The following is a 115,343-nucleotide window of genomic DNA, read 5'->3' on the forward strand; positions in this document are numbered from 1 at the left end:
GGGGGGGGAGTGAAAGACTCCCGTACTGGAGGTGTTGCGCTTAGTATCCGTGTGCTAAAGCGCAGACCAACCAACCCGAAATCTCGTTGAATACAGTGAATTGAAGTCCTTGGAGGAAGAATGTTTGTCAAGAAGTTTGGCGTAGCCCTTGCGGCTGGCCTGGTCGCTATGGCCTGTGCGACGCCTGCGGCGCTCGCTGCGGATGCGGTCAAGGATGCCGAGGCTGCGGTGAAGAGCGCGCAGCTTGATGTCGATTACTTCTGCACTACGGAGTCTGACTACTACGACATGGCGAAGTGCGCGGATGCCGAGGCGACTCTCGCCAAAGCGAACGCGGCACTTGAGGCCGCTAAGGCTGCTGCTGCCGCGCCTGCCGATGTCGCCTCTCCGGTCCCGGACCAGACGAAGGCTGATCTCGCAGATAAAAAGCTCGATGCCCAGTACTTCTGTGCTGAGGGTACTGAGTACTACGACATGGTGAAGTGCGCTAACCTCACTGCACAGATCAAGGATCTTGAGAAGAAGGACGCCGAACTCGATGTCACTTGGTTCTGCACTGAGGGTACTGAGTACTACGACATGGTGAAGTGCGCGGACGCGCAGGCGCGTCTTGGCGCTGGCTCTAACGCCACCCCCGATGCTCCGGCGGTCACCCCCGATGCTCCGGCGGTCACCCCCGATGCTCCGGCGGTCACCCCCGATGCTCCGGCGGTCACCCCCGATGCTCCGGCGGTCACCCCCGATGCTCCGGCGGTCACCCCCGATGCTCCGGCGGTCACCCCCGATGCTCCGGCGGTCACCCCCGATGCTCCGGCGGTCACCCCCGATGCTCCGGCGGTCACCCCCGATGCTCCGGCGGTCACCCCCGATGCTCCGGCGGTCACCCCCGATGCTCCGGCGGTCACCCCCGATGCTCCGGCGGTCACCCCCGATGCTCCGGCGGTCACCCCCGATGCTCCGGCGGTCACCCCCGATGCTCCGGCGGTCACCCCCGATGCTCCGGCGGTCACCCCCGATGCTCCGGCGGTCACCCCCGATGCTCCGGCGGTCACCCCCGATGCTCCGGCGGTCACCCCCGATGCTCCGGCGGTCACCCCCGATGCTCCGGCGGTCACCCCCGATGCTCCGGCGGTCACCCCCGATGCTCCGGCGGTCACCCCCGATGCTCCGGCGGTCACCCCCGATGCTCCGGCGGTCACCCCCGATGCTCCGGCGGTCACCCCCGATGCTCCGGCGGTCACCCCCGATACCACGAAGCCTGCTGCTGATGCGAAGGCTCCCAAGGGCAAGGAGGCTAAGGGTAAGCTTGCCAAGACCGGTGCGAGCTTCGCCCCGTTCGTGGGCGCGGCTGCTGCCATCGCTCTCGCGGGTGGCGTCATGGTCGCCCGTAAGCGCGCCTGAGTTACATCTGAGCGGATCTCTCCCGCTCTTTGAACGTGTGGCCCCGATTCTTCGGAATCGGGGCCACACGTCTTGCGGGAGACTTTCGAGGTGGGTGTTCCGTAGGGCGTGACGTGCGTGTTCGTCATTCTTGGAACGACTGCTCCTGAGATGAATGGACTAGATGTACTGTTCAGAGTGATTGGTTAATTGTGTGATGGGGGGGGTTTGTTGTCGCAGGCCTGAGTGGGGTTTGTGGTGATTGGGGAAGTGGAGTCAGCCGTCCAGGGCATCGCGTCGTTGTTGTTCGCAGGTGTAACACGTCGAGTGAATTGGTCTACGACACGTAGTCGTTCATCAATCGTCCTCACTGATAGAGAGCGTGAGGACATCTCTACAGTCCATAGTCGAGCGAGCTATTCAAAGGGAATAACAGTTTTGAGCATGACTGAAGTTTCAGCCATTACCGCTGACAAACATGCCCAATTATTGAAAAACAAGCATTGCTGGCACTGCCATCACTGCCGGCAGTGCCATAGCGGCCAGCATTGCCGTAGTTGCTGGCAATACGAGTAGAAAGAAAAGTGAAGGGTAGAGCCAGTGTGGTTGCGATGCCGAAAATGAGTGGAACCCTCTGCCCGACCCGTAATGAAATAGGTCAAGGGTTCGATTCCCACAGGTGGCTACACTAGGGTGTCGGATTTGATGAGTTGGCGTTCGCGTTAGCGGGTGTGCCTCAAGGGGGTATGGTGAGAACCTATAAGTCGGGCGACGAGCTGACTGCTCAGATCATGAAGTGTGGCAAGCTTTTTATTGCTGAGTTCACGGACGTGTCTGATGCCGGTTGGGATCGTCTGGTTGATGGGGTTGATCGTACGCCTCGGCAGATGGTTGCATATCAGCTTGGTTGGATGGAGCTGCTGCTTGGTTGGGAGCACGGGGAACAAGCAGGCAAGCAGGTGATGACGCCGGCTCCTGGTTTTAAGTGGAATCAATTGGGTGGCTTGTATGAGCAGTTTTATCGACGCTGGGAACAGGCCTCGCCTGAAGATTTGATTGACCAGTTCGGGATTCTGCTCGGTGAAGTAATTCAAATGACGGGCGGTATGACTGACTCGGAGTTGTTTGAGCCCGGTCAGCGAGCCTGGGCGTCGTCTACGCCCTCACAGTGGCCAGTATGGAAATGGGTTCATATCAACACGGTGGCTCCGTTTACCACTTTTCGCGCCAAAATTCGGAAGTGGAAGAAACTGGGAGACTGTTAGCCGAGTGGCATGGTGATTTCGGTGCCCGGTTCATGTATTCATGTAGATGAACCATCTTGTCTTTACCGATGACAATGTGGTCAATGAGGGTCCTCCATTGGGACGGCTGAAAAGTTGGATCGGCTGATCGACAGACCGAACGTCTTCCCCATCTGCCCGAGTGCTGATTTCGGCAGCCCACAGTGCTCAGCCATCTTCGCTCCGAACCAGTGTGTCGCGTTCGCAAGCGTTGACTTCAGCGTATCGACCGCGAGCTACTCAACATGCTCGACACTCATCAGCACAGGACGACCCGTCCGTGCTTATCAGCCAGCCCATCTAGACGCTTGTCCAGGAACCGGGTGGGCCATGTGCGCATCGTCGGCACCGACGCCCTCAAATGCCACAACATCTGCGCGTTGGAGACATCCAGCGAACAAGCCCCTACCGAAACGACTGGGACTAACCTTCGAGCAACACATTTTGTCCTATAACCCACCTTTTGGCTCTGTGGCGACAAGTCGGAGATTGCGTCGGAATTGGATCCGCAAATCCTCGTCTGCCCTGCGAATTCAGTGGGAAGTCCTCGTGTGATATCCGTGCCGGGTCGGACCGGGTGAGTGCGGGGCTATGTCCGTGCCGGGTCGGGCTGGTCGAGGAGGTCGCGCAGGGGGGCGTAGTGGAGTTCGACCGCGGCGTAGTAGTCGTCGAGGTCGCCCTTCTCGCAGGCGTCGAGGATCGCGTCGTGGGCTGTGGCCGTGAGTATGGAGGTTTCACGTTCGGCTTGGCGCAGGGTGGGGCCGACGGTCCGGTGGATGAGCCACATGGCCGAAGTGAGCTGACTGAGGATCCTGTTGTTGAGGTAGTTTAGCAGTCCGAGGTGGAAGCTGATGTCCTGTTCGTAGTAGCTCTCGCCCTTCTCAGCGCGCTCGCGCATGTTGGCGACGCAACGCCGGAGCTGAGGGTTGCGCGTTCCCCGTATGGCCCTGACGAGATCGACGCCAATGCCGAGGTCGAGCGCCTTGCGGATGTCGACGACTTCGGCAAGGGACTTGTAGCCGTCGCCGGCGTCGAGGGCGGAGCGGAGGATGAGGGTCTCGACGAGCGGGTCGAGGGACATCGCGCCGACGAAGCTTCCTGATCCCCGCCGGGAGTGGACGATGTCGAGCGCATCGAGTTTGCGTATGGCCTCGCGCACGGAGGAACGCGAAACACCGAGATCCGCACAGAGCTCCGCCTCGGTGGGCAGAGGGTCCCCGGTTTGAAGCTCGTGGGCAAGGATATAGCGCTTAATCGCATCCATCGTCATCGCGGAGCGGTTCGCTGAAGGGTCTTCGGGCGTCGAGTTCTTCACCTTTGAGAGCATATCAGTCGCATAATCCCGAGGGCAGGAGCTGCCGTTATCAAATTGATATATTGTGTGGCCCCCGTTCGGTAGAAAACTGCTTGCGCAAAGTTGTCAGACAACATATAGTCGTTTTCTATCGGAAGCGAGACATCCCCTCGTGACCGTTCGACACTCGATGATGAGGAGAGAACTTATGCGGATTGGAAAACGCTACGCCGGGGGCATCGCCCTCATGGCGACGGCCGCACTGACACTCGCCGCCTGTGGCGGCGGATCCACGACAGATACCATGGCCAGCGGTGACGCCCCTGCGACCGAACTCGGCGGCGAGATCAACGCCGGTGTCGCCTACGAGACCACCGACTACAGTTCGATCACCTCCTCGGCGCTCGCCGTCGGATCGAACCTCCAGGTCCTCGAAGGCCTCTACCAGCTCGACATGTCCACCTACAAGGCCTTCCCCGCCCTCGCGAGCGGCGACCCGGTTGCGGTCTCCGACACTGAGTACGAGATCACCCTCCGCGACGGTGCGAAGTTCTCCGACGGCATGGACGTCACTACCGAGGACGTCCTGAGCTCCTACGGCCGCACGACCGCCGAAGGCTCGATCTACGGCCAGTTCTTCGACTTCGTGAAGTCCGTGACCGCCAAGGACGACAAGACGATCACCGTCGAACTCAACTATCCCTTCCCCAACCTCGCCGCCCGCTTCGCGGACATGAAGGTCGTCCCGACCGCCATGACCGACGACGAACTCAAGGCGCACCCGATCGGCACAGGCCCCTACAAGTATGAGTCGATCACGCCGACCGAGATCACCGCGGTGCCCAATGAGTTCTACAACGGCGCACACCCGGCCACCGTCAAGACTCTTCACTGGCACGTCCTCAAGGATGATTCCGCGCGCCTCGCCGCCGCCCTCGACGGCACGACCGATGTCATGGAAGCGGTTCCCGCCTCTGCGGTCGACCAGCTCAAGGCCGCTGGCTGGACGGTCGACTCCGTGCCCGGCTATGGCAACCCCTTCCTCATGTTCAACATGACGAAGGCCCCCTTCAACGACGCGAAGGTCCGCCAAGCGATCCACAAGGCAATCGACAAGCAGAAGCTCATTGAGGTCGGTATGGAAGGCGAGGCCGTTGAGGCAACCTCCTTCCTCCCCGAGTCGAACCCGGCCTACAAGAAGACCACGACTCAGCTTTCCTACGATCTCGAGGGCGCCAAGGCTCTCCTCGCCGAGGCGGGCGTCTCCGGCCTTACTGTCAACCTCGTGACGACCGATCACCCGTGGATCACCAACCTCGTCCCGCAGATCAAGTCCGACCTCGAAGCCCTCGGCCTCACCGTTAACCACTCACCGATGGCCTCAGCGGACCTTTACGCGAACGTCACCGACGTTGACGAGCCGACCTATGACATCGTCTTAGCCCCCGGCGACCCCTCGGTCTTCGGCGCCGATCCGGGCATCATCCTCTCGTGGTGGAACGGCGACAACGTCTGGACCCAGAAGCGCACCTTCTGGCAGCAGGCAGATCCGGAGAGCTTCCAGGCATTCCAGACCCTCTTCAAAGACGCGCTCCAGCTCGACGGTGACGCCGCGAAGCAGAAGTGGGGCGAGGCCCAGGACCTCCTCGCCGAGCAGGCAGTTGTCTACCCCCTCTTCCACAAGAACATGCTCACCGCATACAACGGCGAGAAGCTCGACGGCTTCAAGTCGATCGCTGCGACGGGCATTCAGCTCATCGACGTCAAGGTCAAGTGAGCTGACCCCGGCCAGGGGGGCGCGCCCTCGGCTCCTGATCGCCAGACGATCTGAGCCACGATGAGGGACGTGCTCGGCCGGAACGACAACCGGAATGCATGAAGGAGGGGCGGTGTGCCCCGCGTCGCCGCCCCTCCTTCATGTTGCGGGACGAACGAATCAGGAGTGAAGCCGTGCCGTCTCCAGGAGTGAAGCAGTGAACAATCTATTGAGACTTATCGGGCGACGTCTGCTCGCCCTGCCGATCATGATTATCGGCGTCTCCGCCCTCGTCTTTTTCATCATGTCGCTTTCACCGATCGACCCGGCCTATTCGGCGCTCGGTGAAACGGCGAGCCCCGAGGCCCTCGAGGCCTACCGGATCGAGCATGGACTCAAGGACCCGTTGCTCGTCCAGTACGGCAACTACCTTCTCGGAATGCTCCACGGGGACCTCGGCACATACGGGGTCGGCACCGGAAACCGGGTTTCCGACCTCATCGGCACCGCGCTCCCGATCACCATGCAGCTCACCTTCCTCGGCCTGCTCTTCGCGATCCTCATCTCCTTCCCGCTCGGCGTGCTCGCTGCCCTCTACCGGGACTCCTGGCCTGACCAGCTGATCCGCGTCTTCTCCGTCATCGCGATCGGTACCCCCTCCTTCTGGCTCGCCGCCCTCCTCGTCATGACCTTTGTCCAGATGCTCCCCGTCTCCGGTGCTCTCCCGCACTTCAGCGACGATCCCATCGGCTGGTTCCTGCGCATGCTGTTACCCTCCATCGCCCTCGCCGTCCCCGTCGTCGGTCAGATGACCCGGGTCGTGCGCACCTCGATGGTCGAAGAGCTGGACCGCGACTACGTTCGCACCGCCCTCGGCGCTGGCATCCCGAAATGGATCGTCGTCGCCCGTAACGTCCTGCGCAATGCCCTCATCACCCCCGTGACCGTCCTCGGACTGAGAATCGGCTACCTCATGGGTGGCGCGGTCGTCATCGAGATCATCTTCTCGATTGACGGCATGGGCAAGGCGGTCCTCCTCAAAGGCATCCAGCAGAACTGGGTGACCCTCGTCCAAGGCGGGGCGCTCGTCGTCGCGATTGCGTTCATCGTCGTCAACATCATCGTCGACATGCTCTACCTGCTCATTAACCCGCGAATCCGATCGGTGTGATGATGAATCAGAAGCTTAAACTCGACAAGGTCACACGCCCAGGCTCACGCTTCACGCGGATCTCGGCGATGTCTCTCGGATCGAAGATCTCGATCCTCGTCCTCGCCCTCATCCTCCTCGTGTCCTTCCTCGCGCCTGTCATTTCCCCCTACTCTCCTGAGGAGATCTTCACGAAGTGGGAGGCTCCGAGCGCCGCCCACATCTTCGGCACCGATCACATCGGTCGCGACATCCTCGCGCGCGTCCTGTACGGCGGGCGTTACTCGATGATGATCGGCTTGTTCTCGATGCTCATCGCCCTCCTCTTCGGCGCGATCATCGGCTCGATCGCTGCAGTCGTGCGCAAGTCGCTCTCCGAACTCATCATGCGCATCCTTGACGTCATCATGGCTGTCCCCGGCATCGCGATGGCTGCCGTCACGGTTCTGGTCTTCGGTCGCACGCTACAGGCTTCGGGTAATGCTGTCGGCCTCGTTGTCGTCATCATCGCCTCCATCGCCTTCGTCTACATCCCCCAACTCGCGAGGATCGTAAGGGCGAACGTCATAGCGGCCTACGGCGAGGACTACGTTCGCGCGGTCATCGTCTCGGGCGCGAAAGCGCCCTGGATCCTTGTCAAGCACGTCATGCGCAACACCGCGGCCCCCGTCCTCGTCTTCGCGACGGTCCTCGTCGCCGATGCGATCATCCTCGAGGCGTCCCTGACCTTCATCGGCTCAGGACTGCCCGCGACGATGGTTCCGACCTGGGGCAACGTCCTGTCTGAAGCCTCCTCGAACCTGTCGGTCATGCTCGGCAAGTGGTGGACCGCCTTCTTCCCGGGCATGATTATCACTGCGACCGTCCTCTGCCTCAACATCCTCTCCGAGGGCATTACCGACGCCATGGTCGCCGCCCCGAAGGGGCCGGCCGTCGCCCAGGTCTCCTCTGATTCCGAGCGTGAGGCCGACCGCCTCCTTCTCGATCCGCGTCGCGCGCACGCCGAGCAGGCCGAGTCCCTCCAGGCCAGCCTCGACGCGCTCGAGAGCATCGAGGAGAAGCGTGACGACCGCTTCGCTCCGGCGTCCGAGGCAGCACCTCTCCTTGAGGTGAAGAACCTCAGCATCCGCTTCCCCAACCACGGGGAGGTCGACGTCGTCGACCGCGTCTCCTTCGCCGTCAAGCCCGGCGAGACGATGGGCCTCGTCGGCGAATCTGGATGTGGCAAGTCGATCACCGCCCTGTCGATCATGGGGCTCATCAACCCGAAGGCGAAGCTCGCGGGGGAGATCCTCTACCAGGGGAGGAACCTCCTAGAGATGAAGCCGGAGGAGCGCCAGGGTCTTCTCGGCAACGAGATGGCGATGATCTACCAGGACGCCCTCTCCTCTCTCAACCCGGCCATGCTCATCAAAGCCCAGATGAAACAGCTGACCAGCCGTGGCGGCACCCGGAGCGCCGAAGAACTCCTCGAACTCGTCGGCCTCGACCCGAAGCGGACCCTCGAGTCCTACCCGCACGAGCTCTCGGGTGGCCAGCGCCAGCGCGTCCTCATCGCTATGGCCCTCACCCGCGACCCGAAGCTCATCATCGCCGATGAGCCGACCACGGCTCTCGACGTCACCGTCCAGAAGCAGGTAATCGCTCTTCTCAACGACCTGCGCGAGAAGCTTGGCTTCGCGATGATCTTTGTCTCCCACGACATTGCCCTCGTCGCCGAGGTCGCCCACTCGATCACGGTAATGTACGCGGGCCAGGTCGTTGAGCAGGGGCCGACCTCCGAACTCCTCATGAACCCGACGCACGAGTACACGCGCGGCCTTCTCGGTGCGGTCCTCTCGATCGAAGCGGGTAAGGGCAGGCTCCACCAGGTGCCGGGCTCTGTCCCCTCGCCGAGAGACTTCCCCAAGGGCGATCGTTTCGCCCCGCGGAGCTCGCACCCGGACTACGGCCTCGACATCCGCCCGGTTCTCACCGAGGTTGGACCCGATCACGTCTATGCGGCCCTGCCGCCCGAACCGGGCGCCCTCGTTGGCGCGAAGGAGGCTGAATGATGAGCGAGAGCACCCCGATCATCGAACTCCAGGACGTCCACGTCACCTTCGCCTCGAGAACGGGCTCCCTGTTCCGCCCGAACCAGGTCAAGGCCGTGCGCGGCGTGACCATGCGCGTCGAGAAGGGACAGACGCTCGGGATCGTCGGCGAGTCCGGCTGCGGCAAGTCGACGACCGCAAACGTCATGTGCGGCCTCGTCGCCCCGACCTCCGGCAAGGTCTTCTTCAAGGGTGAGGAGGTGACGAAGCGGACCGCAGAGTCACGCAGGCGCATTGGTCGGGTCGTCTCGGTCGTCTTCCAGGACCCGGCGACCGCCCTCAACCCCCGTATGGTCGTCCGCGACCAGCTTGCTGACCCGATGCGTGTTCACAGGATCGGTACCGAGACCGAGCGGATGAAGCGAGTTCGCGAGCTCATCTCGATGGTGGGCTTGCCCGCTTCGGCGCTCGACACCTTGCCCGGTCAGCTCTCGGGCGGCCAGCGCCAGAGGGTCGCAATCGCCCGGGCGCTCGCGGTCGGCCCGGACGCGATCATCGCTGATGAGCCGACCTCCGCGCTCGACGTGTCGGTTCGCGCCCAAGTGCTCAACCTCCTCATGGATCTCAAGCGCGAGCTCGACCTTGCGATGGTCTTCATTTCCCATGACATTCAGACGGTTCGCTACATCTCGGATCGGATCGCAGTCATGAACGCCGGCGTTGTCGTCGAAGAGGGCCCCGCCGCCGAGCTCCTCGCGAATCCGCGTGACCCCTACACCCGCACCCTCCTCGGAGCCGCTCCCTCGCTCCTCCACCCCACAATTGAAGGAATCTCATGAACACCCCCATCACGGGAGTCGTCCCCCCGCTCGTCGTCCCCCTCAAGGACGGCACTCTCGACCTCCCCTCGCTCGAACGCCACATCGAGCGGATGCTCGCGGCGGGCATCCACGGCCTCTTCGTCAACGGTTCGAGTGGCGAGGTTGCCTTCTCGGGCGACGAGCGCCGTGACCGGGTTCTCGAGGAAGCCCTGCGCATTGTCGATGGCAGAATCCCGGTGCTGGCCGGCGTCATCGACACGGAGACCGAACGCGTTCTAGCGCACATGCGTCGCGCCGAGACCCTCGGCGCGAATGTGATCGTGGCGACCGCACCCTTCTACGCCCTGCAGGGCGAGACCGAGGTGGCCGAGCACTTCCGGATCCTGCGCCAGGAGACGAGCCTGCCCCTGTTCGCCTACGACATTCCGGTGTGCGTCCATTGGAAGCTCTCGAACCCCCTGCTTCTTGAGCTCGGTGCCGAGGGGGTTCTCCAGGGCGTCAAGGATTCCTCCGGCGATGACGTCGCCTTCCGCTGGCTTGCCCTGGCCAACGAGAAGATCGGCCATCCGCTCAGCCTGCTCACCGGTCATGAGGTCGTTGTCGATGGCGCCTACATGTCGGGCGCCGACGGCTGCGTCCCGGGTCTGGGCAACGTCGACCCGGCGGCTTACGTTCGCCAATGGAACGCCTACCGGGCGGGCGACTGGGCCACGGTGCGCGCCGAACAGGACCGTCTCGCGGAGCTCATGCGTATCGTCCAGGTCAAGGGCATCCAGGGCTTTGGCGCGGGCGCCGGAGCCTTCAAGACGGCTCTCAAGGCGCTCGGCGTCTTCGACTCCAACGAGATGCCGCGTCCGGTCAAGGCACTCGCGGGTGAGAACTACGCGTGGGTCGAGACAGTTCTGCGCGAGGTCGGTCTGGACTCGTGAGCACCCTCCTCGCCCTCGACATCGGCGGCACGAAGGTCGCATGGGCGGTCGTTAACGCGCAAGACCTGGCCGTCGAGGAGCGCGGGGAGATCGCGACCCTTGCGCACGAAGGCGGGGCCGCAGTGGCCCGACGGATCGGAGCTGAAACGGCCCGCGTCCTCGGCGCCCGCCCCGATATCGAGGGGATCGCCGTCGCCAGTGCGGGGGTCGTAGATTCCGAGACGGGGCGGATCGTGTCGGCGACAAACACGATGCCGGGCTGGGGCGGTACCGAGCTTGCGCGCATCCTGCGTGAGACGAGCGGTGTGAGCGCCGTCGAGATCCTCAACGATGTCCACGCCCACGGGCTTGGCGAAGCACGTCTCGGCGCGGGGCGCGGCAAGGAGACGGTGCTCGTGCTCGCGGTCGGCACGGGGATCGGCGGGGCGCTCATCGTCGGCGGCGAGCCCGCCCTCGGCGATCACTTCCTAGCCGGTCACTTTGGCCACATCCATCATCACCTCGGATCGGGGATGCCCTGCTCCTGCGGTCGCGAGGGTCATATCGAGGCATTCTGCTCCGGTTCGGGCATCACCGCCTGGTACGAGTCCCGACGTGGCCCGGGTGACCCCGCAGCGACGAATGGCCGGGAGCTTCAGGCGCTCGCCGATTCGGGGCACGGACTCGCGAACGCCTGCTTCACCGAATCTGGGTGGGCAATCGGCGAGTGCCTTGGCTCCCTCGCCAACTGCCTCGATCCTTCCCTCATCGTCTTGTCGGGATCGATGACGCGTTCGGGTCCGCTCTGGTGGGAGGCCGTCAAGAAGGGCTACGTCGAGCAGGCAATGAACGGGGTCGCCGATATCGGCATCGTGCCTGGGAGACTGGGCGGTGACGCCCCGCTCCTCGGGGCGGTCCTCCACTTCCTCAATCGTCACAGCTCCGCGCTCAAGGACTAGTGGCGCCCCATCCGTCGTCGTCGCGACTCATGTGCGCGACTCATGTGAAAGAAGGAACATCGATATGCATCCGATCATCGAAGGACTGCGCGGGAAGCTCATTGTCTCCGTCCAGGCCTACCCGGGCGAGCCGATGCGCAACCCCGAAACGATGGCACAGATCGCCCGGTCCGCCGAGATCGGTGGGGCTGCTGCGATCCGCTGCCAGGGACTCTCGGACATCGCAGCCATCAAAGGCCGCGTCGAGGTCCCGGTCATTGGCCTGTGGAAGGAGGGACACGAGGGCGTGTACATCACGCCTTCGCTCCGCCATGCGAAGGCCTGTCAGATGGCCGGAGCGGACATCGTCGCGATTGACGCGACTTCGCGTCCGCGCCTCGACGCCCTGAGCTTCGCCGAGACGACGGCTGCCATGCACGCCGAAGGAGCCCTCGTCATGGCGGACTGCGGCTCCTACGAGGACGCGAAGAACGCCTACGATGCCGGCGCTGACATCCTCTCGACGACACTCGCCGGGTACACGGGCGATCGCCCCCAGACGGAGGGTCCCGATATCGAACTGCTGACCGAGGTCGTGACGGCCTTCCCGGACCGGCCAGTCATCTGCGAGGGCCGAGTCCACACACCTTCCGATGCCGTAGCCGCCTTCGACGCGGGGGCCTTCGCCGTGATCGTCGGGACGGCGATCACCCACCCGACCCGCATCACTACCTGGTTCACGAAGGCGATCGAGAACCGCTGAATCCCGCATGCTCTGCGGTGAGCGTGGCATCCGTGCTCCCCGCAGACCCGACGCGCGTACCGGAAAGAGAAGGAGAGGCAATGAGGAGCCGAGCGATCATCTCGGGCCAGCCTGAGAAAGGGGCGATCATCGCCTTCGCGGACCCGGGGCGGGCCTTCGCCCTCGCCGATTCGCTCGAGGGGCTGGCTGATTCCTGGCGCCTCGTCGTCGCGGATATTCCCGCTCCGTCTGCGGGGGCCGCCCCCGATGTGGCCTCTGATGTGGCCCTCGCCTTCGCGATCGAACAGCTTCACCGTATCCCTATGGGCGTTGCGGTCCTCGTCGGAGCGGGGACAGTTGGATCCCGCCTCGCAGCAGCGGTCGCCCGTGCGTTGCCCTCATCCTGCCGGGCACTGTTCCTCACCGACGAGGAGGCTAGCGCCTCCCTCCGTCCAGTGCCTAGCTCCGCCCAGGGCGAGGAGGGGGAGGGTGCCCCCGGAGTGCGCGCGCCCGCGGTCTTCATTGCCGAGGACGCCCTGCCCGTAACCCTGCGCGAACTCCTCGATTCCGCGGCAGAAGCCGAGATCGCGCACCCCTGGATTCTCCCGGAGATCGAAGAGCTGATCGCGGCGAATCCCCAGGCCCCGCACATGGACCTCGCGACCGCCCGCGAACGCGGCGAGCGCATGAATCCCCCGATGGATCCTCCGGCCGATTGCGAGTTCGTCATCGAGGAACTCGCGGGTGTCGAGAACCGGATCATGACCCCGGCGGGGAAGCGAACCGGGCTGGTCCTCTTCGTCATCCACGGCGGAGGCTACGTCATGGGGAGCGCTCGTTTCGAGGACCAGCGGTGCGCCGATATCCTTCGCTCCTTCACGCCCCCGCTTTTCGGGGGCTCGGATCTCGCAGTGACAACCGTCGTCCCGGAGTACGCGCTCGCTCCCGAGCACCCCCATCCGGCGGGGCTTGAGGACACGCTCGCCTCGCTCCGCGCCGTATTCGAGCGCTACCCGGATACGCCGATCATCCTGTATGGGGATTCTGCGGGTTCGGGAATGGCGAACCAGGTGCTGCGCCGACTCGGCTCGGTCGAGCTTGAGCGGATCCGCGGGGCGATCCTGCTGGAGCCCTGTTTGGACCCGGCGTTCGACTCACTCTCGACCTGGGAAAACCGCGAGGGACCCGGGTGGACGCGTCAACTTGCCGTCGACTCCTGGCGGGCCTATCTCGGCGATGGCGCCAAGCCCTGGGAGATCCATCCTCCCGTGCGCGAACTGCCAGCCGAATTCCCGCCCATCCAGGTCTTCGTCAACGCGGCGGATCCTTTGAGGGATGAGGCGCTGGAGTGGGCTTTTGATCTCGCCCGTGCGGGTGTCAAGGTCGAACTCCATTCCTTCCCGGGCACGACGCACGGTTGGCTCTCCGTTCCGGGCACCCAGATCTGGGAGAGAGTGAAAGGCGAAATGCGCTCATTCTTCGAGTTCTGCCTCAAAGAGGAGGCCGGCTCCCTAGCCTGAGAGCCGGGCCACCGCATCGCATCAGACTTCCGCAAATGAACTAAGAAAGGACTCGCCATGCGAATCGCCATCGTCAGTACTCCCGAGGAAATTGCGCGCCTCGCGGCGGACCGGATCGAAGAGGTATACCGGTCCAAGCCCGATTTCGTCCTCGGCCTCGCGACAGGATCGTCGCCGATCTGCCTGTACGACGAGCTTGTCCGCCGCTATGAGGCGGGTGAGATCTCGTTCGCGAAGGTTCGCTCCTACAACCTCGACGAGTACGTCGGTCTTCCGAAGGATCATTTCGAAGGCTATATGAATTTCATCCGCCGGCATCTCGTCGGTCGCGTCGATATGCCTGAGGGTGCGGCGCACGGCCCGGACGGCTGGTGCGAGGATCTTGACGAGGGCGCCCGCCTGTACGACGAGGCGATTAAGGCCGAGGGCGGCATCGACATTCAGGTGCTCGGCATCGGTTCGGACGGTCACATCGGTTTCAATGAGCCCGGTGGCTCGCTGACGTCGCGCACGCACGTCGGCGTCCTCACGGAGCAGACGCGTCGCGACAACGCCCGCTTCTTCGATGGTGACATCGACGCGGTTCCGACGCACTGCGTGACGCAGGGCATTGGCACAATCATGGATTCGAAGGCGCACGTCTTCATGGCGACCGGCAAGGGCAAGGCCCGCGCGGTCAAGGAGATGATTGAGGGCGGTGTTTCGCAGCGCTGGCCCGCGACGGCTCTCCAGTACCACGACGACGTCCTTGTCCTCCTTGACGAGGATGCCGCCAGCGAGCTCGAACTCAAGGACTTCTACAAGGAGGTGTGGGAGAAGGAGCACGCCTGATCCCACTCTCGCGGGGTCCTGCGCGTCGGAAACGAGCGCGGGACCCCGTTTTGTGTTGTCGCGGGTGAGAGGATAGCTGTTCTTGTGGGCGTGTCACGTACGCCCAGGTTTGCGAGTGTCTGTCTTCGTGCCCTCTGTTGGATGCGATGCTGGAGGACGCGAGCCCACGGCCACTACGGGGACGGGCTTAATTTCACGCGCGACGGCTGAAATGCTTCGGGAGAAGCTCGACCGAAGGAGAGCCGGTGTTGCCTGCGGGACGCGGAGGCGGGTGGAGGCTGTGCCAGTGCCAGTGCCAGTGCCAGTGCCAGTGCCAGTGCCAGTGCCAAAATCAGACTCAAAGTCAAAGTCAGCGCCACCACAAAATCAACGCCAGCGCCAAGTTTGCTAGCGGCTCGTTCGGATGAAGAAGTAGGCTGAGGCGCAAACGAAGAAGTAGACGACGAAGCGGCGGCTCGAACCGGGAAGGTCCGAGCCGCCGCTCGCATTTCACTCAGTCACTGGCTGGCCAGGTGATCCGAGAGAGGCGTCAGTGAACTCTACTTGCCCACCGATGAACGCCTGCGCAGGAGAAGCGCCCAAGCGCCCGCTCCGACGAGTCCGCTGCCGCAGATCCCTACGAGAACCCACTGCCACCAGTCCGAACCACTCCCGTACGAGGCGGACCCGCGCTCGGGGTTGAGCAGGGCGCTCGTGGGGGTAGCGGGCTTGGTGAGCGCCCGCGTCGTGGACCCTCCCGACTGTGAGGAGTCCGCAAAGTCCAGACCCTCGACACCGCTCGACTGGGAGCCGTCGGCGCTGGAAGCGCCCGATGCGTCGGAGTCGGAGCTCGTCGACCCCGCGCCAGCCGCCGAGTTCGACGACAGCAGCGAGCCGGACACGGTCGACCCACCCGTCACCGGGGTTCCGGTCTGCCCGGCGCCCTCTCCGAGGCGCGCGCCGGCCACGTTCGGGTTCCCGATCGGCGAGTCCGGAGTGCTCGCACTTGCTGAGGAGGAGCCCGTGGACGGTGATCCGGGTGACGGGGAGGTGCCCGGCGCGGGCTGGCTGGGTCGGTGCGTACCGGTGTTCGGGTTCGTCCAGTTCCTGTGGGACTCGGCGTTAAGCTTCGCGACGAGTTCGTCGATGGGAAGGGTCGCGCCGGGCTCCGGGCTGGGCGAGGGCGAGGGATCTGGAGCGGGCGCGGGGTCTGGCTCAACCCCCCTCTTGATGGCCTCGTCGCCGACGAGGAAGATCGCATGGAGCGTCTTCTCAATGGTGGAGCCGTCAGCGAGGTGCGCGGTGTAGACAAAGTCGGTCGAGTAGCGCCCGGGCTTCGTGAAGTAGAAAGCCTGGTGATCGTGCGACCCGAAGAGGTAGTGGAGGACCATGTCGGGCTTCGTCGAGTCGAGTCGGGGCGTGAATCCGTCAAAGAGAGAGGAAATACCGGTGACGAGGCGACCGGGGCCGGTGAAGTTCCTCATCGCAACCTCGACGCCCTTGCTTGAGAGTTGCGAGTAGTCGACTCGCTGGGTTGAGAAGCCGACCCAGGGGATACCCTCGAGCTGGGTCTCGGGCAGGCTCCACACGCCCTCGGGCGCCGCGGCGGCGAGTTCGCTGTAGCCCTTCGCGCCGGCGGGGATCTTCGCATGCGTCGAGTCGGGGACGGCGTAGGCGAAGGTTCCGGAGGCACGGCGGACGGGGTGGCGCGGGTCGGCGGTGTCATCGACGAAGACTTCCGCCTTTCCGTCTTTCAGGGACATCGCCTGATCCATGTGGCCTTCGGTGATGATGTGGATCGCCGAGTCGCCGGGACGTGAAGGGGTGGACGGGTCGGCAGGATCGGGTGTCGAGGGATTGCCGGGCTGAGCGCCACCGCTCGGTGGCGCGTCGGCACCCGGGTCCGCAGGGTTCGGCGAGGGCGAGGGCGCCTCGCCGTTGTTCTCCGCGGTGATCGCGCGCAACGCCGAGATCGCGACGTCGCCAACGACGAAGTGAGCGGAGCGAGACTTGTAGGAGAAGTTCCCGTCCTTGTCGCGCGTCTCGATGTTGAAACCGACGGTGTAGACGCCCGGCTTCGTGAAGACGTGGGCGAGGGGAACTGCGACTGCATCGACGGTGAAGCCACGGTTGGGGTCGCGCGTCGTATCGAGGGTGACGTTCATCGCCCCGTCGGTGACGGTTCCCGCGATGTAGCGGCCACCCTTGGGGCCGTCGAAGGTGTCGACGGAGTAAACGGCTGGCTCGGAGCGCAAATCGGCGGGCATTCCGGTGAAGTCGAATCCGAGCGAACCGTGCTCGCTGGAAGTAGGCAGGACCCAGCGGTCGCCGTCGGCGGTCGTCTGCTTGAGTGAGTCAGGGATTTCGAGGATCGGTTCCCCGGGGATCGACGTGCCGTTCGCGCTCACGTCGAGGGTCACCCGCTTGATCGGCACGCCAGCTCGCACATCGTCTTTGAAGGTCCCCTTGTAGACATAGTGGGAGGGGGACGAGGGCGAGGCTGGCGCCTTCGCAGCAGAGCCGAAGAGTGCCTCGATCTGCTTGCGGGCCTCGGCCTGGGTGAAGGGGGGCTCGGGTTCGGCGGGTGTCTCCTCGGTGGAGAGCTCGCCGGAGGCGATCATCTTCTCCTTTACCTGCTCGGCAGTCGTTCTGATCGGAGTGAGGGAGGTCGTGGTGCCTGCGGGCAGGCCGACCTCGTCGTCAGAGCCGACGAGCCACGTGATGGTCGAGGGCAAGGAATTAACGGCTCTCTGGGACAAGGTGGACGTGTAGGAAGCAACCATGTCGAGCCGGTAGACGCCCGCTTTCGAGAAGGTCCAGTTCCAGTGGCCGTGGGAGCCAGCCTGGAGGGAGAGCGGCGCGAGCGAGGGGTCGGAAGAGAGCCCTCGGGTCAGAGAGTTCGTGCCGATGGTGCGCCACACCTCGACGGCTCCAGGCCCGGAGGAGTTCGCGATCGAGAGCTTCACCTCGTCAAGAAGGATCCCCTCAGGCTGGGCGACCTCGTGCGCCGTGTCGAAGGCACCGATGCCAGCCCAGACGGGACGCCAGTTATCGATCTGCTCCTGAGGGGCGCGCCAGACGATGTCGCCGGGCTTACCAATGAAGTCGAAGAGGCCACCCGAGGGGACGACCATGCGCGAGACCTCCTGGGAGTCGGAGGAGCGCGCGTCGGGGGCGAGTCGGACGCAGACGGAGTTCGGGTCCTTGATGACCTTGCGCCCGTCGACAACGGTAACGGTGAAAGTCTGGTCGACACGGGTGACGTAGGCGGCGTCAACGTGTGCGTGATGGAGGAGCTTGCGGCCAGCGCACACGTGGGGAACGCGACCGTCGGGCCCGGGGGTCGCCTCCGGGTCGGCGCCGGGCGAGCCCGCAGGAACCGTGAGGTCGGCGGGCACGAGGTCCCCGTAGCCGGCCTCTCCGGGCAGGTGCTCGGGATCGTCGGGCGCTCCGGGGGACGAGGGCGAGGCCTCGGCGTTGGTTGGGCCGGAGCCGTCGGAAGTGTAGCCCGTGGGAGAGAGCGTCTCTGACGGGGTTGCGTGCGTCGCGGGCGCGACGAGTATCGATGCGGCGAGCAGGGCGGCCGCGGTGAGGAGGCCGGTGAACGGAAGGGTCCTCATGCGAGTGTCCTTTCTGTGGTCTGCGCCGCCGGTCGGGCGCGAAGGAGGAGTCCGCGCCCGGGCGAGAGGAGCTGGGCGAGGACGAAGAGGAGGGTCGCGACGAGGACGATCGCCGCGCCCGAGGGGATGTCGAGCGACCAGGAGGCCCAGATGCCGAGGAAGGCAGAGACGGCGCCGATGGTCGGGCCGATGAGCATCATGGGGACGACACGGTCAGTGAGGAGTCGCGCGGTCGCCGCGGGAGCGACGAGGAGCGCGAGGACGAGGACGTTCCCAATCGTCTGGATGGAGACGACGACGGCAGTCGCGATGGCGAGGTGGAGAAGCACATCAATGTGCCCGACGCGCAGGCCCGTCGAAATCGCGAAATCACGGTCGACACTGACGAGGACGATCCGGTCGTGAAAGACCGCGAGGGCGATGCCGATCGCGACGCACGCCCCGAGAGAGATGAGGACATCGGTATTCGTCACGCCGGTGAGCGACCCGAAGAGGAGCGACTCAAGAGACCCCGTGTAGCCGGGTGTTCGAGCGACGACGACGAGGCCAAGGGCGAAAGCGGCGGCGAAGAAGACGCCGATAACGGAATCTTCGCCGACCCGGCGGTTCTGGGAGAAGACGGAAATGAGGATCGCAACGAGGATCCCGGCTGCGGCTCCTCCCAGGAGGATCGACCCCTGGAGCGCGAAGGCGATCGCGATTCCGGGGAATACGGCGTGTGAGAGTGCATCGCCGACGAAGGAGAGTCCGCGCAGGACGACGTGCGCGCCGACGAGACCGCAGACGAGTGAGGAGAGGACGGCGATGAGGAGCGCCCTTGGGAGGAAAGCGAGTGAGGGGTTTGCGAGGTCGGAGAGGAAGTCGAGGAGGCTCATCGGCGCACCATCCCGAGGGAGCGCAGGAGCGCGGAGTCCTGAGAGACGCGGAAGGTCTCCATCCACGGCTCCGGCGAGCTAAGTTCACAGGGCTCGCCCTCGGCCCTCACAGTCCCGTTGAGCATGACGAGTCGGTGGCAGATATCGACTGCCTGCCCAAGGTCGTGCGTCGACATGAGGATTCCGACTCCGCAGCGGGCGAGGTCAACGAAGAGGCGCGATAGTGCGTCTTGGTTCGGGTGGTCAAGCCCGGTGAAGGGCTCATCGAGGAGGAGCAGACGCGGGGCGGCAACGAGTGCCCGGGCGACGAGGATCCTCTGCTTCTGACCGCCCGAAGTCTCGTTGATTGTCCGGTTGCGGTACGCGTACATGCCGACCGCGTCGAGAGCCCGGTAGACGGCCTCAAGGCGCGCCGCGCCTCGAGGCGCGCGACGCTGACCGGTGAAGGCGGTCGCGACGAGCTGGGCGGCGCTCATCGGATAGTTCCAGTCGAGGTCCTGGCGCTGCGGGACGTAGCCGATGACCGAGCCACTCGCCTCGATGCTCCCGCGGTAGGGGATGAGTCCCATGATCGCGCGCATGAGCGTCGTCTTGCCAGCCCCGTTCGGTCCGATGAGGCCGACAAGCTCGCCCTCGTCGACTCGAAGGGACACATCCTCAAGGATTGTCCGCCCGCCAAGGTCGACGCGCAGGCCGGACACCTCCAGCGCGCGGCTCATCGCTGAGACCCCCGGTCGTCGCCGTCATCGGACGCTTCCGGCTTCGGCTCGACGGAGCCGGAAGCCCCGCCCTCGACGATCCTTTCAGCGGCCCGCTCGCGCTCGTGGCTACGGCGACGGGCGATGAGGACGAGCGCGACAAGGACGAGGGCTGCAACGCCGAGCCCCGCGGCGATCCACAGCGGGAGCATGGTCGAGCGGTCGAGGGGTGACGGCGAGTCGACGGGAGCGGGCGACTCAGGGGCGTTCGAGACGGTCCACTGAGCTTCGAGCGCCTTCTGCGCGTCGGTGGCGTCCCCGACGGCAAAGCGGAGGACGCGAGTGTCCTCGACAGTGGTGCCGTCGGTGAGCTGGGCCTGGAGGCTGAGGCGGATGAGGTGGATCCCCGGTTGTGTGAAGACCCAGTTCGCGTGGGTGTGCGTGTTTGCGTCAACGTGGATCGGCTGCGAGTTCGGCTTCGTCGAGTTCCACAGTTCTTGGGGGCCGGAGAAGTTTCCGGCCTGGACGAAGGCGTGGAAGTCCCCCTCGCCCTCGTGTCCCTCGAAGACGAGGGTCGCGCCCTGGGCGAGCCTGCCGACGACCTCGGGGTCCTGGGTGTTCCAGCCGAGCCACACGACGTTGGCGATCTCGGACTGGGGGATGGCCCAGACCGGGCCGTTCGCCGAGATGAAGGAGTACTGGTCGTCGTCGGCGGGCAGTTCGAGCTTCGCGGCGTCGGAGACGCGTAGGACGACGTCGTCAAGATGGCGCCAGGTCGGCGTCTGACCGGAGTCGTCGCGGGCGAGGAAGGTCCACGCGCCGTCGAGGAACTTCGGTCCGAGGTCGACGTGTCCGGCGGAGATCTCGACAGGTGTACCTTCGGGGGCGACGGTCTCGTTCGACTCGACGACCTGGGTGAGGGAAGGGTCCTGCGTCGTCGTGTCTGTGGCGAGTGAGGCGGGGGCGACGGCGATGAGAGTCGCGGCGGCAAGCGCGAGTGCGTGCGTGAGTTTCACTGGTCTCCTCGGGTGGGATTCGGGTTGGACGCCTCCGACTCGAAGGGCCAGGCGGGCAGCGAGGCGGGGTCGAGGCAGGACTTGATTGAGCGCGTGTTGAACACCATGAGGTCGAGGTAGGTGGGAACCTCGTCCGTGAGCGTGTCGGAGTGGAGCGAGCAGACGGACTTACCGGTCGTGTGCGCGAGTGCGACGAGCTCGCCGAGGTGGGAGCGGGAGGTCGGTTCGAGGAATACTCCGGCGGCCGGCGTCTGCTCGAGGACTCGCGTGAGATTGGCGAGTTGGAGAGCCGAGGGCTCAAGGGACGGGTTCGGTGCGACAAACCCGCCGATCCGCAGCCCGTAGGCCTTCGCGTAGTAGCCGAAGGAGTCGTGCGCGGTCACGAGGGCGCGGCTCTTTTCAGGGATGGTGGCGACGACTTCGTGGATCCACCGGTCGAGGGCCTCAAGTTCGGCGTCGCGGGCGGTGGCGTTCGCCCGATATTCGGCCGCGTGCGAGGGATCGAGGGCTGCGAGGCGCTCGGCGACGAGGTCAGTGTAGGCGATGGCGTTCTTCACGTCGTGCCACATGTGCGGGTCGATCTCACCGTGTACGTGGGTTCCGATCACGGCCTGGGCGAGGATTCGAGCGGAGGCGCCGGGTTCGGCGAGGAATCGCCACCGGTTGTCGGGGATCGTGGTCGTCGTCGTGTCCGGGACGGCGATGACAATCCGGTCGGGGTCGAGGTCGCCTGCGGGGGCGTCTGCGCGCAGGGTCATCGAACCCTCAAGTTTCGCGGTGAGATCGGCGTGCCCGGAGTCGAGGACGCTCCGCCCGGTGGAGTGCGGGTCGACGCCGACGGCGAAGACAAGAGTCTTTTCACCGAGTGGAGTATCGCCCGTCGGCGAGTGGAGCGTCGCCCGCAGGCAGAGGGAGTAGACACCGGGATCGGTGAAACCCCACGACATGTGGGTGTGAGCGTTAGTCGGGAGCTCGACGCGGTCGTTCGAGTCGATCCCATCCTTCGAGGCGATCCACGGGCGCGGTTCACCGAAGGTGCCGGTCGTGAAGGCGGCGAGGTCGCCGGGGCCCGTCGCCGAGGCTGCTTCGAAGGAGACGGTTGAGTCGGTCGAGGCGCGTCCGTCGACGCGCAGCCCGAGCCAGATCGTCGCGAGAGAGAGGTCCTCGACGAGGGGAATTGGACGCGCACCGAAGGGGACGGACTCTTCGCCGAGGGCGACGTGCTGGGCGCCCTTTGGGAGGTTCGCGTCGATGGAGGAGGTGAGTGCGCTCTGCTCAAGGAGCAGCCCGTTGGAGAAAGCGATGTCGGCGTGCGCGATGTCGCGGAGGGCCGCCATCGAAGGCTCGAAGGAGTGTGGATCAACGCCTGCGGGGACGAGCGTCGCGATGCGCGCTCGCGGGGCGACCGCGCGCACGAGATCGGCGATGATCGGCGTCGTCGCAACGATCCGAGGCTGCGACCCATCATCGGCCACATCGCCGCTGCTAGGTGCAACGGACTCTGATCGCGTGCCGGGAGTCTCCTCGGCAGAGGCTCCGCCGTTCGCGAGGGCGGGAGCACACACGCCGAGGAGCAGCGAAGGAGCACCGATGAGAAGGGAGAGCGCGAAGGCACTCCCGGGGCGACGCGCTCGGGTGCGCCTCACCTTCTTGCCCACCGTCGTGCGGCGAGCCCAGCGAGGGCAAGGAGCGAGGCGAGGGCGACCGGGGTGGCGGCGCGCGCGCCGGTCGTCGCGAGACCGCCGGGAAGGGCCGAGCCATCGACGATCTTACCCTCGGCGCGCAGACGATCGATCGTCGCCTGGTCGAGTTCGCAGGGGCGCCCATCGGCGGTGCGGCCGACGTAGACGGTCGTCGAGCCTGAGCCGATGCCGCCGAACCAGCGGGTGCCGACGAGCGAGCCGAAGTTGCCGGACTCGAAGACGGCGAGTGAACCGGGGCCGGAGACGCCGTTGAGCGTCCAGGTAACATCGCCGGTCGTGCGGGCGAGGAGGCTGGGGTGCATCGTGTTTGCACCGAGCCACGGGACGGAGGGGACCTGGCTTGAGGAGATCATCCAGATCCTCTGACCCTGCTTCGCGATGAACTCGATACCGGCGGGTGCAGTCGTCTCGGCTGCGGAGCCAAGTCCGAAGACGAGGGAGGAAGGGGCGACCCAGCGCGCGGGCTGCGAGCGGTCGTCTTTGACGAGCATGGAGATCGACGAGGGGCTGGCACTCGTCCCGATGTCGAAGTGGCCGGAGTCGGCGTTTCCGGCACCGCCGACGTTGAAGGAGAGGATGCCGGAGGTCGAGACGCGGGCACCGGACTTCAGGGTCGTGGTCTGGGTGATCGAGACCTTGTAGACGCCGGGGGCGGTGAAAACCCAGTTCGGGTGGACGTGGGTGTTCGCGCGGATCGTGTGGGATCCGCCGACTGCCGTGCCACTCCCGTTCGAGGTGACGGGGGTGGGGAGGCACTGCTCGGCGGCTGGCTGTACGGGCGCTTGGGGGGCGGTGGACTGAGGCGCTGGCGCGGGGGACGGGGTCGATCCGGTGCCGGGCGTCGACGGCTCGACGGGAGCCGACGCTCCGGGGGTGGCCTGCGCGATCGCGGTGGCGCCCACGGCGAAAGTGTAGGCGGCCGGGTCGGAGACGAGGCGCCCGTTGGGGGTATCGACCTCGCCGTGGAGAGTGAGAGAGTAGGTGCCTGCGGCTGTGAAGAGCCAGTTCGCGTGCTCGTGGGCGGGTGCGCTCTGGAGGATCGAGCGCCCGGGAGCGGCCTCAAGGGAGCCCTGCTCGAAGATCGGGGAGGTCGCGCCGAATGCGGACGAGCGCCAGAGGAGGATGCGGCCAGGCCCGGAGACCTCGTCGATGACGAGGCGGATCGCGGTTGGGCGCAGAGGTGCGAGGGCGTTCGAGTCCCAACCGGGCCATAGGAGCGCGGGATTCTCGGACTGGGGGAGTGCGTAGCCGGCGGTTCCGACGCCCTCGATCTTTTCGGTCGCGCTCGTCTTCGCGGCGTCGGTGACGCCGAGGATCAGCTTTGCGGGGTTGTGGTAGGTCGGCGCGCCCGGGGTAGTGACGTCCTCTTTGGCGACGAGAGAGATCGTCGGCCCGTTGGGGACGAGGGCGAAGACGTCGGCGTGCCCGCGAGTGAGGAGCACTTTCGTCGTTGATTCTCCGCTCTGCGTGCCGGGTGTGGCAATCGTCGGCGTAGTAAAGAGCGCGAGGGCGAGGAGCGCGGTGAACAGGGCGAGGAGGGGATGAATCCCGCGGTGGGTGGCGCGCATGACGAACCTTCTAGTGATAATGAGAATGGCTTGCATTACCATACAGGGTTGTCTGTGAACCGCGCAACCGCCAGCGTGAGGTCTGGATCACGCTCACCGCGTGTAAGGATGTGAGAAGAGTGAGCGATGCTGTCGAAGGGGAGGGATGCCGTGCTCTATATGTGGGATGCCTTGAGCTCCTGGATCCACTTCGACAATCACCACACACCCCACTCAGCCTGCGAAAACAAACCACCCATCACACAATTAACCAACCACCCCGATCAATACACCTAGGGGAAAGTCGTGAGTACCATGTGATCCTTCTTTCAAACACTGTAATAATGGATCGGCAACCGCTATCGTTGGAACGCTTCATTAAAGATTGGCCGACGACAGAGTTCATTGGCACGAAACTTTTCGAAAGGTAAGAAGGTGAACTTCACCAGAACTATTCTGGGAGGAGCGACGGCTGTGGCACTCGCGCTCGCGGGCATCGCATCCCCGACCCTCGCGGCTCCGGAGAACCTTGCGCTCGGCAATACGGCGCCGCACATTTCGCCGATTTCGATCGAGTCGGACGACATGGATAAGGTCGAGATCGCGGGAAACGATCAGTTCCGCACCGTCACCGCACCCGAGAATACGATCCTTGACCTTACTGCCGATGTGAAGGGCAATCCTGCCCCGGATCTTCAGTGGCAGATCAAGGAGAAGGGCTTGAACCAGTGGGTCGACCTTGACGGGGAGACCGGCTTGGCCACCTCGATCGCCATCACCCCCGGCACCGACGGTGCCGCGATCCGCCTGCTCGCGACGAACTCCGTCGGAACCGCAGAGTCCGGGATCGTCGAGCTCAAGGTGAAGGCCGCAGAGCCCGAGCCTAACCCGAACCCCGGGCCGGACCCGAACCCGAACCCTGGGCCGGACCCAAACCCGAACCCCGGGCCGGACCCGAACCCCAACCCCGGGCCTAGCCCAATCCCGAACCCTGGACCGAACCCCGCCCCGACCGTTACCCTCGAGAAGAGCACCGTGAAGATCGGCGAGAGCATCGAGATCGTCGGAACGGGCTTCACTGCCGGTCGCGAGATCAGCGCGGTTCTCCACTCCGATCCGATCACGATTGGTACCGCAGTCGCGGACGAGCGCGGAGTTGTGCGCTTCTCGTACACGATTCCCGCGACGACGCCGATCGGATCCCATGAGATCGTCCTCACCGATGTGGCGACCGGGGCCAGCGCCAAGGCGCCTCTCCTCGTCGAGGCCGCAACGACCAAGGGTCGCGGGCTTGCCAAGACCGGCGCCGATGTGGCGGGTCTTATGGCTCTCGCCGCGCTCTTCGCCACGACTGGAGCCGTTGTTTCGACGCGAGCCAAGCGCAGGAGCTGAGCAAGTAGTCGCAGAAAGCGGTGTGAGCGGGTCGCCCCTCGGGGCGACCCGCTTCGCCATGCGCGGAGCATTGCCAGATTTGTGAGTGTTTGGCGGTGCGCAGCAGAGCATTGTGACCCGCCAAACGTCGAGAAAGCCGCCACACGCGTGTTGGAGGCGGAGGCCGTCGCTAGGTGTACTGTTCGGGGGCGTTGATTAATTGTGTGATGGGTGGGAGGTTCGCGCAGGCTGAGTGGGGCGTGTGGTGATTGCGGAAGGGGATCCAGGCGCTCAAGGTATCGCGCCGTTGTTGTTCGCAGGTGTAGCGGTGGGCGTAGACCCAGCCCGCCAACCGAGCCCTCACCTGCCCCGATTCACTAGCGTGTCGCACGCGCCACCAGGTACCGTGTAAGTATCCGCATGTCATGGAGCAAACGGAGTCGTCAGTGCTGACCGCAAGTGCCAATTTCTTGGTGAGGTTCCGCCACCTGATCTTTGCCATCATGGTGGTGGCGACCGGTGTGTGCGCTGTCTTGACTCCCAGGGTTGGCGTCATCAATGACATGGTGGAGTTCCTACCCGCGACCTCCCAGATGCGTGCCGGCACCGACATTATGGAGGCGGAGTTCCCCGGCTCCATAGACACGTCGTCGACGCGCGTCATGTTCACCGGCCTGACAGCTTCCCAAGAAGAGTCGACTTTGGCGAAGCTTCAGGCGATCCCGAATGTTGATTCGGTGGCCTACGAGGCTCGGACTGAGGATTCAGACGGGATTTATCACCAGGGCGATCACACTCTGTTCATTGTTGAATCCAAGCATGCTTATGGGTCGGCAGAAGATGCGGCGATCCAGCAGGCACTCACCGATCAATTCGCGACCAAGGGCGCGTTGATTGAGTCGGATAACCCGTCACCGACCTCAGAGCTTCCATTGTGGATCGTGATGGTTGCTGTTGGTTTGCTTGCACTGATCCTGTTTGCGATGTGCGCGTCCTGGCTTGAGCCGATTCTGTTCTTGGTCACGATAGGTATGGCCGTTGTCCTGAATTTGGGGACGAACCTGATTCGGGGGTCGATTGCAGACGTGACTTTCACGATCGGAGCGATCCTTCAGCTGGTCTTGTCCATGGATTATTCGATCATCCTGATGAATCGCTACCGCCAGGAGAAGACGCCTGATGGCTCGCGCCCAGAGGCGATGGTGCGCGCAATTCGAGGGGCTTTTTCGTCGATCGTTTCTTCGTCGATGACCACGGTTGTTGGCCTGCTGATGCTCTGTTTCATGTCTTTGCTGATCGGCATGGATTTGGGTATTGCTTTGGCCAAGGGCGTGTTCTTGTCGATGGTGAGCGTGTTTACGATTTTGCCGACGCTGATCCTGTGGTGCGATAAGGCGATTGAGAAGACCGCGAAGCCTTATCTTCGGGCAAACTTTCATCCTCTTGCCCGGTTTGAATATAAAGCTCGTATTCCGATCCTCGTCGCCTTCATTGCTTTATTCGCTGGCGGTGGCGTGATGGCCGGAGGCACGCCGGTTGCGTACACGCTGGCGAAGGCGGATCCGATTGCGGATGTTTTCGAGAAGGAAAACTCGATTGTTCTTCTGTATCGCAATGGCGATGATGCGATTGCGGGCCAGATAGCTGAGCGTATTTCCGATGCTGATGGGGTTCGCTCTGTCATGTCTCAACCGACGACGATCGGACGCCAGCGTTCCGTCGACGATATGTCTGTTGCCCTGAGCGAAATGGGGAGTGAGGACCTGAGTTTCGACTCGGATATGCTGTCTCTGGTCTACTTCTTAGCGCATGACGGCCAGACAACTGAGCGCATGAGTCTGCCAGCGTTCATTTCTTTCATCCGCAATAATCGGCTGATCGTGTCACGCACGGATGAAGACACGTTGAATTCACTGGCGCAACTGGAGCCCTATCTTGACCGTGATGCTCTGTTGGGGGTGCGAGGCCCCGCAGATTTGGCGAACTTCCTGGGGATGAGCGAATCGGAGGCGCGCGGAATCTACCTGTATCACGCGATCTCGAACCCAAGTATTTCAGCCGATTCGATGACGCTTGGCCAGTTCGCTGACTTCATTGTCAACGATTTGCCGAACACTCAATACGCGCCCATGGTCAGTGGTGATGCGCGGGTTCAAGCGGAAAATCTGCAACGTTTCACCGATGCTCAGGCGATGACCACTCCGATTTCTTCGGAACAGATGGCGAATCTGCTGGGTGTTGATTCGTCGCAGGTGCGTCTGCTCTACGCGAAGAAGAAAGCTGAAGCGGGGGAGTACGCGAACGATTCGCGAACACTGAGGGCTTATGTTGAAGCGCTCAACGCGGTTGCAACAAACGAACCGCAGGTCAGTGCCCAAATGGGGGAGAGGTCAGCGCAGCTGGCTACCCTGATGGCATTGACTGATACCGCAACGCTCGCTACGCCGATGGATGCGCAGGGGCTGGCTCAGTTCCTGTCAATGGAGTCCGAACAGGTGGGGCAGATCCTTGCGATGCGCGCCATGCTTTCGGGTCAAGACCCTGCAACCGCGACTACGGCCAGCCCGTGGGAGATGATCGATTTCCTGAACACGCAGGTCCGGGCGGGAGACGCATCTGCGCTGGCGGGATCTCTGACCGATGAACAAAAAGCGGGCATCGAGCAGATGTATCAGATCGCTTCCCTTGCTCTGTCCGGTCAGCAGATCCCACTGTCGACGTTCGCGTCCATCGTGTCGATGAACTCGGCTCAGCTTCAGTTGGTCATGGCGATTGCGGACTCGCCCGCGCATGCGACCGACTGGCTCTACACTCCGCAGACGATTGCCTCTGACTTGGCGAATGACTCGTCCCTATCAGAACAACAGCGAGCCGAGGTCTCCACCTTGCGTTCGATCATCGATGCTTCGGTTGCGGGTACCTACTTTACGCCCAGGCAATTGGCGAATTTCCTCGGCATGGACGCCAGCCAAGTTCGTCAGCTTTCCTTGCTCCGCACCTCGATGCACGGCGATACGAGTTCGTGGAATATGAGCGCCTATGACGCCGTGAGCTTCATCCTCGACACGATGGCGTACGACCCTCAAACGTCCGGGAATTTCAGTGAAAGCCAGGTGAGCCAGCTGAGTGCCCTGCGTCAGGTCATGCGCGCTGTCGTTGATGACAGTCAGCTGAACCCAACTGAGATGACGAGCCTGCTGGGACAGCTTTCGGCGCTGACCGCTTCAAGTTACTCGCTCGATACGAACCATGTCGCGCTTGCCTACCTGGTTCATGGCGCACAAAGAGCAACTGATCGAGGTGAAACCGCTGGTCAGACTTTGTCGATCGCGCAATTGGTGGACACGCTGAATACGCAGATTTTGGATGATGCGCGCTTTGCTTCGTTCATTGATGACAAGACGCGCACGGCAATCACCGACGCGTCACACCAGATCCGACAGGCCAGAATTCAACTGGTCGGGGACACCTGGTCGCGGATGGTCATCACTACGACCCTGCCTGAAGAATCCGATGCGACCGAAGCGTTGATCGGCCAACTGGAATCGGCGTGCGCAGAGGAGCTGGGTGGGAACTGCTACCTGGTCGGCAACTCGGTGTTGGTGCACGAGCTCAAGTCGTCTTTCGATTCGGAAATGAGTCTGATCCAGTGGCTGACTTCCGGCTCGATCTTCCTTGTCGTCGCCCTGACCTTCCTGTCGCTGTCGGTTCCGCTGCTACTGGTTCTGCTGGTTCAGTGCGGCGTTTTCTTGACGATTGCCACGATTGGCCTGCAGGGATACGACAACTACTATTTGGCCCAGCTGATGGTGCAGTGCATTTTGATGGGTGCGACGATCGACTACGGCATCCTGCTGACAAGCCAGTATCGCGAGGCCCGGAAAGAACTTGATATCCGCCATGCGCTGGCTCGCGCATACGACAATTCGATGCACACGATCGCAACGTCCGGGTCGATCATGATTCTCGTGACTGGCATTCTTGGCTTCCTGTTTGAGAACCCGACGATCGCGCAGATCTGTCGCACCATTTCGATTGGCGCGTTGTGTGCGTCCGTGCTGATTATCTTTGTCCTGCCGGCATTACTTGCTTTGGGGGATAGGTTTTTCGCCGGCCGTGAGCGCCTGCGCTAAGACACAACGAGAAACCCTACGGCTCTCTCAATAAAATGAGGGTATGAACATCCTGCTGGTTGCCGTTGTCGCGTTGATTACTATCGCTTTTGCTGCGCAGGTGTCGCAGAAAGTGGGCGTGGCGTCACCGCTGATCTTGCTTGCACTGGGTATCGCAATCGGCTTTCTACCATGGGTTGATCCAATCGAGTTGGAACCCGATCTGATCCTCGAAGTCATCGTGCCCCCGCTCCTGTTCGCGGCCGCAGTGTCGATGCCAATCATGGATTTCCGGCGCGAACTCAGATTGGTCGCAGCCCTTGCAATCGGCTTGGTGATCATCAGCGCTTTGGTCATCGGTTTCGTCTTGAACTGGCTGGTCCCAGCTATTTCGCTCCCGTGGGCAATTGCGCTGGGCGCGGTGCTCTCGCCGACTGACGCGGTCGCCGTGTCGATTGCGAAGAAACAAGGTGTCGCTCCACGCATCATCACCATCTTGGAGGGCGAGGGCCTATTCAATGACGCGACGGCACTTGTCCTGCTGTCGTCGGCAACGTCGGCCGCACTGTTGGTTGACGCGGATGCCCTCAACCCCGCGAACCTGTTGAGCGATTTTGTTATCGCGCTACTGATCGCCGTTGCTGTTGGCTGGGTGGTAGGCGAAGTCGGTATTCGCGTGCGTTCGAAGATTAAACAGCCTGCAGCAGACACCGTCTTTTCGTTCGCGATGCCGTTCATTGCCTCGATCCCCGCTGAACACTTGGGTGGTTCAGGCTTGGTCGCGGCCGTCGTCGCGGGTTTGATCGTTTCCTACAACCGCAACGTGCGTATGCCTGCTCTGAACAGGCGATTCTCTGAGCAGAACTGGCACACAGTGGAGTTGGTTTTGGAAGGCTTCGTCTTCCTAATCATGGGCATCCAAGCCTTCGGCATCTTCGAAAAGGTTGAGGAAGGCCAGATCGGCGTCGGCTACGCCCTGCTCCTCGCCCTGCTTCTTGGCCTCATCACGGTTGTTGTTCGCACACTCTTCCTTGCGCCCCTCTTGGCTTTCTTGAACCACCGTCAAACGCATACTCGCGCGCGAATGGAACGTGACAAAGAACGCCTGCGTCTGCACGAAGAGCGCCTAGCGCACGCGTGCGACGTTGATCCGGAGCTCCTTGAAGCCCGAAACATGAGCCCCGACCAATGGAATGCGGCTGTTGAACGCTGGCACCGCAAGGTCGAACGCGGGTGGCGACAACATAGGCGTCGCGGAAACGACTTGGAATACTTCAACGCCCAACCCCTGGGCGTGCGCGAGGGGTCGATTCTGGTGTGGGCAGGCATGCGAGGCGCCGTCACGCTGGCGGCCGCTCAGACCCTGCCTTTCGCGACCCCGATGCGTAACGTCCTCCTGCTGATCGCACTGGTCGTGGCCGGCGGTTCGTTGGCGCTACAGGGTTTGACCCTGCCGTGGGTAATCCGCTTGGTGAAGCCTCAGATGGCAGCAGATGCAGTGAATGAACAAGAACGCGAGCACCTCCTCCACGTCATGCACTCCTCTCTCAAAGAGAGCGCTCTGGCAGAGGCCCTGCATTCTTCCGCTTTCAAGACACCCATGCCTTTCGGTGGGGTAATCGGAGCGACCAGCATCCAAGCGAGCGTCACAGATGGAGCGTCAGAAACTGCTCCCACTGGTGAAACCGACGGGCGTGACCTGGTGCCCGCCAGCTCCAATTCGGAGATGATGCTCGAGCAACGTGCCCTCACCATCGAACAGATACGAGTCCTTGCCCTCGAAGCGATCCGCGAACAGCGTCAAGCTCTGCTCGAAGCACGTAATGAAGGCGTATTCTCATCCGACGCCCTCGAAACGGCAATGAAGCGCCTGGACCAAGAAGAAATCATGCTCAACATCGGCTAAATCTACCGATCAGTTGTAGCCCAGGCCTCGTCGAAGCCCTGCAAAGCGAGTAATTCGGCGCGTAGACGCGGGGGAGTAGCGCGTAAACACGGGGGAGTAGGTTGTTTCACGCTTGCTGCAAGTGAATTCGTCCATGGTCAGCGCGATACTTGAAGGCAGAAAGCCATTAGGAGGTCCTCATGCCAACCCCGACCACTGTCACAACCGATGCGTCCGTCGGCGTCCTTATCGCGCCCGGACTAGAGGAAGTGGAAGCGCTCGCGGTCGTCGATTGTCTGTATCGGGCGGGAGTGCGCGCTGACCTGATTGCCGTTCCGGTAGCAGACAGTCAGGCTGTAGAAGAACCTCGTTCCAATCCTTTTGCTAGCGCGTCGTCGTTGCCGTCGACTACCCGTTCCCTGTCCGTCACGTCGTCGCACGGCATCACATTGGTGTGTGACCTGCATCTTGATGACGCAGACCTGTCTGAATACACGGTGTTGTTCCTGCCCGGAGGCATGCCGGGCACCGTGAACCTTGAAGAAAACACGAAGATTCGTGAAGAGATTGCTCGTCGCATCGCCTTCGGCGAGCCTGTCGCTGCAATCTGCGCGGCTCCTTCGATCTTGGCTCACGCTGGATTCCTCGACGGTCGAAACGCGACGGCGAACCCGGGCTTTATGAAGGACCTCGAAATGGGCGGGGCGCACGCTCTGACCGATTCGGTTGTCGTGGACGGCAACGTGTTCACGTCGCGCGGAATGGGGACGGCTATCCAGCTTGGTCTGAGCCTCGTGAACCATTTGCTGGGTGAAGATTCCGCTAAGGCGGTTGAAATCGCAATCGTGAAACAGGACGACTGACATGAACGGCACTTTGTTGCAGGGGTTTTCGTGGTACTTGCCCAATGACGGCTCGCATTGGCGTTCGATTGCTGATCGGGCGCAGAACCTGTCTGACCTGGGAGTCAGCGCCGTGTGGTTGCCTCCGGCATATAAGGGCCAGGCGGGCATCAATGACGTCGGATACGGCGTGTATGACCTGTGGGATTTGGGGGAGTTTGACCAGAAGGGTGCTGTTCGTACGAAGTATGGGACGCGCGAAGAGTATCTGGAGGCTATCCAGGCCTTGCACGCTCACGGGATCCAAGTGCTTGCAGACACGGTTCTCAACCACAAGATGGGCGCAGACGCGTCAGAAACGGTGACCGCAACCCCGATCGATCAGCAGAATCGCACCATTGAAGTTGGCAACCCTGAACAGATCCAGGTCTGGACGCGATTCACGTTCCCAGGTCGCGCTGGCACGTACTCGGATTTTGAATGGGACTGGACGTGTTTTCACGGGACCGACTGGGATGAAGCGACTGGGCGCAAGGGGCTCTGGCTGTTCGAAGGTAAAAAGTGGAACGAAAACGTCGATGACGAGTTCGGTAACTTTGACTACCTGATGGGCACTGACGTCCACCTGACCGATCCCAAAGTCATGGATCACCTGATCGAATGGGGATCCTGGTATCTCGAAACAACGGGTGTTGACGGCCTGCGTATGGATGCGTTGAAACACATGGGACGCGACTTCACGATGGCATGGCTCGACCGCATGCGTGATGTTTCCAGCAAGGAGCTCTTCACGGTCGGCGAATACTGGAGCGCTGACCTTGGTGAACTGCGGGCGTTCATCGGTGATGATCGCCGACTGAGCCTGTTTGATGTCCCGCTCCACTTCAACTTCCACCACGCGTCGCGCGCCAACGGCACCTTCGACATGGGCGGAATCTTCAATGGCACGCTGGTGGATGCAGACCCCACGATGGCAGTCACCTTCGTGGAGAATCATGACACTCAGGATGGGCAATCGTTGGCGTCGCCGGTCGATAGTTGGTTCAAGCCCGCAGCCTATGCGCTGATCCTTCTTCGCGAGGCCGGCTACCCCTGCGTATTCCACGCCGACCTATTCGGGGCCGAAGGTGAGCATCCTATTGCTCCGGTTGAAGGGCTAGAAACCCTGATGAAGCTACGTAAGACGCACGCGTACGGTGTCCAGTGGGATGCGTTCGACGATTCTCACGTGGTCGGTTGGGCGAGACAAGGGCAGGCGGATGACGCCAGTGACGGTGTTGGCGTTGTTGTTTCTGATTCTGGCAAAAGCGCAAAGACCCTGAATGTGGGAGCTCAACATACTGGTCAGGTCTGGGAGTGCGTGATCGGCGGATGTGAACCCGTCCAGATCGGTGACGATGGTTTTGCTTTGTTCCCGGTTCCAGATTCCGGATTGTCCGTCTATTCTCCGAAGGGAGTCTGACGTGGGTAAACGACGTCCTCGCACATGGCCAGAGATTCCAGCTCCGCTGGCGGGTCCGGTCATGGATAATCACACACACCTTCCCGTTCATGAGGGCGAAATTCCGAAAGCTGACGGTGTGAAGCTGTCTCTTGAAGAACAGATTGAGCGTGCTCGATCGGTGAATATCACCCGCCAGATCTCCTCTGCCTGCGAGCTCCCTGACTTCGATCCGATGATTCAGATCGCTCGATCCTTCCACGGCGTTCAGGTTTCGCTGGCGATCCACCCAAACGAAGCCGCTCTTCACGCTGGAGTCCAAGTCCCGTCCCCCGACGGATTAACCCCGATTCAACGCGATCATCACATTCCCCTTGATGAAGCGCTGTCAGAAGTTGAACGACGTTTAAGTGACCCGACGGTCGTCGCAGTCGGAGAGAGTGGGTTGGACTACTTCCGTACCGCAGACGAAGGTAAGCAAGCGCAAAAAGAATCGTTTGCCGCCCACATCCAGATGGCTGAGCGAGCCGGCCTACCCCTGCAGATCCACGATCGTGACGCTCACGATGACACGGTTTCCGTCCTTGATGACGTGGCGCACGCGGATCAGCGGATTGTCTTCCACTGCTTCTCTGGAGATGGGCAACTGGCAGACATCCTGGCAAAGAATGGCTGGTATGCATCGTTCGCGGGCCCCATTTCGTATCCCGCCAATGATCACCTTCGCCAGGGGCTTCTCCGGATGCCCCGCGAACTTGTTCTTGTCGAAACGGATGCTCCCTACCTGACACCCGTCCCACATCGTGGTTCGCCAAACTCTTCGTACGTGATGGCTCACACCGTCCGATTTATTGCGGGTCTTTGGGAAGTCAGTGAAGAAGAGGCCTGCCGTCGATTGATGGAAAACTCGCTCAGAGTCTACGGAAAGTAGGGGTGGGTGCGCCTTTTTAGCGGTTGAGGACGCGCTAGCTTCGTCCCATGAGGCATCAAGATCGGTGATGAACCTCGTCAATTTGTTTCGTGAAGATAGACACGAACTGGCGCACACAGATAACAAAACGGTTACGGTAAGTGTGTTAGTCCGTTATCGGCTCACACGATGCGCGCATCGAGTCACCCGAGCGGAACCTGCAAAGTCTGGAGCCACGTGATCATTTCACACCCGAGCAAACGAAGCGTCATCGCTGGCGCGTCGGCGCTTGCCCTTGCAATGGTGGGAATCACCGCGGGCGGAGTTGCCTCCGCTCATCATCAGGTCACCCTCGAACTCGACGGTGTCTCACTGCCGGTCGAAGGTTTCTACACCACTGTTAATGATGTTCTTGAATCCGCAGGTGTGAATATTGGCGAGCACGACCTTGTTGCTCCCGCGACCTCAACTCGCGTCCGCGACGGCGACATGATCGTAGTCCGCATGGCCTCCGCATACGCGGTGAACATTGACGGCGAAGACCTGACCGCATGGTCAACCGCCGACAGCATTGACGGCGTCTTGGACTCCATCAACAGCGCGTCTACGATTACGTTGGCTGCGGATCGTTCCAAGCTACGTTCTGAAATGCCCGTTGTTATCGACGGTACGCCGATCATTCTTGACGTTGATGGCACACAAACCGAAATCACCGCGTCCGGTAAGGGAGCTGACAAGGTCCTCGCAGACGCCGGTGTCACGCTCGGCGAATTCGATCGTTTCTCTTACATCTTCAGCGAAGGTAAGACCACGCTGAAGGTCACCCGAGTGAGCCGAGAAACCGTCACCGAAACCGAGGAGGTTGCCTACTCGACCGAAGAGCGTGAAGATGACACCCTCTACCAGGGCGAAACTTCGGTCGTTCAGGCCGGTGTGAACGGCTCTATCACCCGCAAGCTGTTCCGCGAAACAGTCGACGGGCAGGTCACCGTGAACCGCGTAATTTCTGAAACCAAGACCGAGGCAACTAACGAGATCGTTGCCAAGGGAACCAAGGAGCGCACCGCTTCAACTGCTACCGCTTCTACCGGCACTGGAAGCGCATACTCGCTATCTGCTGATTCTTCTGGTGTTTGGGCAGCCCTTGCGCAGTGTGAGTCGGGCGGTAACCCGACAACGAACACGGGAAACGGATACTATGGCCTCTACCAGTTCAAATTGTCGACCTGGCGGTCGGTGGGTGGTACGGGGCTTCCGTCCGACGCGTCCGCTGAAGAACAAACTGCCCGAGCTCAAGCATTGCAGGCGCGTGCAGGCTGGGGCCAGTGGCCGTCGTGCACCCGGGCAATGGGTCTGTACTGACGGGTAGCGGGCCTGTACTGACCGGTAATGTGGGCTGAACTGACAGAATCTGCCTGCTAGCTTCAGCAGAATCCGCGTTGCTGAACGGCATTGATTCTCAACACGCCACAGGCGAGCGTTGACTTTCTTAAAATAAGTGGGGTGTAAAGGATCACCTTGCACCTGTTCACCTATGCAGTGCCCCTGGAATCACGTACCGTGGATACCGGTGAACTACTCACATTCCACTCAAGGAGCCACCGACCCCGTGATTTCACGTTCGATGCTTTCTGAAACCGTCCTGCACCCCACTCGTGCTTTCCTGGGCGGATTACACCCAACGCGCAAGGCAGTCGTTGCCACCGCATGGGTGGCGTCTGCGACGATGGCGGTTGTTGCTGCCGGTGGAATAATGTCGTCTCGCGCCGAGCTGACGCTCGAAGTCGATGGGGTTTCTCAGCCGATCACGACGTGGGGTGGAAGCGTCTCGTCCGTTCTGGCGCGCGCGGGTGTCGCGGTTGGCGAACACGATCTGATTCAGCCGTCGTTGAACACGGTTGCTCCCGATGGGGGAACGATCATCGTGCGCACCGCGAAGAAATACAAGCTAACCGTTGATGGGGCGCCGACGACGATTTGGTCGACCGCTTCCTCCGTGCAGGCTCTTCTTGCCGGTTCAACGTCCCTCGGTAGCGATGTTGCCGTTGCGGCGGATCGTAGGTCTGTCAGGAAAGACATGACGAAGATTGTCGAGCGTTCACAGAACATCACGATCCAGGCTGACGGCCAGCATACTACGGTCCAGGCCTCTCCTGAACAGCATCCCGATGACATCGTCGCGCAGGCTGGAGTCCAGTTGGCTCCCAATGACCGCCTGAACGTGAGTGCCCAGCCTGATGGATCGATGAAAATTAACGTGGACCGCGTGACTCGCGGATACGTTGATGTGGATGTCCCCGTTGAATTCAGCGAAACCACCCAAGAGTCTGCGGACCTGTTCAAGGGAGAATCGAAGATTACCCAAGCGGGTGTTCAAGGTGTTGCTACTCAGAAGCAATGGCAGGAAAGTGTGAACGGCACGCCCGTTGTTTCCGCCGTGATCAGTGAATCGGTGACAACCGCTCCCACCGCGCAGGTCAGGTCGAATGGTACAAAGGAAGCGACCCCTCAGGCGCTTGCTATCGCCGGGATCGACCCGAAGGCCACGCTGGAGACAACCACGGACAGCGCGGGCAACTCGATCACCGCATACACGGCAAAGCTTGGAACGATCTCTACCGAAGACGAAGTGAACGCCGTTATTGCATCGATTGAAAGCGCGACGGATCGTGCGAAGGCTCGCGCTGCGTCCGCGTACGATGTCAGCGTCGCTTCCTATGCCGCTGGCGATCCGCGTGGCATTGCCCAGGAACTAGTGGTCAGTTTTGGCTGGGACATCAGTGAATTCCAGTGCCTTGATAAGTTGTGGACTCGCGAATCTCATTGGAACCCCAGAGCAGAGAACGTGAGCTCGGGCGCCTACGGTATCCCGCAGTCGCTTCCCGGCTCGAAGATGGCGTCCGAGGGTGACGACTGGCGAACCAACCCAGAAACCCAGATCAAGTGGGGTCTGAAGTACATTAAGGGTCGCTACCAGAGCCCGTGTGGTGCATGGGCTCATTCTGAGTCTGTCGGCTGGTACTAATCCTCCGCGTGAATTGTGCGGGCAACGTTCACTGTCATGGCGAGCGCAACCTAGCGCACACTTTCCGCGCCACGGTCCAGCCTGCCTGACCAGTAGAATGACAGGGTGACTCGATCTCGTACCCGCACCCCGAATACTCGCCTGGATCCGACCCTTCCAGAGGGCGCCCAGCCGTCTGAAACCGGCTTGCTTGGCCCGCTTGAAGTGAAAGCGATTGCCGATGCGCTCGGTATTCGCCCGACGAAAGTTTTGGGGCAGAACTTTGTACACGATGCGGGGACGGTTCGTCGCATCGTTCGCGCCGGTGGCGTGGAAGCGGGGGACGAGGTCATTGAAGTCGGCCCCGGCCTTGGTTCGCTGACGCTGGCGATTCTTCAGACCGGTGCGCGCGTGCGGGCGGTCGAGATTGATCCGCCACTGTCTCAAGCTCTTCCGCAGACTGTTGCTGCTCGTATGCCTGAAGCCGCTGATCGTTTGCACGTGGTGAACGCGGATGCGACGAAGATCAACGGTGTTGATGACTTCGGTGTGGATTGGCCGCCTCCGACGAAGCTGGTTGCAAACCTGCCGTATAACGTTGCTGTTCCGGTGCTTCTGGCGATGCTAGAGAGGTTCCCGACGCTGACGGATGTTCTTGTCATGGTCCAGTCTGAGGTCGCTGATCGCTTGGCCGCAGGCCCCGGGTCGCGCACCTATGGCGTGCCGTCGGTGAAGGCCGCGTGGTACGGTCAGGCTGAGCGTGCGGGCACGATTGGTCGTAGTGTTTTCTGGCCGGTTCCGAACGTGGCCTCTGCGTTGGTTCGTTTGCGCCGTGATGGTGAGCCTCGTGGCGATGAAGACCTACGTCACGCAACCTTCGAGGTCTGTGATGTGGCGTTCGGTCAGCGCCGTAAGACTCTACGCGCCGCGTTGAAGACGTGGGCGGGTTCGCCGGCTGCTGCCGAAGCACTGTTGGACGCTGCCGGAGTGGAATCGACCGCCCGCGGTGAAGCACTCGGCATTGAAGAATTCGTGCGCCTTGGTCGCGCGGTTCTCGACCTGCGTGCGTGTGGGGTGCTGGCTACTCGCGTCGATCCGCGTACAGGACAGTCCGTGGGTTCTTCCCCAATAGATCAGACCGCCTCCACTGCAGCCCTTGGCGTTGACCATGGGGCGGAGCCGGTGGGCGCTCAACAGCGGGATTCTGCTGATGCGTGAAGTGAGGGCGAGCGCTCCGGGCAAAGTGAATCTGACTCTTCGCGTGGGACAACCCACCGCGGACGGATATCACCCGCTGGTCACGGTCTTTGAAGCGCTCAATATGCGCGAGACAGTCACTGTTCGCACGTCCCGCCGTCTTGGTATTCACGTGACAACAACGGCGTACCTGCCTAACGGCCGGGTTGATGAAGCGACGACTGCTGCAATGGCGGACTTGGATCCCGAAAACCACTTGTGCGTCAAAGCTGCGCGTAGCCTGCAGAAACTTGCTGCGATGGGACCGTGGGGACACACGGCTGCCGGCATTGAGATCCACGTGGAAAAGCATGTGCCGATGGCTGGCGGTATGGCCGGTGGGTCCGCGGATGCTGCCGCGACGCTTGTCGCCTGCAATGCACTCTGGGAGCTGGGCCTCAATAGCGATCAGCTTGAAATGATGGGGCGAGCGCTGGGTGCTGACGTTCCCGCATGCCTGACCGGTGGTATCGCGCTGGGAACCGGTCGAGGCGACCGCATGAGTCTGCTTGCCGACGGTTCAGACGAACCGCGTCACCACTGGGCGATCGCCTTGGCACACGAGGGTTTATCAACGCCAGCTGTTTTCCGTCAGCTTGACCAGATGGGCGGGCCTGCAGGCAAGTGGGAGCTTCTTGAAGATCTCAGTGATGAAGCGGGCGCTCTACTGACAGATTCTGCTGAGCAAGCCGCGCCCTGCCTCGTCAATGATCTGACCGAAGCGGCACTTGAATTGCGCCCCGAACTGGTTAAGACGATTGCTGACGCGCGTCACGCTGGCGCCCTGGCCGTGATTCTTTCCGGATCAGGTCCGACAATCGCTGCTCTTGCCACCAGCGCGGAAGACGCCCAGCGCATCGCCGACGAACTTGCCCAGCTCCCGAACGTCTCCGCAGCGCCCACGACGTGGGGGGCTGCGCGTGGCGCAATGATTGAGCACGAGGACAACGCATAAATGGCTCACCTTCTAGGAACGCAATCCCTGGCCGCAATGGCGGGATCGCGCAAACTGCTCAATGACGTCACCGTCAGCCTGTTCGATGGGTCGCGCGTCGGTATTCTTGGCCCGAACGGCGCTGGAAAGTCGACCTTGCTACGCCTGGTGGCCGGGATTCAGGAACCGGACTCTGGGCTTATCACCAAGCGCGACGGTGTCCGCATCGTCGTGTTGGATCAGGTGGATTCGCTCGACCCGCAGATGAGTGTTGTCGACGCTGTCCACCCCGGGCTTGAAGAATACGAGTGGGCCTCGAACCCAGCGATCCGCGACATCCACGCTGGTCTGCTGTCCGACATCGACACGCGCGCACTGATCGGAACACTGTCGGGTGGGCAGAGGCGCCGCGTTGCACTTGCCCGAGTACTCGCCACCGAATCTGACATCGTCTGCTTGGACGAGCCGACGAACCACCTCGATGTTGAAGGCGTCGCATGGCTGGCCCGTCACCTGAACGCGCGCTTCGCAAAGCCCGGCACGAATGGCGCTCTGCTGGTTGTCACGCACGACCGATGGTTCCTCGACACCGTGTGCGAACACATCTGGGAAGTCGTCGCCGGAGTCGACCCGGGTGGCGACCGTCCGCAGATCGCTGGCCACGTTGAAATCTACGACGGCTCGTACGCCGCCTATACGCTGGCTCGCGCCGAACGTGTCCGCCAAGCCGATGTGGCTGCCCAAAAACGCGCGAATCTGCTGACCAAAGAGCTCGCGTGGTTGCGTCGAGGTGCGCCCGCGCGCACATCAAAGCCAAAGTTCCACATTGCTGCCGCAGAAGCCTTGATCGCCGACGTGCCACCACCGCGCGACACCGTTGAACTGGTGAAAATGGCGACCGCGCGCCTGGGCAAAGACGTCCTAGACCTTGAGGATGTTTCGATCGCATTCACGCGCCCGAACGGCGAGGCGAACATCATTTTTGACGGTGTCACCTGGCGCCTCGCGCCCGGCGAACGAGTCGGCATCGTCGGTGTCAACGGCGCAGGAAAGACAACTCTGCTGAACCTTCTGCGCGGAGACATCCAGCCTGACTCCGGTCGCGTGAAGCGCGGTAAAACCATCGAAGTGGCCACGCTGTCCCAAGACACGCATGAACTGGATGCGCTCGCGGATATGCGAGTCGTCGAAGCTGTCGCCCAGGTTGCGCAGACCTTGATCGTCGACGGGCGCGAGGTTAGTGCCGCGCAGATGACGGAACGCATGGGCTTTACCCGTCAGCGCGCCTACACGCGAATGAGCGAGATTTCGGGTGGTGAACGTCGTCGCCTGCAACTGATGCGCCTGCTGATGGCTGAACCGAACGTGCTCCTGCTTGACGAACCGACGAACGACCTCGACACCGATACTTTGGCGTCGATGGAAGACCTGCTGGATTCCTTCCCGGGCACGCTCGTCGTCGTTTCGCACGACCGCTACCTGCTAGAGCGCGTCACCGACCACCAGGTCGCACTGCTCGGCGATGGAAAGTTGCGCGCCCTGCCCGGCGGTGTCGAACAGTACCTCGCCATGCGCGAAGAGGCTCTGGGGCTCACGGCTTCCGGCAGTAATGCAGGATCAGCGTCGGTGAATGTATCCGGGAATTCGGCAGGTAAGTCTGCGGGGAATTCTGCTTCGAATTCCGCGGGGAACGAGGCCGCTCCGACTATCTCTCACGCCGCCGCTCGTAGGGCGGCGAAGAAAGACGCCGATCGTATCGAACGTAAACTCGAGAAACTGCGCGCCTCGGAAGCAAAACTGTCTGATCGCCTCGCCGATCTGAGCGCCCACGTTGCCACAGACGGCTCGGTGGTCGACGAACTGACACAGGTGGCAGCCGAACATCGCCAGATTCTGGACGAGATCGATGAACTCGAAATGGCGTGGCTGGAAGTGGCGGAACTGCTGGATTAGTCGGGAGTTTGCGGCCAGGACTCAGCCCAGGCGTCGTCAGGACTTAGCCACCGCCAGGACTCAGCTACCGTCAGGACTCAGCCACCGATGAGGACGAAGAGCTCAGTCACCCAGCAGATCGTCGGTGAAGAAACGGCTGGAATCCGCCAATAGTTTGGCCATGAGGGCGCACTGGCGACCATAGAGGTTCCACACTTCGTCTTCGCCGGTCACAACAAGGTGTTCACCAGCTTCGATTGCGACCTCGCGGTCGTTCATCCACGACGACGAATACTGATCCATCAGCGGAATCATTGTCTGTTCCAGTGCCTCAATAGTGGCCAGCGCAGCTTCTGCCTGATCCATCAGCGCGCACGCTTCGTTGTAGCGCTCTTCCATGTGGCGCAGGCGTTCCAGTGCTTCAGATTCACGGGTCACAGTCATTCCTCAGTTTCGAAGGGAGACAGTAGAACTGTCAGAAGATCAGCGAGTTTTTCGCGCTCGCCAGATGACAGAGGAGCCAGGATTCTGCGTTCAGAATCGAGTAGGGACGCAAGCGCGGTATCAACTTTCGTCTTGCCCTCCTCGGTCAGTTTCACCTGAACGATGCGACGATCTTCAAGTGCGGAAGAGCGAGTGACCAGGCCTTTCGCCTGTAGGCGGTCAATACGGTTCGTCATCGTGCCACTTGTCACCAAGTGTTCGGCGATCAAATCACCTGGAGTCAGCACATAGGGTTCCCCCGCGCGACGCAGGGACGAAAGAACGTCGAATTCCCACGTTTCCAAGCCGTGGTCGGCGAATGCGGCTCGGCGGGCGCGGTCGAGGTGCTTGGCCAGACGAGTCACTCGCGACAGAACGAACATCGGCGTGGGATCCAGATCTGGGCGCTCGTTCATCCACGCTTCGACAATGCGAGCGACCTCATCGTGCGCCTTGTAAGTCGGACAGGAAGTGCGATCAGCTGAAGTCATTGCACACAGTCCTCCGATCGGACGACCAGCGATGGGCTGGGACGCATATTGCGAATGCCGTTCCAGACTAGGTTCACAACGTGTGCGGCGACCTCGTCCTTCTTCATTCGCCGATCGTCCAGCCACCACTGTCCAACCTGCGCAATGAGGCCGACCAGCATCTGCGCGTACAGGGGAGCGAGGTTCGCGTTGATGTCCGTGTGCGAGAACTGCTCGGCCAACAGGTATTCGACGCGCGACGCGACATCGCCGAGCACGGAAGAGAACGAGCCCTGCGTGCGATCGGTGGGGGCGTCGCGAACCAGTACGCGGAAGCCGTCCGTGTGCGATTCGATGTAGTCCAAAAGGGCGAGTGTCGCGTTTTCTAAAAGGATACGAGGCCGAGCACTGGACTCCAACGACGTGTGAAGCTTCGTCACAAGCGCCTGAACTTCACGGTCCACGATGACCGCATACAGGCCTTCCTTGCCACCGAAGTGCTCATAGACGACCGGCTTCGACACCTTTGCCTTCGATGCGATCTCTTCAACGCTCGAAGCATCAAATCCTTTTTGAGCGAAAAGTGAGCGTCCAATCTCAACTAGCTGTTCGCGCCGTTCGAACCCGCTCATTCGCGTGCGTTTTTCACTCATACCGTCAGTATGTCATCTGAATCGGGTCGCGCGGAAGGTGTGAGGTGTGGCGCGAACGAGCCTTCTGAACCTGACCGACGTGGCGAGGCAAGGGGTACATATGGCAGAATCAAAAGGCGTTTTCCGCCCTGGTGTAACGGCAGCACATGGGTTTTTGGTGCCTTTGGTCCGGGTTCGAGTCCTGGGGGCGGAGCTACAAGTGGGTCACAGCCACAATTTTGGAAGGTAGATCATGACCGTTCCCGTAGCTGTCATTGTCCTCGCCGCAGGTCAAGGCACTCGTATGAAGTCCTCTCTTCCCAAGGTTGTGCACCCCGTTGCCGGCCGTTCCATGATTGGACATGCCCTGAAAGCAGGCGAAGGCCTGAACCCCACGCACCTAGTTGCTGTTGTGCGCCACCAGCGTGACCTTGTCGAAGCTGAAATTAAGCGCGTCAGCCCCACCGCTATCATCGCCGATCAGGATGAAATCCCCGGCACCGGACGAGCCGTTCAATGTGGCCTGGAAGAGCTGGAACGCCAGGTTGGCCAGATCCACGGCATTGTTGTCGTCACCTATGGCGACACCCCCATGCTGGGCACCGAGACCCTGAAAGACCTCGTCGATGCCCATATCGAACAGGCGAATGTCGTCACCGTCCTGACCTCGCGCGTCGATGATCCCACGGGCTACGGTCGCATTATTCGCGATGCCGGCGGTCGCGTGACCGCCATCGTCGAGCAGCGTGACGCCACCGAAGAACAGGCCCTCATCAACGAAATCAACGCTGGTATCTACGCATTCGACGCCGATTACCTGCGTGAATCCCTCGCCAACGTAGGAACCAACAACGACCAGGGCGAGGTCTACCTGACCGATGTCCTGGCGGCGGCCGCCCCCGCTGGAAAGCGTGCGGGCGCCATAGAACTTCTCGACGAATGGCAAGCACAGGGGTGCAATGACCGCGTCCAGCTTGCAGAACTCGGCGCTGAGTTCAACCGACGCATCTGCGAAAAGCACATGCGCGAAGGCGTTTCCATCATCGACCCCGAATCCACGTGGATCGGTGTTGATGTCGAGATCGGAAACGACACAACAATCTGGCCAGGAACCGTGTTGCGTGGCGCGACGGTGATCGGATCCGAGTGTGAGATCGGTCCCTCAGCGACCCTCGATACCGCGAATGTCGGGAATCGTGCGGTTATCCACAACGCATGCGTGTTCAACGTGTCGGTTGCACCCGATACGATGGTTACACCATTCAGCGTCATCGGACAGTCCAGTCGGGACTGACCGATCCGGGTTCTTTAAGCAAGGGGAGGAACGCCGCATGAGCGGATTGGTCACCAGTGGAGAGAAGAGCCTCGTCCTCGTTTCGGGTCGAGCGCACTTGGAACTTGCCGAAGAGGTCGGCAAAGAAATCGGGTGCGGGCTTTCGCAAGTGACCGCCTACGATTTTGCGAGCGGCGAAATCTACGTCCGCTTCAATGAATCCGTTCGTGGCGCGGACGTCTTTGTCCTCCAGTCACACACGGGCGACATCAACAAGTGGCTGATGGAACAGCTCATCATGATTGACGCTGCCAAGCGTGCCTCAGCAAAGCGCATTACCGCTGTCTCGCCGTTCTACCCCTACTCGCGGCAGGACAAGAAACACCAGGGCCGTGAACCGATCTCGGCTCGCCTGGTCTCTGACCTGTACAAGACCGCCGGCGCTGACCGCGTCATGAGCGTTGACCTGCACGCCTCGCAGGAACAGGGCTTTTTCGACGGGCCGGTCGACCACCTCTTCGCAATGCCGGTTTTGGTTGACTACGTCCGTTCGCGCCTCGACCTTTCCAACACCGTCATGGTGTCCCCAGACGCTGGCCGTATTCGCGTCGCCGAAAAGTGGTCCTCGAAGCTCGGCGGTTGCCCGCTGGCATTTGTCCACAAGACCCGCGATACCACCCGTCCAAACGTTGCCATCGCCAACCGCGTCGTCGGTGAAGTTGCAGGCAAGGAATGTGTTCTGGTCGACGACATGATCGACACTGCTGGCACGATCACCGAGGCCGTCAAGGTTCTCAACAACGCAGGCGCCAAAAAGGTCATCATCGCCGCAACGCACGGCATCCTCTCTGATCCGGCAACGCGTCGCCTCTCCGAATGTGGAGCAACCGAAGTCGTCGTCACCGACACCCTGCCGATTCCTCCCGAGAAGCGCTTCCCGACTCTGACCATTCTGTCGATCGCACCGCTGTTGGCACGCGCCATCCGCGAGGTCTTTGACGACGGATCGGTCACATCACTGTTCGACTGACTCGCTTTTCACCGCCCTCGTCGGGTACTCTGATTGAGTTGCTCCGGCGAGGGCGGTTTCTCTATTCCGCCGTTATCGACAGGGCCTTTCGGATCTTTACCGGTCGCCTGGGTTCTTCGACGCTTGAGCGTGAAACCTTAATACTCAGGAGGACATTTCTTATGAGCGATAACCCGATCCTTGTCGCCACCACCCGCACCGAGTTCGGTAAGGGCGCCGCACGTCGCGCTCGCCGTGCGCAGATGGTTCCGGGCGTTGTTTACGGCCACGGCGAAACCACCCACCTCGACCTTCCCGAACACGACCTGTTCCTGATCGTTCGTGGTAACAAGAACGCTCTTGTTGAGCTCAAAATCGACGGCACGTCGCAGCTCGCACTTGTCAAGGACATTCAGCGTCACCCGGTCAAGCGCAACCTGCTCCACGTTGACTTCCTGGCCGTCAAGGCTGGCGAAAAGGTTGACGTCGAGGTCGCAATCGTCGTCGTCGGCGAAGCAGTCCCCGGCACCACCCACAACGTCGAAGAGCACACCGTGACCGTCAAGGCTCCGGCAACCGACATCCCCGAGTCTATCGAGGTTGACGTGACCGGCCTCGAAGCTGGCACCGTTGTCCGCGTCTCCGACCTGGTTCTGCCGGCCAACGTTGAGTGCGAACTCGACGCCGAGCAGGATGTCGTCATTATCTCCGAGCTCGCTGCAGAACCTGAAGAAGAAGCTCCGGCAGAAGCGGAAGAAGAAGGCGACGCTGAGTGAGAACTAGCGCGTAGCGTTTTCTTTCAAGGCGGGCGGGTCGTATGTGCGGCTCGCCCGCCTTGCTGTGTCCAGGGGAACATGGAGCGATCGGGGTTAATGGCCAAAATGTGTGTATGGGCTCGGCGTGTCGTGGCTGGTTTATCGTCCTGCCCAGCCTTTGCGGATGTGTAGGGAGCCGTCTTGGTAGGCGGGGTTGTAGTCGATGGCGGTGTCGTAGCCGGTCGGGCCGATTGGGTCGGTGGTGGCTGGGTGTGGGGGTTGTTGGCTGGTGTTGTGGCGGTGATGTGTCAGCCAGGTGATAGGGTCTGCCGGGTCGATAGATTTTTGGTTTAACAGCCATTCGACCGCTGTTTTCATGTGGGGTTCGGATAGGCCGCGGTGGGTGTTTAGTAGGCGTCGGATCGGGGCGTTAACCCCGCCTTCAAGGCGGCTGGTAGTGCGTTGAATATCAAGCCCAGTGAGTTTCGGGTCGAGCCAGGTAAATAAGTAACCGAACCGGGCTAGGCGTTCAAGACGTTTATAGGCTTTTCGGGCCCGCTTGTGTGTCCACCACCATTTCCTTGCCCCTGGCTCGGTAGTGTAGGTTTTCTCGTTAATGTAATCGCGATATACCCGATACCAGTGTTGTAACAGGCTTAGCCACTTTCTGGCGTCTTCGGGTGTTTTAAGGCCCATCAGCTGGTTTGCTAGTCCCAGTAGTGTCTTACCAGCCGGGCTTTGTGGGTTATGGGTTAGATCAGTGATGGTGTTAGCCCGAATATGGAAAAGACAGCGCTGGATGCGGCTTTGTGGCCAGGTCAAACGTAGTGCTTTGGCGATGCCTGCCCCGCCGTCAGTAAGTACTACCGTCGGGGCGGGTAGCCGGTTCATTAATGCTTGGTAGGCGGCAGAGTTTTCCCGTTGGCACCACTGCCAATCGATAATCTTTTCCCCGTTGGTAGCGGTGATTAGGCACCAGCCGTAGGCAAGATAGATTCCATCAAGTAGCACCTGATCGTAGACCTCGCCAGTAACCTGTGGTTTAGGCGCCTCGACGTGCCAACACCAGCTGATTCGCCTGCTGAAAGTCCGTCTAGGAATATCGAGCTGTTTTACGCCTCCTTTGCCTAACAACCAGTCCAGAAACATACTGGCTTGGGCCTTAGCCGTTATATCGGGGCGGGCCTGAGTAGTCGAGGCACCACAAGATTGACAACGCCAACGAGTCCTACCTGCGCTAGTGGAACCATTCTTAACTAGCTTCCAGCCACATACCCCACAAACAGGTTGATTACAAACACCCTTCACACCACATGCTCTCAAAGCATGTGCAAACCCCTAAAACCCCTAGTCAAACCAGCAAAAACAGCGATTCTGTACACACATTTTGGCTATTAACCCGCGGATCGTTGCCGAGGTAAGCAGTGGCCCCAGAAGGCGGGTGTCTAGTTTTATCGTGTGAGGCGACGTTCTTGGGTACTAACCCACGTTGTTGGGGTTTGTGGGGCTGTTTTTGTCGCCTCGCCCGCCTTCAACGTCTGCGTAGACTATGAAGCGAGGGCACACTCCCACTGCGAGTGATTGAGTGCGAGCTACAGCCTGAAAGAATCGTGAAACTAAATCCTGCGAGTCGAAGCGAGAACACGAGTGAGTGAAACATCCGGGCCATGTCCGGCGGTGGGTGGTGTGAAGATCCCGGCCTCGTACCCCAAGCAGGCTGATCCAACGACGTGTGGGATTGCGACGCTTGCTGTGCTTGCTGCCCGTGCGAACGCGGATCCCGTGTACTTGTCTTTGCCACCTGATAAGCGTGAGCGCGCGCAAATTCATCTGCATCGTGTTGCGTCGCGCGTGGGTGTGCCGTGGCCTCAGGCGCTGGGTACGTCGCCGTGGGCGCTGGCGAAGTTGGCTTCGAAAGCGACGGGGGAGCGCCACCGTATTGTTGTGCGCGGGAAGCACCTTCGTGTGGCTGTCGATTCCGCTCTTTGCCGAGGCCGGGATGTCTTGGTTTTCACCGGTGGCGGGGATACGCCCGGGTCGGCGTGGATCCCACGGCATGTGGTGCTTTTGCTTGCGGGTGGCACGGATACGGGAATGTACGCGGTGTTTGAGCCTTCAAGTGGCACGGTGTTCCGCGTGAATGCGGACGATTTCTACGCCGGAGCCCCAAGCGCTCGCGCCTCGATGGGGCACTGGAAGAACGTACTCTGCGCGGTTGCGCCGACTGAGTAAACAGAGTGTGAGTTGTACTAAACGGAGTGCGGGTTGTATCAGACAAATACGAGACCGAGAAGCTTTGCCCTTTTAGAAAGTCGGGAGCGCGTCTGAGAGAAGGCGGCCTCGTGACACATACTTTTCCGTGAGTAACGCGAAAGTGGTAGCGGCTGCCAGGCCGTCGGCGTCACGCACCATCGCCGGATCCAAACAATAGCCGAAAGCTTCATCGCACCCGAACACGATGCCTGGCGTGCGCGCAACGTGCGACATCGAATCGGCACTACGAGCTACGCGCACGTGGAAACGCGTAGCAACACGCTCAAGCGCATCCGAACACGACTCGGCGGCAACCAGCACGGCGTCAGAATCCATCGCGTGGCGTCGCGCGACTTCGGATGCCAACAGGTAGGCGACCGTATCGTTGTCGAGGTACTCCCAGTGCGGATTATCCCCACCAAAAGGGAGTCCAACGCGCAGGCGACGGCCATTATCAAAAGTAATAACAACCAGGTCAGCGCCATTCTGGGACGCATGGTCAAGAACTCGTTGAGCGGCAACGTCGTCGACGCCAGCGTTCGACGCACCAATAACGTCAACATCACGAAAACCGATGCGTTCGCAGATCGTGGTTGTCAGCAATCGAGTAGCTGCGTATTCGGGTGCGTACACAATCTTCGATTGCTTCTCAGTCGCGGGCTTACCTAGAACGACTCGATCCACGTACGCGTCCACCATGCCTTGGCCGATGAATTCCCAACCGGATTCGGCGCGTGGAATGTCGGGCATAGCAGGGGCAGATGCGGTGAACGTATCGATTGCGGTGCGTTCTTCAGCAGTGACCAAGACGCCTTCAGCTTCGCGTGAGGTTGCGCGTCCACCGAGTGCAAACTCCACGCGCGGAATACCGCCTGCGCGCGGGGAAGAAGCTGGGCGCAAAATGATCGCCGCGTCAGAGAGCAACATTCGTAGGCTGAAGGCTCCAATGGGGGAAGGAAGCGCGCGAGGAATCACCAGTGCGTGCCCGCCGGCTGCCTCAATGATGCGGGCAACGTCGGTCAGGTTCTGCGTTTCTGCGCCATCTTCGCTTTGGGGCGCGTGGTCGTAGCCGACGACCACGCGGAAACGTTCGCCGATTTTCTGTTCCAGGTATGCGGCAATCCCCCAAGCACTACGTGCAAATACCTCGATGTCGTTCATGGGTTTAAGGCTAATATCTGCGCTGGTCATAGGGATATTTTTTGTTAAGAATTGGTCGGCCCCACAATGAAACATCTAGGGGTTTTCTTCGCGTCGGGAAAGAAAGAGGGGCGGAGACTGGCGTTAGCCGTTCTAAGAAAACAACGAATGTGTGGGCATGTGAGGCTGAAGTGGGGACAACCACGTATCCTCAAAGCAGGTGCCGTCTTCGCCGTTGTGAAATGTGCGATGTCGGTGGTGAAGAACACGTTGTGGGACACTGAGAGGCGACAACCGTGACGCATTTGCGAACAGATGACGTGGTGGACCTGACCTGCGACCTCATCGATATTCCGTCGGTCAGCGGCGACGAAAAGGCGATCGCGGATGCGATTGAAGAGGCGCTACGCGGCGCCTCGCATCTGGAAGTCCTGCGTGATGGAGATGCGATTGTGGCGCGGACGAACCTGGGGCGTTCTCAGCGAGTGATTATCGCCGGACACATTGACACGGTGCCGATTTCCGGGAATGTGCCACACGTCCGCGAAGAAACAGATGGGGTTGAGAGGGTTCGAGGCCGGGGGACTGTTGACATGCTCGGCGGTGTGGCCGGAGCCCTGTATGCTGCACTGAAGCTGAATGAACCGAAACATGACGTGACATGGGTTTTCTACGATCATGAGGAAGTTGCGGCTTCCTTGAATGGGCTGGGGCGCGTCTATCGCAATCATCCCGATTGGATTGATGGTCAGTTCGCGATCCTCGGTGAACCCACGAATGCTCAGATTGAGGGTGGTTGCAATGGAACGGTTCGTGTGATTGCGACGGTCTCGGGTGTTGCTGCGCACTCGGCTAGGGCGTGGCGAGGCGATAATGCCATCCACAAGGTAGCGCCAATCATTGAAAAGATCGCCATGTTCGGCAATCCGGTGGTGAATGTTGACGGGTTGGACTTTAGAGAATCCCTGTCCGTCACCCGAATTGACGGTGGTATCGCAAACAACGTCATTCCCGATTCGGTGCGTTTGACCGTGAATTATCGTTTTGCTCCATCGATGTCGCCGGCGGACGCGATCGCTCACATCGAGTCCTACTTTGATGGGGTCGATGCACTCTTTGAAATTGACGACGAATCAGAAGGTGCTCGCCCCGGTGCGGACTCTGTTTTAGCGCAGGAATTCATCGAAACAGCACGTCGAGTCATGGCACCAGAAGGCGAAGACCTCAGCGTGAGTGCGAAGGTTGGGTGGACCGATGTTGCTCGCTTTTCTGCTCTTGGGATCCCGGCGATCAATTGTGGTCCGGGTGATCCGCTTCAAGCTCATACTCAAGATGAAGCAGTTCCGGTCTCCCAGCTCCGCCACTACGCGAAGATACTGATTGATTATATGGGGGCGGCCTCGTCGATCAGCGAAGAACGAAACTAGAATCGAAGGACGTGGCAGCCTACCGCCACTATTTCAAGGAGAAAATATGAGCGAAACTGTACGTCACTCATACCAGCGTGGCCCGGTTGTCCTGCGCGGTAAAGCAATCCCGAAAGAAACATCGGACGCGAGGCTCTTGCAGGCGCAGGAGACCTCGGATTGGCTTCACGCAGACCCCTGGAGAGTATTGCGAATCCAAGCTGAGTTCGTTGAAGGCTTCGGTGCCCTCTCTGAAGTTGGGCCCGCGATCTCGGTCTTCGGTTCGGCTCGCACTCCGGAGAACGAGCCCTACTGGACGGCCGCCTACGAAATCGGGCGCATGCTTGCCGAGCGCGGAATAGGTGTCATCACCGGTGGGGGTCCGGGTGCGATGGAGGCAGCGAATAAAGGCGCGTGGGATGCCGGTGGAACGTCTATTGGTCTTGGCATTGAACTGCCACACGAGCAGGCGCTCAATCCATGGATCACAGTGGGTATTAACTTCCGCTACTTCTTTGCGCGTAAGACGATGTTCGTGAAGTATTCGCAGGGCTTCATCGTCATGCCTGGCGGTTTTGGCACCATGGACGAATTATTCGAAGCAATGACCCTAGTCCAGACTCGCAAGGTTGGTTCCTTCCCGATTGTCCTGGTCGGTACCGAATACTGGTCAGGGCTGATCGCCTGGATCCGCGAAAAGATGATTGGAGAGGGAACCATTTCCCCCGAAGATATTGATCTTGTGAAGATTGTTGACGATCCTGCCGAAGCAGTTCGTATCGCCTGCGGAGGATGATGAGTCTCTTTCCTCGCGAACTTGTGGTGATTACAGGTAAAATAGGGACGTTATCGTAACGCGACCGCGTTCGCGGACAGTAGGAACAAGGAGCGGCACATGGCAGCCATGAAGCCAAGGACCGGCGACGGACCGTTGGAAGCCACCAAAGAGGGGCGCGGAATCATCATGCGAATCCCTAGCGAAGGTGGTGGCCGTCTCGTCATCGAACTGACCCCGGATGAAGCTTCGGCTCTTGCGGAAGCGCTCGCTCAGGCGGTTTGAGCAGATTTTTATACAGCGCGGGCGTGACCAGCATAAATGCTGGTCACGCCCGTTTTGTTTGTCGCTCAGCGCTTCACCGCAACCGCCAGTCCGTCACCGACGGGCAACAGACAGGGCACGAAGTCTGGGGATTCGCGCAGGAAGCGGATCAGTTCGCGACACATCACGGTTTCAGCGTCGCGACGAGCCGGATCACACACTTGATCGTTCCACATGGCGTGTACGAGCGCGACGGTGCCACCGGGGCGCAGGATGCGCACGGCGTGATCCAAGTATTCGGGGGTTTGGGAGATGTCCGCATCCAGAACAACCAGGTCGTAGCCTCCGTCGGTCATGCGGGGCAGAACGTCGAGCGCACGACCAGAAATGGTGCGGATACGTTCGGAGCCGATTCCGGTGCGGTTGAACATGGCTCGGGCCTGCTTGTGGAACTCGACTTCGGAGTCGATGGTGGTGAGGACACCATCAGGACTCATCCCGTCGAGGAGCCACAGGCTGGACACGCCAGCGCCGGTTCCGACCTCAAGGACCGCGCGTGCGCCGGTCAAGGCTGCGAGCATACGCAGGGCCGCGCCGGTGCCGGGCGACACGGGGTTAGCACCGAGTTCATTTGCTGCGTCGCGGGCTTCAAGAAGAATCTCGTTTTCGGCGATGTAATCTTCGGCGTACACCCAAGATTGAGCCTTATCTGCCATCGAAGGGCCTTTCCATATAAAAGAATCAGTTGAAAGTGATGTCTAGGCATAGCCTAACGCCCTCACGCTTCGCGTGAGGGCGCCTAGTAGGGACAAAGTTACTTATTAAAGGACCCGCCGGGGCCTTGGATGCCCAAGGGATCGACGTTGAGCAACGATGTCGAAGTGATTGCCCACGCAGGGCAATCGTTCAGTTCTTGATGGGGGAGACCCCAAGCGGGCGACCCGCCAGGCCTCGTTCCGTCTTGCCCAGTGCTGTTGCCAGCGCGACGAGTTCACTTGCAGCCGGACCACCATCAAGGGAAACGGGGCGTCCGGCATCTCCGCCTTCACGCAACGCGATGTCCAGTGGGACCTGCGCCAACAGCGGAACCTCGTAACCGAGCTGAGCCGTCAGGCGAGCGGAAACCGATGCGCCACCGCCGGAACCGAAGAGCTCCAACTGAGAGCCGTCGGGCTGAGGCAAGTAGGACATGTTTTCGACAACACCGATGACCTTCTGCTGGGTCTGCGATGCGATGGAACCTGCACGTTCTGCGACCTCGGCGGCAGCAACCTGCGGGGTCGTGACGACCAGGACCTCGGAATTCGGCAGTAGCTGCGCGATTGAGATGGCAACGTCGCCGGTGCCCGGAGGCATGTCAATGAGCAGAACATCCAGGTCCCCCCAGAAGACATCAGCCAAGAACTGCTGGAGTGCGCGGTGCAACATGGGACCGCGCCAGATGACGGGCTGGCCGTCGGGGACGAACATACCGATGGACATGACCTTGATACCGGAAGCGCCGACGGGCGGAATAATCATGCCGTCGATGACCTGCGGGTCGTGGTCGACGCCTAGCATACGCGGAATCGAGAAGCCGTAGATATCGGCATCCATGACGCCGACCTTCAGGCCTGCCTGCGTCATCGCGGCAGCAAGGTTCGCGGTCATGGAGGATTTGCCGACGCCACCCTTACCGGAAGTAACAGCGATAACACGGGTCAGCGAATTGGGCTGAGCAAACGGGATTTCGCGCTCGGGGCGACCACCGTTCAGTTTTTCGCGCAGAGCTTTCTTCTGTTCGTCGGACATGACACCCATATCAACCTTGACGTTTTCAACGCCCTCAATGGCGCCAACAGCTTTGATGATGTCAGCGTTGATCGTGGTGCGCAGCGGGCAACCGGCGGTGGTCAGAAGAACCTCGACGGTGACGGTGGAGCCGTCAATGGTGACCTGCTCGGCGCTGGTCATGTTGAGGTCGACGATGGGACGGTGAATTTCGGGATCGATGACCGTTTCGAGCGCGGCCATCACCTGATCGATTGAGACAGACATGCTCTTATCCTACGTTGGCGTGCGCGTGGGGTCGTTTCCTAAGCCGGCCGGTGCACGAAAGTGAGTGTCAAAGCGTAGGCAACCGCCATTTTCCCGCCCCCAAAGTCAGAAGCCCGTGGCGTGCGGATATGAGTAACGCGGGCGGTGAGTTATTCGAATTCCGCCCAATGCACAAGGCCACGCTTATCTCAGCGGGCGGCCTCGTTCCCTGAAACGTGCGCGGAATCCGGCGAGGTGCATTCTTCGGCGGACTCATCAATGCTCGAAGCGGATTTCTGGGAGGCAAGCAGTTCGGCGTGCAATTCTTCGCGAATGTCCTCACGCAAGGATTCGACCAGATCGCGTAGCTCGGAACGCACGAAGTCACGGGTGGCAACTTCCTGGACGGACAGGCGCAGGCTCGCAATTTCGCGGGTCAGATATTCGGTGTCAGCCAGATTGCGCTCGGCGCGCTGACGATCCTGCTGGGCCTGGACACGGTCGCGGTCATCTTGACGGTTCTGCGCAAGAAGAATTAGAGGAGCGGAATACGACGCCTGGGTTGAGAAAGCAAGATTGAGCAGGATGAATGGATAGGGATCCCACGCATACTTCTGCGACACCTGGTACAGCACGACATTCGCCATGATCCACGTGACCACGAAGATCGTCATGTACAAGATGAACTTCGGCGAGCCCATGAAACGGGCGGTCGCTTCGGCGAACTTGCCGAAACTATCACCCGATGACTTGCGACGCTTGAAGAAGCGGAAGCCAGCTTCGCGGGGAGTATCTAGACGTTCAGCCATCAATGCTCCTTGCCATCATGCGGTCAGTGACCTCGTCATCGTAATCGCGCCAGTCTTCTGGTAGCAGTTCGTCTAACACGTCGTCAACGGAGACTGCGCCCAGAAGGTGCGCGTCTTCATCTACGACGGGAAGGACTGTCAGATTGTACGTTGCCAACAGTCGTGTGACAGTTGCGACGTGAGCCTGCGGGGAAACGGCCTCAATATCAGAGTCGAGGATTGTGCCCAGCAGAGTCTGCGGGGGCTCGCGCAGGGCGCGCTGAATGTGGACCATACCCAAGTATGGGCCGGTCGGAGTCTCTTCCGGCGGGCGAGTAATGAACGCGACGGTCGCAAGGGACGCGGGAATATCTTCACGGCGCACAGAAGCAAGCATCTGCGCCACAGTTGCATCCGGGCCCAGCACAATCGGCTCGGTCGTCATCAGCGAACCTGCCGTCGACTCGGCGTAGGTGAGCAGTCGGCGAACGTCCTTAGCTTCCTCTGGCTCCATCAGGTTCAGCAGGTGCTGAGCCTGGGCTTCGGGAAGTTCGGAAACGAGGTCCGCTGCGTCGTCAGGCTGCATGACGTCCAGAACGTCTGCAGCTCGGGCTGCTTCAAGGCCGGACAGAATGGCAACTCGGTCATCGTCGCCGAGCTCTTCGAGGACGTCGGCTAGACGCGCGTCAGGCAGTTCCTTCGCGACAGCCATCTGGCGTTCGGCAGGCAGATCATGCAGGAAGTCCGCTAGGTCGGCAGCACGCATATCCTCGGTCTGCTGAATAAGAGTCGCCGCGGACTGTTCCACGTCGCGACTACGCAGGCCGGTCACCTCAGAAACCGAGACGTTCAGCGTCTCGCCGGAACGAATGAACCCCAGTGCCGTCGTGCGCTGGCGTTGCACGTGAAGCTTTGAAATCACCCAATCCTTCGGGCGACGTCGCTCCATCGCAACATCAAGGATCTTCACATCGCCCGAACCATCGTTCAACGCAACAACTCGGTCGAACAGCTGACCAAGCACCAGCGTCTCCATGGGACGCAGGGTGAACGAACGCATATTGAGCAGACCCGTCGTAATAATCGACCCGGACTCAATGGACGTCACGCGTGTCATTGGCAAGAAAACACGCTTACGCGGACCGACCTCGACGACGAATCCGATGACGTTCGCGGCTGATCCATAGCGGAAAATCACGACGACATCGTGGATCTTTCCAACCTGATCCCCGATGGGGTCAAAGACGGAAGTACCTGCGAGCTTGCCAATGTATACGCGTCGCCCGGCTGTTCTGAGTTCCATAGGTGCGCTGTTCACAGGGACAGCCTATGCCCTTGGGTGGAATGATAGTGGATAGCACGTAATGAAAACTGTCCAGTTTGTGAGGAATAAAACCCATGGCGCAACGCCCGAATGACCTGAACTTTGGCATGCCGGTAATGCCGACAGGGACCGAGGTGGCCTCATACCAGACCTACGCGGAAGCTCAGGGAGCGGTCGACTACCTGTCCGACCAGGAATTCGACGTCAAGTCGATTACGATCGTCGGCACCGACTTGCACCTTGTTGAGCGCGTAACCGGTCGGATGACGATGGGACGCGCGGCCCTGTCAGGCGCCTCCAGTGGCGCTCTGTGGGGTGCCTTCATGGGCTTGATGCTGTCCTTCGCAGCACCGAACGGATCGGCGTTCGTGTGGGTTGGCATTGGCATTCTGGGTGGTGCGCTCGCGGGCATCATCATGTCGGGTCTGCTGTATGCGATGACGAGTGGGCGCAGGGATTTCACGTCCCAGTCACAGACTGTGGCGTCGCGATACGCGCTACTTGCGTCAGCGGATATCGATCGCGCGTTCCAGATGCTGCAGAAGACGCCGGGTAACCAGATGCGTCCGAAGCCGCGTCGAGTTTGCCCAGAATCCACCGGCCCGACCGAATACGGGTCGCGCCCGGACGAAAAGCCTCGTTTCGGTGTCCGCTTGAGTGATGGCTCTGCGTCTTTTGCATCTTCCTCTTCGGGGAACGAGGCCGATCCTGCTTCCTCAGACTCTCTTTCTTCCGAAGGATCGGAGCCTACTCGCGGTGGAGTCCACGCTGGCCAGCCCGCAGGAGAAAAGGCTGATTCTAACGACGCAGACGATTCCAAGCCAGTGTATGGACGCCATCGGGCAGACGACTGAACAGCAAGGTGGGGAGCAGGCATTGCCTGCTCCCCACCAGCGTGAGTTGAAAACGGTCAGTCGAAACTGATGCGGCTCAGCTTTGCTGCGCCGCCGCGATCCACGCCTCGACGTCTTCAATGGTGCGCGGGATATTCTCGGAGATTCGCGTGACCGAACCGTCTTCGTTCACGATCACGTCATCTTCGATGCGCACGCCGATGCCACGGAATTCTTCCGGAATCAGTTCGTCGTCGGCACGGAAGTACAGGCCGGGTTCGATGGTGAAGGTCATGCCCGGTTCGAGCAGTGCCTCCTGGTACATCTCGCGACGCGCCTGAGCGCAGTCGTGAACGTCCAGACCCAAGTGGTGGCTGGTGCCGTGAGGCATCCAACGACGGTGTTGTTGACCTTCAGCGGACAGGGATTCTTCAACGGTGACCGGAAGTAGACCCCACTCGCGCAGACGAGTGGCAATGACCTGCATTGCTGCGTCGTGAATGTCCTTGAAGCGGGTGCCAGGTTCGTTTGCTCTGGCAAGCGCGGCCTCGCACGCATCCAAAACAGCCTGGTAGACACGTGCCTGGACCTCGGTGAACTTTCCGTTGACCGGCAGTGTGCGGGTGATGTCGGCGGTGTAGAGGGAATCGACCTCAACGCCAGCGTCAACCAGAACCAGATCACCCTCGTTCACCGGACCATCGTTGTCGATCCAGTGCAGAGTGTTCGCGTGATTGCCCGATGCTGCGATCGTGTCGTAGCCAAGACCGTTGCCCTCTTCGCGAGCAACCACACCAAAGGCACCCTCAATGACGCGCTCGCCACGATGGTGACCGACGGCGCGGGGAAGAGCCTTCAAGATATCGGTGAAGCCCTGATAGGTGACATCGACCGCGCGCTGAAGCTCAGCGATTTCGAACGGGTCCTTGCGCAAGCGGATTTCCGACAGGCGCTCTTCAAATTTCTCGTCTGCTTCGCGGGCGTCGTCTCCGGCCTTCAATCCAGCCTGAGTACGAACCTCGTTCACCATTGCTTCAACGTTCGCATCCACACCGCGCACGATGCGCAAGTTGATCAGCCCGGCGTCCTTCGACAGAGCGTCGCGGAGCGTATCGATGTGCTCGCAGCGGAGTCCGGTCTCGGCGCTGACCTCTTCCAAAGAGGGGCGGGCGCCCACCCAGAACTCGCCGTAGGTTGCGTCGGAGTAGAACTCCTGGGAAGAACGCGAAGCGCGCGGGCGGAAGTACAGAACCGGCTCGTGTGAGCCGTCTTCATGCGGTTCAAGAACCAGGACAGAATCGGGTTCGCGCTCGCCGCCGAGGCCTGAAAGGTGCGCGAAAGCGGAGTATGCGCGGAAGCGGTAATTGCAGTCGTTATTGCGCACCTTGTACGTGCCCGCGGGAATCACCAAGCGCTCGCCCTTGAAAGGCTTGCCGGCTGCTTCGGCGCGCTCGGGCAGATAGTCGGCTGCTCCACTGCGCTTCATTTCCGTCTGGATACGAGGCCCCCAACCGGAGCCCATGAACGCGCGGAACGCATCCGACGAGGGGCGACGGCTTCGTCCTTCCCCTCGCTGAGCCATCGATGCGGGCGCTTCTTCCGCCTTGTTTTCCTGCGTTGACTGAGTATTCGTCGTGTCGTTCATAGTCTCCATGATGGCACTTTCGGGCGAAGGTCGATACTCTCAGTTTTATGCTCCGAATTGATTCCCACACTCACACCGCGTATTCAGATGGCACCGATACGCCAACTGAACTGCTTTTCAAGGCTCGCGATGCTGGTCTTGACATGATCGGATTGACCGACCATGACACGTTTGCCGGGTGGGATGAAGCTGAGGCGAGCGTCAAAGAATCGCGCGTCGCGTTAATCCGAGGCGTTGAAATGTCATGCGCGGCCTCGGGGATCACGGTGCACCTGCTGGCATATCTGCCAGACCCCACGAACACCGGACTGCTTGATTGCTTCGAGAAAGCCCGAAATTCTCGCGAAACTCGCGCCCAGCGAATGGTTGAAAACCTCGCGGAAGACTACCCGATTACGTGGGATACGGTCCTCGAATTTGCTCCCGATGGTGGACCAATCGGCCGCCCTCATATCGCGGACGCTCTGGTCGCAGTCGGCGTTTTTGAAAACAGGTCGCAGGCTTTTGAAAAGATCCTGCATCCGTCCGGTCCTTACTTCGTTCACCACTGGGCGCCGGATCCTGTCGAAGCGACAGAGCTTGTTGTGAAGGCTGGGGGAGTGCCTGTTCTGGCGCACCCGAAAGCGCGTGCGCGCCAGCGTTTGCTCCCCGACGAAGTCATCTACGACATGAAGGATGCCGGGCTCTTCGGAATCGAACGCGATCACCGCGATCATCAGGCTGAGGACCGCGAGGTTGTCCAACGATTGGCCGACGGTCTGGGGCTTGCGATCTTCGGCTCATCTGACTACCACGGTTTGGGAAAACCGAACCAGTTGGGTGAGAATCTAACGGATCCTGAAGTAATTTCTCAGGTTGAAGACGCAGGAACAATGGAGGTAATTCGCCCGTGAACGCATCGTCGTATTTTGATGTCACACTTTTTGCGACGACGTTTACGACCCTGATCGTCATTCTCGATCCCTTCGGCGCGATCCCCGTCTTCCTCGGTTTAACCGGTCGCCTGAAGCCACAGGCGCAAAAAAAAGCTGCCAGCCAGGCAACGATTATTTCCTTCTGCATCATCTTGGCGTTCGCCGTTCTTGGTCAGCAGATTCTTCGTCTCCTACAAATTTCGATGGAGGCACTGAAGCTTTCCGGCGGTGTCTTGCTGTTCCTTGTCGCAATGGAACTGCTGATGGGCAAAGACAGCGATGAGCCCGATACGGGTGACCCGAACGTCAACGTCGCCCTGGTTCCGCTGGGCACGCCTCTTCTGGCAGGCCCCGGCGCGATTGTTGCCGTCATGGTGTCCGTCGCGCAGGCTCATGCCTCTCTTGCGGGGTGGATCGCCGTCGTGTCGGCGGTCGTTGTCGCTCACCTGATTATGTGGTTCGCCATGTACTTCTCGCTGATCCTGTCGCGTTTGCTTGGCACCGGTGGCATCATGCTCCTGACGAAGATCATGGGCCTTCTCTTGGCCGCTATTGCGACCCAGCTGGTCATGGGTGGCATCTTCGACTTCATTGCTGAAGCGGCAATTTAAGGTCTTTTTCCTTGAATAAGGGGTTTGTCCCTTTTGGATCTGTCCGGGTGAAACTCGGTTGATTATCATCGATAACGGAAACGTTTCCGTAAAACGCGCTACACTAGTTCCCGTGGGGTGAAAACTCCCACTGTGGCTCACCTTTCAAACGATCACTTTTGGCGCAATTGCCCAGAAATAGTCGGTAATCTCGTAGCTAGGGTGTCTTTGCCAAAGCGGCAAATGAGCCACGACAACATTGAACACTGGGAGTACCTATGACTCAGAACCTCAGCCAGACCCTGGCAACGCAGGTCCGCGCGGTCTCTGGCCGTCCGATCGCAAAAGCCACCAAGATGGAGCTCTGGCAGGGCCTGTCAGCCGCAGTTGTTGATCAGATTGCCGACTCGTGGGATGCAACGACCGAAACCTACGCCAAGGGTCGTCAAGAGCATTACTTCTCCGCAGAGTTCCTCATGGGACGTGCTCTGCTGAACAACCTGTCCAACCTGGGCCTTGTTGACGAAGCGCGTGCCGCACTCGCCGAACACGGCGACGATCTCTCTGTCGTTCTCGAAGAAGAACCGGACGCGGCCCTCGGCAACGGTGGCCTCGGCCGTTTGGCGGCCTGCTTCCTCGATTCCTGCGCTACGCTCGATCTGCCGGTCGCCGGCTACGGCATCCTCTACCGCTACGGCCTGTTCAAGCAGTTGTTCGACAACGGCTTCCAGACCGAACACCCGGACCCCTGGATGGAAGAGGGCTATCCCTTCGTCATCCGTCGTGAAGAAGCCCAGCGCATCGTTTCTTACGCTGACCTGACCGTCCGAGCAGTGCCCTACGACATGCCGATCACCGGCTACGGCACAAAGAATGTCAACACTCTGCGCCTCTGGCGCGCAGAGCCTGTCGAGGAATTCGACTACGACGCCTTCAACTCGCAGCGCTTCACCGACGCTATCGTCGACCGTGAACGCACCAACGACATCTCGCGCGTCCTCTACCCGAACGACACCACGTTCGAAGGCAAGGTCCTGCGCGTTCGCCAACAGTACTTCTTCTGCTCCGCATCCCTGCAGGCCATCGTCGATAACTACGTCGAACACCACGGCAAGGATCTGACAGACTTCGCGAAGTACAACGCGATCCAGCTGAACGACACCCACCCGGTTCTGGCCATTCCGGAACTCATGCGCCTGCTCATGGACGAGCACGAACTCGGCTGGGAAGAAGCCTGGGCAATCGTCGCCAAGACCTTCGCGTACACGAACCACACTGTTCTGGCCGAAGCCCTCGAAACCTGGGAAATGACGATCTTCGACCGTCTGTTCCCGCGCATCGCCGAAATCGTTCGCGAAATCGACCGTCGCTTCCGCCTTGAGATGGCAGAACGTGGCTTGGAACAGTCGACCATCGACTACATGGCACCGGTTTCCGGCAACACGGTCCGCATGGCATGGATTGCCTGCTACGCCGCCTACTCGATCAACGGTGTTGCAGCCCTGCATACCGAGATCATTAAGCGCGAAACCCTCAAGGAATGGCACGACATCTGGCCCGAGCGCTTCAACAACAAGACGAACGGTGTCACCCCACGTCGTTGGCTGAAGCAGTGCAACCCTCGTCTCGCATCTCTTCTCGATCGCGTCACCGGCTCTGATGAATGGGTCGTGGACCTCTCCGTCCTGTCCCGCTACGTTGACTCCGCTTCCGAGGATGTTCTGGACGAACTCACCTCGATCAAACACGCCAACAAGGTTGACTTCGCGGCGTGGGTCAAGGAACGCGAAGGCGTTGACATCGATCCCGACGCCATCTTCGATGTTCAGATCAAGCGCCTGCACGAATACAAGCGCCAGCTGTTGAATGCTCTGTACATCCTTGACCTGTACTTCCGCATCAAGGATGATCCGACGCTGGACGTCCCGAAGCGCGTCTTTGTCTTCGGCGCAAAAGCAGCCCCCGGCTACATCCGCGCAAAGGGCGTTATCAAGCTGATCAACACGATCGCTGACCTGGTCAACAACGACGAAGACATCAACGGTCGCATCAAGGTCGTCTTCATCCACAACTACAACGTGTCTCCTGCTGAGCACATCATCCCGGCAGCCGACATCTCCGAGCAGATCTCCACTGCGGGTAAGGAAGCGTCGGGCACATCGAACATGAAGTTCATGATGAACGGCGCCCTGACCCTCGGCACTCTCGATGGTGCAAACGTTGAGATTCTCGACGCCGTCGGTGACGAGAACGCCTACATCTTCGGCGCCACCGAAGACGAACTTCCCGAGTTGCGTCAGAACTACGATCCGCGCTGGCACTACGAGAACGTCCCCGGCCTCAAGCGAGTCCTCGACGCTCTGACAGACGGCACCTTGGATGATTGCGGTTCCGGTTGGTTTCACGATCTGCGCTGGTCGCTTCTCGAAGCCGGCTACGAGCCCGCCGACGTCTATTACGTCCTCGGCGACTTCGCGGCCTACCGTGACGCGAAGGATCGTATGGCCACCGACTACCGCGATGCACGCGGTTGGGCGCGTAAGGCGTGGGTCAATATCGCTCAGTCCGGTCGCTTCTCTTCTGACCGTACGATCGCCGACTACGCGAACGAGGTCTGGAAGCTTGACGCAACGCCGATCGACTGATCTGGCGACGCGCTAGTTTCTGCTAGCTTCTCGCTGGCTTTGTGTTGGCTTTGCGCCGGCGCTCTGCTGGCTCTGACTGTGGGGGCAGGTCCGAAAGGCCTTGTCCCCGCAGTTTTCTGTGTGCGCGGTCGGGTTTGAGTGGGAGACGGGACGCCTGCTGGCGTGTGTGCCTCTGCGTGGGGTGTTTTGGGGGGCAGGTTTGATCGTGTGAAGCGTTATTTTCACGCTGTCTGCAGTACTTCCCGGTTTCCTCGCCTCGTATGACGTTGTCGGTCGCCTGCGAGGCTCACGCCGTCGGTTTTTCGTGTGAGGCGATATTTTCGCGCTGTCTGTGCTGGTTCCCGGTTTCGTTGCCTCGTGTGAGGTTGTCGGTCGCGTGCATGACTCCTGGCGTCGGGCGGATTTCGTTGCCTCGTGTAATCGAAGGAGTAGAGCACCCACCCTCACCCCTCGCGCCTGTATTAAGCGCTTGACACAGTACCTCGCGGAGTGTCATAGTATTACTGTATTAATACAGCGATACAGGAGGGAGGGGCGTGACTATCGACGATTCTCGACCAATTTGGGTCCAGCTAGTTGAAACGTTCCGGATCAATATCGTGTCTGGAGCTTGGCCGCCGTCCTCGAAGATTCCTAGTGTCCGCGAACTGGCACTACAAGCGGGAGTTAATCCGAACACGATCCAGCGTGCCCTTGGTGAATTGGATCGTCAGGGACTGACCGAAGCTGAACGCGCGCAGGGGCGTTTCGTCACCGCGGACCAACACGTGATCAATGCGACCAGGGCAGAGCTCGCCCTCGATGCAACTCGCGATCACATCACTACTGTCACGCAACTCGGGCTGAGCCTCGATCGGGCGCAGGAGTTGCTTGCTGAACAGTGGACCGACATCGAACGCACAACACGCGAAGGTGATGCGCAATGACATCGACACATGCAGTTGTTCAGGTGAAAAACTTGACGAAAACCTATGTGAGTGGCGCGACTGCCCTGCAAGGTGTGAATTTTGAGCTCAAGCCGGGCACAATCACTGGCCTGGTCGGCGAAAACGGTTGTGGAAAAACGACGCTACTGAAGATCATGGCGGGCGTTCTTTTCGATTGGGACGGGACTGTTCTGATCGAAGGTGAGAAGCCAGGAGCCTCTACGAAGGCGCAAGTCGCATTCCTTCCCGCCTTGGATTTCTTGGATCCGATGTGGGATGCGAATAAAGCAATTGACGTGTACTCGCGTTTCTATTCGGATTTCTCGGCTGAGAAGGCGCGTGAAGGAATCGACTACTTCGGATTGCAAATGGATCAGCAGCTGAAGTCCATGTCGAAGGGCATGGGGGAGAAACTACAGATTGCTCTGCTGATGGCACGCAGTGCTGAGCTGTACCTGTTGGACGAGCCTCTGTCGGGCGTGGATCCAGCGGTGCGTGACACGATCATGCAGGGGATTCTGCGCGACTTTAACCCGGATTCGGCGATGCTGATTTCCACTCATTTGATTGCTGACGTGGAGCAGATTCTGGATGACGTCATCATGATGCGGGCGGGGAGCGTGCTTGTTCATGCGAATGTGGACGATCTGCGAGCCGACTATGGCCTGTCGCTGGAGGGTATTTTCAAGAAGGAGTATCGCTGATGTTTGGCACCTTGTTTGGGTATGAATTGCGTGAGAACGCAAAGTCGGTTGCGCAAACGTTAGGCATCCTGCAGGTCATGTGCCTTGTTGCCTTCGTGGCGGTCGCTGTTGATTTCCCCGTGTTTTCAGGCTTTTCTAGTAGCTTTGCTCTGCTTGTGGCTCCGATGATGCCGCTTGCTGTTCTATTGGTTCTGGCTCAGGCGTATTGGAAGAGTATGCACGGTCAGATGGCGTACTTTACGCATTTGCTACCGGTTCGTGGCCGGGATCTTTTCTGGTCGAAAGTGCTGGTTGCCTTGGTGTATGCGTTAGTAGCGATCGTGTTGACCCTGGTGAATTGGGGTGTGCTGGCTCTACTGAAGGCTCACAAGGCGGGGCTGAGCGTGCAGGAGTTCTGGCATCGCACCGCTGTCATTTGGGATCTTCCGAGCTGGATTGTCTGCTTCGCTGTGGTGGCTGTTGTGGTGCAGTTGGTGACGATTGTTCTTGAGGTCGCTGGTGTAATGAGCCTGAGTGCTCGCGAGCGTTGGCAGAAGCATGGCTTTGGAGCTGCGGTAGTGGGTTTCGTGATCCTCTATCTGGCGAATCAGGTGGTGACCTTTGCTGCGATGGCGTTCTTCCCACTGAAGATGGATATCAACACGGGCGAATTACGTTTCGGCTTTTGGGTCACGGACCTAGTGAATGCGCTGTTGACTGATACGGATCCGCAGTTTGTCGGCATTGGTGCGCCCGTAGGGGTGGTCCTGCTGGCAATCGGTGTCGCATGGTGGAGTGTGCGTTCGATCGAGCGCCACACGTCGGTGCGTTAGTTCCAGCTTCCGACTGTCGGGCTTCGTCACAATCGACGAGGTTCCGCACGGACCTTGGGGGTAGGGCGCAAATGCGCCCTACCCCCAAGGTGTATTGCATTGAATTGTGCTTCCAGCTCTAATGTTGTTTTCCTGAACTGAAATTATTATTTGGGGAATCAGTTACCAGAACTCTTGATATTCTTTCGCACTCGAGCTTCCCAATGGGAGCGTTTTACACAACCCAATGCTCAAGAAAGATGAGAGGCAAGAATGAATGCCCTACTCGGCGCTGTCACCCTTGTCCTTACGGCGGCGCACACGCTGACGCCGAGCCTTCGGCGCTGAGCCCTCAGTGCGCGGAGCCTGCGTGTGGTTGCCACGACCGCGCCCTTTCGTTCCACGGTCAGAACGACCCTGCTGGCCCGCATGGAACTCGCGATCCCCGTCTTTTGAACGGCGATTACGTTCCGGTGAGTGCGAGCGTCCCTTCGAACCGGATCCACCCTTGCTACCTCCGCGCCCCGAACCGGAGCGAGCACCCGAACGGCCAGAGCGGCCTCGTGAACCGTGATTGCCACGCGGCGAAGAACCACCCAAGTCCTCTAGCACCTCGGCGTTCAAGCCCGCAAGCTTACGCTGTGCGCGTGGCAGGCGACCCGTGGTTTCCGGCGCAATATCAAGGTCGGTGAACAGGTGGTGAGAGGTGTGGTAGGTTTCCAGCGGTTCCGGAACCCCCAAGCCCAGCGCCTTCGAAATCAGTGACCAACGCGGCGTATCATCCCAGTCCACGAACGTGACCGCGACGCCCGAATGTCCCGCGCGACCGGTACGGCCAATACGGTGGATATAAATCTTCTCGTCTTCGGGGCACTGGTAGTTAATGACGTGGGTGACGTCGTCAACGTCGATGCCTCGTGCAGCAACGTCGGTGGCAACCAACACGTCCACCTTGCCATTACGGAAAGCGCGCAAAGCCTGCTCACGCGCCCCCTGACCCAAATCGCCGTGCAACGAACCAACTGCGAAACCGCGCTCCGTCAAGTCCTCGCCAAGGCGAGCAGTAGTGCGCTTCGTGCGGCAGAAAATGATCGAACGGCCACGGTCCTCAGACTGAAGGATTCGCGCGACAACCTCGACCTTATCCATCGCGTGAACACGGTAAATCACCTGCTTCACGGAGTTCACGGTCTGGTTCTGATCCTCGGGATCCTGAGCGCGAATGTGCGTCGGCTGTTCCATGAACTTACGAGCCAAAGCCACAACCGGGCCGGGCATGGTCGCCGAGAACAGCATCGTGTGGCGGTTCGCGGGAGTACGTGACAGGAGAGTCTCAACGTCGGGCAGGAAGCCCAGATCGAGCATCTCATCGGCCTCGTCCAAAACGACCGTTTCCGCGCCGTTCAGATGCAGAACACCCTTACGCAGCAAGTCGATCAAACGACCGGGTGTGCCCACGACAATGTCCGCGCCCTTTTCCAGCGCCTCGATCTGCGGTTCGAATGCGACGCCGCCGTAGATTTCAACAATGCGCGTCGACAGGTACTTCGCAGCATCGCGTAGATCGTTAGCAACCTGCTTCGTCAGCTCGCGCGTCGGCAGGATGATCAGAGCCTGAGGCATGTTCGGGTTCAACAACTCGTCATAGCCGTCTTCATCAGGAGCAATAACGTCTTCCAGAACCGGAATACCGAAACCGAGTGTCTTGCCCGTACCCGTCTTCGCCTGACCAATAATGTCGTGGCGGTCAAGAGCCGGCGGAAGCGTCAGCGCCTGAATCGGGAACGGGTGCGTGATCCCCTTTTCTTCCAGCGCGTCAACGATCGGGTCGGTTACGCCAAAATCAGCGAAGGACTTGTGCTCAAGATCCTCGTCGCCCGTGTCCACAACGTCCGGCGTTGCTTCGGGTTCAACGCAGACCGGAACAATATTGCCTAGGCGGACAACTCCTGCAGAGTATTCAACGGTTTTTGGTTCGCTTGTGGCCTGCGCATCAGCTTGCTGAGCGGTTGCGGTGGCCTCGTCAGTATTTTCAACGGGCACATTGGCGCCCTGGGTATTCGTGGAAGTCACGATCTGCCTTCTCTCCCGGACACGCCGGGGTGGGGATAGCAGCCGATCGCGCATTATCGAGGCGCAAAGCGCGCGCAAAAACATGGTATTCAAAGCGACCGGTCAGCTGTGGTCACTCCCATTGTACGCTGGCGCATCAGTTTTCATCCCAAGGTTATGGTCACACTGCATTCACGAGGCCACCCCGACCGCCCGGGTGCGCACGTTCAGTATGCGCACGGGGTGGGGAAAGTGCGCAGGTCGCGTGGACATTCGTCTTCACAATTGAGATATCGGGGGAGTGCAGACGAGGCTAGGCTTGGAACATGGCTACTGAAAACGGTGCGGTTGAAGCCGCAGATATTGAAGTAATCGGTCTGCTCGCGTTCACGGCACTCGCCGCAATGACGCGACTGTCAAAGGACGGCGATCAAGCGCCGACCATCGAAGCCCATATCGAGCATGCGCGCATGTCCGCACAGGCTTTTGAGCTCTTCACCCAGCTTGAAGCCTGGTGCGCGAACCGTGACATCGACCTGCCTGCAGCAGCCGGACAGTACAACGGTCTCTACGACGATCTGGATGCTCGCACACGCCCGACAACATGGTTCGAGCGCTCAGTGAAAACCTACGTGACCATGGGAATCATCTCTGACCTGCTCGGCGAAATCGCTAGCCGTCACGAACTCTTCATCGAAGAAGCCGGAAACTGGGATGTCGCGCAGGGAGCATGGGTTCGCGACAATATCGCTCCGCTGATCTGCGCAGACGAGCAACTCGGCGCCCGCCTGTCCTTGTGGGCGCGACGCGTCGCTGGTGAAGCACTCGGTCTTGTGCGCGCAACACTGTTTACGCACCCCGCCCTTGGCCAGGACCCCGACACTGTTGATGCGATCGTCGCATTCGTCACCAAGCGTCACGGTGAACGTATGGAGCAGATTCATCTGAAGGCCTAACAGCGTCAACTTTCAGCCTGACAAACCTGAACGCTCTTCTGCGAGCTGCGGAAGAGCGTTCAGTGTATGAAGACCGGGCTTCAGATCATGAAGCCAACGCGACGCTTGGGCTCATCAGCAATCTGCACGAAAGTCAGCGCGCGTCCGGGCACAAGATAACGAGCGCCCTCGGCGTCCGTCAGATCCAGAAAAGAGTCGCCTGTGAGCGCTTGAGCGACCTTTGCGGTCAGCTCATCAGCGGTCAGATCCAACTCAAGATGCAGTTCACGAGTACTTTCGCGAACGCCGACGATGATATTCATACCCACTCCTTCACTCAATGAGTAATCTGTTTTTCGAACCTGACTTTAATGCTATGCACATTGGTTTCTACATGCCTCCTGAGATGATTACCCTATGAGCGAAATAAACGTACAGATTGCTACGCGCCCGCATGGATGGGCTGATATTCCGCCGCTGAACCCGGCTCAGAAACAGGCATGCGATTCAGCGGAAAGGGATTCTCTTATCGTTCGTGGCGCGCCGGGGTCGGGGCGCTCGACATGTGCGCTAGAAATCTTCCGCCGTGCAATTGAAAAAGGTGAAGATGCCGTCATCATTGTTCCTGACCGCGTCCGCGCGCAGATTATGACCCCTCGGGCTCAGTTTTTTGCTCCCAAAACTCTTCGACCTGTTCGTACCCTGTCAGCTTTCGCATATCGGATTGTGAATCAGTGGCGCGTTGAACGTCAAGAACCCCTGGGTGGCATTGAGCTTGTCACCGGCGCAATGCAAGATCAGCTGATCCAAGATCTACTGGAATCAGCTGACATTGAATGGCCGGACTCAATCTCGCAGGAAATGCGCGGAATGTCTGCTTTCCGCGATGAACTCAGGGACTTGTTTTCGCGCGCGGGTGAGGCCGGAATGGACGGTATCGCGCTCAGCCACGCCGGTCATGACTTTGATAAACCCCAGTGGATTGCAGCCGGTGAACTGCTCCGACGCTACCTTGAACAACCTCAATTCGCTCTTGAATATCAGGGCACACTGGCGGTCGACATTTCCCGTATTCAAGCCCTGGCAGCGGATGTTCTTGGACAGTGGCAGGACAAAGCTGCTTCTCTGGGGATCACGGGCGAACGGCCACTTCCTGACCTCGTCATCGTTGACGACTTGCAGGACTGTACGGCATCCACGATCACTCTGCTCGCCCAACTGCATCAGCTGGGTACTCGTATTGTTGCTTTTGCTGACTCAGATGTTGCCGTCGCTACGTACCGTGGTGGTGAGCCCCATTTGGACGGTCGCCTTGAAAGGAAGCTCCATCTGAATTCTCATGAGCTGGGTGACGTGTACACAACCGCGCCCGTGTTGCGTGAACGCTACAAGATGATCGCCCAGGGCATTGCGCATTCGGACGACAATCCTCGGCGTCAATGTGGGGTTGCTCCGCAGGCTCAGAAGCTCGACGGCAAGGTAATCACCCACGTTGGTGGCTCATACGCGCAACTTGGCGCACACGTGTCGCACGCCCTGCGTGCCCACTTCTTGCACGACAAGATTGCTTGGGACGATCAGGTCGTCATCGTCAGATCAGAGGCCCTCGCTGAAGAAACTCGTCGCTATTTACGTCGCGGTGGAATCCCAGTTGCCTCGCACTCTACTGCCTTCGATTTCCGGAGTATTGCAACAACTCGCATTCTTCTTGAGCTGATGAATTCTCACCCGCAGGCCCGTGGTGATGAATGCGCAGAGGCTCTTATCCATTCGCCACTCATCCAGTGCGATGGGATGAAACTCTATTCGGTTCTTCAACGGGTCAGCGCATGGATGGGTGCAAGCGTCCAGGATGCTCCGCTGGTTACGGCTTCCACGTTGATGAACCAGCCGGACCTTTTAACGAACGAGGACATTGGTTTTGTTCCGCCGGAATTGCAACGCGCGGCGCAGATGTGGGGTATTCCGACGGATCACAAACAGCGTCCACGCCAACTTCTATGGGAGCTGTGGGATGCGGCAAATGTTGGTGACGACTGGAAAGAGCGCGCTCTAGCCAATGATCAGGACTCATCGTGGTACGACGACCAGCTAGACGCTGTTCTCTCCCTGATGCGCGTGGCAGACGTCTGGGAGCAGCGTAACCCTGATGGGAACGCCCGCGATTTCGCAAAAGAACTGCTTGATCAAACTGTTCCCGTCGATACGATCACTCGCGTTGCGCTGCGGCCTGAGGGTGTCCGCGTGATTACTCCAGCACAAGCGATGGGTCGCCATTGGAGCGTAGTCGTCCTGATGGGGTTGCAAGACGGTGTGTGGCCAAATACGCGCCTGCGCACACGCGCGATGCGCGGTGACCTGCTGGCGGATGTTGCTTTAGGTAGGACAGGTGACGGCGCGAATGGGCGTGTTCTTCTTGATGAACCTCAGGTGGCGCGCAGAGCAGTCCTTGATGACGAACGTCGTTTGCTGGCAGCCGCAGTTTCTCGATGTTCAACATATTTGCATCTTGGTGTTGTCGTCGCTGAAGACTATGCGCCTTCAAGCTTTTACGCGATTCTTGTGAATCCTGAAGGCCAAGAGGGCGGTGACATAGCAGTTCCGACTCCGGCACCTGCTCCTTTGAATCTCGAAGGTCAGATCGCTGAACTCCGTCGCGCCGCATCTGCACCCGATGAAAGCGAAGACGAATCGACGGCAGCATCTCTTCTTGCCCTTTTGGCTCGAGAAGGCATTTCCTCAGCGGATCCCGATGAATGGACTGGTGAAGGTCCGCTGACTTCCGAGCAACGCATTGCCTTTCAACGCGTTGTTCTTTCTCCGTCGCGTATCGAAGCGATGATGGATTGTCCTCTTCGCTGGTTCTTCTCGTCTATCGGTGCACAGCCTCGTGCCACGAATGCCCAATCAGTTGGGCAAATCGTCCATGGGCTTGCTGAAGTCTTCCCTCGCGGGAGCGCAGAAGAACTCCAATCCCACCTGCTCCATGAGCTAGAAAGAATCGATATCGATATGCAGACCTGGGGCGGAATTGAGTTTAAAGATGCCGCCCTCGACAAGGTTGAACATCTTGCTGAATACTTCGCGCAATGTCCGCACGACATTGAGATTGCTACCGAACGCTCGATCGAAGTCGACATGGATGGCGTCACGATCCGTGGACGCCTGGATCGCCTTGAGGTTGACCCCGATGGTCGCGTTCAAATTGTTGACTTTAAAACAGGAAAAGTTGCGAGCAAACAAGAAGCAAAAGACCACGCTCAGCTGGCGATCTATCAGATTGCTCTCGGTCAGATGATCGCAAACGGTGCAGACCTAGGGCTTGACCGTCAGGCCAGTGAAGTAAACGGTGCCAAGCTGGTCTTTCTGGCAAAGAAACTGCAAGAGCGCACACAAAGCGTTCTTGACGAAGACGAAAAATGCGCCTGGCATGCCGTTATTCAAAGCGCAGGAGAAATCGCGCGTGGCATTCGCTTGCAGGCGAAACCAGATAATACGAAGTGCTCACGGTGCGTGTTTGCGCGCTCATGTCCTGCACAAGACAGCGGTCGAAGGACGGTGGACTGAACAGTGACACAGCTTGCCTATAGCGCTGAAGAGATCCAGCGACTGATTAACCCCAAAATCCATCCAACCCCAGAGCAAATTAAAGTCATCGAATCACCTCTGCACCCGCTGCTGGTCGTCGCTGGCGCGGGTTCGGGCAAAACGGAAACGATGGCAATGCGCGTTCTCTGGGCGGTTGCCAACGAACCGAACATCACAGCGTCGCGTGTTCTGGGCCTGACTTTCACAAAGAAAGCCGCAGGTGAACTGAAAGATCGTCTCCGTTCACGATTGAAGAAACTCAGCATCGGCATCGGAGTTTTCGAACAGGAAAAGGCCAGCAACGATGATGATTCTTCTGCGAAAACAAAGATGATCGACCCGCACGAAGAACCGACATCAATGACCTACAACGCCTTCGCGGGTCAGATTGTCAGCGAACACGGTTTAAGGATCGGCTTGAATCCTGACGTCATAATGCTCAGCCAAGCTGGCTCGGTTCAGCTGATGACAGACATTATGACGAATTGGCCGAAACGCCTCGATGAGAACATCACGATTTCGTCTGCGGTCAAGGCGGCGTTGAGCCTCAACGGACAGTTGGGGGAGCATGGACTCAGCATCGAACAAGCTCGCGAACAGCTGGGACAATTCGGAGCGGAACTCACCGAAGTCGGCGATTCTAACGAAGACGCACGTAAGGTGCAGGAGCGTAACCAGCTTCGTATCGCCCTACTTGATCCCATTGCCCAGTTCCAACGCCGTAAGCGTGAACTCGGAGTCATGGACTTCTCGGATCAGCTGACCCTGGCCACTCGAATCGTGAAGACCGTGCCCGATGTTGTTGAGCAGATCCGTAAAGAATATGGGCTTGTTCTGCTCGATGAATTCCAGGACACTTCTGTCATCCAGATGGAACTCCTGTCAACGCTCTTCAAAGACCAGGCGGTGACTGCCGTCGGTGACCCGAACCAAGCAATCTATGGCTGGAGAGGTGCTTCGGCATCCTCGCTAGAATCATTCATGGAACGTTTCTGTTCTGAAAAACCCAAGCCGGAACAGACTCTGACACTGTCAACCGCGTGGCGTAACGATCGTCAGATCCTTGTATGCGCCAACGAAGTGGCAAAACCGCTTCGCTCACACTCGCATGCTGCAACGTCTCCGGTCCTCGTCGAATCTACAGTGGCAACTGAAGGCGACGTTGAAATTGCCTACGAAGCTGATCGCGATGCCCAGATTGCGCACGTTGTTGACTATGTGCAACGCCTTCGTGATACCCACCCGCATGGGTGGGAGATCGGCATTCTCTGTCGCAAGAAGAGTCACTTCCTTCCCATTGACCGTGCACTTCGCGAGCATGGCATTCCCACCCAAGTTCTCGGACTCGGTGGACTGCTGGAACAACCGGTTGTTGCTGACCTGCGCGCAGCCCTTGAGATTACGAACTCAGTAGATGCATCTCCTGCCCTGTTGAGGCTCCTTGTTCGTGAAGATATCGGAGCGTCCGACCTGCGTTTGCTGGGGCAGTGGGCACACCGTCTGAACCGTAAGAGCAGAGGAACTCCGTATGAGGGCGTGCTTCTGTCGGCCGTTGATTCTCCTCCGGAAGTGGGCTGGACGTATACGAATCGTCAAGCGGGATTGTCACAATCCGATTCCGTTGCTAAGAGTGTCAACGATGCTCCTCAAGAATCGGATGCGCAGACGGAGGCGCTTGATGGCCCATCGTTCTCTGAACTTGGATATCGTCGCGTTCTTCGCCTCGGAGAGCGCCTGCGAAAACTACGCTCGTTGCGTGGGCATGGGCTGGTTGAACTCGCAGAACGAGCAAGCCAGATCATGGGGATCCTAGATGATGCGATCGCTGACCCGCTGGGTTCAGGTGCTAGAGAATCGCTCGATGCCTTTATCGACCAGATCGCAGGATACGAATCAAGCGTTGATAACCCCACTCTTGCCGGTCTAGTCGAATGGCTGAACGTTGCAGAAAGTGATCCGGCAGGGCTCAAAGGCGTTGACGTTCAACCAGACCCGTCCGCAGTGCAGATCCTGACAGTGCACGGATCCAAAGGCCTGGAATGGGATAGCGTCATTGTCTTCGGAATGTCCGATACGATTTTCCCTTCGCACCGTAGCAAGAGCGTGTATTGGCGGGACGAGCCTCCAGCCCAAACCGGCTGGGTCATGGCTCCCGAAGAACTCCCGCATCCGTTGCGAGGCGACTATGGCGACCTCCCACCTTTCAATATTGATGTTTCTAACGGACGCACCCCATCCGCAGGATTCTCAAAGTGGTTAAAGACCGCTTATGGGCCAGAACTTGGCGCATACTTAGAAAGGGAAGAACGTCGTCTGGCATACGTGGCAATGACACGAGCACGCCACACGCAACTCCTCATCGGCTCGTGGCTAGATGAGAGCAAAACCCTACGAAACCCTTCCCGCTACCTCATGGCATCACGGCACGCGATGATCGAAGACTTCGAACAGATCCTGGCGACAGGGCAAGTCGTGTGGGCAAACGGAAACGTGGATGTCAAAGACGGCAACGAGTTGCAGGAACTTCAAAAACGAATTGACGGTTTAAACGACGTCATTGTCGAAGCTCCAACACCGGAGTCGTTTGCGCAAGGCAGCGAGGAAGAAACCATCCACTTCCCCTTCGAAATTGGCCCATCACGTCAAGCAGTCGCCAAGGGTGCTCAGCGCGTGCGACAAGCTCAAGCAGAGCTGAAAACGGACGCCGACGTCTTCGAACTGCTCGACGCCTTGGGCGAATCCCAGCGCGTTAAAGACGTGACAGCGCTCATCGAGGAACATCGTCTTGCATCAAGTAAAGAAACCATGGTGATCCGCCAGGACCATATTCCGGCAACCTCGGTTTCAAAGATGCTCGAAGACATTGACGCGTTTGCTCTGGATATGCGCAGACCCATGCCCGCTCAACCCAGCGACAGCGCAACGCTTGGAACGATTTTCCACGCATGGGTTGAACGACAACTGCATCTTGCCAGCGCAGACGAACGCGACGAGCCCGTTGCCGGGATCGAGACCCTTGATGATCACGAACGCGCCCGATTGCGACACATGCAGGACAACTTCATCGAGCTTCCCATCGTCCAAACGGGCACACCGATCGCCATCGAAGAAGCATTCAGCGTCAAAGTCGCTGATATTTCAGTCAATGGCAGGATCGACGCTGTCTTCGAAGACAAACACGGTAAAACAATCATCGTCGACTGGAAGACGGGGCGGGCTCCACACAGGAACACGAAGAAGGAAACACTGCGTTACTACGCGACTCAGCTCCGCCTCTACCGGCTGGCTTGGGCGCAACTCACCGGGCTCGCGGAAGAATCAATTACTCCGATGCTTGTCTTCGTGGACGCCAACACAACTGTTTCCCTTGATGATCTGGTGAAACTAGGCGGTGCAGGCCTCGAAAAAAGCCTAGAAGACGAAGTGAAAAGGACCTTGAAGCGCCCCTAGGCGCAATACAGTTCGTGCCCACACGGACACCGCGTGGGCACGAACAAACGCGCCAAATATGTTTTGCCGGAATGTGCTTCAGGTTCTGGCCATTACTCCTGATCCAAGAAGTGCAGGCGTTCAGTCGGAGCCTCGTTCACATCGGTAGAAGCGCGGAAGACGGACGAAGCCGAGCGAGCCGAAGACGTGGAAGCCGAACCGGATTCTGCCTGAGAACCGGACCGTTGCGTATCGTCATCATCTGCGCGGTCATCATCCACGCGTTTATTGGCATCGTCGTAGTCCGCAAGCAATGCTTCAACGTCGTGCCCGTGACGCCCGTGACGCCCAAACCTGGTGAAAAGTGATGCTGGCAAACCAAATCGTGTTGCAAGACTCGCCTTTTCTTCGGGCACGTCCCGATCAAAATCAGCATCGACTTCAGAGTAAGAGTCATCGTCGGCACAACGATCCGGCTCGGCGTAGTCGTCTGAGTCCACATAATCGCCAGAATCTGAAAGATTGGCGCCGACGCGGCCTGCTACGACGTTGAAATCAATGACCTCAGTCTTCTGGTTCGCAAGCTTCGCGCCAGCTAAGGACGACGGGGTGGAAGCTGTTGCCCGGCGCGAAGAAGAAGCAGAAGCGGAGGTAGAAGAGACGGCAGACGACGGCGCGGATACGGAAGCAGACGACGGCGTGGAAGGCGCGGTAGTGTCAGAAGCAGAAGCCTGAGAATCCTGCGTCTGAGCGACATGCTCATGCGGGCGTTCAATGATTTGCGCATCCCCCAGATCTGTTGAAAGCTCACTGAGCATGTGGCGCGCGTCAGAAATGATGCTTCGATCTTCCGCGTGCAAGCCGTGAACCAGCCAGCGCACAATAGCAAGCTCAGACAACAGTTGTGCACGAGTAAATAACTGCAGGTCAGCAACCGTTCGTTCCTGAGAATATGCGGCGCGGAAACGCTCCAAGAAAGCATCCGATGCAGACGCAAGAACCCACGCGATGTCCTGAGCGGGATCGCCGACGTGCGCAGAAGTGAAGCCGGTCATCGCGCGAACAATGCCAGCTTCGACGATGACGGAATTGCCTTGAATATCGCCGTGGATCGGGGCTGCGGGGAAGCGCCACAATGACAGATCCTCAAGGGCTGCTTCCCAACGGTTCCAGAGGTTCGCGGGAATCAGGACCTGAGACGCTACCTCGTCAAGCATCGCCAGATGGCGTTCGCGACATTCAGAGACGGAGTATGCGGGCAGGTTAATGCCGGTGTAAATGACCGGAGGAAGGTTGTGAAGTGCTGCCAGGGCTTTACCGAGCGATGCGGGAAGAAGGTTCGGATTGTCGAAGTCGTCGTCGCTCATCGGGTGCCCGCCAAGATCTTGGTGGACGATGACACGATCACCTTCAGGGGTCAGGGTTGTGCCGTGGATTCGCGGGACGTCGAAGGGGATTTTCTTCGCGTCTTTTGCTTTCGCCAGCCGGCTGAGGACGCCTGACTGAGCGTCTAAATCGAGTCCGCCGACGCTGGAGTGCGGGCAGGTGACGGTCCATTTATTGCCGGCTGAATCGATGATGCCGGTGACGGAAAGGACCTCGTCGGCAAATTGCGGTTCGCGCAGACCCGCAACGGAAAGACCGGGGACGGCGGCGGTCGCTAGGGCAGCAAGTTCAAGCGGAGTTTTCGGGCGCATCACACTTCAACGGTACATGGGTGTGTGCCTGAAGCGATGGTGCGGCTTGCGCTTCGTCAGGTTTTCTTGGGCGATGAGGCCGGCCTCGCCGATGATTTGGCTGAATGCCGTAGTAAGTGGCCGGTTCGGGAAGAGGTTCAAAGTATGTGATCTTTCTTGAAGGGCCAATATGTGGAAAGGGATGGTCAAGTATGTGTAATGCGTGCCCATAATTAGGGCATGAGCACACTTGATATGAATCGTTTGTCCGACACTCTTCGACCTGTTTACGAGGCCGTTGTTGCCCGCGACCCGGGTCAGCCCGAATTCCACCAGGCCGTTTACGAGGTCCTGCTGACGATTGCTCCGCTTGCCGAACGCAAGCCTGAATACGCTGACCTTGAGATCTTCAAGCGCGTTGTCGAACCGGAACGCCAGATCATGTTCCGTGTCCCCTGGATGGACGACAACGGCAAGATCCGGGTGAACCGTGGCTACCGCGTTGAGTTCAACTCCGCGATCGGCCCGTACAAGGGTGGTCTGCGCTTCCACCCGTCCGTCAACCTGTCGATCATTAAGTTCCTTGGCTTCGAACAGATCTTCAAGAACTCCCTGACCGGCCTGCCGATTGGTGGTGGCAAGGGTGGCTCCGACTTCGACCCGAAGGGCAAGTCCGATGCTGAGGTCATGCGTTTCTGCCAGTCCTTCATGACTGAGCTCTACCGCCACATCGGTCCCGACACCGACGTTCCCGCAGGTGACATCGGTGTCGGTGGTCGCGAGATTGGCTACCTCTTCGGCCAGTACAAACGCATCACCAACCGTTACGATGCGGGTGTCCTGACGGGCAAGGGCCTGAACTGGGGCGGTTCCTTCGCGCGTACCGAAGCAACCGGCTACGGCTTGGTCTACTTTGCCGAGGAAATGCTGAGGTCGAAGGGTACCTCGTTCGATGGTAAGAAGGTCGTCGTTTCCGGTTCCGGTAACGTCGCCATCTACGCGACTGAAAAGGCTCAGCAGCTGGGCGCGACCGTCATCGCCGTCTCGGACTCCTCCGGCTATGTGGTGGATGAGGCTGGCATCGATGTTGCACTTTTGAAGGACATCAAGGAAGCTCGACGAGGTCGCGTTTCCGACTACGCCAGCGAGCGTTCTTCAGCGCGATTTGTTTCGGGCGGCTCCATCTGGGATCTGCCGTGTGACGTCGCTCTGCCGTGTGCAACTCAGAACGAACTCCGCGTTGAGGCCGCGAACACCCTGATTAAGAACGGTGTTCAGCTGGTCGCCGAGGGTGCAAACATGCCGACCACTCCGGAAGCGATTGAAGCCCTGCAGTCCGCGGGTGTTGCCTACGCTCCCGGCAAAGCCTCGAACGCCGGTGGTGTTGCCACCTCCGCTCTGGAAATGCAGCAGAACTCGGGTCGTACGCAGTGGGCGTTCGAGGAAACCGACGCGAAGCTCCACCAGATCATGGTGAACATCCACGCGAATTCGGTTGCAACTGCCGAAGAATACGGTGTGGCCGGAGACTATGTTGCTGGCGCAAACCTTGCGGGCTTCCTGAAGGTTGCTGACTCGATGGTTGATTTTGGTCTGATCTGATCAGCCGGATTCTGAGCATCTGAACGCTTCAACTCCTGCCCGGTAGCCGTGTGTAGGTTGAACCTCATACCGCTACTGGGCAGTGGTGTATCTACCAGATGCTCTGAATCGACTAGGGTAGTGGCGTGGCTACAGAATTTTCAGAAGAGATCCAGAACCTGCGTACGACTATGGAGAACGTCCTCGCGGTCGTCCAACTTGATAAGCTCCGTAGCCAAATCGAAGACCTCGAAAAGCAGGCAACGGCCCCTGATCTGTGGGATGACCCGTCGCACGCCCAGGAAGTGACCTCGGCCCTCAGTCATCGTCAAAGCGAACTTGATCGCGTGACCAAGATGGTGGATCGCATCGATGATCTTGAAGCCATGGTTGAAATGGCGGGCGAAGATCCTGAAGAATCCGCAGAGATCCTGGAAGAAGCCGACGGGGATCTTGCCACGTTGAAGGCCGATATCTCCGACCTTGAAATTCGTACCCTACTTGATGGCGAGTACGACGAGCGCAATGCTGTCATTACGATCCGCTCCGGCGCAGGTGGTGTTGATGCCGCTGACTTCGCAGAGATTCTTCTTCGTATGTACCTGCGTTGGGCAGAACGCCACGGTTACCCGACCAAGGTGATGGATACGTCTTACGCCGAAGAAGCTGGCTTAAAGTCGGCAACCTTCGAAGTCCAGGCTCCTTACGCCTACGGCACTCTCTCGGTTGAAGCAGGCACTCACCGTCTGGTCCGAATCAGCCCCTTCGACAATCAGGGACGTCGCCAGACCTCCTTCGCGGCAGTTGAAGTTATCCCGCTGATCGAATCCACCGACCATATTGAAATTCCGGAAAACGAACTGAAGATCGACGTCTTCCGCTCGTCCGGCCCCGGTGGTCAGTCCGTGAACACGACCGATTCCGCTGTTCGTATGACGCACATTCCAACCGGCATTGTCGTGTCGATGCAGGATGAAAAGTCGCAGATTCAGAACCGAGCGGCCGCTCTTCGAGTTCTCCAATCCCGACTTCTTGTCCTTCGCCATGAAGAAGAACAGGCGAAGAAGAAGGAACTCGCCGGTGATGTGAAAGCATCGTGGGGTGACCAGATGCGTTCCTACGTTCTCCAGCCCTACACGATGGTGAAAGACCTTCGTACCCAGTTCGAATCTGGTAGCCCGCAGAACGTTTTCGATGGTGACATTGACGGCTTCATTAACGCGGGCATCCGCTGGCGCAAGAACCAAGCGAACGAACAGGCAGAGGGCTGACCTAATCCGACCCCGGTTCAGGGAAAAGAATCGAATGCTGGTCGGCCTCGTCGATCACGGTTGGCATACTGCACTGAAGCGTAAACTCGTGGCGCGACGAAGCAGGGGGCTAGAAAACGCTGAAAGTATCGCCCTCGTCACCTTTTTAACAGGTGGTGAGGACGGAACTGAATCCGGCGCGTGTCGCTTCAGCCCGCGTTAGAAAACCTTGCCTAGTCTGATTGAGACCATAACCTTCAATTGGACGGCCTAATGATTCGATTTGATGACGTAACCATGGTGTACACCGCAGGTGCGAAGCCGGCGCTCGACCATGTGTCTTTGGAAGTTGAACGAGGAGAATTCGTATTCCTCGTCGGTAAGTCCGGCTCGGGCAAATCCACCTTCCTTCAGCTTGTGATGCGCGAAATTAAAGCAACCTCCGGTCACGTGTGGGTCCTTGGCAAAGAGGTCTCCAAGCTCCGTAACTGGGCGGTGCCCGGACTTCGCCGTCAAGTCGGAACCGTCTTCCAGGACTTCCGCCTGCTCCCATCAAAGACCGTGTATGAAAACGTCGCGCTCGCAATGCAGGTGATCGGCAAGCCGAAGCACGCCATTAAGACCGCCGTCCCAGAAGCACTGGCGTTGGTCGATCTGGCAGGTAAGGAAAACCGCCTGCCCCACGAACTCTCCGGTGGTGAAGAACAACGCGTCGCAATCGCACGCGCAATGGTGAACCGCCCCGAACTGCTACTGGCGGATGAGCCCACCGGTAACCTCGACCCCGATACCTCGCTTGGCATCATGCGTCTTCTGGACCGCATTAACCGCCAGGGAACCACGGTTGTCATGGCAACCCACGACGCCGACATCGTGAACCAGATGCGCAAGCGCGTCATCGAACTACATGGCGGTCACGTCATCCGAGACCAGTCGCGTGGCGTCTACGGGGCGGTGAACTAACCATGAAGCTTCGTTTTATTCTCTCTGAAGTCGGTAAAGGGCTGGCACGCAACCGTGCAATGTCCGTCGCCGTCATCATCGTCACCTACGTTTCCCTACTATTCGTCGGTGTTGCTGGCCTATCGCAGATGCAGGTCATGCAGATGAAATCGCAGTGGTACGACAAGATTGAGGTCTCGATCTACATGTGCGCTACCGACGACGCAACGCCGTCCTGTAACGCAACGGAAGCGACCGAGGCTCAGATCAGCGCCGTTCGTGACAAGCTCAATTCCACGGAAATGTCGCAGTACGTGAAGAACGTATTCGAAGAATCCAAGGAAGAAGCGTACGAAAACTACTTGAAGCTCTACGGTGATTCCACGATCAGCGAATGGACAACGGTAGACATGATGCCCGTTTCCTTCCGCGTGAAGCTCGTTGACCCCGAGCAGTATTCGATCATCAAGGAAGAATTCTCCGGTGCTGCCGGTGTTTCCCAGGTGAAAGACCAGCGCGAAATCATCGAGCCACTGTTCAACGTCATTGACGCTGCGCGCCTGATGGCCCTTGGCCTGGGTGGCGTCATGATTATTGCCGCCATCCTGCTGATTTCGACCACGATCCGCCTATCGGCAATGAGTCGCGAGACGGAAACACAAATTATGCGTTACGTCGGCGCCTCGAACCTGTTCATTCAAGCGCCTTTCATGATCGAAGGCGCGCTTGCCGCAATTGCCGGCGCAATCCTGGCAGTGGGAACACTGTTCGCTGGCGTTCACTTCCTTGTCCAAGGCTGGTTGGCTCCGTCATTCAGCTGGACCAGCTTTATCGGCGCCACCCAAGTGTGGATTATGACGCCGATCCTTATCCTCGCAGCGGTTGCGTTGGCGCTGATCGCGTCCGCAGTTTCCTTGGCGAAATACACGAAGGTCTGATTATGAAGAAGTCGATTCGTCTTCACGTTCCTGTTGCAGTTGCCTGGAGCGCATCGATTGGTGCGCTGTGCATGTACAGCTTCATTCCTGCGAATGCTGACGAGCGAGATGACGCTGTTAGCCAACGGGATGCCGCGGCTCAGCAGGTCTCTCATCTTAAGACTGAGATTGACGGTATTGATGCGACACTCTCGCAGCTCTTCTACGACCTTGAAGCAGCAAACGCGCAGATTCCTGCTGCTCAGAAAGCGCTGGATGCCACTCAGGCGAAGCGCGATGCTGCGAATCGTGAACACGAAGTCGCAATGGGACAGCTTCAGGTCGCTCAAGCGAAGAAAGCTGAGATCGACGAAGAGATCCACGCTTCCTCGTCACGCCAAGAGGAAGCCAACAAGGCGATCGGTAACTTGGCTCGCTCCATGTACCAGGACGGCACTAGTTCTGCAGTCCTGCTTGCCCTGACGAAGAATGGAACCGAGTCAATTGACGATCGAGCATCGGCAGCTGACGCCATGGCGCGTTCTCAAGCCCAAGCGCTCAACGTTGCGATGGAAATGAAAGCGACCCAACGTAGCCAAGCAAGTCGCCAGCAAGCAATCTCTGACCGCGTGGCAGCACTTGAAGCTCAAGCTCAGAAGGCTCTTGATGACGCTGCAGCGGCAGAAGCTGAAGCCCAAGCGAGTGTCGACGCCCTAGAGAAAGCCAAAGCTGACGCCCAAGTGAAGCAAGCGGAATGGGACGCTAAGAAGTCCGAAGTGAACCAACAGCTGGCTCAAGCGCAGGCTGACTATGATGCTCAGACCGCGAAGATCCAAGAGATCGATGCGGCTAACAGGGCTGCAAACACGATCTACTCGTCGGCGAATGCGAACGGTTTCCACAACCCGGTTCAAGACAGCTCGATGATTATTACGTCGCCCTTCGGCTGGCGTATGCACCCCGTGCTCGGCTACCAGAAGTTCCACTCGGGCGTTGACTTCGGTGCGCAGTGTGGTGAGCCTATCTACGCGATGACATCCGGCGTTGTTCTGGATGTTTCAAGCAGTATCTCTGCCGGCAACTACGTGGACGTGAACCACGGAATGCTCGGCGGTAACTCTGTGATCACCGAATACCTGCACATGCAACGCATCTATGTTTCACCCGGACAGTCGGTGAGTGCCGGAACAGTGCTCGGTGAGGTCGGTATGACCGGCTATGCCACCGGTTGCCACCTGCACTTCGGTGTTCTGCAGAACGGCGTGAACGTTGACCCGATGGGCTACTTGTAAGCCAATGTGGCTCGCTGATTTGATGATTGGCTGAGTCGGAAGGCGGGGACAGGCTCAGCTTGTCCCCGCCTTCCATTGATACTGGCATTTTACGAGGATTGAGCAAGACCCTTGCTCGCGGACGCGTTAGAATTAACGCCTTGAGTGGCGGGGCGTGGCCTCGTCAATCAAAGAAAGGAGGTGCACGATGCCGAAAGACTGGAAAAAGCCGAAGCTGACCGAAGGCGAGAAGCGCAAAGCTGCATCGGACGCGAAGAAGACGATCGCGCGGAACAAGAAAGCGCGCCACGACTATCTGATCGAAGACACGTGGGAAGCTGGTCTTGTCCTGTCGGGTACCGAAGTGAAAGCTCTGCGGATGGGGCGCGCGTCGCTGATCGACTCGTGGGTCGAGGTCAAAGACGGCGAAGCATGGCTGTACGGCGCGAACATTCCGATGTACGCGCAGGGCTCGTGGAACAATCACGCGCCAACGCGGAAGCGCAAGCTGCTACTGCACGCCTCAGAAATCGAGCGGATCGGCCAGAAGGTGCAGGCCAAGGGCTACACGGTCGTCCCGCTGGAGCTCTACTTCATCGGCGGTCGCGCCAAGGTTGAGATCGCGCTGGCCAAAGGCAAGCAGGAATGGGACAAGCGCCAGTCGTTGCGCGAGGCACAGGATAAGCGTGAAGCTGAACGTGCAATGCGCGCCTACACGAAGCGACCGAACTACAAGTAGTGGGTGCCCGCTTCGCGCGTGTCGCGCTTTCTACTGAAACCTTGCGTTTGCTGGCATTGCGCTAGCTGTTGAAACTTCGCGTAAGCGGGGTTATTCTTAAACGTCCAGCCGAACGGTTGGAAACGGTTCTTCGATGAGTCTTAGAACTTCGTTGAAGAGCCAACCCGGCAGTCTGTTTGCCGGTGAGTGAAGAACTCAATAGGGGATGATCGGTTTCGACGGCGGTCGTCGATCGAGGGGAAGCGGGCCGAGAATGTGCGCTCAACTCGTTAACGCTGCGTGCAAACCAATAGGTGCCGAACAGAACCGCACCGACTACGTTCTCGCCGCCTGATATCGCCGCGTGAACCTTTAGTCCGTCAGCCCAGGTGGTGCCCTCAGCCTGGTGTCTGGCGTCATTCAGGGGGCCACTGGGTGCGCGCTATGTCGGTGGGCGTGCTCCGACACTTCATCGACTGAGCTTCGCTGACAGCAGGCCTGCATGACGTCACAAGCTGAGAAATCAATAGCAGGATGCGCCCGGAGAAGACCTCGGGGCCGGCCGTCGGACGGGGGTTCGATTCCCCCCATCTCCACTGTGTAGCCCCGGAACTGTTGAAGTTCCGGGGTTTTCCTTTATATTCCGCCGTTTCCCTTGCAATGCTTATGGTAGTTAAGGGTAGTTAATGGTAGTTTAGGGTAGGTGTTTCGGGACGGGGACGGGACGGATTTCCGGGTGGAGATGTGGAAATCAAGAACCCGCCGAGTCTGCTTGAAAATTGGAAGGGCAAGTAACAATGTCGAAGAAATCTGCCGTGCGTATGTCGCCCGGAATCAGTGTGACCGTTGAGGGAACCTATCGAGTTCGCCTAACTGTCGAGGGGAGGCGGGTTTCGATCGGGACTTTTGAAGCGCTCGCGGACGCCGAAGCGGCGCGCGTGATCGCGTTAGGAGAAATCGCTAGGGGCGTGTTCGTTTCCCCCTCAGAGTTGAGGGCTGAGCAGAAGCGGAAAATGTTGGACGCGCGCGCTCGCGGTCAGGCGGAATTGGCGCAATCGGTGACGGTCGAGGCGTGGGCGAAGCGGTGGCTGAAAGACCTTGAAGCCTCAGGTGCGGCTGAATCGACGATACGGACGTATGAGTCTCGGTTGCGCGCTCATGTGTATCCGTCGATTGGGGGTGTCGCGTTGTCTGCTCTTCGTCAAGAGCAGGTTGATGCGTTGCTGGGCACGCTGGCATCTGATGGGCTTCGTGCGAGCGTTGGGCAGACTTTACGAGCTTTATATTTGGCGGCCGCGCGTTCAGGTTCTGCGGGTGTGGTCGTTCCAACGCTTCAGTTCAATGTTCCGAAGATGAAGGTCTCAACCTCGATTGATGCGTCGAAGGTGGCAACGCCTGAGCAGGTGCAGGCGGTGTGCGAGCAGTTGCCTCCCGAGTTGGCTCTCGCCCCACTGTTGGCCGCGATGTGCGCACTCCGCTTGGGTGAAGTTCTGGGACTACAGGTCGGCGATATTGATGGATTGGATTCAGGGGATATGGTGTTGCGGATTCGTCGCCAGTGGAATTCGAAGATGAAGCCACCGCAGTATGCTCCGCCGAAGGCAGGATCAGTCGGCGAAGTCGCAGTCCCGTCGTTCGTGGCTAAACAGGTGCGCGATCATGTGAAAACGTATTGCGGGCAAAGCCTCGAATCGCCGGTTTTTCCCTCTCCTCAATCTTCGAGTATCCCGCGAAGCCAGACGAACTTTGATAAAGCGTGGCGGAAAGCGCGCGAAAACGTCACTGGCCTGGAATCCTTCAGGTTCCATGATCTGCGCCATACGGGCCTAACCTTGTACGCCCAACAGGGCGCAACCCCGGCTGAAATCCTCGCACGCGGTCGGCACCGCTCTATAGAAATTGCTCAACGCTACCAGCACGCAACAATCGAACGCGATAAAGCCAACGCGGAAAAGATGGGCGAAGCATTTCTTGCTGAAAGCTGAACCGCAAAAACGCCAGCCCCTAATTCCACCCCAAAGCGCTCGCGGGTGTTTATCCCATTTGCTCCCGCCGACAGTTTTGCTCTAGCTATCATCGACATGGTTCTAGTTTTTCGATGATGAAAGTGGTGCAAGCGCTATGCGTCCTTTCGTGGCAATTGATTTCGAAACAGCGAACGAGCAGAGGTGTTCTGCCTGCTCGGTCGGATTGGTGAAATATGACGAGGCCGGTCAGGTTAGCGATCGGTTCCATTCGCTGATTCGCCCTCACCCCGAGGTGGACTACTTCAGCCCAGTCAACACGTGGATTCACGGGCTAACCGAGGACGATGTTGCCGACGCGCCTCAATGGTCGGAAATTCTTGATGAGATTCGCGCATTCATCGGCGATCTCCCAATCGTCGCTCACTACATGCCCTTCGACGCGGGAGTGCTCCGTGGACTCGCAGAAATTTACGACCACGAGCCTCTCCCGAACCGTAAACTCTGCACCTACCGCATTGCCCGCGCAATCCTCCCAGAAAACAAGCCAAAACGGAAGAAACTCGACAACGTTTACCGCTTCTATTTTCCGGGCGAATCCTTCGAACATCACCAGGCAACCGCAGACGCTGAAGCCTGCGGACGAATCTTCGCTCGAATGTGCCAAGACTACACATTCGAACAACTCGAGGAACTCTGCCCCATCTCCCACCGCGACCGCCCCGGCTCGCTCGTAGGCTCACGCTCCGAACAAGTCCAAACAGAAGAACTCATCCGACTATACGGGGCAAACCCGACCGCCCTCGAAAACGAGTGCGTAGTTTTCACCGGAACCTTAAAACACGCCCAACGCAAAGCCGCTCAAGCCCTCGTTGAAGCCTGCGGTGGCACCCCAGACGAACGCCTAACCAAACGAACAACAATCCTCGTCGTCGGGATACCAGACCCTCGACTCTGGGCCGAAGGTGCATCCGCCTCAAAGAAACTACAAAAAGCAACCCGCTTCAAAGAAGCAGGATCACCAATCGAAGTAATGAGCGAAGAAGACTTTTTCCAACGCCTCATCGAACACGACTAAGCGCTCGCGGGTGTTGTTTGTTGGAGTGAAAAAGGAGGGTAGTTGTGGGGCTTTTTCGTAGGTTGTTTTCGTCTACTCCCAAGGTTGAGGAGTCTTTGCCGTCGTTGTTTGTAGATCCGAGCGAGGTTGTTGAGGCGAAGGTGCCTCGTCGTAGGGGCAGGGATAAGCCTGTGTGGGAGCCGCAGACTGTTCCAAGCAAAGCGCCTGTGGTGTCTTCGGAGGTTCGGGCTGAGATTGCCCGGCAGATGCGCTGGGAGCCTGTAAACGGAGAGTCTTCGGTGGATTTGATTACGGCGTTTAATTCTCGCTATTGGGAGCCTCCTTTCGCTGAGGGGGTTAACGCGTCTGGGAATCAGTTTGCTCGATTCTTTAATGCTGATTCGCAGATGGGTGATCCCAAGCAAGGGCCGCTTGTTTTAGATCGGCGATTGTATGTTCCGCTGAATGCAAAGCCTGTTGGTCGTGAGCTGGTCGCATGTCATAAAGTCGATCTGCTTGGCGAGCAGGATTGCCAGAATTTTCTTCAAAGCGTGGGGTGCGGGTTTTTCTGGCTTGAAGCGGAAATGGGTCCAATCCCAAAGGGGAAGCACCGGGGGAAAACGACGGTCCAGTTCAGGCTCAATGGTGTGTTCGTGGGCTGGTTAAGTTTGCTTCAAACAAAGCGCCACGCGAAGCATGTGCAGCCTCGCCCGGCGGTCTGTATTGGTCGCGTTGTACCGGGGCCGAATAAATTAGAGGTTGAGGTGCTACTTCCTGAATTTGAAGGAATGCGCAGAACGTATGTTCAACAAACGAGGTAGCGCATTATTAAACGAGTGATCAATGGCAGCGCGCTTCGTGATCCTGCCATGAAGTGATGATGCCGGGAGTGACATCAAGGGCGTTCGCGAGGTCGAGGGGGTTCGATCCGTTCGCGGTTTCCGCTTCGGCGAACGCCTGAGCTGTGATGATGAGCCGGGCGGCCAATTCGTTAACGTGTGCTTCGACTTCGGGGGACTGTGGGCCGTCGTCGTTGCGTTGAGCGTGGACGAGTTCATGGGCGAGCGCGCTAATGCGCTGTGCGTTGCTTAGGTTCCTGCGTAGGTAAATGCGGTTATTCGTCGCTTCGTATTTTCCGCGCAGGGTTCCGGGTAGATCGGCGAAGTGAACTGTAACTCCATACATGTGAGCGATCGAAAGTAGCGCTGCTTCACGTTTATCGCTTGGCTGGATCGTCCTAATGCTGCGTGAATCGGAAAGGGGGCGTAAGCGAGGTTTAGTCCCTGCGGGTCTTGCGGGCTTCGAGTTCTGCTGTTTCAGCTTCGGGGGAAATGCCCGTGTCTAAAGCCGCGTAGGGAAGACTCTTCTCGCTGTCGGTTAAGTCTCCAGCATCTTCGCCGTAGCCCGGTACTTGAAGTGGCAAATTGAGCAATTGGAAATCATTAGACCCCGCAGGTATCGCGTCAACATCTCCCATCCTCTTCCATACTTCGAGCGCGATCTCTGCGTCTGTGGCTTCTTCAAGAGAGCTTTTAGCGTGGCGAAAACGAATGTCATCATCATTGATTAATCCAAGAATGACGAGCGCGTCAATAACGTCTTGCTTGTAAGCGCGAGCAATAGCCACAACGGTCTCAGGAGTCAATGACCTGCTATTGAGTTGACGCGAAACTGTTGACTGAAACAACCCCGAATCTTTTGCGATTCGAGTAATTGACCGACCTTCAGTGACTTCTGCAAACCATTCGATGATGTTCATGCACCTATCATATCGCAAATAATGCGACACGCTTTACTAGTTGATGCAGTGTGCTTGACAAAGGATGAAAACTCGCTACTCTTAAAGCAAGACGCATTAGAAAATGGTGCGATACGCATTGAAAGGAGATGAAAATGAAAAAGGCAATCCCGGCCGCACTCCTCACCGAAGAATTTAAACAACGCGTTGAGGACACAGGCATGACGGACGCGGCTGTCGCAGCAGCAATCGGAGTAACAAAGCAATACTTCAGTGCTGTAAAAAACGGCAAAGAAGCCCCATCAATCAAATTCCTCGCAGGAGCTGTCATTGCCGGCCTCGGACAAAACTTCGGCGACATCGCACGCCCGAATCCATACGCATTCAGTCAAGCGCTCGCGGATTCCAAAGGGGCCGCGTGATGAATGGGGTCGGAGAAGAACTCGTTGACGGGGTTCTGTTCGTGAATCAGAAGCGAGCGGCAGAGCTGTGTGGGGTCGAGCGTCATACGGTCGCCGGTTGGATTCGTCGGGGTTATTTGCCTGCGAAGAGGATCGGCGGCAGATCGATCAAGATCAAGGTTTCCGACCTTGAAGGTATGGGTAAAAGGATTCCGCATTGGAGGAGTGCATGAATACGCCGGATACAAAGATGCCCTTTGCAAGTGGAGCTGCAAAGGGCGAAGAACTCGAACATTTGGAAGGACAAGTTCTCATGAACCATCGTAGCAGTCGCCACGGTTGGGTGCGCAGGCGCATTTCTATGATTTGCGCTCCGTATGTGTATCGGGGGCGAAAACTGCAACCGCAGACGTTGCCGGGAGTCAATGTGCGCGTTTCTGGTCGGTTGTTTCAGCGAATCGCTAAAGAACTATCGGGGGTTGAGTGATGGAAAAGGTGAAGCCGTCTGCCTCGCGGTTCCGCGAGGTCGTGAATGTGGTTGAGCGGTTCGCGAATATCGCTCTCGATGTTGAAGCTGTTCCCTTAGAGATTGATATTACGCATTGGGAAGACTTTTCGTGTTGTCTGATGGATTTTGAGTCGGATGACCAGAAGGTTAAGGCCCTCGACGCGATGGTCGGTGTTGGTGCGCGTCTGGAAATTGACGATGAGTTAAAGATATTTTTCCGTGTTCCCTTGTCTGGGATGAAGGGGCTATTTTTCATCTTCCTTTTTGACGAGAGCGACGCGGTTGAAATCTTTAAGAAGGTGACTGGTCGTGAGTGAATCGGTCGAGCAGTCAATGAAAACACTTGAAGAGGCCGCGCTCCTCGCTGGTTTGAAAGTGTGTGTAGATTCGGATAATCGGTGTGCGTTCATTCGTCAGGTCGAGGTTCATTTCGAAGACCTGAAAATATGGAAACACATCCCTGGCAGCGTTACGGCATTGTTGAACGTATTGCTCGATATCGGTTGGCATATCGAGTTCTTCGGCGAAATCGCTCCTGAATCGACATTGCAAGCTGATGTGGGGCCTGCTGATGGGAGCATCGTCTTTGGCTTCGACTGCAAGGGTAGCGAGGTTATCAATCATCTGAACTACGCCGGGCCAGTCGCATGAGCGCGTACACGATTGGGAGCCTGTTCTCCGGGTATGGGGGACTCGATCTGGGTGTTCAGATGGCTTTGGGGTCGTGCGGGCTCGCGTGGGTGAGCGATATTGAGCCGGGCCCGAAAGCAATTCTGAAGCATCATCATCCCAATGTTGAAAACCTTGGTGATGTTACGCAGGTCGATTGGGCTCAAGTTGAGCCGGTCGATGTGATCGCTGGCGGGTCTCCGTGCCAAGACCTCAGCGTCGCCGGAGTTCGTGCGGGCATGAAACCAGGAACCCGCTCGGGGTTGTGGGAGTCAATGTTTAACGCGGTGAAAACTATCCGGCCTCACTTGGTTGTGTGGGAAAACGTTTTAGGAGCACTCAGTGCCAACGCTTTTAGCCTCATGGAACAAAGAGAGGGACATCTGGGAAACGGGGCAGGTAGACCTGTTCTCAGAGCTCTCGGACGTGTTCTCGGAGACTTGGCCTCAATCGGGTATGACGCACAATGGGCAAGCCTTCGAGCTTCAGACGTCGGTGCCTGCCATCGTCGCGCCCGCGTGTTCGTAGTCGGTTTCCCGCAGGGGGATCGGTGGTGGCTTGATCGGGCGTTGAACCACGCCTGTCATCCGGCGGTTGTGGGAGAAGCGGAAGGGGAGAATTTTCTTCCTACTCCGACGGCGACCTTTTCGTGGAATACGCCCGAGAACCATATGTGCAAGCGTCCGGGGCGTACTACGGTCAGCGATCTTCGGATACTGGTCGAAAACGGCTTATTGGAAACCGGTGGTCGGGTGGAAGAACGGAAAATGTTCGCCACCCCGGCGGCGAATCTTGGGAGCCGCGGGTCACGTCACCCCGAAAAGCAGAAGCAGGGCAATCATGCGATCGGGCTTGATGATCAGTGTGAGCATCTTCTACCTACTCCGACGACGCAAGATGCTGATGCGCCGTGTGCTTCCCAGCTTCGCCGTAATTCAGTGCCGTTAAATACTTTGCTCCCCCATCTTCTTCCAACTCCGACGTGTTCACGCATGGATGGGCGAAAAAGCGTTCAGTTCAGCGAGGGGCGGACAACATTCTATGACGTGGTCGAGTATGAGAAGTTCGGCGAATTCAAAGACGCGATCCGCGTGCAAGAGCAAGCGTTCGGGATGTCTGCGCCTGATCCGACCGTGATCGGCAATACCGGCAGGGCTTTGCTCAATCCCGCGTTTGTCGAGTGGATGATGGGGCTGCCACCCGGGCATGTGACGAGTTCAGAAATCGGGATATCGCGTCAGCTCCAACTGAAAGCCCTGGGCAACGGGGTCGTCCCGCAACAGGCGGCGACCGCAATCCGGATCATGGCAGAAAACCAGCAATTGTTCGAATACGAAAACTTAGGGAGCGTGGCGTGATGACTACCGTGCATGTGTGTACGCAGAAGGAGTTGGACAAGGCTCTAGCCGAACCTAAGTGTCATGAGGTCGTTATTCGTTCGCCTAGGGGCGTGTGGCTGAAGATCACTGATTCGCGCGGTAAGAATGTTGAGGTATTGGGCGACGCGGTGGTCGATGTATCGGGGAATGTGACGGTCAGGGCATTTGAAAATGCGACGGTCAGCGCGGGCGACAACTCGACAGTCGTGGCATATGACAACTCGACAATCAGTGCATATGACCACGCGACGGTCAGCGCGGACGACAACTCGACAGTCATGGCACGGGACCGCGCGTCTGTCAACGCATATGGTAGTGCGACAGTCAAGGCCGGGACATGCGTCCCAGTTCATGTCTACTCCAAGACCGCCACCTGCCAAGGCGGGGTCATTATCGACATGACCGCAATTGACGCCAATGACCCTGAAACGTGGTGTGCCATGCACCTTGTCGAGGTTGATGAAGACGGGCAGGCCCACCTTTACAAAGCCCTCGACGCCGATCTAAACGCCGGGCACGACTACCGGCTTACCCATTACCCGATCGGACACGTCGTTGACGACACCGCGAACTGGGTGGACGACAACAGGTGTGGAGGTGGGTTGCATGTGTCGCCGACACCGTGGCTGGCTAAAACCTACTACAAGGAAGCGTCTCGGTTTGTTGAGGTGTGTTGCCCTGTAGAAGAGTTGCGCCCTATTGACAGTTCGAAGGCGAAGGCTCCACGTTTGCGGGTACTGCGCGAGGTCACGGTCGACGGCTCCCCGGTTGGGGGTGGCACGCGGTGAGTTGGCAAGAGAGTATTGCGACCCTTTTCGCTGTCGTCGCTTTGTTTTTCGCATTCGCGATCCGGTTCATGGCTGAAAACCAGCAATTGTTCGAATACGAAAACTTAGGGGGTGTGGCGTGATGAAGATTTATATTTCGGGCCCGATGTCTGGTCATGTAGATAAAAACCGTTCTGCGTTTAACGCCGCCGAGCGCCTCCTACGGCGTGGGGGGTATCGTCCCCTCAACCCAGTACGCAACGGTGTTGATGAAGCAGCCCCGTATTTGGACCATATGCGAGCAGACCTTCGAATGCTCCTCGAAGCTGACGCTATCGCCGTTTTGCCGGACTGGGAGCGCTCCAACGGAGCACGCATCGAAGTCGGTCTTGCCCAAAGCCTCAATATGAATGTCCGACCGCTGCCGGATTTCGTTTTTGATACGCCAGAAGAGTCTGATGTGTTTTCCGCTGTTTGTGATCGGTTCAGTGTTCCAAGGTCGAAAGTGAAGACGGTGTGCGAAGTTAGTCAGGCTGTTGGTGCACTGGTGGCGATGTTTGGCGCGCTTGCGATGAAGGCACCGGATAACCCGGTCGGCTGGGCGTGGAACATTTGTCTGCCCCTGATTTTCGGGGGTCTTGCCTTGACATGTGCGGGGCATGCTTTCGGGCGTCGTTTAGAGGAGGCGCGATGAAGGCGTATCGGATGACGTTCCCTTATCTCGATGAGGGCGTGAATTTCTGTCATGTCCAGCTCGAAACTCAGGCGGTTTTCTTCGAGACGATCATCGAAGAAGGTCTGCAGGCCGTATCGATACCTAGGACTCGCATGGATGCGCAGAACAGGCAGATCAGCATTGAAGCGAATGTTATGCCTTTGCCGGAAAAGCGAACGCAAGCCCCGTCAGTTTCTTCGGTTGAACGGTGCCCTAATTGCGGGGTTCAAATCAAACATGTCGATCCTGCTGATGTGATCTGACGAAGAAGGAAAAATGGCAACTCATTCTGTAAAAGGCTTACGTACTGAGTGGGAACGTGAGAGCGGTTCCTATTTATGTTCTTCCGATTCTTTAGACGGTTTTTCTCCTGCACCGTCTCTAGCGCACGAATCGGAGGGGTCTCAGCGCTTTGATTGGTGCGCTGAGAAAACTGGGGTGGTCGGCGTTCAGTCTCATGGGACGGGCTGTCGTCGGCTGCCTCGGCCACGGTCTGCGTTCCACATGCTCGCCGGTCGCTGAATCGAGAAAGGTTCAGGCGAGGGTGATGAATGTGCTCGTGAATGATCGGCTGTGGATTGAAAACGCCGCGTGCCGAAGCGCGTCTGTTGATCCTGAAGTGTTTTTCCCGCATGAGCGGGGTTTTGATGTTGAAGAAGTCGCGCTTGAAATTTGCAGGGGGTGTCCGGTGGTAGATCGGTGTCGTGAATACACGATCGAGTCGGATCGTCAGCTGGCTTCGGTGTATCACGTTCACGGCATTTGCGGTGGTTTAACTCAAGCTCAGCGTCGTGCGATCAAGGTTGGGCGCCGGGGCTTGACTGCTTTGGGTTTGGGTGTGTGCCGTGGGTGCGAGCGGCCTTTTCGCCCGAAAGGGACGAAGGTAACTGAATTTCCGGGGACTGTAATTGAACGTTGCAAAAGGTTGTGTACGCGGTGTGTAACGAAAAAGAAGAGCAGGTGACCATGTTGGAAGACGCTGAGTCTCTCGTGCGTTCATGGGGGCGGGCTGTCGCGGATTTCGAGGGTGCGATGGTGCCTGTAAATCCAGCATGGGTATCACCGAAGATGAGCTTTACCGCTGATCAAACGCTCTCGATGAATGACCGGCAACACTATAAGGTGCGTGGCCCGAAGGTGGCGTATGTTCGTAATACTGCTCGAATGATGGCGATCGCGTCGGGGCGTCCGTGGTTCGATAAAGCCTCGGTGTTGGTCGTGGTGAAGTTCCCGGATCGGCGTAGGCGCGATCCGAATAATTACCATGCGATGACGAAACCGATTATCGACGGGTTCGTTGATGCTGGGGTGTTTAAGGACGATTCCTTGGATTTCGTCTTAGGGCCAGATATTCGCGCATCCTCTGAAGTGAGTAAACCGTCGTTGTGTTCGAAGATGTTTGATTTTTGGGTACTCGTGTATCCGGTGGTTGTTGCGGGGGCGAAATGATCGGCGGACATATTTTCTACCCAGGAAAATGCAAAGCGGCGACAACGTGGGTGCATATTCCGTGGATTAACGGCAGACCGTTTTCTCGTCCCATTAGCGAGATGGTGACGTGTGACCGCCGTGCAGAGCACGTGTGCGAAAAGGGACGTAGGCTCTATCACTATTGCAAAGAGTCGGGCCACACGTGGCCTGTGACTCCTGAAGAAGTCTCGCAGTTTGGGGCTTGTGGGTATCGCGGGTTCTGATGTTCAAGTGCTTGGATATGACGGTTGAGGAGGAGGTGACGCTGTGGCATGGATGAAAGCAAGCGATAATTCGGATGAGCATCCGAAAATGCTGGCCGTGATGAGTCTGGCCGATATTGATGAACGGACTTTTAATGAAGTCCTCGGCTTCATCCTTCGCCTGTACTTGCATTCGGGCGCGCACCTGACCGACTACGTCGTCTCTTATGGCGCTGCCTTGACCAAGGGCGGGAGCTTGATCCGCGCGAATGAGCTTATTGAGATGAGCGTTGCGGTTGGCCTGCTGGAAACTTTCACCAAAGACGGTCAGCCGATGCTGCGTCTCATGCAAGACCCTGATGGGAATTTCTTTAATCTCCAAATGAGGAAGGATGTCGAATGGGCGAGAACACGTCGTAATGACAACGCGAATCCGAATCTGAAGTTCGGTGTATTGGTCCGCGATGGTGATAATTGCCGGTGGTGTGGTCAGAGCGTGTATTGGACGGGCAAGATGAGTCCACGCAAGGGGACGCTCGATCATCTCAAACCCGGCGAACCTGGGACTGTCGAGACGATGATCGTGTCCTGCGTGCGCTGTAATGGAGCACGCGGAGACGACACGACCGGCGATTGGGATCATGCACACGAGCTCTTGCCAGTACCAGACCGGCCAGTGTATTCGAAATGGACGTTCAAGCAGTTGCTTGACCGGGGTTATATCGACGACCAGGGCAACGTCCGGCGAAGCGCTTCAGGCAATGACACGCGAGCATTGACCCCGAGCGCTTGTGCTGGACAAGCCAAGGTGAACCCGCAGGCGCGGGGTCCCCACGACAGTGAGCGAGCAGAAGATTCTTCTGCCACCGCCCCCCACAATGAACAGCCTTCAACGGGTGAAGTGAGCCTGCCAACGCGGGTTCCCCATAATCAGGGTGAGCGAGCACGGACGCGTGCCACCGCACCTTCTCCGTCGCAGGCTAGTTTGTGGGTAACGCGCCCGGGCGCTGAATGCGTCAAGGGTGCTTCTGTTGCGGGTGAGCGAGCAGATCGAGTGTCTGCCACCGCTCCCGAATGGCTGTCGAACAACCGGGGTGACTTCGATATCGATATCGGTTCGACTTCGATATTGACTTCGATATCGGGGCCTCCGGATATCGATATACACGGGTCGGGTCTGGTCGGGTCTGGTCAGGTCAGGGTAGGGACTGGTCAGGCTGGGGCTGGGTCTGGCCGGGAGGCCGGGTCTGTTCCTAGGGGTGGTAGGCGTGGTCGGAAGAAGAAGCGGAAACGCAAATGAGGGAGAGTGGTGTGGAGCTGCGTAGGTGTCCTGTGACAGGGGAGTTGCTGGCTGATGCGGAGTTTGTGTCTCGGTCAGCGGTGAATCAATTGGTGACGGCGTTGTCTGATTTGCCGGATGTGGTTGCTGATTTGGAGTATCGCGCGTCGGCTGGGTCGAAAGACGGTTTGAGTGCGGGGGGTGGTGTTGCTTCGTCGAGGGAGCCGTTCAATTTGTCGTTGATGGTCGAGGTTTGGCAGTTGATGACTGTATTGCAGAAGTGGGCTCAATCGTTGACCGTTTTCGTGATGGGTGAGAAGTATTGGGTTCGCTCGAACGATCCGGTTTTGATCCGTCAGACGTTTATCGCGTATCGGGATCAGATTCGAGGCTGGTCGAGTGCACCGGAAATGCTGATCGCGGTAAAGAACACGGTCGCTCGCCTCGAGTGGCATTTGTTGAATGAGCGCAAGTCGTATCGTTTTGCGGGGTGGTGCCCGGAATGCGGTGAAGAGATTCGTCAGGTCGAGGGGTCGGCTGATTCCTGTGTGTGCGGGTATGAGTTTGATTTTGATGCGCTCCGTCGATTGATGATTGATGATGCGTTGAATCGTTTGCTGTCTCGGTCGAAGGCTCGCGAGCTGGCTGAGATGGTGATGCGTCGCAGTATCCCCAAGGGGACGGTTCGCTCGTGGGTGAGCCGTGGCCAGTTGAAGCCGGAGCGGGTAGCGGGCGGGCGTTTGCTGTATCGGGCGTGTGACATGGTTGCGTTGATGGGGAAGAAGCGATGAGAGCTTTTTGCGCTATACAAGTCGGCGTGCAACGCCCTACTCTGCTATCAGTGGTTGTCAGTGGGTCGAGGGCGCTATGAGTGTTCGTCAGAATACTCGTCGAATGAACCGTTTGCGACAGGAGTTCTTCGAAGAGGGTAGGGCTCTCGACGCAGACCCTGCTCGTCGCAAAGAGTCGCTGTGTTGGTTGTGTGCCGGGCGCATCGATTACAGCGTCGGGCAGGGGACGACCGACGATTCGCACGAACTCGATCATGTGGTGCCGGTATCGAAGGATCCTTCTTTGCAGGAGGAGTGGTCGAACTTTCGGCATTCACATCGCAGGTGCAATCGTGAGCGTGGGGATCGCACGCCGCTTGGCGATACGGGTGATCGGGTCGCTGCGTGGTGGTGATAGGTAGTGGTCGCGCGGAACTGGTGCGGGGTGGGGGCCGGAAAAAATATCAAATTTTCCACCAATGGCACCCCACCCCGGGGGCCCCTGTCCTCTCCCCCCGCTATTTTTGACCCCCCATTGTGTGTTTGACCTGCGTTTTCGTCGTGAAAATGGGACAAAATGCATGATCGTGTCAGGATTAGGAGCCTTTTTAACGCGGGCATGAGTCCTGGTGAAATTGCTCTGCATATCGGGTGCTCGCGGTCGAGCGTGTATCGCGCTCTGGATGATGATGCGCGTCTTTCGTATTCGAGACCGACCTTGTATGACCGGTTTGGGTATCGAGTTGATGAACTGCTCGCACTGTATCCGCAGATGGATTGCGTTGCTTTGAAATATCAGTCGCAATGGCCGGGCTCTCTTCGGCAATTGGAACGCGAGGTCGCTAAACGACGAAGCGCAAGTGCTGAATCTTCAGTTATCCGTTTAAGGCAGAAATGGAGCTTGTCTGATGGTGAAAATTCACGAGACCCTTGAAGCGCTCGCGGTTGATATTGATTCTGTTCGCCCGTTCGAGTCGAATCCTCGTCGTGGTGATGTGAAGGCTATTGCGGAGTCGCTTCGTGTGAATGGTCAGTATCGTCCGATCGTTGCCAATAAGCGGACGGGTGAGATTCTGGCCGGAAACCATACGTGGCAAGCCGCCAAATCGTTGGGCTGGTCGCAAATCGCTGTCTCGTGGGTGGATGTTGATGATGAGACCGCTTCTCGTATTGTGTTGGTTGATAACCGACTAAACGATTTGGCGGATTATGACGATGAAGCGTTGAAATTGCTTCTGGCTGGGCTCGAGGATTATTCGGGCACGGGATATGACGCTGATTTTGTGGCTGACCTGCTGGGTTTAGATGAGCCGGTTGCGTTAACGGATGTTGATGAAGCGCCCGAAATTGACGAAAAGCAGATTATCTCAAAGCAGGGTGATGTCTGGCACTTGGGTTCCTCGCTCCTACTGGTGGGCGATTCGACCGATTCGGAGCGTCTGCTCGAAGTGATGGGTGATGAGCGCGCCGATTGTGTGTGGACTGATCCGCCCTACGGGGTGAATTATGAAGGTGTTGCCGGAGCGATCATGAATGATTCTTCGGAAGATTTGCCTGCACTGCTCGATGGTGCGTTCAAGACGGTTGTCGCCGTTTCGAAGCCTGGCGCTGCGGTCTATGTCGCCTATAGTGAAAAAGAGAACGTGCTGTTCCATTCGATGATGAGCAGGGCTGGGATTCTTGTTCGTCAGCACCTCGTCTGGGTGAAGAATACATTGGTCTTGGGGCGGTCGGATTACCAGTACCGCCACGAGCCGATCTTTGCAGGTGAAATCCCCGAAGCGGGCGAAGTCCTGCGCCATGAAGGCATATGCTACGGGTTCACTCCCGGAGGGGCAGGAAGGCTTGGGCGCGGGGGCTCTCACTGGTTCGGCGACAACTCGCAGAGCACGGTCTTCGAAATTCCGAAGCCACCTCGCAATCCAGATCATCCGACCATGAAACCGGTTGAACTCATTACTGCGATGCTGAAGAATTCCCTCCCAAAGGGCGGGCTTGTCCTCGACCTCTTCGGTGGTTCAGGCTCAACGCTGATCGCAGCGCATCACCTGCGCTCGCGGGCTGTTTTGGTCGAACTGGATGAAAAGTATGCTGATGCTATTTGTCGGAGGTGGCAGGCGCATACGGGGATTATGCCGGTGTTGGATTCGACGGGGGAGCCGGTTGATTTTTGCTCTGTTGAATCGGGGGGGGGTAGCGTCTGACGCGGTGAATGTTGGAAGGTTAGCGCAGTGAGTGTTGCGTCGAAGGTTGTCGAGCTTCGCAGGGCTGGGTTGGATTTTCCTGCTATCGCTGAGACGTTGCGTTTGCCTGATGTTGCTGCTGTGCGCGAGATGTATGCGCAGTCGTTGGATTTGACTGTCGAAGCGGAGCTGAATCAAGAGCTACTGTTGTCCGAGATTGACCGGGTGGATCGATTGCATCGGGCGCTGTGGCCGAAAGCAATGAAAGGCGATACACAGTCGGTTGACCGGTTGATGAAGTTGTCGGCGCGCCGTGTGGGATTGGTTTCAGAGCTGGAACGGGCAAATCAAAAAGGCTTAAAAACCGCAGAAACACGCGGAAACATGGTAGAATATGAGGGTAATGAAGACCCTCGCGATGCGCGAACATCCGAGGGCGTGACCGACTATAGAGGAGTCGATGTGTTACAGCATACCTCGCATATTCGTCCGACCCGAAAAGTTCGAGCGCGTTTGAGTAAAGTTGCCAACGCCCGCGATACGATCAAGGGCTTCGATCATGGCATGGACGTGTGTGGGCTGACGTATGGCCAGTTCTCGCTTTTGGATTTAATCGACGCGGCGTTGGAGATTACTGGGCCGGCTGATGTTGTTGTGTGCACCTGGTCTGCTGGCTTTTACGATGTTGAAGCGGCCGAGCGTTTCCGTGATTCGGGGCGTTTGAAGTCGATCAGGTTCATCATGGATTCGGCTGGCAAACGTGGGCAGGCGAGCGTCGGGGACGTGGGTGAGATTTTTGGCAGGGATTGCGTTCGTGCAACTCGGACGCACGCGAAGTTCGCTCTGATCACAAATGATGAGTGGAATGTTGTGATCACGTCGTCGATGAATCTGAATTTGAACCCGCGTTGCGAGCAATTCGAAATGACCGATGATGCTGATCGTGCGCAGGTTTTCGTCGAGTTCACGAATACGGTCTTTGACGAGCTTCCGGCTGGGGATACGTGTGATCGCACGTTGCCGACTTTGGAGGGAATGGCGTCGGTGAAGCCGAATCTTGGCTTTGCTTTCGGCAATGGTATTAAGACTGGCCGCTGGGGAGACTGAACGTTCTTTTGAGCCGCGCGGCCTTCACTTGGGAAAAAGGGGAGTGTGGGTCGCGTGGCGAAGAAGAAACGCAGAGTGAAAACGGAGGTGGTCTTGCCTCCGGCTCCTGATCGCTTGTCTGATGGGGCAAAGAAAGCCTGGGACGAGATCGTTGTTCAGCATGGGGGGCATGCTGACCGGATTGTTGGCCCGTTGCTTGAAGAGTTTTGTGAAGCGTTGGCGTTGTCGCGTGAAGCTCATGCGCGCGTCGAGGCTGAGGGCATGATTGTTGCTGACACGAAGGGTTTTCCGATTGATCATCCGGCTCTCGCGATTGGAGCGAAAGCAGAGCGTGTAATCGAGCGGTTGGCGCCGCGGTTTGCTCCGCCGGTTGATCGTCGTCGCTATGGGTATTTGACGGGTAAGACGCTGGCTTCGGTTCAAGCTGCTGGGCTGAACAAGATCGATGAGTATCAGGCCGTGATCGCTTCGGTGATGACGTATGCGCTGATTATCGACAATGCTCAACTCGCAGGTGTTGATGCTTTGCAGAAGACTGCGTTCGGCCCGTTGCAGTCGTATATGGCTGGGTTGGAGAAGTTGGGGATTACTCCGAAGGTTTCTGCGGTCCCGGATGTTGTCGAGGATGGGGAAGATTCTTCGAATGCGTCTGTTTCTTCGATTGATGGGTGGATTAGCAGCAAGGGAGCGTGATCGTGCGTGCCGGATGTTGTGTATAAGGGGAAAACTCAGCCGCGTATTTGGACGAAGCCGTTGCGTAAACTCACGGCTGAAACGTCGCGCGGTTTCGAGGTTATTGATTTTGCTCGCGAGGTCTTGAAGATCGAGCTGTATCCGTGGCAGCAGTGGTTGTTAATTCATGCGCTGGAAATTTTGGAGGATGGTGCGTACAGGTTCCGTCAGGTGATCGTGTTGGTCGCTCGCCAGAACGGGAAGAGTCTGCTCGCGTCGGTGTTGGCCGCGTGGTGGCTGTACGTGGATTCGCGTCGGTTCGCGGCGAGGGTTCCGCCTGTGACGTTCAAGATTATTGGGACGGCGCAGAATTTGGATATTGCTCGCGAGGTCTGGTCTTCGGTTCGTGCGTGGTCGAATTATGAGCCGGAGTCGATCGAAGAAGAGAAGCTGGTTATCCCGATGTTGGCCGCGTCGTGCAAAAAGATCAATACGGCGAATGACAACGTGCGAATCACTGGCGGGAATCTTGCCCATTATGAGATTAAGGCGTTGAAGTCGGCGCGTGGTAAGCCTGCGGCGCGCGTGATTATGGACGAGATTCGCGAGCAGACGAATTGGACGGCGTGGAATGCGGTTACCCATACGTCTCGCTCGTTTTGGTCGCACCAGTTGTGGGGTATTTCGAACGCGGGGGATGCGAAGTCGGTGGTGTTAAAGGCCCGGCGGGATCATATGAAGAAAATGGTCGAAGACTGGGATACCTACGTGGGCGCGGGGTTGGTTGAGTTAGAAGCGTATGCGAATGACCCGGCGCATGATATGTCGCTCGGCCTGTTTGAGTGGTCTGCGCCCGATGGGTGCGCGATGGACGATATTGAGGCGATCTTGCAGGCGAACCCGTCGATTGGGTTTGGTGAGATCACGGTCGCGCAGTGTATTTCTGAGGCTCATGCGTCGGAAACGAATGAGGCCGGGTATCGAACTGAGGTCTTGTGCCAGTGGGTCGAAGCAAAAACGGAGCCGTATCTTTCTCCCTTGCTTTATGAGAAGGTGATCGTTGATTCGCTCGATGTTCGCAAGATGATTGAGCCGGGGGCTCGCACCGTGTGGGGTATCGACACGTCGATTAGTCGGGCGGTTACATATATTGCGGCCGCCGTGATGACAACGGACGGTAAGCCGTTTGTTCAGCTCTGGGAGCAGAAAACGGGAATGCTCTGGGTGGTCGATTACATGAAGGACTTGGTTGCTAAGTCTGGAATGAATGAGATCGCTTTGCAAACCAAGGGGTGCCCGGCGATGGAGTTTGCGCCTCAATTTGAAGACCTGGGGTTCATGGTGCACCGCGTTGATGGTGGGTTGATTGGTTCTGCGACGGGCAGGTTTAAAGACCGTGTGCGCGACAAGGACATTGTGATGGTTGATCAGCCTGCCTTGCGTCTTGCCTTCGAGGGCGGGTTGACCGCGATGTATGCCGAAAATGAAGCTTGGTCTCGCAGAAAGTCGCTGACAGATGTAGCTCCAGCAATCGCTGTCACACTCGCTTTATACGGTTTGGAAATGAGCGATCCGGTCGAACCGATCGGCGACCCGCCTTCGCCTGCCGTGGTCAAACTTGACCCCGATGCGGTCAATGCTTCGGGTTTGGTCAATCTTGCAACTGTTCACTTCTAAATAAGCCTATGAAATGGGGTGAGTGCGTGTGACCCGTGAAATCGGATTCCAAACAAACGGCCTATGGGGCTGGGGAGATATTGAAGCCGATGTGGCTGAGTCGAATCCTGAGCTTCAGTGGCCTCATTCGATCGAGGTCTACGACAAAATGCGTAGAGAAGAAGCGCAGATCGCTTCTGTGCTTCGCGCCGTTATGCTCCCAATCCGCTCAGCGAATTGGCATATCGAACCGGGGGCGGCGCGTCCCGAAGTCGTCGAGTTCGTTTCTCGCGATTTGGGGATACCAGTCCGTGGTCAATCAATTTCACGCCCTCTGCGCTCGCGGGGGCGTTTTTCATGGGAAGAACATGTCCGGCTTGCGTTGCTTGAACTTGTGTTTGGGCACGCGTTTTTCGAGCAGGTGTATGAGGTTCGCGATGATGGGTTGGCTCATTTGTCGAAGCTGGCCTATCGGCCACCTCGAACGATCTCGAAGTTGAATGTTGCTCGCGATGGTGGATTGTTGTCGATCGAGCAACAGGCGGGTGATCGTTCGGCGCGTATCCCAATTAATCGCTTGGTCGTGTATGTCAACGAGCGCGAGGGGTCGAACTGGCTAGGCACGTCTTTACTTCGAGCAGCGTATAAGAATTGGCTTCTAAAGGATCGGCTTTTGCGCGCCCAGTCGTTAACCGTTGAACGCAACGGGTTAGGTGTTCCGGTATATACGGGGGCTGAGCCTCCGAAGAATGCTCAACTTGAAGAATTGCGTCAATGGAACGCCAAGGAACAAGAATCTGGTTTGCTCGTAGCCACCTCGTTTAGAGCAGGCTCTGATGCAGGCGCTGCAATCCCTCATTCAGCATCTTTGGACTTAAAGGGCGTATCGGGGTCCATTCCCGATACCGAAGGGCCAATCCGCTATCACGATGAGCAAATCGCTCGCTCGGTGCTCGCCCACTTCCTCAACCTCGGAACCGAAACCGGATCATGGGCACTGGGATCAACATTCGCGGATTTCTTCGCACAATCCCTGAACGCGGTTGCAGGCCAGATTCAAGACATCGCTAACCAGCACGTCGTTGAAGACCTCGTTGACCTGAATTGGGGAAAAACAGAACCAGCTCCCATTTTGGGCGTCGACGAGATCGGCAAAGAACACCCCGTCACCGCCGAAGCGATCCGCGCCTTGGTTGAATCTGGTGTCCTCGTCGCTGATGACCTGCTCGAAACACACGTCCGTGGCTTGTACGGGCTCCCACTGGTGGATAAGGAAAGCGCTCGCGGGTGTGCGGGTGAGGAAGGAGGTGTGGGGTGAATTCGTTTCTTGCTCATATTGACCGCCCGAAGGTTGAGGGTGGGTTGAGCGTTGCTGATGTTTACATTTACGACGCGATTTCTTCGTCTCGTTGGGATGATGGTGTGAGCGCGAAGGCGTTTGCGCGTGAGATCAATGCTTTGGATGTTGATGAGTTGCGTGTGTTCGTGAATTCTCCCGGCGGTGATGCGTGGGAGGGTTTGGCGATTATGAATGCTCTTCGTCGCCATAAGGCGTTTGTGACCGCAACGGTTGACGCGTTGGCGGCGTCTGCTGCGTCTGTGATTGTGATGGGCGCGGATCGTGTGGTGATGAATTCGAGCGCTGAACTGATGATCCATGACCCGTGGACGTTCGCTGAAGGGAACGCGGGAGAGTTGGAGAAAACGGTTGAGGCATTAAACAAGTTGGCTGATTCGTATGCGACTGCGTATGCGAATCGTGCGGGTGGAACTGTTGAAAGCTGGCGTGAGGTGATGCGCGCTGAAACGTGGTTTTCGGCTGAAGAAGCTGTTATCGCAGGGTTGGCTGACGAGTGGGTGGACGCTGTTGCGGCGGCCGCGTCAGCGCAGGCGTTTGATTTGTCTGCTTTTAAGTACAAGGGGAGGGCTGATGCGCCTGCTCCGAAGAAAGGACTTCTGGCGTCCGAGCCAGAGGGAACATCAATTTCCATTGAGGAGGAACATCTGATGAGTGAATTGTCCGATGGTATCCGTCAGCGGCTCGGGATCGCCGATTCCGTGGTCGATGACGCTGAGATTCTTGCCGCGCTTGATGAGCGTCTGGCAGGTGAGCAGGCTTCGTCGAAGCCTGTTATCCCGGAAGGGATGCGTTTGGTTGAGGCCGGTGTTCTCGACCAGATGCAGGCCGATGCTGCGAAGGGTCGTGAAGCTTTCGCGATTATGGAGGCGAAGCGTCGTGACGAAATCGTCGCGAAGGCTGTTGCTGAGGGTCGTATTACTCCGGCGTCGAAGGAGCGTATGCGTGCCCTGCTCGATTCTGATGAAGAATCGACTCTTGCTCTGATTGAGTCGCTGGTTCCGAATACGGTTCCGGTCGGTGAAGTGGGTATCGGTGAAGAGAGCGAACCAAAGTCTGCAGCCGATAAAGCGTATGAAGCCGCGTGGGGTCCCCGCGCTGAAAAGGAGGCGTGAGCAATGTCTGAATACCTGCCGAAGTTCCCGCAAGGTCAGGCGATGACCTTTGCCGTGAAGAGTGCTGTCGAGGGCGGTCAGCTGGTCGAAATCGTTGAGGCTAATGCTGTTGGTCCTGCTGGAGCAGATTCTGCGAAGGTCGTGGGCGTTGCCGGTTTTGATGCCGGTGTTGGTCAGATGGTGACCGTCTATGCGGGCGGTGTCCAGCGTGTGAAAGCTGCGGGTGCTGTGACTGCTGGTGCGAAGGTGTACGCCGCCGCTGAGGGGCAGGTGCAAGCCTCGGGCACGAATGTTTTGGGTCTTGCGCTCAATGCTGCGGCTAAGACCGGTGAAATCGTTGAAGTTCTGATCTGAAAGGAGAACGCTGATGCCGAATTTTATTTACCCGAACACCGTTCAAGAAGGGGCACTCACTGCTGAGCAGGTTCACCTTCTCTTGTCGCATCCTGAGCTGATCGCGAAGCGTCTGGCTGATCTGACGCAGATGCGTTTCATCTCTGATTTCCTTCTGTCTGGTCGTTATACGGCGACCGGCGGTGGAATTTTCTACGAGACGGGCGAGCAAATCTTCGCTTCTGATTCCGCTGAGGCAATCGCTCCGGGCGCTGAATATCCGATGACGGTGATGACTGCTGGCGAGATTCAGGCAGCGAAGACCGTCAAGTGGGGTCGTGCGACCTCTTTGACGGATGAGCTGATCGCGCAGGAAGGCGCGGGGGCTCTCAACAAGCGCGTGCTTCGTCTGTCGAACACGATTATCGCTGATGTTGATGCTGTTTCGATGTCTGCGATTACTTCGAAGGTGACGAGCACCGAGAAGTCGGAAGCGTGGACAAGCGGGGGCGCAATCGTCGAGGTTCTCGGTCGTGTTGCTGCCGCTCGCGCTGAGCTTGGCACGGGCATTGACCTACAGACGATCGTCTTGAACGCGGCCCAGCACGCGAAGGTCATGGGAATGCTCTTGAACGCAGGTCTGCTCTCGCGCGAAAACGATAACCCTGTCAAGACCGGGATGCCGGTCGATGTCCTTGGCTACACTTGGGCAACTACCCCGTGGTACAAGGGCAGCGATCCGCTTTTCGTTGACCGTGAAAACCTTGGTGGCATGGCTGATCAGAAGGGTATTTCACCGGACTATTCTTCTGCAACCGGCTCGAATATCGAGGTGCGTGTGATCCGTAAGGATTCGGATAAGTACGATATTCAGGCCCGTCGTATTACCGTTCCGGTCGTGATGGAACCGCAGGCGGGTGTGAAGATTACTGGAACCGGCCTCTGATGGGTGTCGCACGCGTGAGTGGCCCTTTGGCCATTGTGAAGATGAAAGACGGCAGTGAGCAATACTGCTATGCGGGCGCGTTCCTCAACACTGACGAAGTGGACGAGGATTCGCTGAAGAACCTTGTGAAGGTGAAGCTTGTTGTCCTCATCGACGATGAGCCGATCACACCCGAACCGGAACCAGAATCGGAAGAAAAACAGGCTGAACCCGAACCCGAAGCCAAATCGGAGCCGGTCAAGCCTACTGGTCGTGGCCGCGCGGGTAAAACCAAGTAGCCACCGAATCGTGAAGGAGGTGGGGCGATGACGATCAACGCAGAACAGATCAGCGTGGGAGACCTCGATCTTGCAAAGCGCGTTCTCGCCTATGCTCGCAACGTTATCGCCCCACGTCTGGACGAGATCGACGGCGAAGCATTAGAGGACGCAATCGCGATCCTGAAAGGGGTCGTCAAAGAAGCAACGGCTCGAGGCGCTCGCGGGATTGTCTCACAATCTGTAGGCACAGCACGAGTTTCCTATGGGAGCGCATCGTCGTGTTTTTCTGATGACGATCGCCAAGCGCTCGCGGTCTTGGCGGGCGTGGGTGCTGATATGGCTGTTGGTCATCCTGTGGGTGATTTTCCGAAGCATTCCCGTGTGCTTCGTCGGGTGTTCTCGGAGGGGGTGTGATGTGGAGTTTTCGGAGCGTTTTGAGCGTTTGCGTCAGGTTCTTGTGCCATCTGCGACGAATCCGGATCGGATGGTGAAGTCGGCTGATTTTGGTGAGCCGGTGGAGTTTTTCGGGTTTTTGGATTCGCAGTCTTCGGTGGAGTCCTCGGCGGTCGGGCGTGAGCAGGTGCAGGTTTCTGCGACTTTGTTTGTCTCGGATTTGAGTGTGGATATTCGGCGGGGTGATCGGATTCGATCGGGGGAGCGTTTGTGGAAGGTTTTGGGTTTTCCGCCTGCTCCGATGAATCCGTTTACCGGCTGGAGGCCGTATCGGGAAATTCGTTTAGCTGAGGTGGTGGGCTGATATGGGGAAGTGGGTGAATTTTAATCAGAAGTATTTCGATGAAATCCTTCGTAGTGCTGGAGTGGAGGGGCTGACGAAGAAGACGGCTGAACGGGTTTTTGAAATTGCGTATAAAGAGGCGCCGTTTAGGACGGGCGAATATCGGGGCAAACTCGAGATCGGTATGAAAGAAGCGAAGTATCGTCGGGTGTATCAGGTTGAAGGTCATGCGCGGCATACGTTGCGTGTTGAGGCTCGAACTGGTCATTTGGCGCGGTCGCTGCGCAAAGCGAGGCAATCATGATGGTTAAGCCGCCTGATGTGGAGACCTGGGCAACAAGCTACTTACGTTCTGAGTTGGTTGGTCTTGGTCGTGATGTGGAGGTTGATGTTCGTCAGCCTGATGACGCGGCGTTCCCGTTGTCTCGTCCACTGGTTGTGATTCGTGTGGACGCGGGTGGGAAGGTTACGCCGGTGACTTTCGATTGTCAGCTTGGGGTGTCTGTGTTGGCGGGTTCGCGTCAGGATGATTCGCTGGCGCGCGTGCTCGCGAACGATGTTTTTGCTATTTTGTCGGATCGTGAGGTGATTTTTGCTCCAAATTCGCCGGTTGTCAGCATTGACGATGGGGGGTGTATGTTCCCTGAAGCGGTCGATGATGAGCTGGATGTTTCGAGGAGGTATATGACGATCTCGTGGGATGTCGTAGGCACTTTCTAGGGTGCCGTTTCTTATCCCGTTCAATTGTTTCTGAATAGTTTTCAAGCCCTCTAGCTCGGTTGTCGCGTGCTGGAGGGCTTTCGCATGAAAGGAGCCTCTTGAGATGAGTGGCTTGTACGATTCGACAACGAATTTTGATCTGAACTCCGTCGGCGTCCCGGTTACCGGTATCGCGGCGTTTTGTTTGGCTGTCACAGCTGAAAACGTCATTAAAGATACTGAATTGGGTGGCACGTCGTTGGCTTTGCCTGCCGGGTATCTGCGTCTTGGTTTATATAAGGAAGACGGTGGCGTTGAAGAAGGTCGAGATGACGAGGATGCGACTTCGTTCTTCCAAGAGGGCGAAAAACTTGCGGGCGCGTCAACCCAGACCGTCTCCATTGCTCTGGCCGAGGACAACGTGAACGTCAATCGCCTCATCGATGGTAAGGAACCGGATGAGAACGGCGTCGTTTACGTTGATTCTTCTCTGCCTGACGCGAAGTTCATTCTCTTCATCGCAACGCGCTACAAGAACGGGTTTGAGCTTCGTCGTAATGGTGTAGCGCGAATCCAGTCTGTCGAGGTGGATCAGGAAGAACGTGGCAGCGTTAAGGCCAAGAAGGTGACCTTCGAATGGGTGCCCGACGCTCTGTTCAATAACGCACCCTACAAGAAGTGGCTGGGCGTCCCCGGTGGCATCACGGTTCAGCTAGATCAGCAGAGCGCGTCGGTCGGTGTATCGAAGACAATTGTCCTGCATGCGACCGTGACCCCCTCGAACGGGCAAACAGTTGTCTGGACGTCATCTGACCCGCTTACTGCGAAGGTTGAGAACGGCACGGTGACCGGCGTGAAGGCTGGTGGGCCGGTGACGATCACCGCATCCGTCGGAAAGCAGAAGGCGACCTGCAAGGTGACGGTGCAGAGCTGATCGCCTGCCTTTGAAGACTGCTCTGGCAGGGGAACCAACGCGCGGCCACGTAGGCCACCTGTTCAACATCTCGCAGGGTTGCCCTGCCAGAGTCTTTTCATCTATTCGAAAGTGAAGGACAAGAAGCATGACATCAAAAACTAAGAACACGCTCGCGGTTGAAGAATTCGACTTTGAGGGTTGGACGGACGAAGCTGAAAACGCCGCGCTCGCGGTCTTGGCGGGCGAGAATTCGATTCAGTATGTGATTTCAGAGAATCGGTTCTTTGTTGGCCGGTTTAAAGATGGTCGCATTATTAAAACTCCGTTGGTGTTGAGCGTGAATCTGCTTGAAGCGGTGACGGGGTTCGAGGATCAATCTGATGTTGAGCAGATTAAGCATCTGATGGAGCTGCTCGGCAAGGATGAGGATTTGGAGTATCTGAATCAAGCAGACATTTTCTCGGCTATCGATTACGCGCAAAAGTATTTCTCGATGTTCGAAAAGATTACCCGTTTGACGATGGGGGAATCTTTGAGCTGATCGCCCTATACCGTGAGCACCCCGTTTCTTTGCCTGCGTCGCTACGTAAAGAATTCGGGGTCTCGTGGTTTCAGGCCGGTCAGCCTGATTTGCCGTGGCGTGAAGTCCACGCCCTTGTGATTGCGTGTCTTCGCGATCAATCGACCGCGTTGGGAGCCGAATGTGCGGGGTTTGACTACCCGGCTTCGTGGCCCGAAATCTACACCTTGCAAACGCTCGTGGGCCCTGATTCTCAGGTGCTCCCCTTTGACAGGGAAAAAGCCGTGAAGCCGATTGAAGTGGTGACCGACGCGGAGGTCGCTGAAGCGCTCGAAAGTCTGAATGAGTCGATTGTGTTTGCGAGCGAATGAAATCTGAATAAAGGAGAAGGTGAGTCCTGATGTCGTCCGAAGTAGGTCGAGGGCATATTTCGATTTTCCCCGTGATGACGGGGTTCAAATCAAAGGTATCCCGTGAAATGAAAACGACGGGCGAAGACGGGGCGAAGGGATTCAAAAAAGCCTTCGCATCAAGCGGGGCTGGTGCTGCGATTGGTCGCCTCCTTGGCCGGGAAAGCAAAAAAGCGTTTTCCGTTGAAACCGCAGGTCTAGCAAACAGCGCGGGCTTTAAGAAACTGAAGAGCGAATATGTGGCCTCGGTGCGAGCACTGTCAAAGGCCCGTTTGAAGCAACAGGACGACGCAGGCCGCGTTCGCGTTGCTGAAGCGCGTTTGAACGAAGTCCTCGCAAAAGGGCCAGCTAATTCGGCGCGCGCTATTGCCGCCTCAGAACGGTTGGCGGCCGCTCGCAGGCGTGAAGCGCTCGCGGTTGAAGCGGTGAATGAGGCCAGTAAGCGCATGAAAGACGCGAAGTCCGTTGTGGAAGCGCTGACGAATACGTCTGAAGCGTCGGCTGGTCTTGTTGCTCGCCTTCACCAGGTGAAGAAGAGTTTTGCCGAGGGCAAGAAGGAAGGGCATGACGCGACGGTCGAAACGACCAGCCTTGCGCGCGTGATCGGCAGATTGACGACTACTTCGATTATTCCTGCCGTGGATTCGATGAAGTCGTTTGTGACCCAAATGCGAGGGAGCGCGAAGAACGCGATCATCTCGTCAACAGCGTTTGGGAAGCTTTCGAGTGTGGTTACGCCGATCCGTTCGCAGTTCCTATCTTTGGGCGCATCAGTTGCGAACGTCTCGTCAACAGCGTTTGGGAAGCTGTCGAATGTGGTTACGCCGATCCGTTCGAAATTCCTTTCTTTGGCCGCATCAGCCGCGATCGGCGCTCGCGGGCTGGGCGTGGAGTTGATGAACAAGCTGGGGCCTTTTGCTCCATTTGTTCGTGATCTGGGTCCAAGAATGGCGTCGGGCATGGCGTCGGGCATGGGTTTGCTTCGTGAGGCTGCGTCTGCTGGTATGCGGGGCGTTGTTGGGGCTGTGTCCTCAATGGCTGGGAAGATGCGGGACACGATCGCGCAGGCCGGAAAAGCAGCGGCGGGGCTTGTTAAGGGGGCGTTGGTTGCAGCGTCTGTCGCTATTGCCGCGAATGTGGGGGGCGCGATTTCTCGCGTTGATACGCTGAACAATTTCCCGAAGGTCATGGTGAATCTTGGATACGCCTCCGATGACGCGTCTGCGTCGTTGAAGCGTCTGGATGAGGGTATTCATGGGCTGCCGACGGCGTTGGATGATATTGCGAGTACGACGCAACGCTTGGCTCCTCTCACGAATGGTTTGGGTGAGGCGACCGAGTTGTCGTTGGCGTTAAATAATGCGCTCCTTGCCGGTGGCAAGGGTGGGGCGGAAGCGTCGCGTGCGATGACTCAGTACACGCAGATGTTGGGTAAGGGGTCGGTTGACCTGATGTCATGGCGAACTTTGCAGGAAGTTATGCCAGGTCAGTTGAACCAAATTGCTAAAGCCTTGTTGGGGCCGACTGCGAATTCTCAGGCGCTTTATGACGCGATGCAGTCGGGTGCGGTTTCGTTTGATGATTTCAATAAGGCGATCTTGAAGCTGAACTCTGAAGGTCTTGAGGGGTATGCGTCGTTTGCTGACCAGGCGAAGGACGCGACCGGCGGTATCGGCACAGCTCTGATGAATGTTGGTACTGCGATTAAGCGCAATATCGCGAAGATCATTCAAGCGATCGGCGCGGATAAGATTCGCATGGTCTTTGAGAGCATTAGTTCGATTATTGATTCGGTGGGTTCGAAGATCGCGGGGGTTATTAGTGCGTTTTCTTCCGGTGATCTTGGAGGGGCTACGGGGAGCCTGAGCGCTTTGGCTCCTGTGATCGGCGGGGTTCTTGGAGCATTAGGCCCATTGTTGTCAAAGCTCCCGTACTTGAGTGGAGTATTCGGCGGTTTAGGCGGGGGAGTCGGACTCTTGGTTGGCGCGTTCGCTGGGTTGATTTCAGCAAGCCCCGGTTTGCAGGCCGCGTTGGGCGGATTGCTGGAAGGAGTTTTAGGTTCGCTGAGCGAGGTTGCAAGTTCGTTAGCGCCGGTGTTCTCCGTGCTTCTGACAACCGTCGGTGAAGTTATGGGTGTGATCGGTGATTCGATTGGGCAGGCGCTTGTTGCTTTGACTCCGATTCTCGAGCAGCTGATCAGTGGTGTTGGCGGATTCATCGGTGAACTGTTGCCGTTGCTGATTCCGTTGATTACGCAAATCGGTCAAGTGATCGCCGATTCGATGCCGGTTTTGGTGCAGATTGTTCAGGCGATCATGCCACCGATTATGGCGTTAGCTCAAGCGTTGGCCCCGGTTCTGGTGCAGATTGTCGGCGCAATCGTGCAACTCGTTCAAGGCGCGTTGCAGTTGATTACCCCGCTTTTGCAGTTGATCGGCGTGATCCTACCGCCGCTACTGGCTCTATTTACCGCAGTCTTGACTCCAGTCATTGCTTTCGCTTCGTCGATCATTGACTCGCTCATGCCCGCGATCACGGGGGTTATGACAATGATTCAAGGTCTGATTAACTTCGTGGTCGGAGTATTCACGGGCAACTGGAGCATGGCATGGTCGGGCGTCAAGCAAATGTTCAGTGGCTTTGTTGACGGCGTGAAGGGGCTTATCTCAGGCGCTTTGCGTCTTGCATTCGAGAGTATCCCGAACATGATTATCGGCATCTTCTCCAACGCGGGCAGTTGGCTCTTAGACGCTGGTAGCAGAATCATTAGCGGTCTGATTAATGGCCTAACTAGCGCCATCGGTGGAGTAAAAGACACCCTGTTGGGCTTAACCAGCTCCATCGCTGACTGGAAAGGCCCCAAAGAAGTAGACGATGTCCTACTCGTCGATGCAGGCCGTCGCATCATGGGAGGCTTCCGAAGGTCACTCGAAGCCGAACAAGAACCAATCAAACGCCAACTAAACAAGTTCACGCGCGAAATCGGCAAAACGAACGCACAACCCACAACAACATTCGGGAACACCAACAACACGCTCGCCGTCGGTCGATACCCGGAGACGATGATCCTCAAAGTCGGAGAACGCGAATTCAAAGCATTCCTCGAAGAAGAACAAGTGAGGGCACTTAACGGAATCTGAGCAGGAAAGGACTAAAACCCATGTTGAAATCATGGATCGCCACCCACACCGGTTTGCCATCGTTCTATTCCACAAACGATATCGACATCGAAACCGAAAACGGGCGAATCCTGCACCGCGCCACCTCCATCAACCCCACTGTCGTCTCGGACGCGCTCGCGGTTCCGGGCGAGGTGACGGTGTATCTGGTGGGCGGTCAGCGTGTGGAGTTGGTTCGTCCTAATGCTTCGGATAAGCGTCGCGCTGTTGTCATGAATGCGAATGGGTTGAGTGCTTCGGGGGCATTGCTGGTCGATAACTCGGATGAGACGGAGTGGAAGTCTGACGTTGTTATTTCCGAGGTAGGTTACGCGCGGTGGTCATTGCGTAAGAAGCCGATTTCTGGCAAGTCGAGAATTCTTGCGTTGAATGAAAAGGCTGCATTGGAGGTTGCGGGGGTTCTGGAGTCTGCTGGGCCGGTGTTTATTGGTCCGGCGGTGAAGACTGAGAACGTTCCTTTACGGTGCGTGATCGTGAATTCGGTATCGCGGTCGCGTGGCCGTCTTGATCGGGTCGTTTTTGATGTGTCGTGGACTGAGAATCTGCTCTCGGCTTCGGGTGCTGTCCCCGTCTTGAGGTGGGAGGACTGGGAGCGTCTTGGGACGGGGTGGCAGGAAACGACATATCTTGAGCTTCTCAGCGAGATTGCGGGTATGCCGGCATGAGGACTGGCCCTGATGTTGTTCACTTGCGTTTTGCGGGTGTGGGTGTGCGTGTGAACTCGGTTCGTGGCCGTGAAACTCTTGCTGTTGATATTCCGGTGTGGGATGTGAAGTTGGAGGTGCAGTCGAGTCGGGTTGTTCCGGGTCGTTTGACGTTGAAAGCGCCTTTGGAGTTTTTGCCTGAGTCTGCTGTTTCGCCGTTGAATAATTACGGGCAGCGCCTGCAGGTGTTCAGTATTATCGAGGACTCTTCGGGCGTCCGGTGGGAGTGTGATCTGGGGTTTTGGCTGATTACCTCGTGGGATGAGGACGAGGACGCGGTTTCAGTGACCGCCCTCGATCTGATGCAGACCTTGGAGGATGATCCGTTCGCGTGGGGGTCGTCTCCCGCTAGTGGTGCGCGCGTGTCTACCGAACTGCAAAGGCTCGCCGGGGCTTTGCCGGTTGTGTTGGACGCGGGAACGTTTGACGCTCCCGTCTCCCCCCTGTCGCAGTGGGGCACGAGTCGCACCGAGGCGATCCGTGACTTGTGTACGGCCAAGGGCTTGGAGTACGCGGTAAAGGCTGACGGGTGTTTACACGTGTGGGAAAAACGAGACGGGCGCAAACCGGTTGCCGCGTATGCGGGCGATGACCTGCTTGTCGGGTTTAGTCGCGAGTCCACGCCACGGCGCGCGAACCGTTGGATCGTGACTGGCACGGGCGACGGGGACGCGAAACTGTCGGCGACCGCTACTAACGTGGTGTATCCGTTTGAGCCTGAGAACTATGGGTGGGTGACCGATCACCGGGAGTTTAGTGCTGCAACGTCGCCCGGGGCTTTGGGTAAGGCCGCGAAAACCTATATGGGGGAGGCTCTTAATCCGGTGCGCACTCGGTCGTTTGAAATCATATGCGACCCGCGTCTGGAGGTGGGGGATGTTATTAGCGTTCACACGGGAGCCTCTGATGTGACGGTCGGCAGGGTGGTCGCGTTGTCGATCCCCTTGAGTGAGGTTGATTCTCGTATGCGTGTTGATGTTGAGGAGTTGCAATGGTGAAAAAGAGTCTGTGGTTGGATGTTGCCCCGAAGAAGGGGCAGGCTGTCGCTTCCCAGAATGCTACTGCCACGACCGGCAACGAGTCGGGCGGCTGGAACACGGGCACGGTGTTAGAGGTTTACCCGGATTCGCAGGCCGTGCGCGTGCGTATTCCCGCTTCGGCTCGCGAAGGTGAAGGCGTGGAGCAAACGGGGCCATCTGATGGTCTGGTGACCGCTGTCGGTGCGACGGTGGTTGTCTTGTTGGACGGGTCGGGCAGGATCACGCAAGTTGTATCCCCACGGGTGATCCCAGAGGGCGTGGAGCCGGTCGCAACTGGGTCGGCTGGCGCGCGCTTGTTGGAGGCTATGAGCGAAGCGAAAGAGGCTCAAGCGCGGGCGGACGGCGTGCGAGCGCGCGCGCAGGAGGCGTTCGACAAGGCTGAAGAGGCGAAGGCGGCAGCCGATGGGTTTGACGCGCGCATAGGGGCCGCCCAGTTGGACGCATCAAACGCGCTGTCAAAAGCTAATGGCGTGGACGCGAAAGCCTCTCAGGCTCAGTCGTTGGCGTCGTCTGCCCAAACTACAGCCTCTAAGGCGTTGTCAAAGGCTGCTTCTGCTGACGTGCGATACACGTCGGCTAATCACAATCCGCTGACTCCAGAAGGAGCGGGTAAACCGGTTGGCGCCTTGTGGGATGTTGTTTCGGGCGGGCTGATCGTGCGCCGGTTCACGTGGACTGGGTCAGCTTGGCAACAGGTGAAAATCGGCGCGGACACCATCGGCAAGGACGCGGTGACTGCCGAGGCGGTGTATGCGAGTAAGGAGATGTGGAGCAAGCTCGCCGTGTTCGACGAAGCTGTTATCGACAAGCTGGTGGCGCAGAACGCTGTTATCC

Annotated in this window: 106 protein-coding genes, 1 tRNA gene and 1 other RNA gene (1 of these 108 cut by a window edge); 85 read left to right on the top strand and 23 right to left on the bottom strand. The window is 58.6% G+C overall.

All coding sequences use genetic code 11. From position 1 onward, the window contains the following. Positions 1 to 120: 120 nt before the first annotated feature. Entirely contained in the window at positions 121 to 1,401 is a 1,281-nt protein-coding gene (locus PG731_RS00900) for a hypothetical protein (RefSeq protein WP_270771525.1), read from the top strand. A gap of 728 nt (positions 1,402 to 2,129) precedes the next feature. Beyond that, positions 2,130 to 2,645 (top strand): ClbS/DfsB family four-helix bundle protein, encoded by a 516-nt coding sequence (locus tag PG731_RS00905; RefSeq protein ID WP_442952633.1) that lies wholly within the window; start codon positions 2,130 to 2,132, stop codon positions 2,643 to 2,645. 607 nt (positions 2,646 to 3,252) lie between these two features. Here the strand turns inward: PG731_RS00905 and PG731_RS00910 are convergent. After that, positions 3,253 to 3,990, bottom strand: a complete 738-nt coding sequence (locus PG731_RS00910) for a FadR/GntR family transcriptional regulator (RefSeq protein ID WP_270771527.1) — start codon at positions 3,988 to 3,990, stop codon at positions 3,253 to 3,255. A 175-nt stretch (positions 3,991 to 4,165) separates the two neighbouring features. Here PG731_RS00910 and PG731_RS00915 point away from each other — a divergent pair, with 175 nt between their 5' ends. The 9 genes from PG731_RS00915 (at position 4,166) to nagB (ending at position 14,656) form a co-directional block, all read left to right on the top strand. Then, positions 4,166 to 5,734 (top strand): ABC transporter substrate-binding protein, encoded by a 1,569-nt coding sequence (locus tag PG731_RS00915; RefSeq protein ID WP_101628013.1) that lies wholly within the window; start codon positions 4,166 to 4,168, stop codon positions 5,732 to 5,734. A 196-nt stretch (positions 5,735 to 5,930) separates the two neighbouring features. Then, on the top strand, positions 5,931 to 6,884 hold the full coding sequence (locus tag PG731_RS00920; RefSeq protein ID WP_101628012.1) for an ABC transporter permease: 954 nt from the start codon (positions 5,931 to 5,933) through the stop codon (positions 6,882 to 6,884). Positions 6,885 to 6,886: 2 nt separating this feature from the next. After that, complete coding sequence (locus PG731_RS00925; protein WP_270771669.1) at positions 6,887 to 8,917, top strand: dipeptide/oligopeptide/nickel ABC transporter permease/ATP-binding protein; 2,031 nt, start codon at positions 6,887 to 6,889, stop codon at positions 8,915 to 8,917. Next, positions 8,917 to 9,735 carry an ABC transporter ATP-binding protein gene (locus PG731_RS00930; RefSeq protein ID WP_270771671.1) on the top strand — a complete coding sequence of 273 codons (819 nt, stop codon included), beginning with the start codon at positions 8,917 to 8,919 and terminating at the stop codon, positions 9,733 to 9,735. The genes PG731_RS00925 and PG731_RS00930 overlap by 1 nt, the downstream gene beginning before the upstream one ends. Next, a complete protein-coding gene (locus PG731_RS00935; RefSeq protein WP_270771528.1) occupies positions 9,732 to 10,646 on the top strand; it encodes a dihydrodipicolinate synthase family protein in 915 nt (304 codons plus the stop codon). The genes PG731_RS00930 and PG731_RS00935 overlap by 4 nt, the downstream gene beginning before the upstream one ends. Then, positions 10,643 to 11,584 (top strand): ROK family protein, encoded by a 942-nt coding sequence (locus tag PG731_RS00940; RefSeq protein ID WP_270771529.1) that lies wholly within the window; start codon positions 10,643 to 10,645, stop codon positions 11,582 to 11,584. The genes PG731_RS00935 and PG731_RS00940 overlap by 4 nt, the downstream gene beginning before the upstream one ends. A 64-nt stretch (positions 11,585 to 11,648) precedes the next feature. Next, the gene (locus PG731_RS00945) at positions 11,649 to 12,326 is read left to right on the top strand and encodes an N-acetylmannosamine-6-phosphate 2-epimerase (protein WP_101628008.1); all 678 of its coding nucleotides are present in this window, start codon (positions 11,649 to 11,651) and stop codon (positions 12,324 to 12,326) included. Between the two features lie 80 nt (positions 12,327 to 12,406). Beyond that, positions 12,407 to 13,825 (top strand): alpha/beta hydrolase fold domain-containing protein, encoded by a 1,419-nt coding sequence (locus PG731_RS00950; protein WP_270771530.1) that lies wholly within the window; start codon positions 12,407 to 12,409, stop codon positions 13,823 to 13,825. Positions 13,826 to 13,882: 57 nt separating this feature from the next. Further along, positions 13,883 to 14,656, top strand: coding sequence for a glucosamine-6-phosphate deaminase (nagB, locus tag PG731_RS00955; RefSeq protein ID WP_270771531.1), 774 nt, complete (start codon positions 13,883 to 13,885; stop codon positions 14,654 to 14,656). A 173-nt stretch (positions 14,657 to 14,829) separates the two neighbouring features. Here nagB and PG731_RS00960 read toward each other — a convergent pair whose 3' ends face one another. Genes PG731_RS00960 through PG731_RS00990 form a run of 7 tightly spaced genes read right to left on the bottom strand, consistent with a single transcriptional unit; the run spans position 14,830 to position 24,151 of the window. Next, positions 14,830 to 15,144 (bottom strand): hypothetical protein, encoded by a 315-nt coding sequence (locus PG731_RS00960; protein ID WP_270771533.1) that lies wholly within the window; start codon positions 15,142 to 15,144, stop codon positions 14,830 to 14,832. 51 nt (positions 15,145 to 15,195) lie between these two features. After that, entirely contained in the window at positions 15,196 to 18,255 is a 3,060-nt protein-coding gene (locus PG731_RS00965) for a choice-of-anchor M domain-containing protein (RefSeq protein ID WP_270771534.1), read from the bottom strand. After that, entirely contained in the window at positions 18,252 to 19,130 is an 879-nt protein-coding gene (locus PG731_RS00970) for an anchored repeat-type ABC transporter permease subunit (RefSeq protein WP_101628005.1), read from the bottom strand. The genes PG731_RS00965 and PG731_RS00970 overlap by 4 nt, the downstream gene beginning before the upstream one ends. After that, on the bottom strand, positions 19,127 to 19,849 hold the full coding sequence (locus tag PG731_RS00975) for a metal ABC transporter ATP-binding protein (RefSeq protein ID WP_101628004.1): 723 nt from the start codon (positions 19,847 to 19,849) through the stop codon (positions 19,127 to 19,129). Before PG731_RS00975 ends, PG731_RS00970 begins: the two co-directional genes overlap by 4 nt. Continuing rightward, complete coding sequence (locus tag PG731_RS00980) at positions 19,846 to 20,844, bottom strand: choice-of-anchor M domain-containing protein (RefSeq protein WP_101628003.1); 999 nt, start codon at positions 20,842 to 20,844, stop codon at positions 19,846 to 19,848. The genes PG731_RS00975 and PG731_RS00980 overlap by 4 nt, the downstream gene beginning before the upstream one ends. Then, positions 20,841 to 22,490 (bottom strand): anchored repeat ABC transporter, substrate-binding protein, encoded by a 1,650-nt coding sequence (locus tag PG731_RS00985; RefSeq protein ID WP_270771537.1) that lies wholly within the window; start codon positions 22,488 to 22,490, stop codon positions 20,841 to 20,843. The genes PG731_RS00980 and PG731_RS00985 overlap by 4 nt, the downstream gene beginning before the upstream one ends. Beyond that, on the bottom strand, positions 22,487 to 24,151 hold the full coding sequence (locus PG731_RS00990; protein ID WP_270771538.1) for a choice-of-anchor M domain-containing protein: 1,665 nt from the start codon (positions 24,149 to 24,151) through the stop codon (positions 22,487 to 22,489). The genes PG731_RS00985 and PG731_RS00990 overlap by 4 nt, the downstream gene beginning before the upstream one ends. A 417-nt stretch (positions 24,152 to 24,568) precedes the next feature. Here PG731_RS00990 and PG731_RS01000 point away from each other — a divergent pair, with 417 nt between their 5' ends. From PG731_RS01000 to PG731_RS01050, 11 genes are all read left to right on the top strand, one after another. Beyond that, entirely contained in the window at positions 24,569 to 25,486 is a 918-nt protein-coding gene (locus PG731_RS01000; protein WP_270771539.1) for a hypothetical protein, read from the top strand. 452 nt (positions 25,487 to 25,938) lie between these two features. Beyond that, positions 25,939 to 29,598 carry an efflux RND transporter permease subunit gene (locus PG731_RS01005; RefSeq protein WP_270771540.1) on the top strand — a complete coding sequence of 1,220 codons (3,660 nt, stop codon included), beginning with the start codon at positions 25,939 to 25,941 and terminating at the stop codon, positions 29,596 to 29,598. A 43-nt stretch (positions 29,599 to 29,641) separates the two neighbouring features. Then, positions 29,642 to 31,483, top strand: a complete 1,842-nt coding sequence (locus PG731_RS01010) for a cation:proton antiporter (RefSeq protein ID WP_270771541.1) — start codon at positions 29,642 to 29,644, stop codon at positions 31,481 to 31,483. Positions 31,484 to 31,662: 179 nt separating this feature from the next. Next, positions 31,663 to 32,325, top strand: coding sequence for a DJ-1/PfpI family protein (locus PG731_RS01015; protein ID WP_270771542.1), 663 nt, complete (start codon positions 31,663 to 31,665; stop codon positions 32,323 to 32,325). Position 32,326: 1 nt separating this feature from the next. Continuing rightward, positions 32,327 to 33,766: an alpha-amylase gene (locus PG731_RS01020; RefSeq protein ID WP_270771544.1), complete on the top strand. Its 1,440-nt coding sequence runs from the start codon at positions 32,327 to 32,329 to the stop codon at positions 33,764 to 33,766. Between the two features lies 1 nt (position 33,767). Continuing rightward, complete coding sequence (locus tag PG731_RS01025; RefSeq protein ID WP_270771545.1) at positions 33,768 to 34,676, top strand: TatD family hydrolase; 909 nt, start codon at positions 33,768 to 33,770, stop codon at positions 34,674 to 34,676. A gap of 216 nt (positions 34,677 to 34,892) precedes the next feature. Next, complete coding sequence (locus tag PG731_RS01030; RefSeq protein WP_333558936.1) at positions 34,893 to 36,017, top strand: transglycosylase family protein; 1,125 nt, start codon at positions 34,893 to 34,895, stop codon at positions 36,015 to 36,017. 247 nt (positions 36,018 to 36,264) lie between these two features. Next, positions 36,265 to 37,680 (top strand): ubiquitin-like domain-containing protein, encoded by a 1,416-nt coding sequence (locus PG731_RS01035; protein ID WP_270771546.1) that lies wholly within the window; start codon positions 36,265 to 36,267, stop codon positions 37,678 to 37,680. Positions 37,681 to 37,785: 105 nt separating this feature from the next. Next, positions 37,786 to 38,877 (top strand): 16S rRNA (adenine(1518)-N(6)/adenine(1519)-N(6))-dimethyltransferase RsmA, encoded by a 1,092-nt coding sequence (gene rsmA, locus PG731_RS01040; protein WP_270771548.1) that lies wholly within the window; start codon positions 37,786 to 37,788, stop codon positions 38,875 to 38,877. Continuing rightward, positions 38,870 to 39,850 (top strand): 4-(cytidine 5'-diphospho)-2-C-methyl-D-erythritol kinase, encoded by a 981-nt coding sequence (locus tag PG731_RS01045; protein ID WP_270771550.1) that lies wholly within the window; start codon positions 38,870 to 38,872, stop codon positions 39,848 to 39,850. The genes rsmA and PG731_RS01045 overlap by 8 nt, the downstream gene beginning before the upstream one ends. Continuing rightward, a complete protein-coding gene (locus PG731_RS01050) occupies positions 39,851 to 41,782 on the top strand; it encodes an ABC-F family ATP-binding cassette domain-containing protein (protein ID WP_270771551.1) in 1,932 nt (643 codons plus the stop codon). A 102-nt stretch (positions 41,783 to 41,884) separates the two neighbouring features. Here PG731_RS01050 and PG731_RS01055 read toward each other — a convergent pair whose 3' ends face one another. From PG731_RS01055 to PG731_RS01065, 3 genes are read right to left on the bottom strand one after another with little or no spacing between them, the layout of a single operon-like run. Next, positions 41,885 to 42,199: a DUF4298 domain-containing protein gene (locus PG731_RS01055; protein WP_270771552.1), complete on the bottom strand. Its 315-nt coding sequence runs from the start codon at positions 42,197 to 42,199 to the stop codon at positions 41,885 to 41,887. 2 nt (positions 42,200 to 42,201) lie between these two features. Next, positions 42,202 to 42,735 carry a MarR family winged helix-turn-helix transcriptional regulator gene (locus PG731_RS01060; protein WP_270771554.1) on the bottom strand — a complete coding sequence of 178 codons (534 nt, stop codon included), beginning with the start codon at positions 42,733 to 42,735 and terminating at the stop codon, positions 42,202 to 42,204. Beyond that, positions 42,732 to 43,367: a TetR/AcrR family transcriptional regulator gene (locus PG731_RS01065; protein ID WP_270771555.1), complete on the bottom strand. Its 636-nt coding sequence runs from the start codon at positions 43,365 to 43,367 to the stop codon at positions 42,732 to 42,734. The genes PG731_RS01060 and PG731_RS01065 overlap by 4 nt, the downstream gene beginning before the upstream one ends. Positions 43,368 to 43,489: 122 nt before the next feature. Between PG731_RS01065 and PG731_RS01070 the strand changes: the two genes are divergently transcribed. From PG731_RS01070 to PG731_RS01085, 4 genes are all read left to right on the top strand, one after another. After that, positions 43,490 to 43,560 (top strand) — tRNA-Gln (locus tag PG731_RS01070). 39 nt (positions 43,561 to 43,599) lie between these two features. Continuing rightward, complete coding sequence (locus PG731_RS01075) at positions 43,600 to 44,640, top strand: bifunctional UDP-N-acetylglucosamine diphosphorylase/glucosamine-1-phosphate N-acetyltransferase GlmU (protein ID WP_270771556.1); 1,041 nt, start codon at positions 43,600 to 43,602, stop codon at positions 44,638 to 44,640. Positions 44,641 to 44,677: 37 nt separating this feature from the next. Then, positions 44,678 to 45,649, top strand: a complete 972-nt coding sequence (locus tag PG731_RS01080; RefSeq protein WP_179370232.1) for a ribose-phosphate diphosphokinase — start codon at positions 44,678 to 44,680, stop codon at positions 45,647 to 45,649. 161 nt (positions 45,650 to 45,810) lie between these two features. Beyond that, positions 45,811 to 46,404: a 50S ribosomal protein L25/general stress protein Ctc gene (locus PG731_RS01085; RefSeq protein ID WP_270771558.1), complete on the top strand. Its 594-nt coding sequence runs from the start codon at positions 45,811 to 45,813 to the stop codon at positions 46,402 to 46,404. A gap of 138 nt (positions 46,405 to 46,542) precedes the next feature. Here PG731_RS01085 and PG731_RS01090 read toward each other — a convergent pair whose 3' ends face one another. Further along, complete coding sequence (locus PG731_RS01090; RefSeq protein WP_270771559.1) at positions 46,543 to 47,691, bottom strand: IS1249 family transposase; 1,149 nt, start codon at positions 47,689 to 47,691, stop codon at positions 46,543 to 46,545. 339 nt (positions 47,692 to 48,030) lie between these two features. On the opposite strand from PG731_RS01090, the gene PG731_RS01095 reads away from it, so the two are divergent. Next, complete coding sequence (locus PG731_RS01095; RefSeq protein ID WP_270771560.1) at positions 48,031 to 48,615, top strand: hypothetical protein; 585 nt, start codon at positions 48,031 to 48,033, stop codon at positions 48,613 to 48,615. Positions 48,616 to 48,687: 72 nt separating this feature from the next. Here PG731_RS01095 and PG731_RS01100 read toward each other — a convergent pair whose 3' ends face one another. Beyond that, entirely contained in the window at positions 48,688 to 49,827 is a 1,140-nt protein-coding gene (locus PG731_RS01100; protein ID WP_270771562.1) for a hypothetical protein, read from the bottom strand. A 245-nt stretch (positions 49,828 to 50,072) separates the two neighbouring features. Between PG731_RS01100 and dapE the strand changes: the two genes are divergently transcribed. The 3 genes from dapE to PG731_RS01115 all read left to right on the top strand — a co-directional run bounded on the left by dapE (position 50,073) and on the right by PG731_RS01115 (position 52,242). Beyond that, the gene (gene dapE / locus PG731_RS01105; RefSeq protein ID WP_270771564.1) at positions 50,073 to 51,203 is read left to right on the top strand and encodes a succinyl-diaminopimelate desuccinylase; all 1,131 of its coding nucleotides are present in this window, start codon (positions 50,073 to 50,075) and stop codon (positions 51,201 to 51,203) included. A 46-nt stretch (positions 51,204 to 51,249) separates the two neighbouring features. Further along, the gene (locus PG731_RS01110; RefSeq protein ID WP_101627982.1) at positions 51,250 to 51,978 is read left to right on the top strand and encodes a TIGR00730 family Rossman fold protein; all 729 of its coding nucleotides are present in this window, start codon (positions 51,250 to 51,252) and stop codon (positions 51,976 to 51,978) included. A 99-nt stretch (positions 51,979 to 52,077) separates the two neighbouring features. Beyond that, positions 52,078 to 52,242: a DUF3117 domain-containing protein gene (locus PG731_RS01115; RefSeq protein ID WP_006680905.1), complete on the top strand. Its 165-nt coding sequence runs from the start codon at positions 52,078 to 52,080 to the stop codon at positions 52,240 to 52,242. A 65-nt stretch (positions 52,243 to 52,307) separates the two neighbouring features. Here the strand turns inward: PG731_RS01115 and PG731_RS01120 are convergent, their stop codons facing one another. The 4 genes from PG731_RS01120 to PG731_RS01135 all read right to left on the bottom strand — a co-directional run bounded on the left by PG731_RS01120 (position 52,308) and on the right by PG731_RS01135 (position 56,328). Further along, entirely contained in the window at positions 52,308 to 52,937 is a 630-nt protein-coding gene (locus PG731_RS01120; protein ID WP_270771568.1) for an O-methyltransferase, read from the bottom strand. Positions 52,938 to 53,127: 190 nt separating this feature from the next. Then, positions 53,128 to 54,258: an Mrp/NBP35 family ATP-binding protein gene (locus PG731_RS01125; RefSeq protein ID WP_270771569.1), complete on the bottom strand. Its 1,131-nt coding sequence runs from the start codon at positions 54,256 to 54,258 to the stop codon at positions 53,128 to 53,130. Positions 54,259 to 54,446: 188 nt separating this feature from the next. Continuing rightward, positions 54,447 to 55,046: a DUF1003 domain-containing protein gene (locus PG731_RS01130; RefSeq protein ID WP_270771570.1), complete on the bottom strand. Its 600-nt coding sequence runs from the start codon at positions 55,044 to 55,046 to the stop codon at positions 54,447 to 54,449. Next, complete coding sequence (locus PG731_RS01135; RefSeq protein ID WP_101627978.1) at positions 55,039 to 56,328, bottom strand: magnesium transporter MgtE N-terminal domain-containing protein; 1,290 nt, start codon at positions 56,326 to 56,328, stop codon at positions 55,039 to 55,041. Before PG731_RS01135 ends, PG731_RS01130 begins: the two co-directional genes overlap by 8 nt. A gap of 95 nt (positions 56,329 to 56,423) precedes the next feature. Here PG731_RS01135 and PG731_RS01140 point away from each other — a divergent pair, with 95 nt between their 5' ends. Next, complete coding sequence (locus PG731_RS01140; RefSeq protein ID WP_270771571.1) at positions 56,424 to 57,203, top strand: general stress protein; 780 nt, start codon at positions 56,424 to 56,426, stop codon at positions 57,201 to 57,203. Positions 57,204 to 57,279: 76 nt separating this feature from the next. On the opposite strand, the gene PG731_RS01145 is transcribed toward PG731_RS01140, so the two are convergent. Continuing rightward, positions 57,280 to 58,827 (bottom strand): aminopeptidase P family protein, encoded by a 1,548-nt coding sequence (locus tag PG731_RS01145; protein WP_442952634.1) that lies wholly within the window; start codon positions 58,825 to 58,827, stop codon positions 57,280 to 57,282. A 47-nt stretch (positions 58,828 to 58,874) separates the two neighbouring features. Here PG731_RS01145 and PG731_RS01150 point away from each other — a divergent pair, with 47 nt between their 5' ends. The 6 genes from PG731_RS01150 (at position 58,875) to PG731_RS01175 (ending at position 65,418) form a co-directional block, all read left to right on the top strand. Then, a complete protein-coding gene (locus tag PG731_RS01150; RefSeq protein WP_270771575.1) occupies positions 58,875 to 59,720 on the top strand; it encodes a PHP domain-containing protein in 846 nt (281 codons plus the stop codon). Beyond that, positions 59,717 to 60,352 (top strand): MarC family protein, encoded by a 636-nt coding sequence (locus PG731_RS01155; protein WP_270771576.1) that lies wholly within the window; start codon positions 59,717 to 59,719, stop codon positions 60,350 to 60,352. The genes PG731_RS01150 and PG731_RS01155 overlap by 4 nt, the downstream gene beginning before the upstream one ends. A 257-nt stretch (positions 60,353 to 60,609) precedes the next feature. After that, positions 60,610 to 62,976, top strand: a complete 2,367-nt coding sequence (locus tag PG731_RS01160) for a glycogen/starch/alpha-glucan phosphorylase (protein WP_270771577.1) — start codon at positions 60,610 to 60,612, stop codon at positions 62,974 to 62,976. 536 nt (positions 62,977 to 63,512) lie between these two features. Then, a complete protein-coding gene (locus PG731_RS01165) occupies positions 63,513 to 63,902 on the top strand; it encodes a GntR family transcriptional regulator (protein ID WP_195225756.1) in 390 nt (129 codons plus the stop codon). After that, positions 63,899 to 64,606 (top strand): ABC transporter ATP-binding protein, encoded by a 708-nt coding sequence (locus PG731_RS01170; protein WP_270771578.1) that lies wholly within the window; start codon positions 63,899 to 63,901, stop codon positions 64,604 to 64,606. Before PG731_RS01165 ends, PG731_RS01170 begins: the two co-directional genes overlap by 4 nt. Beyond that, a complete protein-coding gene (locus tag PG731_RS01175; RefSeq protein WP_270771579.1) occupies positions 64,606 to 65,418 on the top strand; it encodes a beta-carotene 15,15'-monooxygenase in 813 nt (270 codons plus the stop codon). The genes PG731_RS01170 and PG731_RS01175 overlap by 1 nt, the downstream gene beginning before the upstream one ends. A gap of 261 nt (positions 65,419 to 65,679) precedes the next feature. On the opposite strand, the gene PG731_RS01180 is transcribed toward PG731_RS01175, so the two are convergent. After that, positions 65,680 to 67,470, bottom strand: coding sequence for a DEAD/DEAH box helicase (locus PG731_RS01180; RefSeq protein WP_270771582.1), 1,791 nt, complete (start codon positions 67,468 to 67,470; stop codon positions 65,680 to 65,682). Between the two features lie 305 nt (positions 67,471 to 67,775). Here PG731_RS01180 and PG731_RS01185 point away from each other — a divergent pair, with 305 nt between their 5' ends. Continuing rightward, positions 67,776 to 68,405, top strand: a complete 630-nt coding sequence (locus PG731_RS01185) for a ferritin-like fold-containing protein (RefSeq protein ID WP_270771583.1) — start codon at positions 67,776 to 67,778, stop codon at positions 68,403 to 68,405. A gap of 80 nt (positions 68,406 to 68,485) precedes the next feature. Here the strand turns inward: PG731_RS01185 and PG731_RS01190 are convergent, their stop codons facing one another. Beyond that, positions 68,486 to 68,707 (bottom strand): DUF3107 domain-containing protein, encoded by a 222-nt coding sequence (locus PG731_RS01190; RefSeq protein WP_101627966.1) that lies wholly within the window; start codon positions 68,705 to 68,707, stop codon positions 68,486 to 68,488. A 94-nt stretch (positions 68,708 to 68,801) separates the two neighbouring features. Between PG731_RS01190 and PG731_RS01195 the strand changes: the two genes are divergently transcribed. Both PG731_RS01195 and PG731_RS01200 read left to right on the top strand, forming a co-directional pair. Next, positions 68,802 to 71,951 (top strand): PD-(D/E)XK nuclease family protein, encoded by a 3,150-nt coding sequence (locus tag PG731_RS01195; RefSeq protein WP_270771585.1) that lies wholly within the window; start codon positions 68,802 to 68,804, stop codon positions 71,949 to 71,951. A gap of 3 nt (positions 71,952 to 71,954) precedes the next feature. Further along, on the top strand, positions 71,955 to 75,422 hold the full coding sequence (locus tag PG731_RS01200) for an ATP-dependent helicase (protein WP_270771587.1): 3,468 nt from the start codon (positions 71,955 to 71,957) through the stop codon (positions 75,420 to 75,422). A gap of 92 nt (positions 75,423 to 75,514) precedes the next feature. Here PG731_RS01200 and PG731_RS09150 read toward each other — a convergent pair whose 3' ends face one another. Next, on the bottom strand, positions 75,515 to 77,098 hold the full coding sequence (locus PG731_RS09150; protein ID WP_333558937.1) for a phosphotransferase: 1,584 nt from the start codon (positions 77,096 to 77,098) through the stop codon (positions 75,515 to 75,517). A 219-nt stretch (positions 77,099 to 77,317) separates the two neighbouring features. Here PG731_RS09150 and gdhA point away from each other — a divergent pair, with 219 nt between their 5' ends. The 10 genes from gdhA to PG731_RS01255 all read left to right on the top strand — a co-directional run bounded on the left by gdhA (position 77,318) and on the right by PG731_RS01255 (position 87,598). Beyond that, the gene (gene gdhA / locus PG731_RS01210; protein ID WP_270771588.1) at positions 77,318 to 78,679 is read left to right on the top strand and encodes an NADP-specific glutamate dehydrogenase; all 1,362 of its coding nucleotides are present in this window, start codon (positions 77,318 to 77,320) and stop codon (positions 78,677 to 78,679) included. 125 nt (positions 78,680 to 78,804) lie between these two features. Next, a complete protein-coding gene (gene prfB, locus PG731_RS01215; RefSeq protein WP_270771589.1) occupies positions 78,805 to 79,929 on the top strand; it encodes a peptide chain release factor 2 in 1,125 nt (374 codons plus the stop codon). 252 nt (positions 79,930 to 80,181) lie between these two features. Continuing rightward, the gene (gene ftsE, locus PG731_RS01220; protein ID WP_195225739.1) at positions 80,182 to 80,871 is read left to right on the top strand and encodes a cell division ATP-binding protein FtsE; all 690 of its coding nucleotides are present in this window, start codon (positions 80,182 to 80,184) and stop codon (positions 80,869 to 80,871) included. A gap of 2 nt (positions 80,872 to 80,873) precedes the next feature. After that, positions 80,874 to 81,788 (top strand): permease-like cell division protein FtsX, encoded by a 915-nt coding sequence (ftsX, locus tag PG731_RS01225; protein WP_270771591.1) that lies wholly within the window; start codon positions 80,874 to 80,876, stop codon positions 81,786 to 81,788. 2 nt (positions 81,789 to 81,790) lie between these two features. After that, positions 81,791 to 83,059 (top strand): peptidoglycan DD-metalloendopeptidase family protein, encoded by a 1,269-nt coding sequence (locus tag PG731_RS01230; protein WP_101627958.1) that lies wholly within the window; start codon positions 81,791 to 81,793, stop codon positions 83,057 to 83,059. A gap of 187 nt (positions 83,060 to 83,246) precedes the next feature. Beyond that, the gene (gene smpB / locus PG731_RS01235; RefSeq protein ID WP_006680933.1) at positions 83,247 to 83,777 is read left to right on the top strand and encodes an SsrA-binding protein SmpB; all 531 of its coding nucleotides are present in this window, start codon (positions 83,247 to 83,249) and stop codon (positions 83,775 to 83,777) included. Positions 83,778 to 83,978: 201 nt separating this feature from the next. After that, positions 83,979 to 84,355, top strand: a transfer-messenger RNA (tmRNA) gene (ssrA, locus tag PG731_RS01240). A gap of 198 nt (positions 84,356 to 84,553) precedes the next feature. Continuing rightward, on the top strand, positions 84,554 to 85,741 hold the full coding sequence (locus tag PG731_RS01245) for a site-specific integrase (RefSeq protein ID WP_270771594.1): 1,188 nt from the start codon (positions 84,554 to 84,556) through the stop codon (positions 85,739 to 85,741). A gap of 148 nt (positions 85,742 to 85,889) precedes the next feature. Beyond that, entirely contained in the window at positions 85,890 to 86,798 is a 909-nt protein-coding gene (locus PG731_RS01250) for an exonuclease domain-containing protein (RefSeq protein ID WP_270771596.1), read from the top strand. Between the two features lie 44 nt (positions 86,799 to 86,842). Next, complete coding sequence (locus PG731_RS01255; RefSeq protein ID WP_270771597.1) at positions 86,843 to 87,598, top strand: hypothetical protein; 756 nt, start codon at positions 86,843 to 86,845, stop codon at positions 87,596 to 87,598. 19 nt (positions 87,599 to 87,617) lie between these two features. Here the strand turns inward: PG731_RS01255 and PG731_RS01260 are convergent, their stop codons facing one another. Together PG731_RS01260 and PG731_RS01265 are read right to left on the bottom strand one after the other, a co-directional pair. Then, positions 87,618 to 88,097, bottom strand: a complete 480-nt coding sequence (locus tag PG731_RS01260) for a DUF6782 family putative metallopeptidase (protein ID WP_333558938.1) — start codon at positions 88,095 to 88,097, stop codon at positions 87,618 to 87,620. After that, the gene (locus PG731_RS01265; RefSeq protein WP_270771600.1) at positions 88,054 to 88,536 is read right to left on the bottom strand and encodes a hypothetical protein; all 483 of its coding nucleotides are present in this window, start codon (positions 88,534 to 88,536) and stop codon (positions 88,054 to 88,056) included. The genes PG731_RS01260 and PG731_RS01265 overlap by 44 nt, the downstream gene beginning before the upstream one ends. A 134-nt stretch (positions 88,537 to 88,670) precedes the next feature. Between PG731_RS01265 and PG731_RS01270 the strand changes: the two genes are divergently transcribed. The 35 genes from PG731_RS01270 to PG731_RS01435 form a co-directional block, all read left to right on the top strand. Beyond that, a complete protein-coding gene (locus tag PG731_RS01270) occupies positions 88,671 to 88,937 on the top strand; it encodes a helix-turn-helix domain-containing protein (RefSeq protein ID WP_195225731.1) in 267 nt (88 codons plus the stop codon). Beyond that, positions 88,937 to 89,149 (top strand): helix-turn-helix domain-containing protein, encoded by a 213-nt coding sequence (locus tag PG731_RS01275; RefSeq protein ID WP_270771603.1) that lies wholly within the window; start codon positions 88,937 to 88,939, stop codon positions 89,147 to 89,149. The genes PG731_RS01270 and PG731_RS01275 overlap by 1 nt, the downstream gene beginning before the upstream one ends. After that, a complete protein-coding gene (locus PG731_RS01280) occupies positions 89,146 to 89,403 on the top strand; it encodes a hypothetical protein (protein WP_270771605.1) in 258 nt (85 codons plus the stop codon). Before PG731_RS01275 ends, PG731_RS01280 begins: the two co-directional genes overlap by 4 nt. Continuing rightward, positions 89,403 to 89,741 (top strand): hypothetical protein, encoded by a 339-nt coding sequence (locus PG731_RS01285; protein WP_270771607.1) that lies wholly within the window; start codon positions 89,403 to 89,405, stop codon positions 89,739 to 89,741. The genes PG731_RS01280 and PG731_RS01285 overlap by 1 nt, the downstream gene beginning before the upstream one ends. Next, complete coding sequence (locus tag PG731_RS01290; protein WP_270771608.1) at positions 89,734 to 90,075, top strand: hypothetical protein; 342 nt, start codon at positions 89,734 to 89,736, stop codon at positions 90,073 to 90,075. Before PG731_RS01285 ends, PG731_RS01290 begins: the two co-directional genes overlap by 8 nt. Beyond that, positions 90,072 to 91,451, top strand: coding sequence for a DNA cytosine methyltransferase (locus PG731_RS01295; RefSeq protein ID WP_270771609.1), 1,380 nt, complete (start codon positions 90,072 to 90,074; stop codon positions 91,449 to 91,451). The genes PG731_RS01290 and PG731_RS01295 overlap by 4 nt, the downstream gene beginning before the upstream one ends. Further along, on the top strand, positions 91,451 to 92,260 hold the full coding sequence (locus PG731_RS01300) for a DUF7666 domain-containing protein (protein ID WP_270771612.1): 810 nt from the start codon (positions 91,451 to 91,453) through the stop codon (positions 92,258 to 92,260). Before PG731_RS01295 ends, PG731_RS01300 begins: the two co-directional genes overlap by 1 nt. A gap of 121 nt (positions 92,261 to 92,381) precedes the next feature. After that, complete coding sequence (locus PG731_RS01305) at positions 92,382 to 92,933, top strand: DUF4406 domain-containing protein (protein ID WP_270771674.1); 552 nt, start codon at positions 92,382 to 92,384, stop codon at positions 92,931 to 92,933. 11 nt (positions 92,934 to 92,944) lie between these two features. Further along, positions 92,945 to 93,217, top strand: coding sequence for a hypothetical protein (locus PG731_RS01310; RefSeq protein ID WP_270771614.1), 273 nt, complete (start codon positions 92,945 to 92,947; stop codon positions 93,215 to 93,217). Between the two features lie 284 nt (positions 93,218 to 93,501). Further along, positions 93,502 to 93,918, top strand: a complete 417-nt coding sequence (locus PG731_RS09200; protein WP_442952630.1) for a WhiB family transcriptional regulator — start codon at positions 93,502 to 93,504, stop codon at positions 93,916 to 93,918. After that, a complete protein-coding gene (locus tag PG731_RS01315; RefSeq protein WP_270771615.1) occupies positions 93,891 to 94,403 on the top strand; it encodes a hypothetical protein in 513 nt (170 codons plus the stop codon). The genes PG731_RS09200 and PG731_RS01315 overlap by 28 nt, the downstream gene beginning before the upstream one ends. 288 nt (positions 94,404 to 94,691) lie before the next feature. Further along, entirely contained in the window at positions 94,692 to 95,927 is a 1,236-nt protein-coding gene (locus tag PG731_RS01320; protein ID WP_270771616.1) for an HNH endonuclease, read from the top strand. 11 nt (positions 95,928 to 95,938) lie between these two features. Next, on the top strand, positions 95,939 to 96,697 hold the full coding sequence (locus tag PG731_RS01325; protein WP_270771618.1) for a hypothetical protein: 759 nt from the start codon (positions 95,939 to 95,941) through the stop codon (positions 96,695 to 96,697). A gap of 103 nt (positions 96,698 to 96,800) precedes the next feature. Continuing rightward, positions 96,801 to 97,091 (top strand): HNH endonuclease, encoded by a 291-nt coding sequence (locus tag PG731_RS01330; RefSeq protein WP_195225770.1) that lies wholly within the window; start codon positions 96,801 to 96,803, stop codon positions 97,089 to 97,091. Positions 97,092 to 97,253: 162 nt separating this feature from the next. Then, on the top strand, positions 97,254 to 97,610 hold the full coding sequence (locus PG731_RS01335) for a helix-turn-helix domain-containing protein (protein ID WP_270771620.1): 357 nt from the start codon (positions 97,254 to 97,256) through the stop codon (positions 97,608 to 97,610). Beyond that, positions 97,585 to 98,880: a DNA methyltransferase gene (locus tag PG731_RS01340; RefSeq protein WP_270771622.1), complete on the top strand. Its 1,296-nt coding sequence runs from the start codon at positions 97,585 to 97,587 to the stop codon at positions 98,878 to 98,880. Before PG731_RS01335 ends, PG731_RS01340 begins: the two co-directional genes overlap by 26 nt. A gap of 27 nt (positions 98,881 to 98,907) precedes the next feature. Then, positions 98,908 to 99,966, top strand: coding sequence for a hypothetical protein (locus tag PG731_RS01345; protein ID WP_270771623.1), 1,059 nt, complete (start codon positions 98,908 to 98,910; stop codon positions 99,964 to 99,966). Positions 99,967 to 100,020: 54 nt separating this feature from the next. After that, positions 100,021 to 100,659, top strand: a complete 639-nt coding sequence (locus PG731_RS01350) for a P27 family phage terminase small subunit (RefSeq protein WP_270771624.1) — start codon at positions 100,021 to 100,023, stop codon at positions 100,657 to 100,659. 6 nt (positions 100,660 to 100,665) lie between these two features. Then, on the top strand, positions 100,666 to 102,315 hold the full coding sequence (locus tag PG731_RS01355; RefSeq protein WP_270771625.1) for a hypothetical protein: 1,650 nt from the start codon (positions 100,666 to 100,668) through the stop codon (positions 102,313 to 102,315). A gap of 28 nt (positions 102,316 to 102,343) precedes the next feature. Continuing rightward, entirely contained in the window at positions 102,344 to 103,612 is a 1,269-nt protein-coding gene (locus tag PG731_RS01360; protein ID WP_270771626.1) for a phage portal protein family protein, read from the top strand. Beyond that, positions 103,609 to 104,766, top strand: coding sequence for a head maturation protease, ClpP-related (locus tag PG731_RS01365; RefSeq protein WP_270771627.1), 1,158 nt, complete (start codon positions 103,609 to 103,611; stop codon positions 104,764 to 104,766). Before PG731_RS01360 ends, PG731_RS01365 begins: the two co-directional genes overlap by 4 nt. A 3-nt stretch (positions 104,767 to 104,769) precedes the next feature. Then, the gene (locus tag PG731_RS01370; RefSeq protein ID WP_270771628.1) at positions 104,770 to 105,120 is read left to right on the top strand and encodes a DUF2190 family protein; all 351 of its coding nucleotides are present in this window, start codon (positions 104,770 to 104,772) and stop codon (positions 105,118 to 105,120) included. A 13-nt stretch (positions 105,121 to 105,133) separates the two neighbouring features. Further along, positions 105,134 to 106,045: a phage major capsid protein gene (locus PG731_RS01375; RefSeq protein ID WP_195225710.1), complete on the top strand. Its 912-nt coding sequence runs from the start codon at positions 105,134 to 105,136 to the stop codon at positions 106,043 to 106,045. 14 nt (positions 106,046 to 106,059) lie between these two features. Continuing rightward, entirely contained in the window at positions 106,060 to 106,323 is a 264-nt protein-coding gene (locus PG731_RS01380) for a hypothetical protein (protein ID WP_270771631.1), read from the top strand. Positions 106,324 to 106,350: 27 nt separating this feature from the next. After that, positions 106,351 to 106,719 (top strand): hypothetical protein, encoded by a 369-nt coding sequence (locus tag PG731_RS01385; RefSeq protein ID WP_270771632.1) that lies wholly within the window; start codon positions 106,351 to 106,353, stop codon positions 106,717 to 106,719. Position 106,720: 1 nt separating this feature from the next. After that, complete coding sequence (locus PG731_RS01390; protein ID WP_270771634.1) at positions 106,721 to 107,062, top strand: hypothetical protein; 342 nt, start codon at positions 106,721 to 106,723, stop codon at positions 107,060 to 107,062. 1 nt (position 107,063) lies between these two features. Then, complete coding sequence (locus tag PG731_RS01395; protein ID WP_270771635.1) at positions 107,064 to 107,345, top strand: hypothetical protein; 282 nt, start codon at positions 107,064 to 107,066, stop codon at positions 107,343 to 107,345. After that, the gene (locus PG731_RS01400) at positions 107,342 to 107,761 is read left to right on the top strand and encodes a hypothetical protein (RefSeq protein WP_270771636.1); all 420 of its coding nucleotides are present in this window, start codon (positions 107,342 to 107,344) and stop codon (positions 107,759 to 107,761) included. The genes PG731_RS01395 and PG731_RS01400 overlap by 4 nt, the downstream gene beginning before the upstream one ends. A gap of 103 nt (positions 107,762 to 107,864) precedes the next feature. After that, on the top strand, positions 107,865 to 108,674 hold the full coding sequence (locus tag PG731_RS01405; RefSeq protein ID WP_270771637.1) for an Ig-like domain-containing protein: 810 nt from the start codon (positions 107,865 to 107,867) through the stop codon (positions 108,672 to 108,674). Between the two features lie 127 nt (positions 108,675 to 108,801). Further along, positions 108,802 to 109,197 (top strand): hypothetical protein, encoded by a 396-nt coding sequence (locus tag PG731_RS01410; protein WP_270771639.1) that lies wholly within the window; start codon positions 108,802 to 108,804, stop codon positions 109,195 to 109,197. Positions 109,198 to 109,226: 29 nt separating this feature from the next. Beyond that, positions 109,227 to 109,547 carry a hypothetical protein gene (locus PG731_RS01415; protein WP_270771640.1) on the top strand — a complete coding sequence of 107 codons (321 nt, stop codon included), beginning with the start codon at positions 109,227 to 109,229 and terminating at the stop codon, positions 109,545 to 109,547. A 29-nt stretch (positions 109,548 to 109,576) separates the two neighbouring features. Beyond that, positions 109,577 to 112,726 (top strand): tape measure protein, encoded by a 3,150-nt coding sequence (locus PG731_RS01420; RefSeq protein WP_270771642.1) that lies wholly within the window; start codon positions 109,577 to 109,579, stop codon positions 112,724 to 112,726. A gap of 20 nt (positions 112,727 to 112,746) precedes the next feature. Further along, entirely contained in the window at positions 112,747 to 113,430 is a 684-nt protein-coding gene (locus PG731_RS01425; RefSeq protein WP_270771643.1) for a hypothetical protein, read from the top strand. Further along, the gene (locus PG731_RS01430) at positions 113,427 to 114,467 is read left to right on the top strand and encodes a hypothetical protein (RefSeq protein ID WP_270771644.1); all 1,041 of its coding nucleotides are present in this window, start codon (positions 113,427 to 113,429) and stop codon (positions 114,465 to 114,467) included. Before PG731_RS01425 ends, PG731_RS01430 begins: the two co-directional genes overlap by 4 nt. Beyond that, positions 114,461 to 115,343, top strand: the 5' portion of a protein-coding gene (locus PG731_RS01435; protein ID WP_270771645.1) for a hypothetical protein. Its footprint extends 863 nt past the window's final position; 883 of the gene's 1,746 nt are visible here — the first part of the coding sequence; it begins with the start codon at positions 114,461 to 114,463; the stop codon falls past the right edge of the window. Before PG731_RS01430 ends, PG731_RS01435 begins: the two co-directional genes overlap by 7 nt.

The sequence above is a fragment of the Pauljensenia sp. OF14-1SRA genome (genome assembly GCF_027694595.1).
GTDB classification, from domain to species: Bacteria; Actinomycetota; Actinomycetes; order Actinomycetales; family Actinomycetaceae; genus Pauljensenia; species Pauljensenia turicensis_B.

Excerpts from the sequence above, each read along its gene's own strand:
- PG731_RS01425 (WP_270771643.1), top strand. The coding sequence starts at position 112,747 with ATGTTGAAATCATGGATCGCCACCCACACCGGTTTGCCATCGTTCTAT.
- PG731_RS01175 (WP_270771579.1), top strand. The coding sequence starts at position 64,606 with ATGTTTGGCACCTTGTTTGGGTATGAATTGCGTGAGAACGCAAAGTCG.
- PG731_RS01060 (WP_270771554.1), bottom strand. The coding sequence starts at position 42,735 with ATGACTTCAGCTGATCGCACTTCCTGTCCGACTTACAAGGCGCACGAT.
- PG731_RS01075 (WP_270771556.1), top strand. The coding sequence starts at position 43,600 with ATGACCGTTCCCGTAGCTGTCATTGTCCTCGCCGCAGGTCAAGGCACT.
- PG731_RS00930 (WP_270771671.1), top strand. The coding sequence starts at position 8,917 with ATGAGCGAGAGCACCCCGATCATCGAACTCCAGGACGTCCACGTCACC.
- PG731_RS00945 (WP_101628008.1), top strand. The coding sequence starts at position 11,649 with ATGCATCCGATCATCGAAGGACTGCGCGGGAAGCTCATTGTCTCCGTC.
- PG731_RS01285 (WP_270771607.1), top strand. The coding sequence starts at position 89,403 with ATGGAAAAGGTGAAGCCGTCTGCCTCGCGGTTCCGCGAGGTCGTGAAT.
- PG731_RS01420 (WP_270771642.1), top strand. The coding sequence starts at position 109,577 with ATGTCGTCCGAAGTAGGTCGAGGGCATATTTCGATTTTCCCCGTGATG.
- PG731_RS01130 (WP_270771570.1), bottom strand. The coding sequence starts at position 55,046 with ATGGCTGAACGTCTAGATACTCCCCGCGAAGCTGGCTTCCGCTTCTTC.
- PG731_RS01145 (WP_442952634.1), bottom strand. The coding sequence starts at position 58,827 with ATGAACGACACGACGAATACTCAGTCAACGCAGGAAAACAAGGCGGAA.
- PG731_RS01280 (WP_270771605.1), top strand. The coding sequence starts at position 89,146 with ATGAATACGCCGGATACAAAGATGCCCTTTGCAAGTGGAGCTGCAAAG.
- PG731_RS00925 (WP_270771669.1), top strand. The coding sequence starts at position 6,887 with ATGAATCAGAAGCTTAAACTCGACAAGGTCACACGCCCAGGCTCACGC.
- PG731_RS01020 (WP_270771544.1), top strand. The coding sequence starts at position 32,327 with ATGAACGGCACTTTGTTGCAGGGGTTTTCGTGGTACTTGCCCAATGAC.
- PG731_RS01135 (WP_101627978.1), bottom strand. The coding sequence starts at position 56,328 with ATGGAACTCAGAACAGCCGGGCGACGCGTATACATTGGCAAGCTCGCA.
- PG731_RS01405 (WP_270771637.1), top strand. The coding sequence starts at position 107,865 with ATGAGTGGCTTGTACGATTCGACAACGAATTTTGATCTGAACTCCGTC.
- PG731_RS00950 (WP_270771530.1), top strand. The coding sequence starts at position 12,407 with ATGAGGAGCCGAGCGATCATCTCGGGCCAGCCTGAGAAAGGGGCGATC.
- PG731_RS01080 (WP_179370232.1), top strand. The coding sequence starts at position 44,678 with ATGAGCGGATTGGTCACCAGTGGAGAGAAGAGCCTCGTCCTCGTTTCG.
- PG731_RS01100 (WP_270771562.1), bottom strand. The coding sequence starts at position 49,827 with ATGACCAGCGCAGATATTAGCCTTAAACCCATGAACGACATCGAGGTA.
- PG731_RS01340 (WP_270771622.1), top strand. The coding sequence starts at position 97,585 with ATGGTGAAAATTCACGAGACCCTTGAAGCGCTCGCGGTTGATATTGAT.
- PG731_RS01370 (WP_270771628.1), top strand. The coding sequence starts at position 104,770 with ATGTCTGAATACCTGCCGAAGTTCCCGCAAGGTCAGGCGATGACCTTT.
- PG731_RS00975 (WP_101628004.1), bottom strand. The coding sequence starts at position 19,849 with ATGAGCCGCGCGCTGGAGGTGTCCGGCCTGCGCGTCGACCTTGGCGGG.
- PG731_RS09150 (WP_333558937.1), bottom strand. The coding sequence starts at position 77,098 with ATGCGCCCGAAAACTCCGCTTGAACTTGCTGCCCTAGCGACCGCCGCC.
- PG731_RS00960 (WP_270771533.1), bottom strand. The coding sequence starts at position 15,144 with ATGCGAGCGGCGGCTCGGACCTTCCCGGTTCGAGCCGCCGCTTCGTCG.
- PG731_RS00915 (WP_101628013.1), top strand. The coding sequence starts at position 4,166 with ATGCGGATTGGAAAACGCTACGCCGGGGGCATCGCCCTCATGGCGACG.
- PG731_RS01015 (WP_270771542.1), top strand. The coding sequence starts at position 31,663 with ATGCCAACCCCGACCACTGTCACAACCGATGCGTCCGTCGGCGTCCTT.
- PG731_RS01305 (WP_270771674.1), top strand. The coding sequence starts at position 92,382 with ATGAAGATTTATATTTCGGGCCCGATGTCTGGTCATGTAGATAAAAAC.
- PG731_RS00965 (WP_270771534.1), bottom strand. The coding sequence starts at position 18,255 with ATGAGGACCCTTCCGTTCACCGGCCTCCTCACCGCGGCCGCCCTGCTC.
- ftsX (WP_270771591.1), top strand. The coding sequence starts at position 80,874 with ATGAAGCTTCGTTTTATTCTCTCTGAAGTCGGTAAAGGGCTGGCACGC.
- nagB (WP_270771531.1), top strand. The coding sequence starts at position 13,883 with ATGCGAATCGCCATCGTCAGTACTCCCGAGGAAATTGCGCGCCTCGCG.
- PG731_RS01295 (WP_270771609.1), top strand. The coding sequence starts at position 90,072 with ATGAGCGCGTACACGATTGGGAGCCTGTTCTCCGGGTATGGGGGACTC.
- PG731_RS01120 (WP_270771568.1), bottom strand. The coding sequence starts at position 52,937 with ATGGCAGATAAGGCTCAATCTTGGGTGTACGCCGAAGATTACATCGCC.
- PG731_RS01185 (WP_270771583.1), top strand. The coding sequence starts at position 67,776 with ATGGCTACTGAAAACGGTGCGGTTGAAGCCGCAGATATTGAAGTAATC.
- PG731_RS01300 (WP_270771612.1), top strand. The coding sequence starts at position 91,451 with ATGACTACCGTGCATGTGTGTACGCAGAAGGAGTTGGACAAGGCTCTA.
- PG731_RS01335 (WP_270771620.1), top strand. The coding sequence starts at position 97,254 with ATGCATGATCGTGTCAGGATTAGGAGCCTTTTTAACGCGGGCATGAGT.
- PG731_RS01385 (WP_270771632.1), top strand. The coding sequence starts at position 106,351 with ATGACGATCAACGCAGAACAGATCAGCGTGGGAGACCTCGATCTTGCA.
- PG731_RS01430 (WP_270771644.1), top strand. The coding sequence starts at position 113,427 with ATGAGGACTGGCCCTGATGTTGTTCACTTGCGTTTTGCGGGTGTGGGT.
- PG731_RS01150 (WP_270771575.1), top strand. The coding sequence starts at position 58,875 with ATGCTCCGAATTGATTCCCACACTCACACCGCGTATTCAGATGGCACC.
- ftsE (WP_195225739.1), top strand. The coding sequence starts at position 80,182 with ATGATTCGATTTGATGACGTAACCATGGTGTACACCGCAGGTGCGAAG.
- PG731_RS01065 (WP_270771555.1), bottom strand. The coding sequence starts at position 43,367 with ATGAGTGAAAAACGCACGCGAATGAGCGGGTTCGAACGGCGCGAACAG.
- PG731_RS01125 (WP_270771569.1), bottom strand. The coding sequence starts at position 54,258 with ATGTCTGTCTCAATCGATCAGGTGATGGCCGCGCTCGAAACGGTCATC.
- PG731_RS00970 (WP_101628005.1), bottom strand. The coding sequence starts at position 19,130 with ATGAGCCTCCTCGACTTCCTCTCCGACCTCGCAAACCCCTCACTCGCT.
- PG731_RS01195 (WP_270771585.1), top strand. The coding sequence starts at position 68,802 with ATGAGCGAAATAAACGTACAGATTGCTACGCGCCCGCATGGATGGGCT.
- PG731_RS09200 (WP_442952630.1), top strand. The coding sequence starts at position 93,502 with ATGAATGTGCTCGTGAATGATCGGCTGTGGATTGAAAACGCCGCGTGC.
- PG731_RS01410 (WP_270771639.1), top strand. The coding sequence starts at position 108,802 with ATGACATCAAAAACTAAGAACACGCTCGCGGTTGAAGAATTCGACTTT.
- PG731_RS01160 (WP_270771577.1), top strand. The coding sequence starts at position 60,610 with ATGACTCAGAACCTCAGCCAGACCCTGGCAACGCAGGTCCGCGCGGTC.
- PG731_RS01330 (WP_195225770.1), top strand. The coding sequence starts at position 96,801 with ATGAACCGTTTGCGACAGGAGTTCTTCGAAGAGGGTAGGGCTCTCGAC.
- PG731_RS01230 (WP_101627958.1), top strand. The coding sequence starts at position 81,791 with ATGAAGAAGTCGATTCGTCTTCACGTTCCTGTTGCAGTTGCCTGGAGC.
- PG731_RS01375 (WP_195225710.1), top strand. The coding sequence starts at position 105,134 with ATGCCGAATTTTATTTACCCGAACACCGTTCAAGAAGGGGCACTCACT.
- PG731_RS00910 (WP_270771527.1), bottom strand. The coding sequence starts at position 3,990 with ATGCTCTCAAAGGTGAAGAACTCGACGCCCGAAGACCCTTCAGCGAAC.
- PG731_RS01140 (WP_270771571.1), top strand. The coding sequence starts at position 56,424 with ATGGCGCAACGCCCGAATGACCTGAACTTTGGCATGCCGGTAATGCCG.
- smpB (WP_006680933.1), top strand. The coding sequence starts at position 83,247 with ATGCCGAAAGACTGGAAAAAGCCGAAGCTGACCGAAGGCGAGAAGCGC.
- PG731_RS01265 (WP_270771600.1), bottom strand. The coding sequence starts at position 88,536 with ATGAACATCATCGAATGGTTTGCAGAAGTCACTGAAGGTCGGTCAATT.
- PG731_RS01275 (WP_270771603.1), top strand. The coding sequence starts at position 88,937 with ATGAATGGGGTCGGAGAAGAACTCGTTGACGGGGTTCTGTTCGTGAAT.
- PG731_RS00935 (WP_270771528.1), top strand. The coding sequence starts at position 9,732 with ATGAACACCCCCATCACGGGAGTCGTCCCCCCGCTCGTCGTCCCCCTC.
- PG731_RS01085 (WP_270771558.1), top strand. The coding sequence starts at position 45,811 with ATGAGCGATAACCCGATCCTTGTCGCCACCACCCGCACCGAGTTCGGT.
- PG731_RS01400 (WP_270771636.1), top strand. The coding sequence starts at position 107,342 with ATGATGGTTAAGCCGCCTGATGTGGAGACCTGGGCAACAAGCTACTTA.
- PG731_RS01010 (WP_270771541.1), top strand. The coding sequence starts at position 29,642 with ATGAACATCCTGCTGGTTGCCGTTGTCGCGTTGATTACTATCGCTTTT.
- PG731_RS01245 (WP_270771594.1), top strand. The coding sequence starts at position 84,554 with ATGTCGAAGAAATCTGCCGTGCGTATGTCGCCCGGAATCAGTGTGACC.
- PG731_RS01045 (WP_270771550.1), top strand. The coding sequence starts at position 38,870 with ATGCGTGAAGTGAGGGCGAGCGCTCCGGGCAAAGTGAATCTGACTCTT.
- gdhA (WP_270771588.1), top strand. The coding sequence starts at position 77,318 with ATGAGCACACTTGATATGAATCGTTTGTCCGACACTCTTCGACCTGTT.
- PG731_RS01115 (WP_006680905.1), top strand. The coding sequence starts at position 52,078 with ATGGCAGCCATGAAGCCAAGGACCGGCGACGGACCGTTGGAAGCCACC.
- PG731_RS01395 (WP_270771635.1), top strand. The coding sequence starts at position 107,064 with ATGGGGAAGTGGGTGAATTTTAATCAGAAGTATTTCGATGAAATCCTT.
- PG731_RS01310 (WP_270771614.1), top strand. The coding sequence starts at position 92,945 with ATGACGTTCCCTTATCTCGATGAGGGCGTGAATTTCTGTCATGTCCAG.
- PG731_RS00990 (WP_270771538.1), bottom strand. The coding sequence starts at position 24,151 with ATGCAAGCCATTCTCATTATCACTAGAAGGTTCGTCATGCGCGCCACC.
- PG731_RS01110 (WP_101627982.1), top strand. The coding sequence starts at position 51,250 with ATGAGCGAAACTGTACGTCACTCATACCAGCGTGGCCCGGTTGTCCTG.
- PG731_RS01190 (WP_101627966.1), bottom strand. The coding sequence starts at position 68,707 with ATGAATATCATCGTCGGCGTTCGCGAAAGTACTCGTGAACTGCATCTT.
- PG731_RS01170 (WP_270771578.1), top strand. The coding sequence starts at position 63,899 with ATGACATCGACACATGCAGTTGTTCAGGTGAAAAACTTGACGAAAACC.
- PG731_RS01050 (WP_270771551.1), top strand. The coding sequence starts at position 39,851 with ATGGCTCACCTTCTAGGAACGCAATCCCTGGCCGCAATGGCGGGATCG.
- PG731_RS00900 (WP_270771525.1), top strand. The coding sequence starts at position 121 with ATGTTTGTCAAGAAGTTTGGCGTAGCCCTTGCGGCTGGCCTGGTCGCT.
- PG731_RS01270 (WP_195225731.1), top strand. The coding sequence starts at position 88,671 with ATGAAAAAGGCAATCCCGGCCGCACTCCTCACCGAAGAATTTAAACAA.